General features: G+C 70.6%; 80 protein-coding genes, 2 tRNA genes and 2 pseudogenes. 40 read left to right on the top strand and 44 right to left on the bottom strand.

Annotated features, from left to right (window positions below; all coding sequences use genetic code 11):
- The first annotated feature begins 238 nt into the window (after positions 1-238).
- The 3 genes from ACZ45Z_RS05115 (at position 239) to ACZ45Z_RS05125 (ending at position 4,599) form a co-directional block, all read left to right on the top strand.
- On the top strand, positions 239-2,968 hold the full coding sequence (locus ACZ45Z_RS05115) for an alpha/beta fold hydrolase (protein ID WP_468356288.1): 2,730 nt from the start codon (positions 239-241) through the stop codon (positions 2,966-2,968).
- On the top strand, positions 2,965-3,849 hold the full coding sequence (locus ACZ45Z_RS05120) for an ABC transporter permease (RefSeq protein WP_468356291.1): 885 nt from the start codon (positions 2,965-2,967) through the stop codon (positions 3,847-3,849). Before ACZ45Z_RS05115 ends, ACZ45Z_RS05120 begins: the two co-directional genes overlap by 4 nt.
- Before the next feature lie 270 nt (positions 3,850-4,119).
- Positions 4,120-4,599, top strand: a complete 480-nt coding sequence (locus ACZ45Z_RS05125) for a hypothetical protein (protein ID WP_468356294.1) — start codon at positions 4,120-4,122, stop codon at positions 4,597-4,599.
- A gap of 35 nt (positions 4,600-4,634) precedes the next feature.
- Here the strand turns inward: ACZ45Z_RS05125 and ACZ45Z_RS05130 are convergent, their stop codons facing one another.
- Positions 4,635-5,654 (bottom strand): alpha/beta hydrolase, encoded by a 1,020-nt coding sequence (locus tag ACZ45Z_RS05130; RefSeq protein ID WP_468356297.1) that lies wholly within the window; start codon positions 5,652-5,654, stop codon positions 4,635-4,637.
- A 156-nt stretch (positions 5,655-5,810) separates the two neighbouring features.
- Here ACZ45Z_RS05130 and ACZ45Z_RS05135 point away from each other — a divergent pair, with 156 nt between their 5' ends.
- A complete protein-coding gene (locus tag ACZ45Z_RS05135; protein ID WP_468356300.1) occupies positions 5,811-7,907 on the top strand; it encodes an FUSC family protein in 2,097 nt (698 codons plus the stop codon).
- Positions 7,908-8,167: 260 nt separating this feature from the next.
- Entirely contained in the window at positions 8,168-9,247 is a 1,080-nt protein-coding gene (gene mreB / locus ACZ45Z_RS05140) for a rod shape-determining protein MreB (protein ID WP_468356303.1), read from the top strand.
- Positions 9,248-9,593: 346 nt separating this feature from the next.
- Here the strand turns inward: mreB and ACZ45Z_RS05145 are convergent, their stop codons facing one another.
- The 4 genes from ACZ45Z_RS05145 to ACZ45Z_RS05160 form a co-directional block, all read right to left on the bottom strand.
- Positions 9,594-10,967: an acyltransferase family protein gene (locus tag ACZ45Z_RS05145; RefSeq protein WP_468356306.1), complete on the bottom strand. Its 1,374-nt coding sequence runs from the start codon at positions 10,965-10,967 to the stop codon at positions 9,594-9,596.
- Between the two features lie 831 nt (positions 10,968-11,798).
- Positions 11,799-12,641 (bottom strand): hypothetical protein, encoded by an 843-nt coding sequence (locus ACZ45Z_RS05150; protein ID WP_468356309.1) that lies wholly within the window; start codon positions 12,639-12,641, stop codon positions 11,799-11,801.
- Positions 12,642-13,185: 544 nt separating this feature from the next.
- Positions 13,186-13,281: transfer RNA gene (locus ACZ45Z_RS05155), tRNA-Arg, on the bottom strand.
- Between the two features lie 68 nt (positions 13,282-13,349).
- Positions 13,350-14,432 (bottom strand): hypothetical protein, encoded by a 1,083-nt coding sequence (locus ACZ45Z_RS05160; protein ID WP_468356312.1) that lies wholly within the window; start codon positions 14,430-14,432, stop codon positions 13,350-13,352.
- A gap of 735 nt (positions 14,433-15,167) precedes the next feature.
- Here ACZ45Z_RS05160 and ACZ45Z_RS05165 point away from each other — a divergent pair.
- Positions 15,168-16,592 carry a hypothetical protein gene (locus ACZ45Z_RS05165; protein WP_468356315.1) on the top strand — a complete coding sequence of 475 codons (1,425 nt, stop codon included), beginning with the start codon at positions 15,168-15,170 and terminating at the stop codon, positions 16,590-16,592.
- A 108-nt stretch (positions 16,593-16,700) separates the two neighbouring features.
- On the opposite strand, the gene ACZ45Z_RS05170 is transcribed toward ACZ45Z_RS05165, so the two are convergent.
- The gene (locus ACZ45Z_RS05170; RefSeq protein WP_468356318.1) at positions 16,701-16,979 is read right to left on the bottom strand and encodes a hypothetical protein; all 279 of its coding nucleotides are present in this window, start codon (positions 16,977-16,979) and stop codon (positions 16,701-16,703) included.
- Between the two features lie 946 nt (positions 16,980-17,925).
- Here ACZ45Z_RS05170 and ACZ45Z_RS05175 point away from each other — a divergent pair.
- Positions 17,926-19,114 (top strand): annotated as a pseudogene (locus ACZ45Z_RS05175) (IS110 family RNA-guided transposase).
- A gap of 8 nt (positions 19,115-19,122) precedes the next feature.
- On the opposite strand, the gene ACZ45Z_RS05180 reads toward ACZ45Z_RS05175, so the two are convergent.
- Positions 19,123-19,656, bottom strand: a complete 534-nt coding sequence (locus ACZ45Z_RS05180) for a hypothetical protein (RefSeq protein ID WP_468356320.1) — start codon at positions 19,654-19,656, stop codon at positions 19,123-19,125.
- A gap of 273 nt (positions 19,657-19,929) precedes the next feature.
- Here ACZ45Z_RS05180 and ACZ45Z_RS05185 point away from each other — a divergent pair, with 273 nt between their 5' ends.
- The 4 genes from ACZ45Z_RS05185 to ACZ45Z_RS05200 all read left to right on the top strand — a co-directional run bounded on the left by ACZ45Z_RS05185 (position 19,930) and on the right by ACZ45Z_RS05200 (position 26,068).
- Positions 19,930-22,296, top strand: coding sequence for an LPXTG cell wall anchor domain-containing protein (locus ACZ45Z_RS05185; RefSeq protein WP_468356323.1), 2,367 nt, complete (start codon positions 19,930-19,932; stop codon positions 22,294-22,296).
- 2,000 nt (positions 22,297-24,296) lie between these two features.
- The gene (locus tag ACZ45Z_RS05190) at positions 24,297-25,115 is read left to right on the top strand and encodes a S1 family peptidase (RefSeq protein ID WP_468356326.1); all 819 of its coding nucleotides are present in this window, start codon (positions 24,297-24,299) and stop codon (positions 25,113-25,115) included.
- A gap of 69 nt (positions 25,116-25,184) precedes the next feature.
- Positions 25,185-25,391, top strand: coding sequence for a hypothetical protein (locus ACZ45Z_RS05195; protein WP_468356329.1), 207 nt, complete (start codon positions 25,185-25,187; stop codon positions 25,389-25,391).
- 512 nt (positions 25,392-25,903) lie between these two features.
- Positions 25,904-26,068 (top strand): hypothetical protein, encoded by a 165-nt coding sequence (locus ACZ45Z_RS05200; RefSeq protein WP_468356332.1) that lies wholly within the window; start codon positions 25,904-25,906, stop codon positions 26,066-26,068.
- Between the two features lie 756 nt (positions 26,069-26,824).
- Here the strand turns inward: ACZ45Z_RS05200 and ACZ45Z_RS05205 are convergent.
- The gene (locus ACZ45Z_RS05205; RefSeq protein ID WP_468356335.1) at positions 26,825-28,168 is read right to left on the bottom strand and encodes a transcriptional regulator; all 1,344 of its coding nucleotides are present in this window, start codon (positions 28,166-28,168) and stop codon (positions 26,825-26,827) included.
- 239 nt (positions 28,169-28,407) lie between these two features.
- On the opposite strand from ACZ45Z_RS05205, the gene ACZ45Z_RS05210 reads away from it, so the two are divergent.
- The 3 genes from ACZ45Z_RS05210 (at position 28,408) to ACZ45Z_RS05220 (ending at position 31,612) form a co-directional block, all read left to right on the top strand.
- Positions 28,408-28,899: an ATP-binding protein gene (locus ACZ45Z_RS05210; RefSeq protein ID WP_468356338.1), complete on the top strand. Its 492-nt coding sequence runs from the start codon at positions 28,408-28,410 to the stop codon at positions 28,897-28,899.
- A 716-nt stretch (positions 28,900-29,615) separates the two neighbouring features.
- Positions 29,616-30,827: a JmjC domain-containing protein gene (locus ACZ45Z_RS05215; RefSeq protein WP_468356341.1), complete on the top strand. Its 1,212-nt coding sequence runs from the start codon at positions 29,616-29,618 to the stop codon at positions 30,825-30,827.
- On the top strand, positions 30,761-31,612 hold the full coding sequence (locus ACZ45Z_RS05220; RefSeq protein ID WP_468356344.1) for an aldo/keto reductase: 852 nt from the start codon (positions 30,761-30,763) through the stop codon (positions 31,610-31,612). The genes ACZ45Z_RS05215 and ACZ45Z_RS05220 overlap by 67 nt, the downstream gene beginning before the upstream one ends.
- Positions 31,613-31,648: 36 nt before the next feature.
- On the opposite strand, the gene ACZ45Z_RS05225 is transcribed toward ACZ45Z_RS05220, so the two are convergent.
- The 8 genes from ACZ45Z_RS05225 to ACZ45Z_RS05260 all read right to left on the bottom strand — a co-directional run bounded on the left by ACZ45Z_RS05225 (position 31,649) and on the right by ACZ45Z_RS05260 (position 38,824).
- Complete coding sequence (locus ACZ45Z_RS05225; RefSeq protein ID WP_468356347.1) at positions 31,649-32,506, bottom strand: hypothetical protein; 858 nt, start codon at positions 32,504-32,506, stop codon at positions 31,649-31,651.
- 372 nt (positions 32,507-32,878) lie between these two features.
- On the bottom strand, positions 32,879-33,244 hold the full coding sequence (locus tag ACZ45Z_RS05230) for a hypothetical protein (protein WP_468356350.1): 366 nt from the start codon (positions 33,242-33,244) through the stop codon (positions 32,879-32,881).
- A 202-nt stretch (positions 33,245-33,446) separates the two neighbouring features.
- Positions 33,447-33,722 carry a hypothetical protein gene (locus tag ACZ45Z_RS05235; RefSeq protein ID WP_468356352.1) on the bottom strand — a complete coding sequence of 92 codons (276 nt, stop codon included), beginning with the start codon at positions 33,720-33,722 and terminating at the stop codon, positions 33,447-33,449.
- Between the two features lie 1,522 nt (positions 33,723-35,244).
- Positions 35,245-35,835 (bottom strand): IS630 family transposase, encoded by a 591-nt coding sequence (locus ACZ45Z_RS05240; RefSeq protein ID WP_468356355.1) that lies wholly within the window; start codon positions 35,833-35,835, stop codon positions 35,245-35,247.
- A complete protein-coding gene (locus ACZ45Z_RS05245) occupies positions 35,832-36,380 on the bottom strand; it encodes a winged helix-turn-helix domain-containing protein (protein ID WP_468356358.1) in 549 nt (182 codons plus the stop codon). The genes ACZ45Z_RS05240 and ACZ45Z_RS05245 overlap by 4 nt, the downstream gene beginning before the upstream one ends.
- A gap of 84 nt (positions 36,381-36,464) precedes the next feature.
- The gene (locus ACZ45Z_RS05250) at positions 36,465-37,640 is read right to left on the bottom strand and encodes a winged helix DNA-binding domain-containing protein (RefSeq protein ID WP_468356361.1); all 1,176 of its coding nucleotides are present in this window, start codon (positions 37,638-37,640) and stop codon (positions 36,465-36,467) included.
- A complete protein-coding gene (locus tag ACZ45Z_RS05255; protein WP_468356364.1) occupies positions 37,637-38,350 on the bottom strand; it encodes an NADPH-dependent F420 reductase in 714 nt (237 codons plus the stop codon). Before ACZ45Z_RS05255 ends, ACZ45Z_RS05250 begins: the two co-directional genes overlap by 4 nt.
- A gap of 84 nt (positions 38,351-38,434) precedes the next feature.
- Positions 38,435-38,824 (bottom strand): VOC family protein, encoded by a 390-nt coding sequence (locus ACZ45Z_RS05260; RefSeq protein WP_468356367.1) that lies wholly within the window; start codon positions 38,822-38,824, stop codon positions 38,435-38,437.
- A gap of 366 nt (positions 38,825-39,190) precedes the next feature.
- Here ACZ45Z_RS05260 and ACZ45Z_RS05265 point away from each other — a divergent pair, with 366 nt between their 5' ends.
- On the top strand, positions 39,191-39,784 hold the full coding sequence (locus tag ACZ45Z_RS05265) for a TetR/AcrR family transcriptional regulator (RefSeq protein WP_468356370.1): 594 nt from the start codon (positions 39,191-39,193) through the stop codon (positions 39,782-39,784).
- A gap of 668 nt (positions 39,785-40,452) precedes the next feature.
- Here ACZ45Z_RS05265 and ACZ45Z_RS05270 read toward each other — a convergent pair.
- From ACZ45Z_RS05270 to ACZ45Z_RS05285, 4 genes are all read right to left on the bottom strand, one after another.
- Positions 40,453-40,905, bottom strand: coding sequence for a hypothetical protein (locus ACZ45Z_RS05270; RefSeq protein WP_468356373.1), 453 nt, complete (start codon positions 40,903-40,905; stop codon positions 40,453-40,455).
- 16 nt (positions 40,906-40,921) lie between these two features.
- Positions 40,922-42,505, bottom strand: coding sequence for a restriction endonuclease fold toxin-2 domain-containing protein (locus ACZ45Z_RS05275; protein ID WP_468356376.1), 1,584 nt, complete (start codon positions 42,503-42,505; stop codon positions 40,922-40,924).
- 193 nt (positions 42,506-42,698) lie between these two features.
- On the bottom strand, positions 42,699-44,408 hold the full coding sequence (locus tag ACZ45Z_RS05280) for a relaxase/mobilization nuclease domain-containing protein (RefSeq protein ID WP_468356379.1): 1,710 nt from the start codon (positions 44,406-44,408) through the stop codon (positions 42,699-42,701).
- Between the two features lie 6 nt (positions 44,409-44,414).
- Positions 44,415-44,852: a plasmid mobilization protein gene (locus ACZ45Z_RS05285; RefSeq protein ID WP_468356382.1), complete on the bottom strand. Its 438-nt coding sequence runs from the start codon at positions 44,850-44,852 to the stop codon at positions 44,415-44,417.
- Positions 44,853-46,768: 1,916 nt separating this feature from the next.
- On the opposite strand from ACZ45Z_RS05285, the gene ACZ45Z_RS05290 reads away from it, so the two are divergent.
- From ACZ45Z_RS05290 to ACZ45Z_RS05300, 3 genes are read left to right on the top strand one after another with little or no spacing between them, the layout of a single operon-like run.
- Positions 46,769-46,969 carry a helix-turn-helix transcriptional regulator gene (locus ACZ45Z_RS05290; RefSeq protein WP_468356385.1) on the top strand — a complete coding sequence of 67 codons (201 nt, stop codon included), beginning with the start codon at positions 46,769-46,771 and terminating at the stop codon, positions 46,967-46,969.
- Positions 46,966-47,928, top strand: coding sequence for a hypothetical protein (locus tag ACZ45Z_RS05295; protein WP_468356388.1), 963 nt, complete (start codon positions 46,966-46,968; stop codon positions 47,926-47,928). The genes ACZ45Z_RS05290 and ACZ45Z_RS05295 overlap by 4 nt, the downstream gene beginning before the upstream one ends.
- Entirely contained in the window at positions 47,886-48,413 is a 528-nt protein-coding gene (locus tag ACZ45Z_RS05300; RefSeq protein WP_468356390.1) for a hypothetical protein, read from the top strand. Before ACZ45Z_RS05295 ends, ACZ45Z_RS05300 begins: the two co-directional genes overlap by 43 nt.
- 62 nt (positions 48,414-48,475) lie before the next feature.
- Here the strand turns inward: ACZ45Z_RS05300 and ACZ45Z_RS05305 are convergent.
- Positions 48,476-48,548 (bottom strand) — tRNA-Arg (locus tag ACZ45Z_RS05305).
- Between the two features lie 312 nt (positions 48,549-48,860).
- Between ACZ45Z_RS05305 and ACZ45Z_RS05310 the strand changes: the two genes are divergently transcribed.
- Positions 48,861-50,930: an ATP-binding protein gene (locus tag ACZ45Z_RS05310; protein WP_468357350.1), complete on the top strand. Its 2,070-nt coding sequence runs from the start codon at positions 48,861-48,863 to the stop codon at positions 50,928-50,930.
- Positions 50,931-51,088: 158 nt separating this feature from the next.
- On the opposite strand, the gene ACZ45Z_RS05315 is transcribed toward ACZ45Z_RS05310, so the two are convergent.
- Positions 51,089-51,424 (bottom strand): hypothetical protein, encoded by a 336-nt coding sequence (locus ACZ45Z_RS05315; protein ID WP_468356392.1) that lies wholly within the window; start codon positions 51,422-51,424, stop codon positions 51,089-51,091.
- A 375-nt stretch (positions 51,425-51,799) separates the two neighbouring features.
- Between ACZ45Z_RS05315 and ACZ45Z_RS05320 the strand changes: the two genes are divergently transcribed.
- From ACZ45Z_RS05320 to ACZ45Z_RS05345, 6 genes are all read left to right on the top strand, one after another.
- Positions 51,800-53,773: a YfjP family GTPase gene (locus tag ACZ45Z_RS05320; RefSeq protein WP_468356394.1), complete on the top strand. Its 1,974-nt coding sequence runs from the start codon at positions 51,800-51,802 to the stop codon at positions 53,771-53,773.
- Between the two features lie 578 nt (positions 53,774-54,351).
- A complete protein-coding gene (locus ACZ45Z_RS05325) occupies positions 54,352-54,981 on the top strand; it encodes a single-stranded DNA-binding protein (RefSeq protein ID WP_468357353.1) in 630 nt (209 codons plus the stop codon).
- Between the two features lie 225 nt (positions 54,982-55,206).
- Positions 55,207-56,604, top strand: coding sequence for an LAETG motif-containing sortase-dependent surface protein (locus ACZ45Z_RS05330; RefSeq protein WP_468356396.1), 1,398 nt, complete (start codon positions 55,207-55,209; stop codon positions 56,602-56,604).
- A gap of 323 nt (positions 56,605-56,927) precedes the next feature.
- Positions 56,928-58,592, top strand: coding sequence for an energy-dependent translational throttle protein EttA (ettA, locus tag ACZ45Z_RS05335; RefSeq protein WP_468356399.1), 1,665 nt, complete (start codon positions 56,928-56,930; stop codon positions 58,590-58,592).
- A gap of 5 nt (positions 58,593-58,597) precedes the next feature.
- The gene (locus ACZ45Z_RS05340; RefSeq protein ID WP_468356402.1) at positions 58,598-59,032 is read left to right on the top strand and encodes an acyl-CoA thioesterase; all 435 of its coding nucleotides are present in this window, start codon (positions 58,598-58,600) and stop codon (positions 59,030-59,032) included.
- Positions 59,029-59,748, top strand: coding sequence for a DUF8010 domain-containing protein (locus ACZ45Z_RS05345; RefSeq protein ID WP_468356405.1), 720 nt, complete (start codon positions 59,029-59,031; stop codon positions 59,746-59,748). The genes ACZ45Z_RS05340 and ACZ45Z_RS05345 overlap by 4 nt, the downstream gene beginning before the upstream one ends.
- A 97-nt stretch (positions 59,749-59,845) precedes the next feature.
- On the opposite strand, the gene ACZ45Z_RS05350 is transcribed toward ACZ45Z_RS05345, so the two are convergent.
- Entirely contained in the window at positions 59,846-60,253 is a 408-nt protein-coding gene (locus ACZ45Z_RS05350; RefSeq protein ID WP_468356408.1) for a globin, read from the bottom strand.
- A gap of 152 nt (positions 60,254-60,405) precedes the next feature.
- Between ACZ45Z_RS05350 and ACZ45Z_RS05355 the strand changes: the two genes are divergently transcribed.
- Positions 60,406-61,437 carry a methyltransferase domain-containing protein gene (locus ACZ45Z_RS05355; RefSeq protein ID WP_468356411.1) on the top strand — a complete coding sequence of 344 codons (1,032 nt, stop codon included), beginning with the start codon at positions 60,406-60,408 and terminating at the stop codon, positions 61,435-61,437.
- Positions 61,438-61,569: 132 nt separating this feature from the next.
- Here the strand turns inward: ACZ45Z_RS05355 and ACZ45Z_RS05360 are convergent, their stop codons facing one another.
- From ACZ45Z_RS05360 to ACZ45Z_RS05390, 7 genes and pseudogenes are all read right to left on the bottom strand, one after another.
- Positions 61,570-63,135, bottom strand: coding sequence for an FHA domain-containing protein (locus ACZ45Z_RS05360; RefSeq protein WP_468356414.1), 1,566 nt, complete (start codon positions 63,133-63,135; stop codon positions 61,570-61,572).
- Positions 63,136-63,198: 63 nt separating this feature from the next.
- A pseudogene (locus ACZ45Z_RS05365) lies at positions 63,199-63,345 on the bottom strand (hypothetical protein); the annotation flags it as partial.
- A 139-nt stretch (positions 63,346-63,484) separates the two neighbouring features.
- Positions 63,485-64,567: a PP2C family protein-serine/threonine phosphatase gene (locus ACZ45Z_RS05370; protein WP_468356417.1), complete on the bottom strand. Its 1,083-nt coding sequence runs from the start codon at positions 64,565-64,567 to the stop codon at positions 63,485-63,487.
- A gap of 568 nt (positions 64,568-65,135) precedes the next feature.
- Complete coding sequence (locus ACZ45Z_RS05375) at positions 65,136-67,892, bottom strand: serine/threonine-protein kinase (RefSeq protein WP_468356420.1); 2,757 nt, start codon at positions 67,890-67,892, stop codon at positions 65,136-65,138.
- A gap of 58 nt (positions 67,893-67,950) precedes the next feature.
- Positions 67,951-69,423, bottom strand: a complete 1,473-nt coding sequence (locus ACZ45Z_RS05380; protein WP_468356423.1) for a hypothetical protein — start codon at positions 69,421-69,423, stop codon at positions 67,951-67,953.
- Between the two features lie 124 nt (positions 69,424-69,547).
- Positions 69,548-70,507, bottom strand: coding sequence for a glutamate ABC transporter substrate-binding protein (locus tag ACZ45Z_RS05385; protein WP_468357356.1), 960 nt, complete (start codon positions 70,505-70,507; stop codon positions 69,548-69,550).
- A gap of 117 nt (positions 70,508-70,624) precedes the next feature.
- Positions 70,625-72,007, bottom strand: coding sequence for a hypothetical protein (locus ACZ45Z_RS05390; RefSeq protein ID WP_468356426.1), 1,383 nt, complete (start codon positions 72,005-72,007; stop codon positions 70,625-70,627).
- A 333-nt stretch (positions 72,008-72,340) separates the two neighbouring features.
- On the opposite strand from ACZ45Z_RS05390, the gene ACZ45Z_RS05395 reads away from it, so the two are divergent.
- Entirely contained in the window at positions 72,341-72,814 is a 474-nt protein-coding gene (locus ACZ45Z_RS05395; protein ID WP_468356429.1) for a hypothetical protein, read from the top strand.
- A gap of 165 nt (positions 72,815-72,979) precedes the next feature.
- On the opposite strand, the gene ACZ45Z_RS05400 is transcribed toward ACZ45Z_RS05395, so the two are convergent.
- The 8 genes from ACZ45Z_RS05400 to ACZ45Z_RS05435 form a co-directional block, all read right to left on the bottom strand.
- Positions 72,980-73,960, bottom strand: a complete 981-nt coding sequence (locus tag ACZ45Z_RS05400; RefSeq protein WP_468356432.1) for an N-acetylglucosamine kinase — start codon at positions 73,958-73,960, stop codon at positions 72,980-72,982.
- The gene (locus tag ACZ45Z_RS05405) at positions 73,951-75,204 is read right to left on the bottom strand and encodes a 6-phospho-beta-glucosidase (RefSeq protein WP_468356435.1); all 1,254 of its coding nucleotides are present in this window, start codon (positions 75,202-75,204) and stop codon (positions 73,951-73,953) included. Before ACZ45Z_RS05405 ends, ACZ45Z_RS05400 begins: the two co-directional genes overlap by 10 nt.
- 9 nt (positions 75,205-75,213) lie before the next feature.
- The gene (locus ACZ45Z_RS05410) at positions 75,214-76,122 is read right to left on the bottom strand and encodes a carbohydrate ABC transporter permease (RefSeq protein ID WP_468356438.1); all 909 of its coding nucleotides are present in this window, start codon (positions 76,120-76,122) and stop codon (positions 75,214-75,216) included.
- A gap of 6 nt (positions 76,123-76,128) precedes the next feature.
- Complete coding sequence (locus ACZ45Z_RS05415) at positions 76,129-77,082, bottom strand: carbohydrate ABC transporter permease (protein ID WP_468356441.1); 954 nt, start codon at positions 77,080-77,082, stop codon at positions 76,129-76,131.
- Positions 77,083-77,095: 13 nt separating this feature from the next.
- Positions 77,096-78,421, bottom strand: coding sequence for an extracellular solute-binding protein (locus ACZ45Z_RS05420; protein WP_468357359.1), 1,326 nt, complete (start codon positions 78,419-78,421; stop codon positions 77,096-77,098).
- 80 nt (positions 78,422-78,501) lie between these two features.
- Positions 78,502-79,638, bottom strand: a complete 1,137-nt coding sequence (locus ACZ45Z_RS05425; RefSeq protein WP_468356444.1) for an ROK family transcriptional regulator — start codon at positions 79,636-79,638, stop codon at positions 78,502-78,504.
- Between the two features lie 350 nt (positions 79,639-79,988).
- Positions 79,989-80,354: a hypothetical protein gene (locus ACZ45Z_RS05430; RefSeq protein ID WP_468356447.1), complete on the bottom strand. Its 366-nt coding sequence runs from the start codon at positions 80,352-80,354 to the stop codon at positions 79,989-79,991.
- 213 nt (positions 80,355-80,567) lie between these two features.
- Entirely contained in the window at positions 80,568-81,653 is a 1,086-nt protein-coding gene (locus ACZ45Z_RS05435; protein ID WP_468357362.1) for a mechanosensitive ion channel family protein, read from the bottom strand.
- A gap of 290 nt (positions 81,654-81,943) precedes the next feature.
- Between ACZ45Z_RS05435 and ACZ45Z_RS05440 the strand changes: the two genes are divergently transcribed.
- Entirely contained in the window at positions 81,944-82,480 is a 537-nt protein-coding gene (locus ACZ45Z_RS05440) for an HNH endonuclease (protein WP_468356450.1), read from the top strand.
- Positions 82,481-82,545: 65 nt separating this feature from the next.
- Here the strand turns inward: ACZ45Z_RS05440 and ACZ45Z_RS05445 are convergent, their stop codons facing one another.
- Positions 82,546-85,689 (bottom strand): beta-N-acetylglucosaminidase domain-containing protein, encoded by a 3,144-nt coding sequence (locus ACZ45Z_RS05445; RefSeq protein WP_468356453.1) that lies wholly within the window; start codon positions 85,687-85,689, stop codon positions 82,546-82,548.
- Between the two features lie 578 nt (positions 85,690-86,267).
- Here ACZ45Z_RS05445 and ACZ45Z_RS05450 point away from each other — a divergent pair.
- The 7 genes from ACZ45Z_RS05450 (at position 86,268) to alc (ending at position 93,541) form a co-directional block, all read left to right on the top strand.
- Positions 86,268-86,537 (top strand): hypothetical protein, encoded by a 270-nt coding sequence (locus tag ACZ45Z_RS05450; RefSeq protein ID WP_468356456.1) that lies wholly within the window; start codon positions 86,268-86,270, stop codon positions 86,535-86,537.
- A gap of 6 nt (positions 86,538-86,543) precedes the next feature.
- On the top strand, positions 86,544-88,793 hold the full coding sequence (gene malQ, locus ACZ45Z_RS05455) for a 4-alpha-glucanotransferase (RefSeq protein ID WP_468356459.1): 2,250 nt from the start codon (positions 86,544-86,546) through the stop codon (positions 88,791-88,793).
- Positions 88,790-89,038, top strand: coding sequence for a hypothetical protein (locus ACZ45Z_RS05460; RefSeq protein WP_468356462.1), 249 nt, complete (start codon positions 88,790-88,792; stop codon positions 89,036-89,038). Before malQ ends, ACZ45Z_RS05460 begins: the two co-directional genes overlap by 4 nt.
- A 243-nt stretch (positions 89,039-89,281) precedes the next feature.
- A complete protein-coding gene (locus ACZ45Z_RS05465) occupies positions 89,282-90,259 on the top strand; it encodes an acyl-ACP desaturase (protein WP_468356465.1) in 978 nt (325 codons plus the stop codon).
- A 106-nt stretch (positions 90,260-90,365) separates the two neighbouring features.
- A complete protein-coding gene (locus ACZ45Z_RS05470) occupies positions 90,366-91,283 on the top strand; it encodes a DMT family transporter (protein ID WP_468356468.1) in 918 nt (305 codons plus the stop codon).
- A 17-nt stretch (positions 91,284-91,300) separates the two neighbouring features.
- On the top strand, positions 91,301-92,296 hold the full coding sequence (locus ACZ45Z_RS05475) for a LysR family transcriptional regulator (RefSeq protein WP_468356471.1): 996 nt from the start codon (positions 91,301-91,303) through the stop codon (positions 92,294-92,296).
- A gap of 90 nt (positions 92,297-92,386) precedes the next feature.
- Positions 92,387-93,541: an allantoicase gene (alc, locus tag ACZ45Z_RS05480; RefSeq protein WP_468356474.1), complete on the top strand. Its 1,155-nt coding sequence runs from the start codon at positions 92,387-92,389 to the stop codon at positions 93,539-93,541.
- Positions 93,542-93,715: 174 nt separating this feature from the next.
- Here alc and pepN (ACZ45Z_RS05485) read toward each other — a convergent pair whose 3' ends face one another.
- Positions 93,716-96,286, bottom strand: a complete 2,571-nt coding sequence (gene pepN / locus ACZ45Z_RS05485) for an aminopeptidase N (protein ID WP_468356477.1) — start codon at positions 96,284-96,286, stop codon at positions 93,716-93,718.
- Between the two features lie 132 nt (positions 96,287-96,418).
- Here pepN (ACZ45Z_RS05485) and ACZ45Z_RS05490 point away from each other — a divergent pair, with 132 nt between their 5' ends.
- The 3 genes from ACZ45Z_RS05490 to ACZ45Z_RS05500 all read left to right on the top strand — a co-directional run bounded on the left by ACZ45Z_RS05490 (position 96,419) and on the right by ACZ45Z_RS05500 (position 97,607).
- Positions 96,419-96,649, top strand: coding sequence for a ribbon-helix-helix domain-containing protein (locus ACZ45Z_RS05490; RefSeq protein ID WP_468356480.1), 231 nt, complete (start codon positions 96,419-96,421; stop codon positions 96,647-96,649).
- Positions 96,636-96,983 carry a type II toxin-antitoxin system PemK/MazF family toxin gene (locus ACZ45Z_RS05495; RefSeq protein ID WP_468356483.1) on the top strand — a complete coding sequence of 116 codons (348 nt, stop codon included), beginning with the start codon at positions 96,636-96,638 and terminating at the stop codon, positions 96,981-96,983. The genes ACZ45Z_RS05490 and ACZ45Z_RS05495 overlap by 14 nt, the downstream gene beginning before the upstream one ends.
- A gap of 102 nt (positions 96,984-97,085) precedes the next feature.
- Entirely contained in the window at positions 97,086-97,607 is a 522-nt protein-coding gene (locus tag ACZ45Z_RS05500; protein ID WP_468356486.1) for a DUF1203 domain-containing protein, read from the top strand.
- A gap of 125 nt (positions 97,608-97,732) precedes the next feature.
- On the opposite strand, the gene ACZ45Z_RS05505 is transcribed toward ACZ45Z_RS05500, so the two are convergent.
- Positions 97,733-98,764, bottom strand: a complete 1,032-nt coding sequence (locus tag ACZ45Z_RS05505) for an aspartate-semialdehyde dehydrogenase (RefSeq protein ID WP_468356489.1) — start codon at positions 98,762-98,764, stop codon at positions 97,733-97,735.
- A 360-nt stretch (positions 98,765-99,124) separates the two neighbouring features.
- Here ACZ45Z_RS05505 and ACZ45Z_RS05510 point away from each other — a divergent pair, with 360 nt between their 5' ends.
- Positions 99,125-100,873: a TIGR03767 family metallophosphoesterase gene (locus ACZ45Z_RS05510; RefSeq protein WP_468356492.1), complete on the top strand. Its 1,749-nt coding sequence runs from the start codon at positions 99,125-99,127 to the stop codon at positions 100,871-100,873.
- Between the two features lie 12 nt (positions 100,874-100,885).
- On the opposite strand, the gene ACZ45Z_RS05515 is transcribed toward ACZ45Z_RS05510, so the two are convergent.
- Positions 100,886-101,905 carry a hypothetical protein gene (locus ACZ45Z_RS05515; protein WP_468356495.1) on the bottom strand — a complete coding sequence of 340 codons (1,020 nt, stop codon included), beginning with the start codon at positions 101,903-101,905 and terminating at the stop codon, positions 100,886-100,888.
- 124 nt (positions 101,906-102,029) lie between these two features.
- Positions 102,030-104,618 carry an aminopeptidase N gene (gene pepN, locus ACZ45Z_RS05520; RefSeq protein WP_468356498.1) on the bottom strand — a complete coding sequence of 863 codons (2,589 nt, stop codon included), beginning with the start codon at positions 104,616-104,618 and terminating at the stop codon, positions 102,030-102,032.
- A gap of 102 nt (positions 104,619-104,720) precedes the next feature.
- On the opposite strand from pepN (ACZ45Z_RS05520), the gene ACZ45Z_RS05525 reads away from it, so the two are divergent.
- Positions 104,721-105,356, top strand: coding sequence for a mycothiol-dependent nitroreductase Rv2466c family protein (locus ACZ45Z_RS05525; RefSeq protein ID WP_468356501.1), 636 nt, complete (start codon positions 104,721-104,723; stop codon positions 105,354-105,356).
- A 138-nt stretch (positions 105,357-105,494) separates the two neighbouring features.
- Here ACZ45Z_RS05525 and ACZ45Z_RS05530 read toward each other — a convergent pair whose 3' ends face one another.
- A complete protein-coding gene (locus tag ACZ45Z_RS05530; protein ID WP_468356504.1) occupies positions 105,495-106,136 on the bottom strand; it encodes a superoxide dismutase in 642 nt (213 codons plus the stop codon).
- Positions 106,137-106,358 lie beyond the last annotated feature (222 nt).

The raw sequence follows: 106,358 nt of genomic DNA on the forward strand, positions 1-106,358 counted from the left end.
TGGAGAGGCCGGGAGTGGGGAATCAGGGCGGCGAGGTCTTGCTGCTCCCTTCCCACACCACGGTGACGGACCCCCGCGGCGGCCGCCGGGGGGGGCGGGCCCCCCCCCCCCCCCCCCCCCCACGCGGGCCCGTACCACGGACGCGGTACGGGCCCGCCCGCACTACTCCCCTGGGAGGCCGCGAGGTTCAGCCCCCGGGGCCGGGCGCGGCGCGGTGCCCGTACCTAGGATTCACGGTATGGATCTCCGACCGCGCGGACCGCTGCACTCCCTCCGACGGGGGCCGGCCAGGCTGTTCGCGGCCGTGGGGGCCCTGGCCGTCCTCCTCGGCGGCGGCACCTGGGTCGCCGTTTCCTCGGACGCCGCGCCCGCCGTACACCGCGAGGACCGGGCCCTGGCCATGCCCGAGAAGCCCGGCGGCGAGAAGGAGGTGCGGATCGACACCTCCTTCTTCACCGCGCGCGGACCCTCCGGTGGGCGACGGCCCGCGGTCCTCCTCGGCCACGGCTTCGGCGGCAGCAAGAACGACCTCCGCGCGCAGGCCGAGCAACTGGCCCGGGACGGCTACGCCGTACTGACCTGGTCGGCGCGCGGCTTCGGCAAGTCGACCGGCAGAATCGGGCTGAACGACACCGACGGCGAGGTCGCCGACGTCCGCCGGCTCATCGACTGGCTGGCGAAGCGGCCCGAGGTCCGCCTCGACAAGGCCGGCGACCCGCGCGTGGGCGTCGCCGGCGCCTCCTACGGCGGCGCCATCTCCCTGCTGGCGGCCGGCCACGACCCGCGCGTCGACGCCATCGCCCCGCAGATCACCTACTGGAACCTCGCCGACGCCCTGTTCCCGCACGGCGTGTTCAAGAAGCTGTGGACCGGGATCTTCTTCACCACCGGCTCGGCCGGCGCGCCCACCGGCGCCCCGGGGACCGCTCCCAAGACCGCCGGCGGCTGCGGGAGGTTCGAGGCGGACCTGTGCGCGATGTACGAGCGGGTCGCGGTCAGCGGCACGCCCGACGCCGCGGCCAGGAAGCTCCTGGAGGAGCGCAGCCCGTCCGCCGTCGGCGACCGCATCAAGGTGCCGACGCTGATCATGCAGGGCCGCACCGACTCGCTGTTCCCCCTCGACCACGCCGACGCGATGCGCAGGGCGATCCGTAAGAACGGCGCCCCCGTCGACGTCGACTGGATCGCCGGCGGCCACGACGGCGGCGACCGCGAAACCGCCCGCCTGGCCGCCCGCACGAAAGCCTGGTTCGACCGCTACCTCAAGGACGACGAGAGCGCCGCCACCGGGCCCGCGTTCCGGGTCAGCCGCAGCGGGGGAGCGGACTCCACCGACGGCACCGTACGGCTGCGCGGCGCGAGCGCCGACCGCTATCCGGGCCTGGGCAACGACCCGCGGCGGGTCCGGCTCGCCGGCCGCGAGCAGCACTTCGCCAACCCGGCCGGCGCCGGACCGCCCGCCCTCTCCGCCGTTCCCGGCGTCGGCGCGCTCGGCAACCTCTCCTCCCTCGGCGCCGGCGGCCTCTCCCTCGACTTCCCCGGCCAGTACGCCCGCTTCGAATCGGCGCCGCTGCCCGCCCCCGTCCACCTCACCGGCAGCCCCACCGCCACCGTCCGCGTCCGCTCGACCTCCCCCGACGCGGTGCTCTTCGCCAAGGTCTACGACGTCGGCCCCGACGGCCGCCAACAGGTGCTGCCCGCCCAGCTCGTCAGCCCCTACCGCGTCCGGGGCGCCGAGCACGGCGCCACCGTCCGCCTCCGGCTGCCCGCCGTCGACCACGACTTCGCGGCCGGCCACCGGATGCGGCTGGTGCTCTCCGCCACCGACCTCGGCTACGCCTCCCCGGCCGAACCCGCCACCTACACCGCCGCCCTGACCGACGGCACGCTCAGCGTGCCCACCGCCCCGCGGGTGCGCGGCGCGGCCGCCCCGCTGCCCGCCTGGACCTGGGCCCTGCCCGCCGCGGCCGCGGCCCTCGCCGCCCTCCTGCTGCTCACCACCCGCCGCCGCACCGCCGCCCCCGCCCCCGACCCGGCGCTCGCGGACGTACCGCTGCGGATCACCGGCCTGAGCAAGCGGTACGCCGGGTCCGCCGACGCCTACGCCGTACGCGAGGTGTCCTTCCAGGTGGAGAAGGGGCAGGTGCTGGGCCTGCTGGGGCCCAACGGCGCCGGCAAGACCACCACCCTGCGGATGCTGATGGGCCTGATCCGGCCCGACGAGGGCGAGATCCAGGTCTTCGGGCACAGCATCCGGCCCGGCGCGCCGGTGCTCTCCCGCGTCGGCGCGTTCGTCGAGGGCGCCGGCTTCCTGCCGCACCTGTCCGGCCGCGCCAACCTCGACCTGTACTGGCGGGCCACCGGCCGGCCCGCCGAGGACGCGCACCTGGACCAGGCGCTGGAGATCGCCGGCCTGGGCGACGCGCTGGACCGCGCCGTGCGCACCTACTCCCAGGGCATGCGCCAGCGCCTCGCCCTGGCCCAGGCCATGCTCGGCCTGCCGGACCTGCTGATCCTCGACGAGCCGACCAACGGACTCGACCCGCCGCAGATCCGCGAGATGCGCGACGTGATGATCCGCTACGCCGCCGCCGGACGCACCGTCATCGTCTCCAGCCACCTGCTGTCCGAGGTCGAACAGAGCTGCACGCACCTGGTCGTCATGGACCGCGGCCGGCTCGTCCAGGCGGGCCCGGTCGCCGAGATCACCGGCTCCGGAGACACCCTGCTGGTCACGGTCGCCGACGCGGACGCGCTGTCCGACGTGCTGGTGGAGAAGGCCGGCGCGCTGCCCGGCGTCCGCTCCGCCGTCCGCGCCGAGGCGGGTCTGCTGATCCGTCTCGCCGACCCGGCCGACACCCCGCGGCTGCTCGCCGACCTCCTGCGGCTGGAGATCCCCGTACGCGGCGTCGGGCCGCACCGCCGCCTCGAAGACGCCTTCCTCACTCTGATCGGAGGTGACCGATGACCGCCACCGCGGCACCGGCGCCCGACCGTCCGGCGGAGCCCGGCGCGCCCGGCTACCGCGCGCGCCGCACCCTTCCGCTGCGCGTCGAGGCGCTGCGCCAGCTCCGGCGGCGCCGCACCCTGGTCATCGCCGCCATCCTGACGCTCCTGCCGTTCGTGCTGGTGGCGGCGTTCGCGATCGGCGGCGAACCGGGCGGCCGCGGCAACGGCCGGCTCAACCTGATGGCCACCGCCACCGCCTCCGGCGGCAACTTCACCGCGACCGTGCTGTTCGTCTCGGCGGGCTTCCTGCTCGTGGTGCCGGTGGCGCTGTTCTGCGGCGACACGGTCGCCTCGGAGGCGAGCTGGGCCTCGCTGCGCTATCTGCTCGCCGCGCCCGTCCCCCGGGCCCGGCTGCTGCTGAGCAAGCTGACCGTCGGGCTGCTGTTCAGCGCCGGCGCGATGGTGCTGCTGCCGCTGGTCGCGCTCGGCGTGGGCACCGCCGCGTACGGCTGGGGCCCGCTCCAACTGCCCGCCGGCGGCGCGCTGTCGGCGGGGGAGGCGATGCCGCGGCTGGCGGTCGTGGTCGGTTACCTCTTCGTCAGCCAACTGGTCACCGCGGCCCTGGCGTTCTGGCTGTCGACGGTGACCGACGCGCCGCTGGGCGCGGTCGGCGGCGCCGTCGGGCTGACCATCGTCGGCAACGTCCTCGACCAGGTCACCGCCCTGGGCGGCTGGCGTGACGGGCTGCCGGCGCACTGGCAGTTCTCCTGGGCGGACGCGCTCCAGCCGCAGATGGAGTGGGCCGGGATGATCCAGGGGGCGTCGGTGTCGGTGGCGTACGCGCTGGTGCTGGGCGCGCTGGCGTTCCGGGGCTTCGCGCGCAAGGACGTCGTGTCGTAGGAAGAACGTCGTGTCGTCGGGGCGCCGCGGTGCGGCCCGGCCCGGTGCGGAACCGGCCGGGCCGCTTCCTTTTGTGGGGAAGGGGCGAACATGCCTCTGCGCCGCCCGTTCTTGCAACCATTCGGGGGGAGCAGGTGTCTTTGTGAGTGAAGACCGGTTCCGACGCAGGCGCGCGCTTGGCGGTGAAAAGCCCGCTTGGCGCGGAAAGTCCGCTCGCCCGCCGCGCGGCACGCCACGACGCGCTCACCCACCCGAAGTCGAGGACATCCCATGCTCCGTACCGCTTCACGCCACGCCACCGCCGCCGCCTGCGCCGCGGCCCTCGGCCTGTCCCTGACCGCCGCGGCCGCCTCGCCCGCGGCCGCCGCACCGGCCCCCGCCCGGCACACCGCGGCGGCCGCGCACCCCGTCCACTCCGACCCCAACGGCCGCCACACCGCCACCGAGATCCGCCGCTTCCTCACCGCGTTCTACGGTCACCACGGCCCCAGCGCCTGGTCCCGCGAGCACCAGGTCTCGGACTACCTCAAGGACCGCGCCGCCCACACCGAGGGCTACGACCTGCTGCTGTGCGCCCAGAACACCCCGCGCGACATCTCCATCGGCAAGGTCACCACCGCGCAGTCCGCCGGAGTCGGCTGGGCGACGGTCACCACCCTCTGGGACGGCGGGGCCCGCCAGTCCTTCACCGCGTACGTGGGCCTGGACTCCAAGCCCATCGAGCTCCAGGACGTCGACTGCTCCCTGTGAGCGGCCCGGCCGCGCGCCCGAGTGGCCGGCCGCAGTCAGGCGGTCGGCCCCCGCATGTGCGAACTGACCCACCGCATCGTGCCCTCGCCCAGGCCCCGTACGTACGTCGCGCCGCTGTGCGTGCCGCCCGGCACGATCTGGAGCCGGGTCCGCAGCGGCCCGTGGCCGTAGCGCGCGATGAACCGGCGCACCTTCGGCAGCACCGTCGCCTCCCGGGAGCCGTCCTGGAAGGCCACATACACCGGCGGTCCGCCGCGCGCGATCAGCCGGCGGGCCAGCACCTCGGGGTTGTTGGCCGCCTCGGCCCGGGCATGGCCGCGCCACAGCGGTGAATCGGGCACGATGTCCGGCCCGTTGGCGATCGCCGTGCCGAACGTCTCCGGATGCTGCAACACGTTCTTCAGCGCCGCGAAACCACCCGACGAAGAGCCCATGATCGCCCAGGCGTCGCGGGTGTCGAGCGTGCGGAAGTTCTGCCGCACGAGATCGGGGACGTCCTGGCTGAGCCAGGTGCCGATCTTCGGCTGCCCCGGTATGTCGCTGCCGTCGTAATACTGCTTGTCATTGGGATTGAGCACCGGCATGACCAGGATGAACGGCAGACTCGTGCCCTCCTTCGACCACCGCGCGACAGACTCCTCCAGCTTCAGGTCGGCGCCCTTCCAGTAGTTGGCGGGATAGCCGTAGGAGCCGGGCAGCGCCTCCATCACCGGAAAGCCCTTGTTCGCGTTCCGCTTCTCGTAGTACTCCGGCGGCGCCCACACCCACACCTTCCCCGTGAACCCCGACTTCGGGCCGTGCAGCGTCGTCACACCGATCGGGGTGTCCTGCCCCGCCCCGCCCACCCGGCGCTCCTCCTCGAAGGTGATCGGACGCGTCGGCATCCGCACCAGCGACCGCTTCCCCGGGGTCGAGGCGTGCGAGGAGAGGGCCGCTCCCGAGCCGCCGAACCGGAGGGGGGCGGCCCGGGACGCGCTCGTGCCGCAGCCGGCCGTGCAGGCGGCGACGGTCAGGGTGATCAGCGCGACCACCGACGGGAACAGGGCTTTGCGCACGGGGGCTTCTCCTTGCCGAACGGGCCGGGAGCGCTCCCGGCTGCCCAACAAGAGGGGACTGCCGCGCCCCCGGGTTTCCCCGCCGCGGTGTCAGGTACGTCGCACCGGCCCGCGCGGACACCCTGCACTCCCACCCGGCGCCCGTATTCTCCCGATATGACCTGGTCGCGCGCGCTGAAGGAGACCGCCCTCTCCGGGCTGCGTATCGAGCGGGCCAAGCTCACCCCGCTCATCGCCCTGCGCGGTGCGATCGGCGTCGCCGTCGTCCTCGGCCTGTGCCTGTGGCGCGGCGACCCCGCCCTCGCGGTCTCCTCCGCCTTCGGCGCGTTCGCCTCCGGCATCGTCACCTTCCAGCGCAGCATGCGGCCCCGCCCCGTCCTGGCACTCGCCGTCGCCGCCGCCCTGGCCGTCTCCACCTTCCTCGGCTACCTCGCCGCCACCCACCCCGCCGCCTTCCTCGTCCTCCTCGCCGGCTGGACGTTCCTGGCGGGCCTGGCCTGGGCGGTCGGCCCGGTCTCCGGACTCGCCGGCACCCAGACCGTGGCGATCATGCTCGTCACCGTCACCCTGCCCACCTCCGTCCTCGGCGCCCTGGAACACGCCGCCCTCATCGCCTTCGGCGGACTCGTCCAGGCCGCCCTCATCGTCGTCTTCCCCGTCCGCCCCTGGGGCGTCCAACGCGACGCGCTCGCCGACGCCCTGGCCGCCGAGGCCGACTACGCCCGCCGGCTGCGCCACGATCCCGTCGCCCCCTTCGACCCCGCGCCCCTCATGGACGCCCGCCTCGCCTCCGCCGTCACCCCCCGGCAGGCCAGACGCCGTCCCGTCCAACTCCACGGCCCCCGCGGCCTGGCCGAACAGGTCCGCCCCGTCCTCGCCTCGCTCGCCGACCCCGTCGTCGGCGTGCCCCTGGAAGGCCCCGAACGCGACCGCGCCCGCGACCTGCTCTGCGCCGCCGCCACCGTCCTCGACGCCGTCGCCCACGCCGTCCGCCACGCCCGTCCCGTACGCCTGCCGCCCGAGGCGATGGCCACCCTCGAAGTCCCCGCCGACGGCCCCATGCTCCAGGGCGCCGCCCGCCGCTCCGCCTACCGCCTGATCTCCCTCCTCGCCGACGCAGTCGAACTCACCGACGAACCCGTCCAGGCCACCCGCCCCACCACCGAAGCCGAACGCGGCCACCTGCTGCGGCCCAGCGTCCCCCGACTCGTCCCCGTCGCCCTGCGGGCCCTGCGCCGCGAGACGCGCTGGAACTCCCGCGTCTTCCGGCACGCCCTCCGCGTCTGCGCGGTCGCCGCCGCCGGCTACCTCATGGGCACCGCCCTGCCCTTCGGCCACGGCTACTGGGCGCCGCTCACCTCCGTCATGGTGATGCGCCCCGACTTCGGCCAGACCTACTCCCGCGGCGTCGCCCGCTTCAGCGGCACCCTCGTCGGCGTCGCGGTCGCCGGCGCCCTGATGGCCCTGGCCCACCCCGGCCGCTACCTCAGCGCCGCACTCGCCGTCGTCTGCGTGCTGCTGATGTACCTGCTGATGCGCACCGGCGTGTCGGTGGCCTCCGCCTGCGTGGCCGCCTACGTCGTCTTCCTGCTCGGCATCGCCGGCGAGGGCTGGGAACAGACCGTCGAGGAACGCATCGTCCTCACCCTCCTCGGCGGCGTCCTCGCGATGCTCTCCTACGCCCTCTTCCCGGCCTGGGAAACCCCCAGGCTCCGCGACCGCCTCGCCGAGTGGCTGGAAGCCAACGGGTGCTACGCCCTGGCGGTGTTCGACGGCTACGCCCGCCCCGGCACCCGCCACCCGCGCCAGGTCCGCGAGGCCCTGCTCGACGCGCGCGCCGCCCGCGCCGCCTGGGAGGAGACCGAGGCCCGCGCCGGCAAGGAACCCGTACGCCACCGCGGCCTCTCCCGCACCGAGGCGACGGCCGCCGGCGCCGCGCTCGCCACGATGGGCCGCGTCACGATGATCCTGGAGGCCCACCTGCCCGGCGAGGACGCCGAACCCTCTCCCGGCGCCGCCGCGTTCGCCGCCGCACTGCGCCCCTCCCTGGAACGGGCCGCCGACGCCGTACGCGCACAAGAAGCCCTCGACTGGAGCGCCCCGCGCGCCGTTTGGCGGTGGTGGGACGCCGAGAGCGACCACCAGGGCGTCGCCCCGCGCGCCGCCGGCCTGCTCCTCGACGCCCTCGACGACCTCGCCGTCTCTTTACCCACCCGTGCCCGCCCCGCAGGAACCTTTCGGCGTCCCCAGTAGTCTAGTTAATTGCCCGCAATTGACGCCTTTGGTGAACCAACGGTGCTGTCCGGCAACCGAAACCGATCGAGCCGGGAGCGAGCCCTCGTCGAGCCGTCATGATCGAGGCACCGGCCGGCCCGACCACCGGCCGCTCACCGATCCGTCACCGATCGATCCCGTCATGGATCGATCCCGTCCCGATCCCGTCACCGATTCCGCCACCGATCCCGTCACCCATCCAGTCATCAAGCAGTCGAAAGGGAGCAAGCGAACCCCCCATGGCGTCCAGCACCTCGTCCGGAACGTACGACATAGGCATCGACCTCGGCACGGCCAACACCCTGGTGTACGCCCGCGGCAAGGGCGTGGTGCTGAACGAGCCGTCCGTCGTCGCCGTCAACGCCTCGGGCGACGTCATCGCCGTCGGCGCGGAAGCCAAACGCACCATCGGCCGCACCCCCTCCGGCATCACCGCCATGCGCCCCCTACGGGACGGCGTCATCGCCGACTTCGACGCCGCCGAACGGATGCTGCGCGCCCTGATGAAGAAGGCCCTGCCCAGCCGCCGCTTCTCCCGGCCACGCGTCATCATCTGCGTCCCCTCCGGCATCACCGGCGTCGAACGCCGCGCGGTCGTCGAGTCCGCCCGGGGCGCCGGCGCCCGCGAAGTGCACCTCATCGAGGAGCCGATGGCCGCCGCGATCGGCGCCGGCCTGCCGGTGGACGAACCGGTCGGCTGCATGGTGGTCGACATCGGCGGCGGCACCACCGAGGTGGCCGTGGTCTCCCTGGGCGGCATCGTGACCGCCCAGTCCCTGCGGGTCGCCGGCGACGCCCTGGACGCCGCCATCACCACCTACATCAAGAAGAAGCACTCCCTGGCCATCGGGGAGCGCACCGCCGAAGAAATCAAGATCGCCATCGGCTCGGCGGCCTGGACCCCGGTCGACGTGGACGAGGACGGCGCCCCGCAACGCCGCACCACCTTCACCGTCCGAGGCCGCGACCACGTCAGCGGCCTCCCCCGGATCCAGGAAATCACCGAGGAGGAAATCCGCGACGCCCTGGCCGAACCGGTCGACGCCATCGTCCGCGCCGTCCACCGCACCCTCGACGAATGCCCCCCGGAACTCTCCGGCGACATCATTGAACACGGCATCGCCCTCACCGGCGGCGGCGCCCTGCTACGCGGCCTGGACCAGCGCCTGCGCCAGGAAACGGGCGTCCCCGTCGTCGTCGCCGACAACCCCCTCGACTGCGTCGTCAACGGCACCGCCAAATGCGTCGACGAATTCGCCTCCCTGGCCGGCCTCCTGACAAGCGCCAAGGAACAGCCCCGCAAGGTGGTGCGGCTGTAGTCGCGGGGGAGGGGGCGTGTCGTGTCCGGTACGCGTGGGACACGGTTGAACGGCTCCGGGCGGACGGGGCCGGGTCCGTGACGGGTTCCGGTCCGTGACGGGTTCCGGTCCGTCACGGATTCGTGCCTGCTCACGGCACCGGCGCCGGCACCGGCGCCGGCACCGGCGCCGGGGGCTGGGCGGGGGTGTCGGCTCCCCGTCTACCCGGCCTGGCCGGTGGGCACGCAGCCCGCCCGCCCCCCCGTACCCCGCGGGGCCCACTTTCTGAGGCCGGCGCCTCAAGACCAGCGCCTCAAGCCACTACCGCGGGCCACCACCTCCAGCCGGCGCGCCTCGAACCGGCGCCTCAAGCCACCACCCCCAACGCGAACGCCGAGAAGCTCACAGCCAGCGCGCCCGCCACAACCCGCCTGCCCCGCGTCACACCCGCCCACGGCGCCTCGAATCTCCTCGTAAGCCGCGCGATGAGAACCAGAAGCCCGGCGAAGACCGGCAGCCACGGCAGCCGGGTCAGCATCCACCCGGCGAAGTCGGGCGTGGTGGTCAGCCCGGGCACCGAGCGGAGGAAGGACGCCGGGACGGCGGCCGCCATCATCGCGGTCTGATGCCAGCACAGAATCGTCATCGCGGACAGATTGACGACCGTCACCGCCGCCCACAGGGCGGGCCGTCGCAGCAGTGCGGCGATACGGTCCCGCAGAAGGATCGCGGCTCCGGACTGTGTCGCGGCCAGGGCTATGACCAACAGCGACGGCGGATGCGAATTCCTCCGGTCCTGCCCGGGGACGCCGACCATGCTCGCCGGATAGTGGAAGACGAGCAGCAACACCGCGAACAGCGCCGCACCACCCACCAACAGCACCCAGGCCCCGCGCCGCCCGATCCGCTTCCGACCCCAGGAAACGCCGAGCTGATAGGCGAACATCCAGCCCGGCACAAGGCTGACCAGCCCCACCGCATACGGCATCGAGTCGGCGAACGGACCGTAGCGCAGGAAGTCGACCACGGCGACGGTGAGAGCCAGCGGCGCCGCCGCCCACCCCCCGAGCCGTCGATCGGCGGCAACGCAGTACGGCGTCAGAGCCGTCACCACCGCGTACACGCACACGAACCACAACGGCTGCACGACCAACGCCGCCGCCGTACGCACCGTCGACTCCGGCACTCCGGCCACATACAACAACGGGGCCAGCAACGCCCATACGGCCGTCACACCAACAGCGGGCCGCAACAACCGCGCGAGCCGTCCCCACAGCCAGACACCGGCCGACTCACCGCGCTCGGCCGCCCGCCGGTACGACGACACGGAGGCGTAGCCACCGACCAGGAAGAAGATCCCGAGCATCTGAAGCACCCAGGTCATGGGCGCCAGGGCTCCGAAGCCGGATAACGCGCTGGCGTTGTGCAGCGAGGCATCGGCGTCCCGCACGAACCCCCCGATGAGCCAGTGCCCGACCGGCACGGCCACCAGCGCCAACGCCCGCAACCCATCAATCGCCCGATCCCGCTCCTGCTTCCCGTCCCGCTCCTGCTTCCCGTCCCGCTCCTGCTTCCCGTCCCGCTCCTGCTTCCCGTCCCGCTCCCGCTCCCGCTCTCCCTCCCCGTCTCCCTTCCCGCCGGCCCGACCCCGCTCCCCGAGCCCCCCACTCCCTTCCCCTGATCCTCCGCCTCCGGCCCCTCTCCACCCCAGACCCCCGAATTCCCCCACGAGACGCCCCATGCCGGCACTCCCTCCCCACCCGCAACCACTCAACAACCGGCCAACAAACCGCCTCCATGCTCGTCCGCCCCCCACCAGAAATCCCTGGAGCCACCCACCCAACCCCCCTACGGAAAACCCCCCTCACCCCCTACGGCCCTCACCCCACTCCACCCCGAACTCACGCCAACGTGCCCCGCAAAGCCGCACTCCGAATGGGACCTGCCAACGTGCCCGCAAACGTGCCTCCGAGGCCCAAGGCTTCAGCGGGCGCCTGGAATAGACCCCCTCAAGGAGCACGGCGGGCTCGGTGGACTCGGTGGTCGCGACATCAAGGACGGCCCGGGCGAGAGACAACGCCGGGACGTCGATGGTGGGGGAGCGTGTTCGGTTGGCCCGTTGGCCCGTGGCTCGTTGGCCCGTGGACTCGTTGGCCCGTGGGCCAGGAGCCAACCTGTCGTCCCGCTTTCTGGGGCGCCACGACCGTACGAGCGCGCCCGGCCACGCCGGGTCACTGGCCACCCGACCACCCGACCACCAGCCATCCGTCCAGCCGGGCCACTGGCTGACAACCCGTCCACCCCACCACCACACGCGTGGCGGGCACGATCGCGGAGCACCAAGCCAGTCGGCCTCACGGGGGGCCGGGGGGAGAACCGAACTGCGCATCGCACGCGCCCACCACGTCCGCCGTCCGCCGACAACTGGGTGACGCCGTCGAGCCGCCCCGACCCGCGAGAAAGCCCTCCGCGAGAAAGCCATCCGAGAGAAAACCCTCCGCGAGAGGGCCACCGCTGCCGGCGGAGACTACGCCCTACACCGAGGACGATGCCCTACACCGACTGCGCTGCCCTACACCGGCGACGATGCCCTACGCGCCGGCGACGCTGCCAGCGAGGCCGTCACCACAACCGGCGCCGACCGCCCCGCCCCACGCAACCCCTCGGCCACCATCTCCACCAGCCACACCGCGATATCCGGCGACCACTCCCGCGTACGGCAGCCGAACCGCAGCACCTCACGCATTCCCTCGGCATGCACCACGCGGTCGAGATCGAGGTCCACCCCCGGCAGACCGCTGCCCGCCACAGGCACAGGCACAGGCACAGGCACAGGCACAGAGACATCCACCGCCCCCTGAGCCATCACCCGCACCGCCTCACACACAGTCGGCGCATCGTCCTCGCCCGGCCCACCCCGCCCAGGGCGGCAGGAAACAGTCACCACCACCTCGTGCCGGGCATCCGGATTCGCCAGGCCGAACCAGGGCGCCAATTCGGTCTGGTGAAACGCCGTATTACGTTCGGCCGCCTGCAACGGCAGCAGCGCATGCAGGCCGGTGAACGTCACCGCGCCCACCCGAGCCAACGTCTCGGACAACACCAGAACCATCGGCCGGACGGGAAGACCGGGACGCGGAGGGTCGGTCAGAACCCCGGCCTGCAGCCAAGCCAGTTGGTGAACTCTTCCGTCCTGCGTCCAGTCCCCACCGACCTCCTCATGAGCCCACGCATTGGGCTCATGGTGCGCCGTGACCTTTCCATCCTCGGTCAGACAGCCGCTCAGGGTCTGCCAGCCGTAGGAACCGGCCCGGTCGATCGCAAAACCGAGAACGTCTTCCTCGACGGTGCCCTCGTCATCATCCTGCTCTACAACCCGGTCGAACCACGGAGACCGTTCGAGGATTCCGTGCAAGCCAATGATCACAGTGGGGGGAAACACAGGCACTCCCGGAAAACGGGCGGCGCGGAAGAGTTCCTCCCAGCGCCGCTATCAGCCTTTGATCACGTACCGCAGCACAGCATCTGCGTCGAGGTGATCTTCGCCTTGGTCGCCGGCCCGCACACACGCTTCCACCACCCCTGCGCGTTGATGGAGCCCCGCACCGTGTCCGAAAAGTGCACCAGGCCGCCCTTGGTTTCGAAAGCGCCGCCCCCGGAGCCGGAGCGGGCATGGCTCTTGCCGTATGCGCTGCCGCCACGCACTGTGCCGTGATCGTCAGCCTGCGCAGCCTCATTACCCGCCCCACGCAATAGCCACCACGCCCCCCCCGATACGGCACAGCCGAATTCACTAGTGAGGCGTGGCCGCCCCCGCGAGGCCCCCTCCCCAGATGGCGGACCACCCGGGCCGCCGGGGACCCTCCCCCCACGGCCGGGAACGGCCGCCGCTTCCGGCACGCGCTCGCGACATCCCCAGACCAGCAAAAAGACCCTCCCGAAGGGAGGGTCATGGGGAGCGCCCCCGGCAGGACTCGAACCTGCGGCCAAGTGCTTAGAAGGCACTTGGTGGGTGGGGGAGCGGGGTGGCTCTGACCTGCCCGAACGCGCCCGGCCACTGGCTCGTCCCGAAAACTTCGGGCGTTTTCGGGACGGCGAGGGCCTTCTACATGGAACGCCGGGATTATTTGCCCGGCACCAACTCCAAGAGCCGACCCACGCGGTGCCAGCCGCCGACCAGGATGGCTGCCAGTACGGAGCATCCGACGATGAGCCAGGGACGTAGGTCGTTGTTCACTCCCAGTGCGGGGAGTACCGAGGAAGATCCGACTGCGCCCGTCATGGCAGCGATGATGACCACAACCACGTGGGCGGATTCTCGCAGCGCGGTCCGGGTAGCGGACACGGGGGTGGCCTCCGTCAGGGCCGCTTCAGGCAGCAGGGCTCCGATGCGGCCCTCTGCAGAGCGTTCCGCGATCGTGACCAGCATGGTGCCGAGTCGTGGCAGTGCGACATCCGGCTCTGCGTCGATCTTCAGAACCTCGGCTCGCAGGGCGCCGGCAACCAGTGCCGCGTGCGAGCGCGTAGCCGCACGCCTGACGGATCTGCGAGGGATTGTCCCGGCATAGCGATGGGAACGAAGAATGGCATCCTCGACATCCCGAAGGCCCCGATCGAGATTCCGAAGTTGCGAGGCCCGGTGTCCTGATGGCTGTCCGTACGCTGCCGCGCAAAGGCTTATGGCGTCCAAGGACCGTATTGTCGCTCGATAGCGGAAAACGGTGCCTCGCGCCATCCTGCATTCCATCAGCCACCACATCGGTACTAGCAGCGGGATGGACACGACGATCACGTAGACGAGGCTGTCCCATCCGCGGGCGGGCTGGTTCGCGACCTCAGGGCGGAGCAGCCACAGAAGGTGCTTCGCCGCCCGTGCTGCGGAGTCGGCTCCAGCGGCTCGTGCCAGGTCGTGAAGGAGGACCACCGTACGCTTGATCATCTTCAAGCTGATCAACGCGGCGAACAGAGCCACGGCCATCGATCTGTATGGCGCTGTCTCAAGAGTGGTCCGTGTGTCCCGTAATGCCCTGCGGGTATGGGTGAGGGGCCTTTCAGTCACGCGAAGCGTTTGCAGCGAGGCGTTGAACTCGCGCACCCGAGTGCGGACCACGCGCTGGTTGACGTGTAGACGCCAGGACTTGATCTTCGACTGTGCTCGCCAGACGTACGGAGATATCTGTTCTGTGCTCGTGCGCAGCAGGCTCAAAGCACCCCTCCCTCGGTATCGATGGACTGATGGTGCCGGGAACGCACGCCTGTTACGTCTCCTCTCGCAAAAATCTTCGGCTGGTATGGGGCTGGAACTTGGCGGCCGCAACCGTGGCGGAGTGTGAGACGCCGAGGCCGCACGAAGGTCCGGCCATGCCGCACGAAGGTCCGGCCATGGTGTGTCGGGATCCTCGCCGCGTCTCCTGTAGCCGAGCAGAGCGACAGCGATCCACCCTGGGCTGCTCAGGACGATCCGCCAGAAGCAGGCGCGGCTGCGAATATCACCTTGAGCTTCCGAACCAGTTTCAGGAGTTGCACGTGAGTCGTTCTCCGCAGGTGTGCCCTTTGATGCAACTACCGCGCAGGGGAGTCGGACGACGACGGAAGTTCGGAGAAGACCTCTTCTCCGCGGATCCCGCCCAGCCCCCCTGAACCAGATGGCCACCCTCCAACTCTCGTTCCGACCTGGCGATCTGAGTCTCGCTGAGCCGAGACCACCGCGGAGAACCCTTCGGCCGAACCCTGGTCTCGGGATCAGTCCCTTCCATCGCTCTCGGCCGCCTTGTGTGAGTAAGCTGTGGAAGGCAGGTCCGGACTCCCGGTAGCACCGGGGGAACCAACCGAGCGCACTAAGTCTTCGCCGTCCGGAGGCGCGTCAGCAGCGTGCCCACCAGCGGAACTCCACTCGCTTCCACGCACGGCCCCTGTGTGCCCATCATTCGGAGTCCTCCGCATGTCTGCTCAGCCGACCCTGGCCGCACTTTGCGGCTTCCACTGTGAGCACACGCCCAGCAAGAGCCGCATCCTCGCTCTCGTCCACCACCGAGAGGGACCTGCCTCACTGCAAGCCGTTCTCACCTGCCGGCAACCCGAGCTCGCGCAGCAGGCAGTGGCCGTCCTCCAGCAGGCCATCGGTTCTTCCGCCGACGCTTGGAAGTCCGAGCCGCTGGAGAAGCTGTGTGCCCAGATGCCTGATGCTCCGGCTTCCTCCCTCCGCAATGCCGCACGGCACGCGCTCGCGGGCGTCTGGCCCATGCCTCCAGGCAGCTTCCTGAAGTGGGAGCAGATCGCCGATGGCCTTGACGACGACCCGGACGAGGACGACGCCGACGCGGTTAGGCGCGCCGTGCGTACCCCGGACGACGCGCGACTCGCTGACCTGGCTGGTCCCGTCATTCGGGTGGAGGTACTCCGAGAGTTCCACGTACATGACCAGCAGGCCGTGTTGAAGGCAGCCAGGAGCGCGGGCTGGGAGCCCCTGCCGAACGAGGACCTCGAGGGCGACGACCCTCAGGACGTCGTCGGGGCCGTCATGTGGCTTGGGGAGTCCGACAGCGAGATCGAGGGCGCGGACACGGTCACGGACACCTCCCAGGGCCTGAGGCTGCGCACCGAGAAGGGGCATGAAGTCGCCGACTGGAGCGAGGAAGCGGTGGTCGCCGACTTCGGTGCAGGCTGGCGATACTCGGCGGCTGTCCGCCGGAGTGAGCCGGCGAAGCCGTGTACCAAGGGGAAGACCCTGGACTTCGCGGTGCTGTTCCCGATGGAGGCACCGCACTGCGACGACACGGAGTGCGAAGACGAGCAGTGCGAGTGGCAACTCACACCTCGAACCGCCGACGTCCTCTACACGGAGCTGTGCGTGCTCGCCGACCAGGCGTACGACGACAGCGAGGAACTCGGTGACAGGCCCGTGGTGCCCGGCGAGCACAACGGCCACTGGGGAGTGTTCGCCTATCTCCCGAAGTTGACCTTCGCGGCCGACCTCCAGTGGCGCCGCCGGTTCGCTCGGGCCGCCGACGACCTCGCCGGTGACCTCGAACGCGGGCAGTGGCCGGAGCCCACCTGCACGGCCGAGGAACTTGCCCTGCATCTCGCCATCCGTGACGCGGGAGACCGCAGCAGTGAAGGCGATGCCGCTGGTGACCACGGTAGGCTGCCCACCCACCGTGACGACTACGACTTCGACATGTGCTCCGAAGTGTTCTTCCAGGACACCGACGTGCTGATGCTCTACAACGCTAGCCTCGACGGGATCGAGGACCCGGACGGCGAGACGAACCAGCACATGGGCATCGGCGATCTTCGTGCCGCAGCCTGGTTCGAACCGTTCCTGAACGTCCACGCGCGAGATCCTCACCGCGGATTCCGCCGCTGATCGTCAGGCAGCGTCCTGGAGGATCGTGACCGGGATAGTTCAGGAAGTCAGGCTCTTGCGGCGGACCCTGAGGGAGTACGTGGTGCCCTCGGGTCCGCTGCAGCGGCTTCACCCGACCGAGGTGGCCACGGCCCAGTCCTTCTGCTCTCGCATCTGCGCGGCGAACACGCCGAGACTCTCGATCTTGCACCCGCAGTCCAGCACGACCTCGATGCCGATGTACGGACTGCGGGAATTCTGCTCGCCGCCCGACTTGGTCCACCGGACCTGGTGCACATGCTCGGCCAGCCCGGTTCGCTGTACGTCGTGTTTGATGCCATGGGCTTTGGCGTACTCGTCCAGATCGTCGATCACGAACAGATGGCTGGACCACTCCCTGGGCCACACCGCGTACAGCCTCGACTCGCCGGCCACTGCCCTCTCGTACGTCGCCCGGTCTGTCCCGTGGATGACGCTGCACTTCTCGGTTCCATCGTGTGCCTCCCGATACGCCGGACCCCAGCCCCTGGGCCCTCACAAAGATCTTCTCCCAGATTTCTCCCAGAGCTCGGGCCTCGTGGTGAGCCGCGCGAGGTGAGAAGGGGCGCTTGCCGCGTTGCAGTGGCACGTTTGCTCGGGGCCCTACCTCGACTGGAGCGGGTGATGGGAATCGAACCCGCGCCCTGAGTTTCGGAATCAATGGCGCCGCCCCTCGTCAATGGGGCTCTGACCTGCGTAAGCATTGTCCCTGCGGTGGTGTGGGGAGCGTCAGTAGGCACCGTATCGACCGTGACGTACCAACGGTTGGGGCACAGGTAGGGCAGGCCCGGTTACGAGTCGGCTGATCCGCCGACAAGCCTCCCCTCGCGATGGCTAGAGAGGCGCGAGCGCGTGGGATCAAACGCGAAGTTGCTGCCCAAGTGCTCAGTGCCAGCGCGCTCATCAACCTGCTTTCCAAGTCTGTTGGTGGGGTGCTGAGGCTTGTGCAGGGGCGTTCCCCCTCCCGGCATTCACGCCGGGCTATCCCCCGATACGGGGCTGCTTTCCGATCTCCTCTGCACGACCGTGAACGCCGCTGACAGCCTCATGTTGCCTCCGGTCACACTCGCCTAGCTCAGTCGTCCCTACGTTTTTGTTCATTGGGATGAGCGAGCCATTCGTAGGGTTGGCTCACCCAGGGGCGCTGGGTGTGGCTTTCAGTCGTGTGCCGTTCGTGTGGCTTCGGACGATTCGCCGCCCGGCGTCCCACGACGACTCGGCTGCTCATTAGGAATTGCGGCACTGATCGCTCAGCAGCGACTCGACAGCGAGGTCGTCTGCGGTACCCGTGTTGGAGCGATCTGCGGAGAAGTACATGACAGCGATCTGGGCCGGTATCGACGCCGGGAAGACCCATCACCACTGTGTGGTGATCGACGGTGCTGGCAAGCGGCTGTTGTCGCGGCGGGTGGCGAACGACGAGCCCGAGCTGCTGACGCTCCTGGCCGACGTCCTGGACCTCGGTGACGAAGCCACCTGGGGCATCGACCTGGCAGACGGCGGGGCCGCTCTGGCGATCGCTGTCTGCTCAACCACGGCCAGCCGCTGCTCTACATACCCGGCCGGACCGTCAACCGTGCCTCGGAGGGTTACCGGGGCGACGGCAAGACCGACGCCAAAGACGCGGCGGTCATCGCCGACCAGGCACGCATCCGCCACGATCTGGCACTGCTTCGGCCCACCGACGAGCTGGTAGCCGAGCTGAAGGTCCTCACGCGCCGCCGTCGCGACCTCAGCGACGACCGCATCCGGACCATCAACCGGCTCCGCGGCCACCTCACCGAGATCTTCCCCGGCCTGGAACGCGAACTCGACCTGACCAACGTCGGCCCACTGGTGCTGTTGAGCGGCTACCAGACCCCGGCCGCCATCCGGCGCACCGGCACCCGGCGGCTGACCACCTGGCTCCGCAACCGCAAGGTCGTCCGCCCCGACCAGCTCGCCGCCAAGGCCGTCCAGGCTGCCGAGAACCAGCACACCGCCCTGCCCGGTGAACAGATGACCGCTCAGGTCGTCCACTCCATCGCGAGGGAGGTGATGGCCCTCAACGACAAGATCGCCGAGACGGACAAGCTCATCGAGGGGCGGTTTCGCCAGCACCGCCATGCCGAAGTGGTCGCCAGCATGCCCGGCATCGGACCACTGCTGGGAGCCGAGTTCCTCGCCGCCACCGGCGGTGACCTGAACGCCTTCGACAGCGCCGACCGGCTCGCCGGATTCGCCGGCGTGCCCCCGTCGCACGCGATTCCGGAAAGTTCAGCGGCAACCTTCACCGACCCACCCGCTACAACCGCCGACTTCAACGCGTCTTCTACACCTCCGCGTTGATCAGCATCCGCTGCTGCGACGAATCCCGCCGCTTCTACGACCGCAAGCGAGCCGAAGGCAAACGACACAGCCAGGCCGTCATGGCCCTCGCACGCCGACGCGTCAACGTCCTGTGGGCCCTCCTGCGTGACGAACGGTGCTACCAGCCCACACCGCCCGCCACCCTCGCGGCTTGACAACCTCATTAGGAATCGTCTTCGTCGTCAATCTCGTCTTCGATAGTGCCGATCATGTCCAGCAGGTGTTCTTCCACCGGGTAACCGTCGTCGTCCTCTTCCACGTACAGGGAGAGCAGCGAACCCATCGGGTACCACGCCTCACCGTCGTGGTCGGCAAGCTTCTCGGGGGCGACCACGAACGGGGTCTCTGTCACCCACCCGCCCGGCTCGGTGAACAGTGCGGGCGAGTTGCTTTCGTCGGGGCGGTGGGGCTCGTAGCCCCACACCATGCCGAAACGCTGACGCAGAAGCTCACCGATGTACCACACAGCGCCCTGAATGAACTCGCCGGTCCTGGCCGCCGATACCTGCTCGTGCGTCTCGTACCGGGACCGGACGAGGTCTTCCAGCTTCTCTAGTGATGCATCGCTGAAGTCCAGTTCTCCGGCGATGCCGGAGCTGTGGGACCAGCGCTCGAACGTGGATGCTCGCTCGTTTAGCCACGCCAGCAGCTCTGGGTGCTGCCGTGGGGTGCTGCCGTGGTCTATGCGGTCGCTCATGGGTGTCACTGTAGGCAACAACTGGGCGGCCAGCGGTGGAAGTGCCCTCGACAGATGGCGAGTTCTGACCTGCCACAGCCGATACCCGTTGTGCGATCCGACAGTTGCGCCCCTAACCTGGGGCTTGGCGGAGGCATGACACGGGGGTCGCACCGCCCAACCACCTGTTCCCGAGAGCCCCCGCAACCAGGGACGTTCGTGATCACTGACATACGCGCACGTGCACAATCCCGCCTATCCAAGGCCGTAGCGGTTCTGGCTGGTGCGGGCATCATGGTGACCGTCCTTCCCGGCCTGACCGGAGCCAGCTTCGCCGCACCGGGGAACACCGCCCACTTCACTACCGGCAAGCGTTGCGACGAGATGCATCTGGGCAAGAAGCTCCCGCGCACCCCGGCGAACTCCGGAGCGCCCGGCAGCGGCCAGTACGACGTTCACCAGGGCCTGCCCGAGGAGTACTTTTTCGGTCACGATGCCAGGGGATTCGACGCGCTTCCGGCTCCTACGCCGCAGCAGAAGGCTCAGATCAAGGGCACCGACAAGAAGTCCCTCGACAAGGAAATCGACGACTGGGACGCCAAGTACGCCAAGTCCGGCGACCCGGACGACAAGGCGATGGCGATCTACGCTCGCCACAAGCGGAACCAGGTGACCGCCAATCGCCCCACGCAGGACTTCAAGAAATGGCTGAAAAACAAGTACATCACCGCCCAGCAGAACAACCACAAGGGCTCGGCGTTCGAACGCAAGACCGTCAAGGACTTCAACATGGTCGGTCCGGACTGGAAGTGCGAAGTCACCGTCGAGATCCGCGACAAGAGCGGCCATGTCCTCGCCCGCCGCAAGTACGACGCCTACAACGAGAAGAAGGGCGAGTTCGCCGAGTTCAAGTCCGACGGGAAGTACCGGCGCCACCAGTTCAAGGCCGACGAAATCATCCTGCGGCACAAGGAGCCGGTGGATCCGGCGGATCCGGCGGGCTCGAAGGAAAAGGATTTCACGAAGAAGAAGCTCGTCATGTACGCCGGCGAGAAGACCAACAACGCCACGCGTACCAACTACCGTGATCTGAACAAAACCCTCCAGGCTGAGCGCGGACGGCCGGACAACCAGGTCCGTATCTACCAGCGCCAGGCCACCGGCAAGGGCGTTTTCAAGCAGACCAAGTACACCCGTTCTTACCCGGTGATGAACCCCAACCCGAAAAAGGGGTCCATGGGGCCGATCAACAACGCGGCGTTCGACTCCGGCAAGACCTTCAAGGAAGCCAAGCAGTATCAGCGCGAGTACATCCGTGCCAACACCCGCAGCGCTCTTGGACGCGGCCCAGGTGGCGTGGATTTCTCCACCCTGGAACTCCAGTACGTCGGCGACCCAGTCAAGGGCAAGGGCCTGGACTACTCCTTCAAGGCCAACTACATGCCCGACGAGGACAACAAGCCTGGCTACGGCGGACAAGCCAAGCTCCAGCTCGCCTCCGACGCCATGTTCACGTGGCTCGCGCTCACGCCGGAGAAGTTCTGGGTCAACCTCAATCCGGATCAGCCTGACAAGGTCATGGACGCTACGTTCGGGAAGACCGATGCCGGCCGTGTCCTGCTCCAGGCCGACCTGGAGATGAAGCACGACTACGCCCGCGACATGGACCCGCGCTCCGAGCCTGGCAAGACCTACTGGGACGCGATGAAGGCGGCGGGCCTGCCGTGCAGCCACAGCCTCCGCAACTGGATCGTGCCAAAGCCAGCCAAGGTCCGCGTCGATGAGAACGGCATGTACATCCTGGACGCGCCGCTCAAGGTCAAGTCCGCGCCGATCGACTTCACCACACCCAGCCCCAACGGCTCCTGCGACCTGACCAAAGCCCAGGTCAGGACCTCTCAGCGGCTGGTCGACCAGTACATCATCCCGGATGTCGAGAAGAAGGTGAACACGTCCCCGAAGTACGCGGACCTTCGCCGCGTCTACAAGTCCCGCGTCGCGGCCGAGTACATCCGCCAGCAGGACCAGGACCACCCCACCGACTTCCACGCCATCATCAACAGCAACAACGTCAGCCGGTGGCCGCTTCGCGACCCGAACAAGACGTGGACGCCGAAGAAGACGTACGACGACTACGTCATCTCGTTCACCAAGGGTGACTACAGCTACCCGTGTGAGTACAACGGGCAGCAGAAGACCTGTGTGATGGGCGGTGTCGACTTCTCCAAGCAGCCCCAACACAAGATCACTAAGGCCCAGTTCCAGATCGAACACCCGCGCCTGGACACCACCACCAAGGACTCTGTGCGCGCGGAGACCTCCTACCGCGACACCGAATCCGCCTACATGGGCGGCAACGGCGCCGGCCGGATCGACCACGGCGGCACCCCCGACCCGGACCCGACGCCGAAGCCCACAGACCCGGGGAAGCCCACAGGCAAGCCGACCACCCCGCCGGCGGACCCGACACACACTCCCACCTCCCCGGCCCCGACCGGGGGCGGCCACGGTGAGCCGTCCACCCCGCCCAACGAAAACGATGGTGGCGGCCTCGCTAACACCGGCGCCCAGGTCGGCCTAATCGGGGCCATCGCCGCGGTTCTCCTCGCCGGAGGCAGCGCACTGATCTGGTGGCGACGCCGCCAGGACACCGGAAGCTGACCGGGTAGCCCCACCGACCCGCTGACGGGAAGCGGCCCCGCACACCAACAGGTGTGCGGGGCCGCAGCGGCCTCTACGTCATGCCGCTGTGCATCGGTGAACTTGGTGCCGCAGTCGATGCAGATGGGACGCTGCGCTTTGCGTGTTAGCCCTCTCGGTCAACCTCTGTCTTGTGAAAGCGAATTCACGCGATCGGCTCGCCGGAAGCGGCAGCCGCACCCGCTGAGACCACAGTCCGCGAACTTCTCCGTCAACCGTGCCGACGACCCCGAGAGATCGAGAAACGAATAAGCCACTGACCTGGGGCTTCACTCTGGAGCGGGTGACGGGAATCGAACCCGCGCTCTGAGCTTGGGAATCAGGGGGCTTTCGGGTGCCTGGTGTCGTCCTGAACTGCCAAGATGCCGCAACTGGCGTGGGGGTGCCCACTCGAATCTCTGCCCCTCGGTGGCCGTTGTTTACCGGTCTACCTGGCACGACACTGGCACGGCGGGCGATGCGGCCCTGGACCGGAGCATTTCCGCAGGCGCCGGATCTCTGCCTGCTGCGGGCAGAGCTGCCGACGGGGGAGGATTGCTTGCGCGAAGGAACGCCCGGGCTGCGGCCTGGCATGTGTGGCCGCAGCCTCCGCTTTAAGAGTGGGATCGAATCCCTGATGGGCGGTGCTCGTTCATGACGGGTGCTGCTGTCCGTGCAGGTCAGGAGCATCCACCATGGCGGTTAATCCCGCTCGTGATGGCTGGTGCTTGTCGATCTGCTCACGCATCGCTCATGCGCGACGGGCCTCTGACCGGCTGTATCGCAGCAGTCAGGGACTTCTCCGGCTATGCGAGCGGGGAGCTCCGAGCGGTCACTGGGTGCGAGACACGTTCAGGTAGGACTCCAGCTTGTCTCGCGACTGCCCGTGGTAGCGGTAGCTCGTACACCTGAATATGCCCTTTCCACACCCGCTCGACGCGGATGCGGGCTTCCGGGTTCGGGCCGGGGCTTGCGAAGCAGGAGCCGCAAGAGGAAGTCTCTGGCGCGGCCAGCCGGTCTTCGCGCGCGTCGAAGCCGCGCCGGCATGCGGTGCAGCGCATCGGTAAGAAGTACCGGTTGCGGGTTCGCGCGGAGCCGCTTCGACCAGCAGTCTGCCGGCGTTCGGACGCCCCAGTGACCTCGTGAATCCCGATTCGCGTGCCGATGGGCAGGTCCTGCCGGTTCCGTGCAGGCACAGCATCTCCCTTAGCGTCCGCGCCTCTCAATGGCTGTCCGCAGTGTTGCGCACGGCACTGACAATCCGATCTCAGATGCGCGCTTTCGCCATCGGCTCGCTCGGGCCCATCGACACGGGTGAGGGATAGGGCAACAGCGGCGTTGTGGCGCTTCTGATGCCGCGACCTGATGCACAGGTGGCGGTCGTGGACGGGCAGGGAAGCTGATCAGGTGTCCTGCCCGGCCCAGGCGGCTAAGACCGTGTCCTACGTGGTGAGGCATTGTTCTGTAGCAGCATCCCGGTAGAGGCAGGACCTCCACCTGCGCCCGCGGCGCGCCGCACGTCTGCGCAGAAGCGGCGGCAGAGTGTCACCATGCCTAAGGGCTGTCCCGTAACTGACCGCGTGAGTCGACAGTGCTCGTTCCGGCGGCGAGGATGCGTGCGTTGTTGATTCGTTCGGAACCGGTCTGGGGGTACCTCGTTGCAACTGCCCGTTTGAGCAGTGGCGGGCGTCCCGGCCCTCCTCAAGGGGTGGATCGACGTTGAGAGACTCCAGCTACGGGATCTTGGGGAACCTTGCGGTCGACGCTGTTGTCTCTCGCAGGGGTTGCGCCCGGCCTGGCAGGATCCACACACGGCTGCTCCATGGCGGACGCGCGACCCGCGCCTGGCCGAAACGGGGCGCGGTCGGCTCGTCGAATGCTTCCGTCCGCATCGCGCGCCGTGGTCCGCGCCGTGGGCAACTCCCAAGCTCGCCCGTACGCTGCCCCGCAGGGGTGTCCGAAAACCGCAGGAGGTGCGGGCCATGACCCGATTCATCCGACGCATGAAAGCCCTGGCCGTCTCCCTGGCGTGCATCGCAGCATCACTGCTCGGATTTGGCAGCCAACCAGCCAACGCCGTTGTCAACGGACGTGATGCCCATGAAGGTGAGTATCCGTGGCAAGCAATGCTCGTCATCCACCGAGGTGGCAACAAATACCTGTGCGGGGCCGAAATCATTCACCACGACTGGGTTATGACCGCAGCTCACTGTGTAACCGACCAAACCAGCGGCCAGCCCCCCGTCGATCAGGTGACAATCTATGGGGGCATCGTCCGTCGAAACTCCACCGAAGACGCCGAGAGACGACTGGCTACCGAAATTCGCGAGCATCCTGACTACTCGCCAGGCAACCGGCACGGCGACCTGGCGTTGCTGAAACTCAACCAGCCGATGCCCGGATGGCTCACGCCTATCCCGGTGGCTGATCACGACCTCAGCGGGAGCTTGCTCAATCCGCCACCGGCCACCGTCCTCGGATGGGGCCAAACCTGCACAGGCGGGCTCGGTTGCCCTCCGCTGTCGGACATCCTGCAGGTTGGCGAGAGCCATGTGCATTCGGGGATCCAGTGCCTGACCGAGGATCCCACGTTCGATTCTTCGATCGAAAGCTGCATCGGAGACATCGCTGGAGTCCAGGAATGCGCCGGCGATGATGGTGGCCCGGCCGTCCAGTGGATCGACGGGCAACAGCAGCTGGTGGGGATCAACAGCAACGACCCCGCGCTGTGCGGCACCGGCGCCTCGGTGTACACCCGGGTCGCCCACTACGCCGACTGGATCAAGGACCAGACCAACTGAGCCTGACCGCGCTCTCGCAACAGGGAGTGAACAGAAGACGGCCCGACTCTGAGGCTCCCTGTAGCCCAGTTGCCGATCCCGCGACCCTGCCCGGGCGCCCAGGCCGAGAGCGGGAGCGACAGCAGCATCGTCATGGCGCTGACCGCCGAGGTCGCTCGGCTGAAGAAGCGGCACCACCAGAAGGTCACGGAGCTGCGGAAGACCCTGGAGGAAGCCCATAGAGAGAACCTGGTTCTCCGCCGCGAACTTGAGCGCCGAGGGTGGTCGCCACGCTAGCCGCTTAGACTCTAGTGACGCGGCTTCATACTCCCCGGGACAGTCCAAACACCGTTGCGCACGGCGTCGAATCGGCCCAGGGTAACGCCGCTGGAGAAGGGCACCGATGACTGCACCCACATCACATGGCCCGCGTGACCACGACGTTCAGCCGGGAGCAGCCTTCGGGCGCGACGCCGGTGCGGAGGACATCGTCGATGACCACGTCCGCAGGTCCCGATACCTTCAGCATCTGACGCGCACGCTTTCGAATACCTCCGAATCGGTTCCGACCGCTCCCGTCCCCCGAGTGATTGTCCAGTTCTGGGACGACCCTGCAAGGGTCCCCGCCGACGTGCTGGAGTGCATGGCGAGCTGGACGGCGCCGGAAGGGCAGGGCTTTCGCCGGGATGTGTATGGCAACGAGTCGGCGCGCTCGTTCATCGAGGCTACGTACGACGACGCGCACGTGGCAGCCTTCGACGCCTGCCCGCACCCGGCTAGAGGCCGAACCGCGCGACATAGAGCGAGCCGTGCTGGGCGCACAGCGTATAGTCCTCGTCACCGATCCCGGGCCGCACCACCCCGACTCGGCACGCGACCGCGCCAAGCAGCGCACCCTCGACGAGCACTTCGTGCGCCGCTCGGACAGCATCGAGCGGGGCCGCCGAGTGAGCGTCTACGAACGAACGGAGTGAACGGGTCGCCCACCGGGCAGACCCGAAAACACCCGCGTACGGAACGATCGCGGTCTAACGCCCGGAGCCAGCCGTCATGGCGATGTCTGGGTCCGGGGTGGGCGCCCGATACGTCCTGTTCCTCATGCGCATGTGTTTTGGCTGGCCGCTCAGCGGTATGTAGCTGGATCAGCACAGGCTGCGGCCGTAGTTCAACACCTCAGTGATGTCGACCTTCAAGCCGTGTCCGAGCTCGGGATCGTCGGCCCAAATGGGCTCCATGGACGGGTAGCCCGAATCGTGCGCCGTGCCGTTGACTCCGTACTCAGTACCGTCGGCCTCGAAGGTGACGGACGTGCCGTCTCGGCACCGCAGGTGCCGGAGTCGACCGTGAACGGCCACTCGTCGAACCGGGCACCGGCCACCATGACGCTGTGCGTGTCGGCAGTCGACGAGTCTTGGTCGTCGCTACTCACGTTGCTTGCAGTCGGATCTGCGGACGGGGTGGTGTCTGGGGTGTCGCAGCTCTGCACGAAAGCCAGGATGAGCATCAACACGAGGAAGCTGCCCGCGATGGCCGTTCCGAACTTGCTCGCTTGTCTCGTCTCGTCAGGCAATTTGGCCCCTATGCCAGCGGATGGCGAATGTAGCCCTATGCAGCATGGCCGGTCGGGCGTGTTACCGGACCGTGACATCGGGTTTGAGTGGGGTTGGCGAGTGCCGGGCTTTTACGGTTGTCCTGCGCCTGCTCGGCTCGCGGCCTAGCTAGGGCGGGGTTTACGCAGCAACTGGTAGAGCCTGGATGCGCTCACGGAACTCCCGGACCGCCGGAACCGACCCGTGCGGGCCGAGCTGGTCGGCGAACTCTTTCAGCCGGTTGAGGGCTCGCATGGAGCTGACTTGGTCTTCGAGGAGCTCGGCCCCGTAGTTGGCGGCGTCCAGCGCACCATCGAGGTCGCTGCCTGCGAGGCGTGCCTCAGCGAGTCGGCTGGAGCGTACGGCCTTGTCCTGGGGTGCGGCCTTGCTGACCGAGGTCTCCAGGGAGCTAGTGGCGCGTTCCACTTGGCCGGAGCGCAGCATGACCTTGCCTTCTGTCGACTTCATCTGCGCCTCGCCGTACCAGTCGAGCCAGTCGGGGACTTCGTCATCTGTGCGACGGTCCCATAGCGCGAGTGCGCGGTTCAGCGCGGTGCCGGCCTGCTGGTGGTCGCCGTCACGAGACAGTGCTTCGGCCTGGTGCACGTAGAGGAACGACTGGGTGTAAGGCGGCAGGGCGCGGGGGGCGTTCTCGATGGCGGTCGTGATGAGTTCAACGCGTTCTGCGGTCCGCCCGGCTTCGGAGACGTGGACGCCCATCTCAGCGAGGACGAAGGCGCCGAAGGCGTCGTCCCCGGCTGTGCGCGCGCTGCGCAGGGCTCCTACGTAGTATTGCTGCCCTGCGGAGCGCAGGCCGGCGTCGTACGCCATCCAGCCGGTCAGGTGGGATACCCGTGCGGCCAGGCCGTACAGGCGGCTGCCGATGTCTTCTGTGTAGCGGCCCTCGCTGAGGAGGCCGGAGATAAGGGCCAAGTCGCCTCGCGCCTGTTCCAGGAGCCTGGCGCCGCCGAGCTGGTCGTCGAGGGCGCGCAGCGTGCCGATGCGCTGCTCGATGGTGGCGACCATCGTGTCGGTGACGCGGTCTCCGTTAAGTGCCGAGGCGAATGCTGATGGCGCCTCGGACCAGCTTGCTGCCAGGCCCGCGAGGGCGGTGCCTGTAATGGTGAGAAATCCTCGACGGTCCATGCGTCCACTCCCGACCAGATCAGCCAACGCTTCCACGGTACCGGCCTCGGTCCAGGGAGCAGTGAGGCCGGTCACTTCCCAGACGGGCAGCCAGTTGGGCCACGGAGAAGCTTGCGCCTGAGCGGCGGGGACGCGCAGCAGGTCAGCGAGGACGCGCTGCGCGTCGGTGTCTGGCTCCTGCCCCTGCTCCCACTTCCAGACGGTGGTGCGGTTTGTCGCCAATGAGATACCCAGCGACTTGCCGTGGGCTTGCATGAGTCGAGCGAATTCGGCCTTCCCCCATTCACGCAACTGGCGGATGTAGGTCAGCGGATGGACTGCTAACGCCTCGTCCAGCACGTCATCGCTCCGTCCCCTCGCGGTGTAACTCGGAGACTACTCGGCGTGCCCACCATTGTTCACGGTCTCATCGAGAGAAACCCCCTGGAAACGTTCCGTCGGCGCCGCCATTGGCCGTTGACTAGCTGCACGCTGTTCGGGCCGCGAAGTCGCCACGCAGCCCCAGCAGTTGATCAGATCCGCAGTGCCGTCCCCGGCCCGGACGGCACCGCTCTCGATCGGCCTCGGAGGCGCTTGCCATGTCTACGCACGTTGCTCGCATCGCCCTCACGGGCGCGGAAGGTGAGGTTTCGCCCGCGCGGCGCGCGATCGTTGAGAACGTGCGGTTGTGGGGTGTGCCCCTGGACGACGAGACAGCCGATGTGATCCGCCTCGTCGCATCGGAGCTCATCACCAACGCCGTAATTCACGCAGGAGGCCCTGTCACTGTGGGCATGCACCATCAGCCGGGCCGGCTGATGATCGAGGTCCTCGACGGCAACTCTGCGGTGCCTCTGATGATCAAGGCCGGCCACGAGGAGGAGAGCGGACGGGGCCTGGCTCTGGTCGAGTCCCTCGCTGTTCGGCTGGGTTGGGAGCCCACTGCTGGCGGTAAGCGCGTATGGGCTGAGATCGCAGTAGCGGAGCCGCCGCCAGCTGACCGCGCTGCCGTCCTGCGCCGGTTCTTCACGGCTGCGCCGAGCCCTCATGCCAATTCGGCGACACGCTCGCTCGTCCTGGCGGTTGCCTGATGGCGGCGCAAACACAACGCCCGTCGGCGCCCCCGGATCCCGATGTGGTGTTCCGGCCGACCCGCCGGGACATCGATCCCGTATCGGGTCAGGCGACGGCGTACGCCCTGTGGGACCGACACGAGTGGCAGCCAGAGGGGGAGTGCTGGCTGTGGTGCGGACGGCGAGGCGTCGAAGTGACCTGGATTGGTCCCGTGCAGTCCAGTGGCATGCACGCTGCTTTCTACGCATGCAGGGCATGTCTGTACGAGTTGGATCAGCGAGTCCTACAAGCCAACATGCGGTCCGATGCCCGGTGCCTGCCCGACACAGGGCATCACCGACGGACCGACGCCCATCGCGCGGGTTACTGAACCCGCTCCAGTGCTGTCGAACGGTGTGACCCGCGGGTGTCTGTTAAGCCGCACCGCCAACGCCTCCGTACGCCAACAAGCTGCCCGCCGGACCCGGTGGGAGAACGGTAGAGGAAGGAGCACGCAGTGGGAGACACAACACCTCCGACCCAGGAGGGCCTCTTGGTCGCCGTGGAAGTCCTCGCGAGCGTCCACGACCGGCACGACAGCAGCGCATCCGATCCGGGGCAAGGCAGTTCCGGTGACGGCCCCTGGCCCGGCGGCGACGGCTTGAACCACGCGGCATAGCCGCTAGTTCTCCGGCGGAGGGGGCGCGCCAGCGTCCCCTCCGCCTCCCATCTGGCTCAAGGAAGGGAACAGCCCGTGAAGCACGCTTTGGTTCACGCCGTCGAGGAAGCGCTGGGATGGGATGGTCCCGCGCCTCTCGGCAAAGAGTTCGCCCGAGGAAGTATCAGTGACACCGAGCTGGTGCGGCGGTTGCTGACGCCTCCCCGCTTGCTCGACATGGTCATGCGCCGCAGCCTCGCCAACCCGCAGTTCCGTTTCTTCAAGGGCGGAGAAGAGCTGCACCCTGACGCCTACCTCAACCGGCAGGTCTCACCCCGCGGGCAGGCAATCCCTATGACGGATATGCGCCGAGTAGGAATCCTCCTTCGAGAGGGCGCGACGCTGGTCCTGGATCAGTCCAACGTCTTCGATCCCACGATGGAAGTGGCATGCCGAGCGCTTCAGTGGTGGTCCCGGGAGCACGTCCAGGCGAACGTATACCTCACCACCAACGACGCCGCCGGCTTCGATCTGCACTGGGACGATCACGACGTCCTCATCCTCCAACTGGACGGCGAGAAGCAGTGGGAGGTGCGTGGGACGTCGCGGCCCGTGCCCATGTTCCGTGACGCGGAGCGCAACAACACCCCCAGCGAAGAGATCGTCTGGACCGGCACGATGAAGGCCGGCGACGTCATGCACATCCCGCGCGGCTACTGGCACGCGGCCACCCGCGTGGGACGAGGCGACGGCCACAGCACCCACGTGACCTTCGGCTTCGCCAAGCGCACCGCTGTGAGTTGGTTGTCTTGGATAGCCGACTGGTCGCGCCAGGAAGAGGTATTCCGCCACGACCTCGATCGCTGGGGAGACCCCGAAGAGCAAGTTGCTCAGCAACTGCGGCTCTCTGCTGCCGCCTCCTCGTTGATCGACTCCCGTGGCCCGGCGGACTTCCTCAGGCTTCGCGAAGAGCAAGCCCCTGCAACCCGCCACGTCCCCTTCTTGGAAATCTTCGGTCCGCTTGAGGCTGTGGCGTGCGTTACGGAGTTCCCTCCCAGCATCCAGGTGGAGGGAGAGACGGTCATCGTGGTGGCCGCGGGCAAGAGACTGACCTTCGCGGCTAAAGCCCTACTGGCACTCCGCGTGCTCCTGAGCGGTCACCCCGTGCAGATGGACGTCGTCGCGCGCGTAGTAGGTAGCGAGGTGGAGGCAGTGGCGAAGATCCTGGTGGAGGAGGAGCTGTGCGCAAGCCTGACCCCCGAGTTGTCCTCGGGCTACACCGGTCTCGTTACGAACGCCGGATCCTGACCAGCGCGCTAGACCTCGGGATCGACGCGATCGACACCAGCTTTAACTATCACGCGTTCTCGGCCCACGCTGCCTTGGCGGAGGTCGGGGTCGAACTTCTCTCCCGCTTCACGGTGTCCACCAAGGTCGGATTCTTTCCAGGGGCCGGCCGAGCGGAGCACTCCCTCGATCCCCTGCGGCTCAGGGAAGCTGTTGAGCGGACCAACCGGGACCTCGGCCGTGCCCCGGATCTGGTGTTCCTTCACAACCCCGAACGATCCCTGCCCGACTCCTCGACCGCCAGCCGGGACGCCCTGAGTGCGGCCTGCGCAGCTTTGGAGAGAGCCGCGGGGGAAGGGCTGTGCGGGGCGTGGGGCATCGCCTCGTGGGATCCGCGCCCGCTGCCCGGCCTCATAGACGGTATGACGCCCAGGCCCTCCGTGGTCATGATTCGTGCCGGTCTCCTGGTCGGGATCGATGTCCTGCAAGCCTCGGAGAACCTCGCAGCCCGGTGGCACCTCAGCACGAACCAGCTCTGGGGAATGAGCCCCTTCGGCGGCAGTACCAAGGATCCGGTGTGGGCCAAGCTCGACCCGCGAGTGTTCGTTGAAGGCCCTGACACGCTCTCGGGCGTGCAGGCAGCCTTCCGGACCGCATACTCGCTGCCGCAAGTGAGCACTGTCGCTGTCGGCTCAGATGATCCCGTGCACCTTGCGGAGCTGCTCGATGCGCTGCGGTACGAGGTCAACGGCGCGAGAGTCCGCGCGTATCGGAGCCTCCTCCGCGAGAGGGCTCACCTTCAATAGGTCTCCGACGTATCGCTGCTGACTTCGATGACTTCCTCAGCCCCGCTGAAGTTCATCCACGATCCGAGCCGCCATCTGGCGTGCCGGTTCAAGTCGGGGGTCCTCAGGGTGTGCGTCGGGCGCCAGGATCTTCGCGCAGACGAACAAGGTCATCAGCTTGCCGTCCCGGCTCTGCAGGTCGCGCTGCCGTTCAAGGCGGACACGGTCGGCCAGGGCCGGAACGGCAAGGGAATTTCCCCACAGGGATGCGGCATCGAGCCCTTGAGGGGCCACGCCCCAGTCCTCCCAGTCGAACAGGCAGAACTGCGGTGCCGTCATGTTCGCCCAGTTGAGGTCGGCATGCGCCGGCTTCCACTGGCCCACCGCCGTGTCGAAGCCGCTGGGAAGGAACCGGCGGACCGCGTCGGTCACACCGCGCTGGGTGATCACCACAGTGTCCGGAGTGGCAACACGACGCGTGTGCTGGGCAGCGAGCGCGTCCAGAGATGCATTCAGCCCCTGCCACCATTCATCCGGCAGGCCGGGGTCGGCAGGTAGCACGCTGCTGCCGATCGGTTCTCCAGGCAGGAGAGCCGTCTCGTCGGCGCGCCACATCACGGCATCATCGGGCTGACGCCAAGCTGTGGCCCGATACCACTCGGGCTTGGCAATCCCTTCCAGCAGGGCTGCGCACTCGGTTCCGTTCCAGCCCTGGCCTCCGATTTTGGCCAGCGGACGTCGCTCGATGCGCACCCAGGTGTCACGGTCCGTCCGCGCCCCCAAGGAACGGCGCTTTCGCACCAGCGAGCTCCGGTCCAAGTGCGTTTGGAGGGCAAGCTCAACGTCTTGGAGCACGGCTTCGACCGGTTCGACGCGGAGATCAGCAGCGGCCGTAGTGGACAGGGAAGACGACACAGGGCCTCCTTGGCGACTGACCGACGCTACCGCCACTGGAGGGCGAAGAGCGAATCTGTGGCTTGGGTGCACTCCGCCCCGCTGGATGAGCTCCAGCGGGGCGGAATTGACCAACAGCGTCGGCGCGTCGGGGGCCCTTCACAGGCTGGTGACCGCGGCGCCGCGAGGGGGCTGATGTGGTGCGGCTGGGCCGGCCATGGACTCTCCCTCATGCGATGCGCGAGATGGGCGTCCTGATCACCGCCTGCGACCCTCACCTGCCCAAGGCCGAAGGTGGTGCGGAGCGCTTCCGATGGGGAGGCGTTGGAGCTGCTGTCGCCGTAGTGTGCCGTACACCGTGATCTGAGTTGGCGGGTCATAGCGGTGCTGAAGTCACCGGGGAATCTTCGTGTCCAGGTCTTTCACGGTGACTTCGGGGATTGACCTGCCGCCCTTTTTCTCTGGCCTGGTGGCATTCACGACGGGCGTGATGGCTTCGTACAACCTCGCGAACGCGGCATCGGGATCGACGCGATCGTGTCCACGCTGGTCCAGATAGTCGAGGTATTCGACCAGATTGCGTCCGCTCATTTCGACCGTCACCATCCCTTTTTTGGGCCGGGTGGTCTTGGTGTTGATCCAGGTTCCCTTGGTATACGCCCAAAGATCTTTGTGGCAGTGAAGTCTGAATTTCGGAATTCCGGCCGCTTTCCTAAGAGTCGCCTGATGGCCTTGCGGCGTCTCTGCGCAGGCGGACACGCTGAGAAACGCTCCGGATGCGATGGCGGAGCAAACCGCTCTCCGCATAAGAAAACGTTTCCTACGGCGGAAGATGCGACCAGCGCGCTTGGTCACAGGCTGGCGTGCTCGATGGCTCGATGCTGAGCCATGTAGTACTCAAGCGTCACCTGCATGCCGAGGATGGTCTTTTCGTTAGCCTCCAGCTGGGCCTTGGCTTTGTTCAATTGCTGCAAATACGATTCGGCTTTGTCTGTTCCGCTGCGACCCTCCCTTCCTTCTCCCTTTCGTACTTCTTCAAGGTGCCGGTCAGGGTCCGATCTCCTCCCTTGGGGGCCGGGATGCCCAATTCGCGCTTCCGCTTGAGCACCCAACTTTCGACGGTCTTACGTGGAACTTCATGCTGCTGGCTGATTTCCGGAATGGTCCTGGCCCCGCCGATGACTTGATCAGCCAGCTCGATGCGCTGTTCGGCGGTGACCTTCGACGCGAAAGGCATGATGTGGTTTTCTTCTTTCTACTCGATTGCCCGTAACAACTCGCTCACGTCCGCTGCGGTAACTGCTGCGCAACCCATCTCATCCGACAGTGTGAAAACCGTCTGTTGGCTGACGCCTGGTGAGGCACACGGGCAGTGACGGCACTGCCGACGCCGCACAGCACGATTGTGGGCGGCGACTGTTGGCTTTGTTTCTCCTCGGGAACTGCGGGCCTGGGACGTTGCCGCAGACGGCGTTGCTGGCAGGACCGCACATCGCCCCGCCATCGGGAGTCCCTCATCCGCCCGCATGGCGGTCATCTACGGCGGCCCGCACGGAACGCTTGGGCCTGGCGGCAAGATGCCGGTGGGCGAGCTCGGCCAGGCGTGCCTGCTCCGCCTCCTTGCGTTCGGCTGCCCAGCCTTCATCCGTGTAGGCCGGCCCCATAACTTCACTATGTATGACTCCGCGACTGCCCTGTACTCACCGCAGTCGAAGAATCTGCTGACGTAGCTGTTAATCACGGTGCTGGATGTAGGTGCTCAGGTGATCTCAGGTGAGTGTTAGCTCCCAGGCATCTAGGTCCCTCTTGAGCGCCTCCAGTGAGGGGAAGGGTTTCATGAGCTGCGCGAGCTTCTTGATTTGTGGGGCCCCAGAGGCGGTGGCGGACAGGCACAGGGAGGAGTGAGCGACGTGTGACCCTTCGATTTTTCACGCCCGTTCTTGCATTCCGGATGCCGGGGCTTGAAGCTATCCTCCACGGCTCGCGCTTATAACCCCTCTGGTGCTAGTCAGACCCGTAGTCGCGCGCTTTTCACCCGAACGTGGGGTTGATCAAGCCCGCACGGGGTGCATGGTGCTCGGATGGTGGCATTGACTTTCACGAGAGGAGGATGACCTGCGATGAGTGGGCGGTTGCGGAGTCGCCAAGCGGCGCACGGGAGCTGGGCGAATACTGCCGATCGGTCTGCTCGTGCAGAGGCCGCTCGGAGGGCCAGCGAGTCACGCTTTGTCGTTGAGCCCGCGAGCTCCACCGGGACGGGGCAGCGCAGCAGGTCGACGGTGCCGCCCAGTCTCTGCGAAAGGCGCACTTCGCGAATCTAGCGCTCCTGCCTGCACAGGCGCGTCGTATCAGGAAGGAGTCCAGTGGAGCTAGAAGACGCAGGGGGCTCGTCGGTTAGTAGACCAGCCCGGAGATACACGTATCCGGAGGCGGCGGAGATCCTTCGAGTTCAGCCTCGGTGGCTGGCAGAGAACATCAAGCGGTTGCCGCACTCAAGGAAAGGCCGAACCGTCACGTTTTCCGAAGCTGATCTGGACGCCGTCGATGTCATGTTTCATCACCAACCACCGATGCCGGCACCGGTGGCCAGTTCTCCGACCGTCCCAGCAGGTACGCACCCCCTTGCCTCACTGAAGCCGATGCCTTCTCGCCGAGCACGTCGGTGACCGAGGCGCCCCGCCCTCCTGTCACCGGGGTGCCGATTGCCGATCGTTAGGGTGCCAAGCCCGCTATTGCCCAGTGTGAAGGCAAGACGCCGACTACTGATCTTTTCGTAAGTTCGGTGGGTGTGGTGGGTGGATGGTCAGTCCGGTATGGGCGAGGAATGACCACGGCAGTTGGGGGTTGGTGTTGATGCGGTGGATGCCTTGCTCGGTGGCGTCGGCGACATCGGCGAGGTGGTCGCCGGTGAGGTTGGCGAGTTCACGCTTCTTGAGCGAGGACCACAGCAGTTCCACCGGGTTCAGCTCGGGAGCGTAGGCGGGTAATCGTTCCAGGGTGAGCCGTGCCTGTTCGGCGACCCATGCCTGCATCGCCCGGTTCCAGTGGGCGGACAGGCCGTCCCAGACCAGGACCACTCGCTCGCCGCGGTAGAACACCTTCATCTGCTCCAGGACCTCGATGAGTCCGGCGGTGTGGTAGCTGCCGGGTTTGAGGTGGAAGCACAGGCGGGCCCCGCGATCGGGCTCGGTGGAGTGGTAACCCAAGGCCCCGGCCATTGACGCGCGCTTGCAGTTCTGGCGGTGCCGCAGGAGCGGAGTCTGCCCTCGGGGCGAGTAGGTGCGGCGGACCTGGGGGAGCAGGGAGACGCCTGATTCGTCGAGGAAGACGATCCAGGCGCGTGTGTTCACGGCCCCTTTTTGATGCGCGGCCACTTGTGCGCGATCCATCGGGCGATCTCCGACTCGTCCCGCTCGACCGCCCGCCGCTCGGGACGTTGCAGGCTCCATCCGAGCCGGCCGGTCAGCAGCCGCCACACCGACGCCCTCGACAACACCACCCCCGTGGCCCGGGTGACGACCGCGCCGACTCGTTCCAGGGTCCACAGGTCAGCCTCGAAACCATGAGCCTGGGCACCTTGCTCCAACGCGGCCCGGACCGTCTCGACCTGGGTGTCGTCCAGCTTGGGTGGGCGCCCGGTGGCTGCCCGTCGCCGCAAGGCCGAAGAACCGCCTTGCTCCCACACCCGCCGCCAACGCCGCACACTCTCGGCACACTCCCCCACCGCCCTCGCGATCTCCGCATTCGAGACGCCGTCCTCAAACAATTCGACTGCCCGAACACGATGCGCCTCCGCCAACTGAGGCCGCGACAAAGGAGGGAGGGAGGAGCCGGCAACCGAAGGGGAAGGTTGATAAGCCACCCCGACAGCCTCCCACTCACACGGCCACCACACCCACCGAACTTACGGAAAGTTCAGTAAGACGGTGGGCGAAAACGGCGTGGGGCGCTGTCTACCTGAGCGCCGTGGCTGTGGTTGTTATGTGGCGAGTTGGCGTTCTAGGGGTGTGCGGTAGCAGGGGGTGATGCGGGTGTCGGCGAGGAAGGCCGTCAGCCGGTTGATCTCCTGCTCGACGGCTTTGCGTGCTTGCTTGCCGGGGTCGATCAGGAAGTGGTGGGTGATGCGGCGGTCGGGGCGTTGGGCCCAGACGCCGATGATGCGGCCGTTCCACCACAGGGTGGGGCCGATGTTGCCGTTGCGGTCGAACAGGGCCCCGGTGTGGTCCGCGTGGAGGTAGAACGCTCGGTGGCGCCAGCCCATGGCCGTGGGGTCCAGGCTCGGCAGGAGTGCCACTGCAGGCTCGGGAGTGGGCGGGGGTTCGGTGTCGTCGGGCAGGAGATAGCCGGTGCCTTCGTCGAGTTCGACGGCTTCGGCGCCGACGCCGGCCAGGGCTTTGCGGGTGTCGGTGAGACTCCATCCGGTCCACCACTTGAGGTCGTCGGCCGTGGCGGGTCCGAAGGCTGCGAGGTAGTGCCGGGCGAGGGTAGTCTTCGCCTCTGCCGGAGGGACCTGCGGGAGGGGTTCAGCGGGCGCCCAGCGGAACTGGGCGGAGGTCCAGGAGCCGGCGGGGCGGGCACGGCGGATGTGACCGTCGGCGGCCAGGGCGCCGAGGATCGGTGAGCTCACGCGTTGGCGGGACTCGTAAGACTTGCCGGGGAAGGTGACGATCTGCTCGCGCAGGGCGGGGATGTCAGCGGCGAGTTCGGCAGCCGAGGCTGCACCTCGCGCCCCGAGAGCGTCGCGGAGGTCGCGTTCGACGACGGTGTAGCGCGCCTCGTCCCAACCGGCGGCCTCACGCAGAAGTTTTACCGCGTCCGCGCGGTGGTTGACGGAGAGTTTGGCCGTCGCTGCTTGGGCGGTGGGCGCAAGCGCGGCAGGGACGACGAACATGGTGCGGCGCATGCAGCGCAGGCGCGCCAGGGTGACGTCCTCGTAGAGAGCCTGCTCGATGGTGGTGACGTTCGGGGTGGTCATGCGGGCGGCCGCCGACAGGAAGACGGTGGCGGGATCGGTGGCGTGCAGGGCGACCAGGGCGTCGGTGACCTCCTCGGGGCTGTCGACGCGCGCCGAAGGGGCGAGCAGGTGGCGGCGGACTAGACGGGCGCGGCGCTCACCGGGGCTGATGCGGCGCAGCGTGGTGGGCGTGGGGCTCACCGGACGACCTTGAGGTTGAAGTGCTCGTGTCCGAAGGTGCGGGCCAGGGAGAGGTAGAGGGGTTGGAGCATTTCAGTGGCGCGGGCGGCGGGTAGGTCGCCGAGGTCGATGATGTCGCGCCATCCGTAGGCGGTCAGCAGGTCGGTGACCTGGCGCTTGGCGTCTTGGTCGTTGCCGGCGAGGAAGAGGGTGTGGTCTGCGGCGGCCAGGGCGGCGGGGTCGGTCATCAGGTGGGCGGCGACGGTGTTGACGGCCTTGACCACCTTCGTCAGGGGGAAGGCGCGCTGGATCTGTTCGGCGAGGCTGTCGTTGCCCACCGGGTCCAACAGCGGCGCGGACCCGCCCCACGGGGCCGCCAGCGGGGCAGCGACCGGGGTGGTGAAGTCGTTGGGTGTGGCGGTGTCGATGAGTACTTTTCCGGCCAGGCTGTCGGCCCCGGCGGCAGTCAGGGCGCTCAGCGAGGTGGCGCCGGCGGTGGCGTTGACCAGCAATTCGGCGTCGGCCGCGGCCTGGGCGTAGTTAGCCAGGGATATGTCCGGGTGCTGCTCAGCCCAGGCGGAGAAGGGCTCGGTGCCCATGCTGTCCGGGGCGGTGCGCGAGCGTGTGGCCTGGGGGCTGCGGGTGCCGACGGTCACTTGGTGGCCGAGGGCGGTCAGGGCGGCGGCATGGGCGCGGCCCACCGCGCCGGTGCCCAGCACTGCGATCTTCATCGTGGTTCCTCTGGTCGCTGCCCCGCCACCGGCGTGACGGGGCGTGGGCGGGGCGGCCCTGGTAGGCCGCCCACGGCGGGTGGGTTACCAGGTCTGCTTCTGGTTGACGCCGATGATGTAGCCGTCGGGGTCGGTGAAGTAGATGACCGTCCGGCCCTGCACCTCGGTCTCCTTGACCACGTCCACCAGGGGCCGGATCCGCTCGACGAAGCTGTCGACGTCGTCGACGGCGAGGTAGAACATGCCGAAGGCGCCGACGGGGGTGTCCTGCAGCGGCGGGAGCCACTTCCGCAGCTGGTCATGGCGCTGGATCATGAGCGCGAACTCGCCCCCGAAGAGCAGGATGCGCAGATCATCGTCGTTGTCGGTGTTCGCGCCCGTGGGCAGGGCGGTGAAGCCGAGCTTCTCGTAGAAGTCGACGGTCACCTGGGTGTCCTTCACGCCCAGGCACGCGGAGATGGCGGGAGCCTGCATCTCAATCACTCCTTGAACAGAGGGCACGGCGCCCGCGGACCGCGGCTGCGCCGCTTCGGGAGCCTCAGCAGTCGCTCGCTGGGCGGCTCACCGAAATGAACAGTACATCTGTACTGTAAGCCAACCCAGGCATGCTCGCAACTCGGGCATAAGGGTGTTCGGGGTCGTGGCATGAGTGGTCCGGATCGTCGCAGATGAGGGGCAGTAGAGGTGGTGTGCAATCTGCGTGGCAGAACTCGCGGACGAGTGAACTCGGCGACGGGTAGGCGTCACCCCAGACGGGAGGTGCACCTCATTCTGGAGGTCGTATAGTACGTACGTACATCAGGAAGGGCCTGGATGCCTGCGAAAGGTGGGAGAGACCGGATGGCCGACGAGAAGCCCCCGTCGCCGGCGCGGCGGCGACGTGACCCACAGCGGCGCATAGAGGAGATCGCCGCCGCCACGGAAAAGGTCATCGCCGAGCGTGGCATCGAGGGGGTGACCCACCGCGCAGTCGCCGAGGAGGCCGGCGTCCCTCTGGGGGCGACCACCTACCACTTCGCCACCAAGGACGACCTGATCACCGCCGCCCTCACCCGGGCCACCGACCGCTACGCCGCCTACCTCGACAACTGGGTCGCTGAGCGCCCCGACCTGAGCACCGACACCCTCGCCGTCCTGCTCACCGACGTCCTCCTGCGCTGCTTCGGCCCCGACCGCGATCAGCAGGTCACCGAATTCGAGCTCTACCTCGCAGCGCTGCGACGCCCCGCCCTGCGTCCGCTGGCCGACCGCTACACCGACGCAACCGTCCACGCCCTCGCCCACTACACCGACACCCTCACCGCCACCGCCACCGCCGCCGCCCTCAACGGCCTTACCCTCCGCGGCCTCGCCGGCACCCACACCCTCACCCGCACCGACCTCGAAACGGTCCTGCGACACATCCTCCGCCCCCATCCCGCAGTCGACCACTGACCCGGAGGTGCCGTGTCATCGCCTGGGAGGCGCCCGACGTCGGCCACGCCCTCCACGTGCTCTTTCGCGGCGGGAGCCGGGCGCGCGGTCAGGGCGCCTTCCTGCCGCAGCCGCTTCTTCAGCCGGTATCGGCCATGCCTGTCCGTGAGCGGGCACTGTCGGCTAGCCGCGTTGCGTGCGGGATGCCGATTGCCCACATGGGTGGTGCTTCGTAACCGCAAGGATTCGCATGGAGTTCGTCAGCCATGGACGCTCGCAGAACCTTCGCAACCCTTGCAGTCACCGTTACTACCGCGGGTATTGGACTTGCGGCAGCGGCCCCCGCCTCAGACTGGCGGCATCGGAGGCTTCCTGTCGCCAGTGCGGCGGTGCCGACCTACCTGTAGACACCTCCTATGACCGCTACATCACCGCCAAGGCTCTCCAATTCCTGGGGGCTGGGGCTCTCTAAGCGATCGACTGCCTCCAGCCGACCCGCTCCCTCGCAATCCTCTTGGCATCGGTCAAACCGCTGCCCTGCGCGTATCTCACATCCCACAGCTACCGACCCGACTCAGACGCTGTCAGGCGACGGCCCGACATCCAATCAAGTTCAGTACCTTGGCGCCGGCTAGGCAGCGGACTGGTCGCTTTTCAGCCCAAGCGACGCATGTCTTGTCTCCGCCGATTCAGACGCTCTCGATGTAGGCGATGTGCGCCCGGAGGTCCTCCTCAATCTCTTCCTCATTTCCAGAGGCCGGCAGCTCCCAGTGGGTTTCGTCACCGATTTCCATCGCCCCCTCGCTGCTGAACCGGATGAGTTCGGGAGAGGGGCTGAACTCGTCGCGCAGCCATTTCGCGATAGGAGCGGCTTCCCCTGGGGAGATCCCGATAAGCGTGATGCAGCCGCACTCCTCCACGGGAATGGTCGCCATGCCCTGGACGTCGGCTCCCTGCCCCACCGTCACCTCGAAGTCCAGGTAGCTCCCGCCCCGGAACCTAGTGGGCATCAACTGTGTGACGGCATCAGGAAACTGGCGCTTGAGGGCTGCTTCGAAGCCTTCGAAGGTCATGTGCCATGAGTTCGCGTTGTCGACCGGAGGGTAGAAGAGGAGGGTTGCGCGGTTTTCGTTGTCAGTCATGGGGGAGTCCGTAGTCTCAGGGTTCGTAGCGTGTGGTGCCCTGCACGCCGGTCATGGCTATCATGCTCTGCCAGTAGGCGGAGCCTTCCTTGTCATTGGTGATGATCTCGAACCCCTTGATCTTGGAGTTGCGCGGGTCCGACATGGCCGCGTGGTAGCGCAAGAGTTCCCGTTCGTCTGCCGGGAACATGCCGTCCCGGCGCGGGTCGAATTTGACCGTCGCCCCGTCCTGCTTGAGCTGGACCGGCGTGCCCAGTGTCTTGTCCACTTCGCTCAGACGCCGGAAGGTATTCCGGCATCCGGGCTCCCGGACGTACTTGGCCTCCACGGCGTAGCCGTCCGCAGGTCGCAGCCCGTCGACGCTCAGCCCTCGTTTGGACGATCCAGGTGCTCCGGCGGGGAGCGGTACTTCGCGTTCGGGGTAGCCGGCCACCCTCCTCTGATACGCGTTCTCTGGCTTGCTGGCGTCACCGCCACCGGCAAAGCCGTGAGCGGGCAGCGAGTTCCGCCAGGTCCGAAACGCGGCCTGCCCCGCAGGGGAGAGCAGGTTGGGGTGGTTGGGCGGCAGCGGGTCGCTGTGCGAGAGGCTCGGGTCCACCGCTTGCCCCATGGGCAGCAGGGCTGGTGCTGCCGTGGAGGCAAGCATGATCGGGACGGGCACCCTGATGCCGCCGCCCGGCAGCAGCGGTGGCCGGGGCGCGGTGTCCCCGCCGGGCAGCCTGATCCGTGCCTGCGAGGAGTCCAGGTTGTGCGCGATGTCGCCGAGCTGACGGATGCGGGGATCGCCGAGCACCGCGTCGTAAAGGCCGCCGTCGAAGCCGTTCCCGCCCAGCATCGGCTGCTCCCACGGCAGGTCGAGCCGGAAGAAGTCAGCCTTGTGGACATCGATGGCGGCCAGTGCGGTTTCGATGTGGTCCGCGTAGTTGTCGCAGGCGTTCGCCAACTGGGTACACGCGCCGACAAGGTTGGCCATCAGAGGCTCGTCACCGTGGGCCTGTGAGGGAGGACTGCCGGTGCCGATGCACCGCTTGAAGTAGTCCTGGAACGCGTCGGCTGCGGGCCCGGTGTGATGGCGTCGAGCCGTCGAAGCGCATATCTGGGCTTCCCCGTAGAACCGCTCCATGAGTTTTCCGGCGTGTCGCCACGACCCGGCGACATCCCGCGCCTTCTGGGCTGATCCGCGGTAGAGATCGCCGCCGCCCGGTGCGTACTGGTCGTACCAGGCGGTGTCGCCGACGGCTTCGGGCAACTCCTTGCCCAGTCCGATGAAACGGGACGAACAGTCCGCTCCCGGATCTCCCATATTGGCCGAGAGATCTTCCTGCTTGCCGAGCAGCTCGGCACTCACCTGGCTCTCGGTCGCCATGTACTCCCGGGCGGACTGCATGATGCCCGCACCTGTCGCCCCCATGATGTACGAGCCGAAGCCGATCTGGTCGAGCGTGGCCTCAGCAGCCGCTTTATACACAGAGGCGAACGCTCTGCCGGCATCATCGTCCCCGGCCATCCCGCGCTGGTCCTGCAGCTCACTCGCGAGACCGATCGCAGTGTCCCGGACGCCCCGCATGACGTCCATCATCGCCATCGATGCCCGGATCATCTGGCCAGCGTCAATTTCGAAACCGCTCAATGTCGTCCCCCGGTCGGCAGCATGGCAAATGGCCCCTGTTCTACCGCACAGCGATCACTGGCTGATGAACAGGGGCCGGAACCAGACAAGAATCCGCCCTGCAGCCCGCCACAGCGCCACGCTGCTGCAAGGTCCCTGCCCGCTTCCCTTGCCTAGCCCGTGATCACCGCCGCCGGGGACGGTTCTCCGCCTGGTGGGCGACGGCGGCTGCGGCAGAGACCGGAGTGGGCGCGGTCCGAGGACGCTGCGGCCGGGGAACGGACGCAGGCGGGGTGACGTAGCCGAGGTGGTGCAGTCGCCAGATGAGGACGTCGCTGATCGAGTCCGCGCTGTCCAGTTCGCGTTGCGTGGCGGCCTTGGTCAGCAGGGCGGCGGTGTCATGACCGGCACGGTCGGCCTGGTCGAGCACCGCGGCCAGTGCGTCCCAGCCCGGTTCAGCCTGGAGACGCTCGGCAAGGTGGGGGACAGCGGCGCGGACCGTGTCGGCGTACCGCTGCTGAGCCTGGGCGGGAAGGCGCTGGCCGTAAGCGCGCATGGCGGCCAGTGGTGCTGTGGCGGTGGCCTGGTAGGCGGCACGCAGATGGTTAGCGGCACGCTCAGCGGCCTCGGCCTGCTGGGCGTGGCCGCGGGCAGCATGCCATCGTGCGGCGGCGATGACGGCCAGGACCAGGACATCGAGCACCAGAGCGGTGGCGGCACCGTCCTGTCCGCGTCCGAAAGCGGGGCCGGAGTGGACGATCTGGTGGGCCGCGCGGCGTAGCGCGTACATCTGCTCCTTCTCCGCTCGGATGTGGGAGCGAGTGGCACGCTCGAAGTGCTGTGCTGGTTCCCGCAGTTCGGCTCGCATGGGTCCGGAGGAGGTCTGAGCCAGGGCGTCGAGAACCTCGCCGACCCCGATCATCTGGGCCGCCGCGGTGCCGTCGTCGCGGGATGCCATCGAGTCCAGGGCCGTGTTGGTGGCTTCGGTGGCGAAGTGGCGGGCACGCGCCGGAGCCGAGGCGCCGCCGCGTTCCAGGGCTGCGGGCAGCTCGGGCATGTCTGCGGTGGCGGCGAACCGTTTGCGGATCCGGGGCAGGGACAGGTCCGGTGCGAGCTCGGATCCGGAGTACCAGACCGGCTCGCCAGTTCCGTTGCGGTCAGCGACGATGGCGACTTTGTAGCCAAGGGCGTCGCCGGAGGGCGCGAGGCGCTTGTTGATGCGGACGCCTTCGGCGGCGAGCCGGTCGAAGAACTCGGCTTCATTCACAGCGCCGGCCAGAGCCCGGTGGACGTGCTCGCGTAGCAGCTGCCGCGAGGCGGCTTCCTGGCCGAGGCGTTCGGCCTTGCGGCGTTCGGCGCTGGTCGGGCGTTTAGCGGCGGTGCCGTCGCCTTCCTTGAGGCGGCGAAGTCCGAACTCTTTCTCGATCTTTCGGCATTCGGCCTGGGCGCGGGTGCCGTCCTTGTGGTGGCGGGGGCGGGTGCGGTCGGCGCGGACGAGGGTGGCGACGATGTGGATGTGGTCGGGGGCATGGCGGACTGCGATCCAGCGGCAGGCTTGGTCGTCGCCGTCGGGGGCGATGCCGGTGGCGTTCAGGACGCGGCGGGCGACGGTGGCCCATTCCTCGTCGGACAGGATCCGGTCGCCGGGGGCGGTGCGGACGGGGCAGTGCCACACGTGCTTCTTGGGGGCTTTGCCGCCGAGGGCGTTGACCCACAGGTCGAGGTCGGCTGCCAGTTCGCTGAAGGTGGCGTTCGGGTCGCGGCCGGGGTCGGGCAGGTGGGGGTCGTAGGCGTCGACGAGGTGGGGGTCGACGTGGGCTTCGATGTCGCTGGTTCGGTAGAGGTAGTGGAGCAGGCCGATGGTGCGGTTGCCGCGGGAGACGTCGGGGATCAAGGTGGTTCAGTTCACCAGCTTCCGTGCGGCGGTCCGGATCTGGGTGGCGGCGTCGGCTACGGCGTCGGTGGCGCGGGCGAGGTGGATGGCGTCGCCCCCGGAGTTGAGGACCTTGGCGATCTGGTTCAGGTTGGTGCCGGCGCGGACGAGCTGGATGCGGGCGGCTTCCAGGCGGTCGAGGGTCTCGTCCTGGTCTAGGCGGGGGCGACCGTGGAGTTCGGCGTGGACGGCCTGGGCGATGAAGCGGGCCTTGGAGACCCCCTTGGCGTCGGCGGCTTTCTGGATCTCTGCGGCTTCGGCGGTGCTGGCGCGGAAGGTCTGGCGTTCGGAGCGCTGCTTGGGCTGGCGGGATCGGCGCCTGCCCTGCTTGGCCCTCTGCTCATGGCCGCCCTCGGCCATGAGCTGCTGGTCCTGCGCCCCCTGGCGCGGGGCCTCCTCCGCCACCCCTGGGGCGGAGGCAAGCGCGCTGGACCGGCCCTTGGACGGTCCAGTGCTACAGCTTGCTCCGCCTGCGGCTGAAGTGGCCCCGTCTGCCTCGTGGTGGGGGATGGCCGCGTGGAAGTGGTCACGCATGAGCGTTCTTTCTGTGGTGTGCGGGTGTGACAGGATTCGGTGTCCTTGGGGTGGTGTGGGCTACTGACGCCAGTGGCGGGATGACGCTGCGATAGCCCGATGTCTGCAAGCCCGGACCTCGGCGTCCGGTCCGCAGACCGGCAGATCGACTGCCTGGTCCGCGGCAGGAATGTCGGCGCATCGCGGACGGTCCACCGATCGCTGCAGCGGAGCGAGCCTTCGGTCCGTACCGCCGTCCGCAGAGGTCGGTCCGCGGTCCGGAGGAGAACCGGTCCGCTGTCGGCGGACCAGTGGGCTGACCTGTCTCTTTGTCGGTCCGCAGACCGGACTGGTCTGCGGACCGGGCTGACTTGCGGACCGGGCTGGGCTGCGTGGTGGTCCGCGGAGTTGGTCCGCTGGGCCGCGGACCGGTGCCGGGCAGTCCGGGGGACCGGTCCGCAGATGCCTCGGTTCGATTCGGTCCGCGACGCTGGTCCGCAGTCCGCAGTCCGCAGTCCGCAGTCCGCAGTCCGCAGTCCGCAGGGGAGCTGGTCCGCGGCCCGCGGCCCGCGGCCCGGGGTGTCGGGGTGCGTCGTCTGGTCCGCGTTCCGGGTCAGACGGCTGGAGGGTGATGGTCCGCTGCGGCGGCGGACGGTCCGCTAAATGCTCGCTGCTCTGGTTCCCCGCTGAGCGCTACACCCAGCTCCTGGCGGCCTGGAGCAGACCGCCGGGTGCGTGCTCAAGTGGTGACTGACGAGGCCAGAGGCGCTCAGTGGCGATCTGGGGGCCGTTGGCGAGCCTGCTGGGCTCGGTGTCGACCGTGCGCGGAAACGCGCTGACGAGCTGACATGGAGGCGACAGGCGCGGTGTTCGAGTTGTGGACGGAATCGGCATCCCACGAAGCAGGCGGCGTAGCGGCGAGGGCGTGGTGGCCGGTCGGCGGGGCTCGCGGCCAACACCGTAACCCACGATTCCGGATTGGCCATGGCCACGGCCAGAGCGATCGGTCCGAGACCGGTAGGGGCGAGTTCGTCGGTGAAGCGACTATCCCCGGCGCGCGACCTCGATCGGCCTCCAGTCGGGGTCGCGGAGGCGTTGGCGCACCGCGCCCCGAAAGGAAAGATCCAGGATCCAAGATCCTAGATCCAGACGACGAGCCCTCGACGAGCCCTCGACGAGCCCTCGACGAGCCCTCGTCAAAAATGCACGAGGGCTCGTCGAATGTCGCCTGACCTGCAGTTTTCCGTTGAGGGGCGGTGAGGTCCGCAAACCTCGGCGGACAGTGACGGGTCCAAGGGGCGCGTTGATGGCGCGCCACCCCTTCAAACCATCGAACTACCACAAAGCGGATTGCATGCGGACTCGTCGAGCCCTCGTCGAATACTCGCGAGGGCTCGACGAGCCTTCAGCGAGTATTCGCCGACTGCACGGCATCAACGTCGACGGTCGGTGCCAGGAGTCGCGTATAGCAGTGGATCCCGGAATTCCGTAATCCGGGTTTCTCCTGACGATTGAACAGGTCCGCACCCCGCTGCACGTGGTGGCGCAGCCCGTGCGGAGGTGGAGGACCAGTGCCGCGCGCTCACGCGGAAGGGAGTTGAGACGAGCGCGCGTGCTGAGTCCCCCTGCGCCGGGGTGAAGCACCCACCCGGGCGAATCGTCTCCCCCCTGCAACGGCGTGCCGTGGCGCTTTCCTTGCGCCCGACGCCGAGTGAGGAACCCATGTACCGATCCGCGATACCCCCTGCCCTCGTCACGCCTGTCGGCCCCGGCCTCTCCGCCGGCCGTGTCGCGATGGAGGCATCGGCTTGACCCACACCTCCCGCCGGCCGAGCGACAAGCTGACCGTCGACGAGTTCTGCAGCGAACTGCGTATCTCGCGCTCGACCTTCTACGAGTGGCGGCAGAAGGGCCGGGCTCCGCACTGCATACGGATCCCGAACGGTGCCCTGCGTATCCGGCGCAGCGACATCGAGAATTGGCTGACGGACTGTGAGGGCCGCGCGTGACAGACCGGTCCTTCAAGGTCCGCTTCTACGACACGGAGGTCTACAAGGGAAAGCGCGGCACTACCCACACCGTCCGCTGGTCCGTGAACGGCAAGCGCCGCGGCGAGACCTTCAAGACCAGCGCCCTCGCGGAGTCTTTCCGCGCGACGCTGCTCGTCGCGGCGAACAACGGCGAACCCTTCGACCTGGAGACCGGACGCCCGGTCTCCCATGCCTCGCCCGCGGCCGAGGTCACCTGGTACGAATTCGCCCTCCAGTACGTCGACATGAAGTGGCCCCGAATCTCGGCGAACAACCGCAAGAGCACAGCCAAGGCCCTGACGAAGATCACCCTCGCCCTGCTGCATGCCCAACCGACGCACTTCGACCCCGTCGAGGTCCGCAAGGCCCTGCGGGAGTACGCGTTCAACAAGAACCGACGCGACGAGGCCCCTCCCGAGACGCGCACGCTCCTGTCCTGGATACGGCGCAACTCCCTGCCCATGCGCGCCTGGGAGGACTCCAAGCACGTCGATAACGTGATGCTCGCGCTCGGCACCCGGTTGGACGGGTCGCGGACTGCGGCCAGCTCCGTAAACCGCGACCGGCGCATCACGAACGTGGTCCTGAAGCACGCCATCCGGCAGAAGATCCTCAGGACCAACCCGCTACCCAGGGGAAAGGGCGAGAACGTCGCGCCCAAGGCAGCCGGGGCTGTGGACAAGCGGTCTCTGCTCCATCCCGGCCAAGTCGCCGGTCTCTGCGTCCGGAGGAAGCCGTCGCCCTGCGGGTCGATGCCGCGACGCTGCCGGCTTCCGGCTGGGGAGAGTTCCTGGTCCACGCCGCCGAGCCCGAGGTCGGCCGCAACTGGACCGATAACCGAGAAGTCCATGAGACCCGTGAGCTCAAAGGGCGAGCCGTTGTTGACACCCGGCCCGTGCCCGTACATCCCGCCCTCGTCGCGATCCTGCGCGATCTGACCGAGGAGGACGGCCTCAAGCCCGGCGATCTGCTCTTCCCCGGGGAGAAGGGCGGGCTGCTCGCCGGATCGGTGTTCCGGCGGGTCTGGCGCAAGGCCCGAAAGGCAGTGCTCGACGAGCACGAGTACAGCTCGCCCGTCGGCAAGCGTGTGTACGACCTGCGCCACACCTGCCTGACGACCTGGCTCAACAACGGCATCCCGCCGGCCCAGGTCGCCGCCTGGGCGGGCAACAGTGTCCCCGTCCTCCTGGCCACCTACACACGCTGCATCACCGGACAGCTGACCGAACTCCAGGGGCGGATCGAAGGGCCCCAGCGGCTGCCTGCCGTGCCCGCAGCCGTGAAGGGTCCGTCGGAAAACTTCGGGAAGTTTTCGGGAAAACCAGCCGCCGAGAGCCCTTCAAAACCGGCGGCAGCCGGACTGGCGCCCTCGCCGCCGGGAGTCGTTCCGGCTCTGCCGAAGCCGTCACGCCGCGTCCGTTAAACTGCCCCTGACCTGCAAAAAAGCCCTCCACGAGGGAGGGCTGCAGAACGCGGGAAGAAGAGCGCCCCCGGCAGGACTCGAACCTGCGGCCAAGTGCTTAGAAGGCACCTGCTCTATCCACTGAGCTACGGGGGCCGGGCGGTGGACGTGGATCACGGACCGCGGACAAGGATAGAGGTCCGGGTGCCTCGTCCCGGTTGCTTCACCTCCGTGGCACGTTGTGGAGGTTCGGTGAAGCGGTCCCGATAATCGCAGGCAGGTACGAATTCTGCACCGATTTTGGCGTCGCGTGCACCGGGTGTTGTGCACTCGTTATGCCTGCGCCCCACTTGTCGCGTCCGTCTCATGGGTCACTCATCCCGTTCTGTGGGGGTTCTTGCGGGGCACACGAGGGGTTATACGCTTCAAAAACCCAACGAAATTGGGCATTCTGCACATGTGGCGACCTTGGACGTACGACCCCGGCTCATCGACGCGCTGTCCGTACTGCGCGACCGTGTCGACGCCGCACGCTTTCCTCTGCCACTCCAGGGTGCCGCGCGCGCACGTCGGAACAGAGCTGAGCTGCTCGCGCAACTGGATGACTATGTGATGCCCCGGCTGCGCTCGCCCCAGGCACCGCTGCTCGCCGTCATCGGCGGATCGACCGGTGCGGGCAAGTCCACGCTGGTCAATTCGCTGGTGGGGCGGCGCGTCTCGGAAGCGGGTGTGCTGCGCCCGACGACGCGTACGCCGGTGCTCGTCTGCCACCCGGACGACCGTCACTGGTTCGCGGGACAGCGGATCCTGCCGCAGTTCACCCGGGTGTGGGTGCCCGAACAGGACGGGGGCGACGGATCGGATGACGCGTATCGGGACGCCGTTTATCGGGATCCCACGCAACGGGAGCCCGCCTATCGGGACCCCACTTATACCGATACGGGTTCTGCCTATCGGGGCCCGACCCACCAGGACTCGACCTCTCGGGACCCTGCCTGTCGGGAGGCCGCCTTTCGGGGTCGGGCCTATGGGGAGGGCGCGGCGTATGGCGGGGGGGCGTATGAGGGAGGGGCGTATGAGGGAGGGGCGTACTCCGGCGGGGGTGGGTTCGGGCCGGGGCAGGGCCGCGGGCAGGAGCGGGCGGCCGGGGACGGGCCGGGGACGCGGCAGGGGCAGGCACACAGCCAGGGGCGGGGTGGTGACGGGGCCGGGTACGGCGCTGGAGGAGTGGCGCGGGAGGAACGGGACGAGCGAGGGGAAGGGGAGGGGCGTCCGGAAAGGGGCGGGCGCGCGGCGAGTGGGGGGCTCGGCATTGTGGGGGAGGGGCTGCCCACGGTGCGGATCGAGACGGATCCGGCGCTCCCCAGTGGTCTGGCGCTGCTCGACGCGCCCGACATCGACTCGCTGGTCGCCCGAAACCGTGAGCTGGCCGCCGAGCTGATCTGCGCGGCGGATGTGTGGGTGCTGGTCACCACGGCCGCCCGGTATGCCGACGCCGTGCCCTGGCATCTGCTGCGCACGGCCAAGGAGTACGACGTCACGCTGGTGACCGTGCTCGACCGGGTGCCGCACCAGATCGCCCCCGACATCTCCGGGCGGTACGCCGAACTCCTCCAGCGCGCCGGCCTCGGCCACGTACCGCGCTTCACCATTCCCGAACTTCCCGAGTCGGCCGGCGGCGGCACCGGCCTGCTGCCCGCCACCGCGGTCGCCGCGCTCCGCGACTGGCTGGAGCGGCACGCCCGCGACCCCCTCGCCCGTACGGCTGCCGCGGAGCGTACCGCCGCCGGAGTCATCGCCTCACTGCGCAGCAGGGTGCCCGCGCTGGCCGGGGCGGCCGCCGCCCAGTACGCCGCGGCACTCCGGCTGGCCGGGCGGGTCGAGGAGGCGTACGAGGACGCGTCCGACCGGGTACGGCGGGAGGTCGCGGCCGGCGAGGTGCTGGCCGGAGACGCGCGGGCCCACTGGCGCGACCACGAGCTCGGCGGCCGTTCGGACGAGTTGCTGGACGCGCTGACCGACGGGCTCACGTCCCTGCTCGCCTGCGCCGTGGAGGAGGCCGACGAGCGCGCCGCCGACGCCTGGCGGCGCGATCCGGCGGCGGCGGAGCTGTCACTGACGTTGCAGGCGGGTGCCAAGGGGGCGGATGGGCGGTTGGGAGTCATCGTCCGGCGCTGGCGGCGTTGCCTGGAGGAGTTGGCGGAGGAGGAGACCCGCGAGGCGCGTGGCGGGCAGGCGGGCGAGCGGGCGGGCTCCGTGGAGCCGGAGGAGTCGGCGGCGCTGCTGGCCACGGCGTTGCTCGGCGGCCGGCGGGCGCGTACGGCGGGCGAGCATCTGGCGGAGCTGTTGGGCGCCCAGAGCGCGCTGCGGCTGTGCGAACGGGGCGGCCGGCTGCTGGCGACCTACCTGGAGCACGCGCTGGAGACCGAACGCGAACGCCGGTTGGCCCCTCTTGACCGACTCGCCGTGCCACCGGATCAACAGGCCGATTTGATCGCCGCGCTGTCCGTACTGCAGAAGGAGAAGGTGTCGGGGTGACCGCTTCCACGGAGCACATGGGGCAGACCGCCGAGCACCTCGGGGAGACCGCCGAGCACCTCGGGGAGACCGCCGAGCACCTCGGGGGCACCGGGCCGGTGGGTGGCCAGTCGGACGGGGGGCGCTTGGGGCAGCGGGAAGGGGGAGGCGGAAGGGACCTAGGGGGAGGGGACCGAGGAGGAGGAGAACGGGGCGGTGGTGGGCGGGGGGTGCTGGAGGGGGAGGCGGGAGCTGGCCACCTGGCTGATGCTCCGGAGGGCCCGCCAGGTGCCGGGGCGCAGGAGGTCCAGGAGGCCCACGAGGGTGCCGGGCCGGGAGTAATTGCCGTTGACGGGGAACCGGTGGCAGCAGCCGTGGCGGGGGCGCCGGAGGGGACGGTGGGCGCCGCTGAGGTTGAGGTGGATGTCGTCCGTGATGCGGAGGGTGCTGCCGAGGCGGAGGCGGACGCGGATGCAGCGGCCGAGGGGGAGCTGGTCGAACCCGTGGTGGGGCACGACCGGGCCTGGGATGACGGGCTGATCGCCCGGCGGTCTCGGCGCGGAGCCATCCCGGGGCCCGGGGCGAGGCGGCGGGAGGCTGAGTCCCACGACGAGCTGCACGGTGAGCCGCAGGGTGACCGACAGGGCGAGCCGCACGTCGTCACCCAGGGCGGCGAGCCACCTGCGGGGCCACGCCCGGATGGCCTCCAGCGCGGTGTGAGCGTGGGCGTAGGCGCGGGTGCGGGCGGCGACGTGGCCACGGCCCGGGGCAGGGATACGAAACGGGGCGCGAACAGGGACAGGGACAGGGACAGGGACAGGGACAGGGACAGGGACAGGGACAGGGACAGGGACAGGGACAGGGACAGGGACAGGGACAGGGGTGGGGATATGGCCGGAGCCGTCACCAGGAGCGCGTACGCGACGACACCCCGCCGAGCTTGGGCCGGAGCCGGAGCCGGAGCCGGAGCCGGATTCGGCCACGGGGCCGGTCTCAGCGGCGCCCACGACACCCGTCCATACGGGCTGGACGGCGAGCGGCGCCCGGTCGGTGAGGAGTTGCGGCCGCGACTGGAGGCGTTGCGGGAATTGCTCGCGCTGTCCCGTAGCCGGCTGGACGCCGACACCCTGAGAGAGGCGGGCCGGGTGCTGGAGGCCGCCGACGAGCGGTACCGGCTCTCGGGCGAGCACACCGTCGTCGCCATCGCGGGCGCGACCGGCAGCGGTAAGTCGTCGCTGTTCAACGCGCTGGCCGGGGCGAATCGTTCGCATGTCGGGGCGCGTCGGCCGACGACCTGCGAGCCGGTGGCCTGTGTCTGGTCCGGCGGCCGGCCGGGCGCGGACGGGCTGCTGCACCGGTTGGGAGTGCCGGCCCGGCGCCGCCACACCCCGGCGGACGCGACCCCGGAGCTGAGCGGTCTGATCCTGCTCGACCTGCCCGACCACGATTCGGCGGCGACCGAAAACCGTGCCCAGGTCGACCGCATGCTGGAGCTGGTGGATGCCGTGATCTGGGTGGTCGACCCGGAGAAGTACGCGGACGCGGTCCTGCACGAGCGGTACCTGCGCCCGTTGGCGGGCTACGCCGAGGTCACGTTCGTCGTGCTCAACCAGGTGGACCGGTTGCCGGGCGACGCCGCCGACCAGGTCGTCGACGATCTGCGCAGGCTGCTGGACGAGGACGGGCTGGCCCTGGGCGAGCACGGCGAACCGGGAGCCGCGGTCCTCGCGCTGTCCGCCGCGACCGGCGAGGGCGTCGCGGAACTGCGCGAGACGCTCGGCCAGTTCGTCGCGGAACGGGGTGCCGCCGATCGCCGCCTGGTCGCCGATGTGGATGCTGTGGCCGAGCGCCTGCGCGCGGTGTACGTGGCGGAGCGCCCCGTCGGGCTGACGGAACGCGCTCGGGGGGAGTTCGACGACCGGCTCGCCGAGGCCGTGGGCGCGGTCGCCACCGGGCGCGCCGCGGAACGTGACTGGCTGCGACACGCCGCACGGGCCTGCGGTTCACCGTGGGCGCGGCTGTACGGGTGGCGGAGCGCGCGGCGTGCGGAGGACGGGCCCGAGGGGGGCCGACGGGCAGGGGTGGTCGCCGGGGCCGGTGGGGCCAGCCGTGGACGAGCGGCCTGTGGGGGGTGGCCCACGGGCGCGGCGGGTGCGACCGGAGGAGGCCGTGGGCGGGGCGCCGAGACCGGAGCGGCCCGTACGGGGCGGCTTGCGGGGCAGGGCGGGAGCCGACGGCACGGCGTCGGGCGGCAGGGGCGGGCCGAGCAGTTGAGGGCGGTGGCCGGCGTGCCGGGTGCCGGCTGGGGCGATGCGTCGGCGGACGGTCGGGCGGCGGCGCGGCCGGTGGTGGAGCAGGCCGTACGCGCCGTCGCCGCCGAGGCGTCGCACGGGCTGCCCGCACCGTGGGCCCAGGCGGTGCGCGAGGCGGCGGGACGCGGCGCGGTGGGGCTGCCGCAGGCGCTGGACAAGGTGGCGGCCGAGGCGGAGGAGGCGCTGCGCGGCGGGCCGGCCGTGAAGCCGCGGTGGTGGACGGTGGCCGCCGCGCTCCAGGGACTGCTGTTCGTCCTACAGGTCGTGGGCGTGCTGTGGATGCTCGGTGTGGTCGCGGGCGTGGTCGACGCGGCGGCGTGGCTTTCCGCGCTGCTGCCGGCGGTCATCGGTTCGGTGGGCGGGCCGGTGCTCGGCTGGATGTGCGCGGTGGCGGCACGCGGCCCGGCCCGGCGGTACGGGCAGGAGGCGGAGCGGCGGCTGCGCGGCGCGGCGGCGCGGTGCGGACGGGCCAGGGTGCTGGAGCCGGTCGCCGCCGAGTTGTTGCGCTACCGGGAGGTGCGCGAGCGGTACGCGGTGGCGTCGGGAGCGTGAGGGGCGGGACCGCGTTCATTTCGCCCTGACCGGTGGGAGATTGGGGCCGCGTCGCCAGCACGGGCACGACCACGACCACGAGCACCACCAGGAGCAGCACAGGAACGCCCACAGGCACGACCACGGGCACGCGACGAGCACGACCACGGGCACGGCCACGAGCACGCGATGCGCACGAGCACGAGCACGCGACGCGCACCAGCAGGACGAAGGCGGTGAGCCGCTGACGGCCCGGGCCAGGACCGCCGAGCCCGCCGAGCCCGCCGAGCCCGCCGAGCCCGCCGAACTCCCCGACCCGCCGAAGCCGGCGAAGTCACCGAACCACCCGACCCCCCCCGGACCCCGGCGACCCCGCCGAATTGGCCGCGCCGCCCGGCGTATTGGGAGCCGGCCACGAGGCCCAGGCCCCTCCATCCCCCCTCCCAGGTGGCCGAGTTATCCACAGTCGGGCCGTCGCCCACAGCCCGCAGCGGCCGTCGCGGATTCCCTGCACCATCAAAGCGCGGGCGGATCGCCGCGGCACAGCCGGCGGGGCTCGGTGAGAAGCGGACGGGGGGAGTGGGCAGATGAACGACACGATGGTGACGCTGGTGGGGAATGCCGCGACGGCGGTGGAGCATCGGCAGACGACGGCGGGGGTGGCGGTCGCGAGGTTCCGGCTGGCGGTGACGTCCAGGCGCTGGGACAAGACGCGGGAGTGCTGGTCCGACGGGGAGACGAGCTTCTACACGGTCCGGGCATGGCGCGCACTCGCGGACAACGCCGCGGCGTCGGTGGCGGTGGGCGAACCGCTCCTGGTGCACGGCCGCTTGAGGGTCAGGGAAGGGGAGAAGCCTCCCGAGCAGGGTGGGCAACGCTGGTTCGCGGCGGAGGTCGACGCGGTCGCGATCGGGCACGATCTCGCGCGCGGCACCGCCGCGTTCCGCAGAGTGGTACGGGCCCGTACGGACCTCGTCCCGCCGTCACCGCAGGGCGTGCGGCCCGCAACCCCCGCACCACCCACGACGGTTACGCCCCTCCCACCCGCAACCCCGCCAACCAACCCATCAGCCACCCCGCCAACCGACCCACCAACGATCCGAACCACCCCAACCGGTCCACCAACCACCCCGCCATCTCCCAACTCCCTCCCCCTTACCTCCCCCAGGCATTCGAAGGGAGCCACTCTGTGCGGGAGCGAAACGCCCGAAAAGGCGGCAGTACCCTGAAAGATCCCGGTGATTTGTCGATAATCCCAGGTCGGGATGCCTGTTGCCGGTAACGATTGTGATTCGGATCGCTTATGGGATGCCATTGGTGGGGACCCTGATGCGCCTGCTCCATAAGATCCGACGAGTACTCACGGGGGCTGAGTTATTCGGCTGTTGAGTTCTTTGGGATCTTTCCGGCGAGGCATCCTCTCCCACTCGACCGCCTCGCCCAGAGGGGAAATCATGCTTTCGATGAAGAGGCGGGGCGCAGCCCGCCTTGCTGCCGCGATCGTGGCCTCCGGCCTGGTCGCGGCGGGTGCGATAGCCACCGCGGGGACCGCCGCGGCGGACGACACCACCCCCGCGCACGGGGGCGCCACCGCCACGTTGGGCGGGCTGAAGACCTTCGATCAGGCGATCGTGCACACCGGCGGACAGGACCAGCGCGTAGGCGCGGGACTGTTCGAGATGTCGGTCGACAACGGCGGCACGCTCCAGACGTACTGCATCGACATCCACAACCCGACGCAGCAGCAGGCGAAGTACCAGGAAGTGCCGTGGAGCGCCTCGTCGCTGCACAACAACGCGGACGCGGGCAAGATCCGTTGGATCCTCCAGAACTCCTACCCGCAGGTGAACGACCTGGCGGCGCTGGCGTCCAAGGCCGGTGCCGGGAACCTCACCGAGAAGACCGCCGCGGCCGGCACGCAGGTCGCGATCTGGCGCTTCTCCGACCACGCCAAGGTCGACGCGATGGACCCGGCGGCCGAGAAGCTCGCCGACTTCCTGGAGAAGAGCGCGCAGAACCTCTCCGAGCCCAAGGCCTCCCTGACCCTGGACCCGCCGGCCGTGTCCGGTAAGTCCGGCAGCCGCCTCGGCCCGGTCACCGTCCACACCAACGCCGACAGCGTCACGATCTCCCCGGCCGCCGGTGCGCCGGCCGCTGTCAAGGTCGTCGGCAAGGACGGCAAGCCCGTCACCAGCGCCGCCGACGGCACGCAGCTCTTCTTCGACGTCCCCGCGGGCGCCGCCGACGGCAGCACCTCGCTGACCGCCCAGGCCGCCACAAAGGTCCCGGTCGGCCGCGCCTTCACCGGCATCGGCGAGCACGCCAAGAGCCAGACCCAGATCCTGGCCGGCTCCAGCGAGTCCACGGTCTCCGCGGCCGCCACGGCGTCCTGGAAGAAGCAGGGCGCCATCCCGGCGATCACCGCCGAGAAGAACTGCGCCAAGGGCGGCGTGGACGTCACGGCCAGCAACAAGGGCGATGAGGCGTTCCGCTTCCAGCTCTCCGGCAAGGACTACGAAATCGCGCCCGGCAAGTCGCAGACCGTGACCGTGCCGGTGGCCGAGGACCAGCCCTACCAGATCACGATCAAGGGTGAGGGCGGCTTCAAGAAGTCCTTCTCCGGGGTCCTGGACTGCAAGACCGCCGGCACCGGCGACAGCACCCCGTCCCCGAAGCCCACTCCGGCCACCGCCGGCGGCACCGCGGGCGGCGACACCGGTGGCGACCTGGCCGAGACCGGTTCCAGCAACGCCACCCCGATGATCGCGGGCATCGCGGTCGTCCTCGTCCTGGTCGGCGGCGGCGCGGTGTTCTTCCTCCGCAAGAAGAAGGCCGGCACCCCCGCTCAGTGACGCGCTGAGCAGCCGGTCGATACGGCGATGACCGGCAACTGTTCGTAGACCTCGTGGCCCCGGAGCGCCCTTCCCGCTCCGGGGCCACGGGCGTTCGACGTGCGGCACAAGGTGCGCCAACGCTGACACAGAGCGACGAAGTGGACACCGATCCGGGCCCGCGTCAGTGCTGAGCAGGGGCGCTCTGACCTACTCGTTTCCGCCAGAGCGCGGCCGTACGGCAAGATGGGGTGTATCTGCCCTCGCGCGGCCACGCCGCACCATGGCCCAGGCGGCGGAGCTCACACAGACCTGATAGATCCAAAACTGCCGGACGGTTTCTCTTGGCTGAGTACATCTACACGATGCGCAAGACGCGCAAGGCGCACGGCGACAAGGTCATCCTCGATGACGTGACGCTGAGCTTCCTGCCGGGCGCGAAGATCGGTGTCGTGGGTCCCAACGGCGCCGGTAAGTCCACGGTGCTGAAGATCATGGCCGGTCTTGAGCAGCCGTCCAACGGTGACGCGTTCCTCTCCCCGGGCTACACCGTCGGCATGCTCCTCCAGGAGCCGCCGCTGGACGAGTCCAAGACCGTCCTGCAGAACGTGCAGGACGGCGCTTCCGAGATCATGGGCAAGCTCCACCGCTTCAACGAGGTCGCCGAGCTGATGGCGACCGACTACTCCGACGCGCTGATGGAGGAGATGGGCAAGCTCCAGGAGGACCTCGACCACGCCAACGCGTGGGACCTGGACACCCAGCTCGAGCAGGCCATGGACGCGCTGGGCTGCCCGCCCGGCGACTGGCCGGTCACCAACCTCTCCGGTGGTGAGCGCCGCCGCGTCGCCCTGTGCAAGCTGCTGCTGGAGGCCCCCGACCTGCTGCTGCTGGACGAGCCCACCAACCACCTGGACGCCGAGTCCGTGCAGTGGCTGGAGCAGCACCTCGCGAAGTACCCCGGCACCGTCGTCGCCGTCACCCACGACCGGTACTTCCTCGACAACGTCGCCGGCTGGATCCTGGAGCTCGACCGCGGCCGCGCCATCGGCTACGAGGGCAACTACTCCACGTACCTGGAGACCAAGCAGACCCGCCTGAAGGTCGAGGGCCAGAAGGACGCCAAGCGCGCGAAGCGTCTGAAGGAAGAGCTGGAGTGGGTCCGCTCCAACGCCAAGGGGCGGCAGGCCAAGTCCAAGTCGCGACTGGCGCGTTACGAGGAAATGGCCGCCGAGGCCGACAAGATGCGGAAGCTGGACTTCGAGGAGATCCAGATTCCGCCGGGCCCGCGCCTGGGCAGCATCGTCGTGGAGGTCGAGAACCTCTCGAAGGCCTTCGGCGAGAAGGTCCTGATCGACGACCTGAGCTTCACGCTGCCGCGTAACGGCATCGTCGGCGTCATCGGCCCGAACGGCGCCGGCAAGACGACGCTGTTCAAGATGATCCAGGGCCTTGAGACCCCCGACTCCGGTCAGATCAAGGTCGGCGAGACCGTCAAGATCTCCTACGTCGACCAGAGCCGCGAGAACATCGACCCCAAGAAGACGCTGTGGGCCGTCGTCTCCGACGAGCTGGACTACATCAACGTCGGCCAGGTCGAGATGCCCTCGCGCGCCTACGTCTCGGCGTTCGGCTTCAAGGGCCCGGACCAGCAGAAGCCGGCCGGCGTGCTCTCCGGTGGTGAGCGCAACCGCCTCAACCTCGCGCTGACCCTCAAGCAGGGCGGCAACCTGCTCCTCCTCGACGAGCCGACCAACGACCTCGACGTCGAGACCCTCTCCTCGCTGGAGAACGCCCTGCTGGAGTTCCCGGGCGCCGCGGTGGTCGTCTCCCACGACCGCTGGTTCCTGGACCGCGTCGCCACCCACATCCTGGCGTACGAGGGCAACTCCAAGTGGTTCTGGTTCGAGGGCAACTTCGAGTCGTACGAGAAGAACAAGATCGAGCGCCTCGGTGCGGACGCGGCCCGCCCGCACCGCGCCACGTACAAGAAGCTGACCCGGGGCTGAGGGTCGTGCGACACCTGTACTCCTGCCCCCTGCGCTGGTCGGACATGGACGCGTTCGGCCATGTCAACAACGCGGTGTTCGTCCGCTACCTCGAAGAGGCGCGGATCGACTTCATGCGGCGGCTGGCGCCGGGGGGCGGCAGCCCCTCGTTCACGGGCGGCTCGGTCGTCGCGCGGCACGAGATCGACTACGTGCGGCCGCTGGTGCACCGGCACTCCCCGGTGACCATCGAGCTGTGGGTGACGAAGATCAGCGCCGCGTCGATGACCATCGCGTACGAGGTCAAGGACGAGGACACGCTGTACCTGCGGGCCTCGACCGTCGTCGTGCCGTACAACTTCGCCGAGGAGCGTCCCCGCCGCATCACCGCGGAGGAGAAGGCCGTTCTGAAGGAGTTCATGGCGGACGCCTCGCACCAGGAGGGGGCCGTCGCCGTATGACGGCGCTGCGCCTCGCCGATGCCGGGGAGGCGGCGGACCTCGCCGCCTTCCTGGCCCGGCTGATCCACTACGACCGCGCCGCGGCGGTACGGCTCCAGGCCGGCGGCGGCGTCCTCGCCGTCTTCGGCCGCCCGCCGTCCTTCGAGGTGCTCGCCATCCGCACCGCCCGGCTCGCCGACGACCGCACCCTGGACGTCACCGTCTCGGCGGGTGAACTCCTTGAGGGGATAGAGGAGTCGGCGGACACCGTGACCGTGCCGGCCGCCGTCACCGGGCCTCCGTGGGCCGGGCTGCTGCCGCCGCGCGGCGGCTGGCGGCGCGTGCCCGGCCTGCCCGCGCCCGACGCGCTGGCCCGCGCGGTGGCCGCGGCGGTCGCCGAGTTCCGCGCCCGCGACGAGGCGCTGCCGCCGCAACACCGCACCCGCGGTGAACGCGATCGCATCGGCCGGGAGATATGGTCGCGCACCCTCGGCGACACCCACCTTCCGCTGCGCGCCGCGCACGCCGCCCAGGCACTGGGCTTCCTGCGCCCCGCCCACGCGGGCGCTCACGCGGGCGCCGGGACGCCACCCGCGCCCCCCGGCCCCCAGGACCCCACCCTGCTCGCCGCGGGCGGCTGGCTGCGTCTGAGCACCGCCTACGGCTCGATCGCCGTCCGCACGGGTGGTCCGGCCGGCCTGACGAGCCTGTCCGGGCTCACGGTGACGCCCACCTGACGCGCTTGCCCGCTACGCGGCCGCCGGTCTTCCGACCGACCCGTTCACGGGCGGTGTGACGCTTCAAGGACGGTGCGGCGCGGGTCCACCCGGCCGGTCACTCATCCGCGGTGTTGATCATCGAGGCGGCCGCGTACGTGAGGTAGTCCCACAACTGCGTCTCGTGTGCCTCGGACAGGCCGAGGGAGTCGACGGCGTCGCGCATGTGCCGCAGCCACGCGTCGTGCGCGGCCCGGTCGACGGTGAACGGGGCGTGCCGCATCCGCAGCCGGGGGTGGCCGCGCCCGTCGCTGTAGGTGCGGGGGCCGCCCCAGTACTGCATGAGGAAGAGCGCGAGCCGCTCCTCGGCCGGACCCAGGTCTTCTTCCGGGTACATCGGGCGCAGCAGCGGGTCCTCGGCGACTCCCTGGTAGAAGCGGTGCACCAGGCGACGGAAGGTCTCCTCGCCACCGACCTGTTCGTAGAAGGTCTGTTCCTGAAGCGTGCCGCGTGGAATCTTGTTCACCCGTCCATGGTGTCAGACGCGCCGACCGAGGACTTCGGATGTAGGTCGCCGGACGGCAGGGCGGGGACTGCGACGCCCGCGGACCGGGAGCGTGGGGCGCGGGAATCGCCGATGGCAGGACGGGGGCGGGCGGGGCGCGGGACAGTGGGAGGGTGAGCGGTACGGAATCCGGGCGTGCGCCGGGCGGTCGGCGCGGTGGTGCGCCGGCGGGTCCGCGCGCGGAGACGGAACGCGCCCGGCTCGTCCGGTTGATCACCAGGATCGGCGGGCTGGCCGATCCGCGGTGGCGGGCGGCCTTCGCGCAGGTGCCACGCCACGTTTTCGTGCCGTACTACTACGAGAGCGTGGCCAACGGCTCCGAGCGGCTGTCCGCCGACGACCCCGACCCCCTGCGGCACGCCCGCTGGCTGCGCGGCGCCTACCGGGACGCTCCCCTCGCGATCCGAATACGCGACCGGACCCTGCTCTCCTCCAGCAGCCAGCCCTCCCTGATGGCCCTGATGCTCGACGCGCTCCGCGTCGAGGACGGCTGCCGGGTGCTGGAGATCGGCACCGGCAGCGGCTACAACGCGGCGCTCTTGTGCCACCGGCTCGGCGACCGGGCGGTCACCACCGTCGATGTCGACGAGGAGATCACCGCTACCGCGCGGGCCCGGCTGGCCGAGGCCGGCTACCGGCCCGAGGTGGTGACCGGCGACGGCGCGCGGGGGTGCCCGTCACGCGCGCCGTTCGACCGGATCATCGCGACCTGTGCCCTGTCCCGTGTCCCCGTGGCCTGGCCCGGTCAGTGCACGGCGGGGGCGCGGATCCTGGCGCCGCTGGCCACCGGCCTGATCGCGCTGACCGTGGAGCCTGGTGGCGGGCGGACGGAGGGGCGGTTCCTGACCACCCCGGCGTACTTCGTCCCGCTGCGCGGCGAGGACCCGGCGGCGGGCCGCGGCATACCGTCGGCCGACACCGCGGGCTACGGCCTGCCGCCCGAGGCGCTCTACGACGACCGGTTCGAGTTCCTGCTGGCACTCGGCGCGGGCAGCCTGCTGCCCCACGAGGCGTACGAACTGTGGCGACGCGAGGGGCGCCCGGGGCGCGAGCGCTACGGCGTGACGATGGAGGGCGGCCGGCAGTGGGCGTGGCTGGACGAGCCCGGGGGGACGTATGCCTGGGAGTTGACGACCGGGAGTTGAGCGGCCGGCTCCGCGCGGGCGGGACCGTCGCCCAACGGGCTTGCTGTCAGGCGCGGGTGGGCGGGACGCCGCGGCCGGGACGCGAGCGGTCGATCGCGTCCCGGCCCGGTGTCTTCCGTGCTGTGTTCCGTGTCAGCCGCGGCGGACGGTGAGCGTCGTCCAGGCGCCGACGTGCACCCGGTCGCCCTCATGGAGCGGCACCGGCACGTAGGGCTGGATCGGGTCCTCGGCGAGGTTGATCGTCGTGCCGTTGGTCGAGTTCTGGTCGACCACGGCCCAACTCCCGTCCTGCTGCTGCACCAGCAGGGCGTGCTGGTGCGAGACGCCCGGGTCCTCCGGCGAGCGGCCCAGGTCGACGTCCGGGGCCTCGCCGGTGCTGTTGCGGCGACGGCCGACGGCGATCTGGCCGTTGGCGAGGGGGAGCACCTGCTCGGAGGAGTACGCGGGCAGGTTGAGGCCCGCTGCCTCCGGGCCGCTGCGGCCCATCATCGCCATGAAGTACTCGCGGTCCGGCGCGATGGCGACGACCCAGCCGGCGCCGACGACCGGCGGCGGGCCCTGGGGCGGCGCCGCGGGGCCCTGACCGGGGCCGGGACCGCCGTTCCACTGCTGATCGGGCTGCTGCTGCGGAGGCGCCTGCTGTTGCTGCTGGTACGCCTGGGGCGGCTGCTGCGGGTCGTAGTGCCCGGGCTGCTGCTGTTCGTACGGTGCCTGCGGGTGTTGTTGGGGCTGCTGCTCGTACGGCGGCTGCTGGGGCTGCTGTTCGTACGGGCCCGGCTGCTGCGGGGGGAACGGCGCCGGCTGCTGCTGGTCGTACGGGGCCTGCGGGCCCGGCTGCGGGGGCGCCATGGGCGGGGCGGCGGACTGCGCGCCCGGCGGGTTCAGCGTCCAGTCGTCGCCGCCCTGCTGCGGCTGCTGCGGCGGGCCGGGCATGCCGGGCTGACCGGGGCCGGGCATGCCGGGCGGCGGGCCGGGCTGGCCCGGATAGCCGCCGGGGCCGGGCATTCCGGGCGGGGGACCCTGCTGTGGCTGCTGCTGCGGGGGCGGGAAGCCGTAACCGTCCGAACCGCCCTGCGGGCCGGGGCCCGGGGCGGGCGGCGGGAAGCCGTAGCCGCCTTGGCCGCCCTGGGGGCCGGGGCCACCGGGGGGCGGACCCTGCTGCTGGCCGGGCGGCGGGCCTTGTTGCTGAACGGGCGGCGGGCCGGGCTGTGCGGGCGGCGGCGGGGCGTAGGAGGTCGCGGAGTGCGTCAGGAAGTTGTACCGGCAGTTCTCGCAGAACGGCGCCATCGCCTCGCGCGGCGTCCGGCACTGGGGGCACAGCTCCAACTGCCCGGACGGGTCGGGGCCGGGGGCGGGCGGCGGGAAGCCGTAGCCTCCCTGGTCACCCTGGGGGCCGGGCGCGGGGGCGGGCGGCGGGAAGCCGTATCCACCCTGGTCACCTTGAGGGCCGGGACCGGGCGCGGGCGGCGGAAAGCCGTAGCCGCCTTGGCCGCCCTGGGGGCCGGGGCCACCGGGGGGTGGGCCCTGCTGCTGGCCGGGCGGCGGGCCGGGCTGGCCGGTCGGCTGGGCGGGCGGCGGCGTGTTCAAGAACCCCGCGGGCAGGGAGGGCGGCGGCGGGACAGCACCCGCCATCCGGTGGCCGCACACCTCGCACCATTCTTCGGCCACCGACTGGTGGCCGTTCGGGCAGGTCGGCATGTCGGTTCTTCCCCCTCCGTACCGTTTCTTCCGGTGGTACTTCTTGTGGTGATTTCTGCTCGGTCATCTCTTCACGCGAACGGTTTTCGTCGAGCGCGCCACGAGGGTCATCTCGTCCGCCTCGGCGACCTTCGCCTTCTGTCGCACAGTACCGGTCGCGGCCTCGGCCACGTCGGCCACCTTCGCAAGCAGTTTCGCAGCCCGCGTGTTCGGCTTGCGTCCATCCGGCCACCCCTGGCCGAATGGCGCCGGTCGCCCCCGGGCCCTGAGTGACGCGCCCCCCGCGGAATGATCGTTTCTGCGTTCGTGACGGCTACCGCGTCGAGCGCCGCTCCCTCCCGCGGGCCGCTCAGGCGGACTCCGACGGCGCGGGGAACCGCACCAGTGCCACCGTAATGTTGTCATGTCCGCCGCCCTCCAGGGCATGCCGCACCAGCGCCCGGGCCGCGTCCAACGGCCGGGCCGGCGCGTCGACCGGCAGCACCGCGGCCATGCGGTCCGCGGACTCGGCGTAGTTCCACAGACCGTCCGTGCACACCACCGCCACCCCCGGGCCGTCCGGCTTGAACGTCGCGGTGTGCGGCTCGACCTCGTACGCGTCCGCGCCGAGCCAGCCGGTGATGGCGTGCGCCCGCTCGTCGGCGTTCGCCTCGGCCTCCGTCATGAGGTTGTTGGCGACCATCTGGGCCGCCCACGAGTCGTCCTCGGTGAGCCGGGCGGGCGGCGCCGTCCGGTCGTCGGGGACCCAGTAGGCACGGCTGTCACCGACCCAGCCGACGGTCAGCAGCCCGCCGCCGACCACCGCGCCGACGAACGTGCAGGCCGGGGCGTTCTGCTGGCGGTGTTCGTCATGCGCGGCGGCGGGGTCGTCGGCCAGGGCGTCGACGGCGGCGGAAGCCGCCGTGATCGCTTCGTGCATCGCCTGCTGGGGGTGCGTACCGCGCGGCAGCGACGCCCGGAGCGCCTCGCCGGCGGCCTCGGACGCGGCCCGGGACGCCTCGTCGGGCCGGGTCGCGGACGAAACGCCGTCGCAGACCACCGCGACGACCGCGGGTGTGCCGTCCGGCAGCGCGGTCGAGGTGAGGGCGAAGAAGTCCTCGTTGCGATGGTGGCGGTGGCCGCGGTCGCTGACCGCCGTGACGCCCGCCAGTTCCTGTTCCATGTGGTCGCGCTCGGGAGGCCGGGCGTGACCGGGGTGCGGGTCGGGGGCTCCGGGGGCTCGTGGGGCTCCGGAAGCTCCGGCCGTCCCGGCGACGGCCTCGTAGCCGGCGACGCGGGGGTCGGCGGCGGCAGGGTCTGCGGACGGGTCGGCGGACGGGGGTCTGCGCTCTGCGGCGGCTTGGAGGGTTGCCGGGTCCGTGGCGTGGCCGGTCGGTTGTGCCGTGCCCGGGGCCCAGCCGGCCGTCGGGGCGTGCGTGGGGACCGGCGGCATTCCGGTGTCCTCGTACGGGAGGCGGGTCTGCGGGGCGGGGGGCGGCGGACCGGCGGGACCTTGCGAATGCCCGGGACCTTGCGAATGCCCAGGGCCTTGCGGCTGCCCCGCACCGGGCGGTGCGGAAGGGAGGGGCGGTGCGGCGGGTGCAGGTGGGGACGACGGTGCCGCCGGGGCGGGCGTGCCGCCATGCCCGGGTCCGGCGTTCGACGCAGAGGCACCAGAGGCACCAGAGGCACCAGAGGCACCAGAGGCACCAGACGCACCAGACGCACCCGGGCCCGGGCCCGGCGCAGACGCCCCCGAGACCGGCGCGGGCATCGGCGGACGCACCGGCGGCGCCGACTGCCGCGGCACGGCGGCCCCGGGCGCCGGCGCGTACGCGGGCGGAGGCGGAGGCGGCGGCCCGTACGCGGGGGCCTGCGCGGCACCGTCCCGTGCGGTCGCCGACCGCCCGTCCGGCGGGGTGGACGTCATCGGTCCGGCCCCGCACCGCCCGCAGAAATTGTCTCCCGCGTCGAGCGGCTCCTCGCAGCTCGGACACCGGGACGGCCCAGTCACACCCATGTCACACCCACGTCCTGGGGCGGAAACGGTTGGCCCGCTCCACCAGCTCGATCCTTTCCTCGCCACGCCGCGCCAGCCGCGCGAGCAGGCGGTACGACCGCTCCAGGCCGAACCGCAGGCCGCGCTCGTCGAGCGCGCTGCCGAGCAGCGTCGGCCCCTCGTGCGAGGGCTGTCCGCCGTCCGGCCCGGCACCGTGGCTACCGGAGAGTACCCAGTCCAGGGCGGTGCCCAGTACCTCGGTGGCGAGTTGTTCGCGGCGCCCGGCGTCCAGGCCGAAGTCCGCCAGCGCTTCGACCTGTTCGGCGGCGGTGCGCAGATCCGCCAGCAGGGCATCGTGGGGGGAGCGCTGCCGCAGCCGGGCGCGGACCGCCGCGATCCGTGCCGCCGTGTAGTGGATGGACGACTCCGGTACGGACTCCAGCGCCCAGGCCGCGCCCGTCCGGTCGCCCACCGCCAGCCGCGTCCGGGCCAGGCCGAACGCGGCGCTGACGAAGCTGTGGTCGGCCGTCCACACCAGGCGGTAGTACTCGGCGGCGTTGTCCGTCTGCCCCAGCAGCTCGGCGCAGATGCCCAGCGCCAGCTTCGGCGCCGGCTCGCCGGGGAAGGCGTCGTACACCGCGTCGAAGGACAGTGCGGCGGTCTCGCGGTCGCCGGTCGCCAGCGCCACCAGGCCGCGGTGCCACACCACGCGCCAGTCGGCGCCCCACTCCTCGGGGTGCTCCGCGCCGAGCCCGGCCCCGTGCTCCGCCTCGATCGACGCCAGCGCCGCGCGGGCCGCCGGGCCGTCCCCCGTCTCCAACAGCGCGCGCAGCTCGCGCAGCCGGGTCTCCAGGGAGTCGGCGGGGGCGGAGCGCAGGGCGAGGAGGAGTTCCTCCGGCGGGGCCGCCACCAGCCCGGCCAGGAAACCGGCATCGGGGTCGGCGGGATCGACGCGCGGTAGCGGCAGCGCGAGGGCGGCGGCGCCGGCGTCCAGGGGGCGGAGGTCGGGACCGCCGTCCGGCAGGCTCGTGGACCCGCGCGCCGGCGCACTCGCCACCCCGCACACCGCCCCAGCCGCGGCCCCGCCCGTCGGCTCGCTCGCGTATGCGGCCCGCGCCGGGACATCGGCCGGGCTGCCCGCAGGGCCGGTTCCGTCACCCGCCGGGCCGCCCCGCGCCGCGCCGCGGCCACCGAACAGGGAACGACCACCTGGCGGCACCCGGCGGCCACCGAGCAGGGAAGAGCCACCTCGCGCCCCCCTGCGGCCACCGCGCGGCGACCCGCCGCCCCGCGTCACCCGACGGTCACCGAGCAGGGAGCTGTCGCCCCGGACCGCCGCCATCAACTCGGTGTCCACCACCCGCATTTCCGGCCCGAACAGCGTGGAGAGCGACGGGCGCTGCTCGCCCGTCCGGAGCGCCACGACCTCCCGCAGCACCCCCGTCAACTGCTCGGCCATCTCCTCGGCGGAGGCGAATCTACGGGCCGGATCGGGGTCGGTGGCGCGGACCAGCAGCCGGTAGAACGACTCGTAGTCGCGGAAGACCTCGATGTTGTCCGGGTCCGGCAGGGAGTCCGCGAAGACGTTCGTATAGCCCTGGAAGTCGAAGGTGAGCACGGCGAGCGTGCGGGCCACGGTGTAGAGGTCGGAGGCGACCGACGGGCCCAGCTCGGCGACTTCGGGCGCCTGATAGCCGATCGTTCCGTAGATCGCGCTCTCGTCGTCGTCCATCCTGCGCACGGCACCCATGTCGATCAGCTTGAGCTGGTCGTTCTGCTGGATGGCGTTGTCGACCTTGAAGTCGCAGTACAGCAGGTTGCGGCTGTGCAGATGGCCGAGCGCCTCCAGCGCCTCGATGCCGTACGCGCAGGCCTGATCGACCGGCAGGGGATCGCGCCGCCCCTGGGGCGTGCGGCGGTCGTTGGCGATCTCCTTGAGGGACTTGCCGCCGACGTACTCCATGACGATGTAGCCGTCCAGGCTGCTCGTCGACGGGTCGAGATGCTCCACGAAGTTGTAGATCCGCACGATGTTGGAGTGCTCGATCTCGGCGAGGAACCGCCGCTCCGACATGGCGACCGCCAGCGCCTCCTCGTCACCGGTGTCCAGCAGGCCCTTGAGCACCACCCAACGGTCGGAGACCGCGTGGTCGACCGCGAGATAGATCCACCCGAGGCCGCCGTGCGCCAGGCAGCCCACGACCTCGTACTGGTCGTGCACGAGATCGCCCGCCCGCAGCTTGGGCACGAAGCTGTACGGGTGGCCGCACTTGGTGCAGAAACCTTCCGTACTGCCGGGGACCGCGCCGCGGGGTCGGCCGACCGGTGCGCCGCAGTCACCGCGGCTGCAGAACCGCTTGCGTTCGGGGACCTCCGGATTCTCCAGGACCGCCGTGCGCGGATCGGGCCGTGGCACAGGTGGTACGGCCACCAGGCCCGCGCCCAGCCGGCCCCGCGCCGGCCCCGACCCGGAGCCCGAGGCCCGTGCGCCCCCCGAACGGCGCCCCGACACCGCCGACACGGCCCGCGTCGGCACGCCCCCGGACAGCGCCCGCGACAGCCGGCCGGACACCGAACGGCGGGAGGGCGCCGAATGGCCGGCCCGGGCGCCCGGGAGTACCCGGCCCGTCAGTCCCGTGGGCGGCGAGGACAGCAGGCCGCCGGGCGAGACGACCGGCGCGAGTCCGCAGGTGTCGCAGTAGCGCTCGCCGCCGCCCGCGTCCTCGTAACTCCCCGCGCACTCCCGGCGCTGACACCCCGCGTCGGCCTCCTCTCTCACGCTTCCCCCTCGGCTCCACGCGGTGCGCTTCCCACCCACCGCGGATCCCACGTCTTCGTCACGCTTCCTCCCGTGGCTCCGCCCGCGGCGGTTCCCACGCCTCCGCGGCCGCCCGCTGATAGCGCCACACCGCCTGCTCGGCCGCCCTCAGGTCGCACGGGGCGCTCCACAGCATCCGGCGGGCCGCGTCATACCGCTCCATCAGCAGCGGATCGTCCGCCAGGCCGTGCCGCGCGACCTTCGCCCGGTAGGCGTCCAGCCGCCCGCGCAGCTCGGCCCGTATCGCCAGGGGGGCGGTCACGGCCGTCAGCGACTCCCGGGCGCGGTGGAGTTCGTCCTCCGCCCGCTCCTCCAGGCTGTCCAGGAGAGGCGAGAGACGGTGCCACTGCGACCGTCTGCGGTATTCCGCGGCGGTCGCCAACTGCTCGTGCAGTGTGGTCGAGGGGCCGCTGACCGCCGGCACCTCGGATGCCGCGATCTTCGCGAGGACCTCGCCGCGGGCCTGCCGCGCCTCCGTCAGCGTCCGGTCCGCCCGGGACAGGACGTCCCGCAGCCGCATCAACCGCCGCTCCGCGTCCTGCCGGACGTCCAGCACCGCCTCGACCTCCCGCCGGATGCCCTCCAGCGCGCGGGCCGCCCGGTCGTACCGTTCGGTGTCCGGACGGCCGCCGCCCGGGGCGGAACTCCCCGTGGACGACGACACCCAGAACGCCAGCGGATCCGAGATCACCCGGGCCCGCAACCGCGACAGCTCGTCCGTGATCCGCTCCAGGTCGTCGCCCGCGGGATGCTCACCGGGGCGCACCCCCACCGAGTGCGCCAGCGAACGGGTCCGCCGCAACTCGGTGGAAAGCAGGTCGATACGGGCGGGAAGCGCGGTCCACACGGCGTCGGCGGCGACGATGACGTCGAGCGAGCGCGCGTACTCCACGTTCATCCGCTCGACGAGCTCCCGCAGGCTGATCCGCTCGCCGGCCCGAGCCGGATCGTTTTCCGAGCGGGGAGGATCGTTTTCCGGCCGAGCCGGGTTGTTGTCCGACCGAGGAGGATCGGTCTCCGGCTGGGTGGGACCGCCCTCCGACCGGATGGGGCCGCCGCTCTCCGGACCGCCCTCCGACCGGGTGGGGCCGCTCTCCGGACCGCTCTCCAGCCCGCCGTCCGCCGTGCCCGCGACCGTCACCCCGCGGCCCTGGAGCAGTTCCGTCAGCTCCGCGAGATCCTCCGAGGACGGCAGGCGCCGTCGCTCGCGCACCTTCCGTGCCGCCGCCAACGCCTCCGTATACGTGTCGAACAACGACCACAGGAGCGTGATGGCCCGCTCCGTGGCGGCCCAGTGCTCTTTGGTGACACCCGACAGATCGGCGCCCTCCAGAAGCCGGCGGCCCGCGTGATCCTGCAACGCCAGCAGCGACGTCTCGATCGCCTCGTACTCCGCGTCGAGCCACGCCAGAGCGCGGTCCACCTCGTCCTGGCCCATCACCTGGGCAGGGGGCTGCCCCGCGAAGCCGGGGAAGGATCCCGGGACCCCCATCGATCACCTCTCCAATACACCTGCGCCGCACGGCGGTTGACGTGCTCTGCTCGCTGCTCGCGTTACCTGTTTCTCTCCGGCTTCTCCCCGTCCATAGTGACGGCATCGGGCCGCTCCTGGGCGGTCAGTCGCTGTACTCAGGTGCCGGCGGTCCCGCTATCCCCGGCAGATCGGCCCGCAACCAGGTGCGGTACGCCCGCATCCAGGGACTGTCCGCGCCCCCGTCGCCCCGGTAGTCCTCCAGCACCTTGTTGACGCGCCGGACCAGATCCGTGTCGTCCTTGTTCATCGCCACGCCGTACGGCTCGTCCGTGAACGGCTCGCCCTTGAGCTCGACGGTGGGGTCTTGGGCGGCCTGCGCGGCGGCCAGCGCGTTGTCCGTCACGACCGCGTCCGCCTCGCCGAGCTGCAGCCGGACCAGACAGTCGAGCTGACTGGGCACCGTCAGCACCCGCGCACCGTGCCGCTGAGCCGTCAGCTCGCTCTCGCCCGTCGAACCGGCGGCCGTGCACACCCGCTTGCCGCGCAGCGAGTGGTCGAACGCCGTGATCTTCGACGCCTTCGGAGCCAGCACCTGCTGCCCCGCCTGGAAGTACGCCGTCGAGAACGCCACCTGCTCCTTGCGCGCACAGTTGACCGTCATCGTCCGCACCACCATGTCGACGGTGCGTTCGCGCAGCGCCGGCATGCGCTGGTTGGTCGGCACCGCATGGAAGACGACCTTCGCGTCCGGCCCCAGAATGTCCTCGGCGATGGCCCGCGCCAGATCGATGTCGAAGCCCTCCAGCTCGCCGGTCCCGGGGTTGCGATAGCCCCACCGGTAGGTGTTCTGGTCGACGCCGACGACCAGTTGGCCCTTCTCCTTGATCCGCTCCACCGCCGTGCCGTCGGCTGAGGACGGACGCAGGCTCTCCGCCGCGTTGCGCGCCGTGCAGCGCGCGGCGGCGGGCGCGGCGTGCCCCGCGCCGGGCTCGTACGCCCGGTGCGCCGCCGGTCGCGACGCACCCGCGGACCCGTCGGCCGGCCCGCCACCGGCCCGGGCGGGCACCAGCAGCGGCACCACCACGACCGCCGCGGCCGCCATCACGCCGACCCCGGCCGCGACCGGCGCCAGAACGGCCCGCAGATTTCCCAGCGTGGCCTTGCCCACCGGGCGTTCGCCCACTCTCACCAGCCCGTCCCCTCCCTCACCAGGCGCCCCTCACCGGTACTCCGACAGTCTGCGCCCGATCCCGAGCACCGTGCCGGTCGCCGCCAGCACCGCGAGCACCGCGGCGCCCACCGCCAGCCCACCGAACGCCCGGCGCCCACCGTCCGCCGCCGAGCGGAACTCGGCCTGTTCGTGCGCCAGCGCCTTCCGGAGCGCGGCATCCACCCGGTCGAAGGACTCCCGGGTGGGCCGGTCGGTGCCGATCACCTTGGCCAGCGCCCGGTCGTAGTCCCCCTTGTCATCCGCCGCCCGCGCCTCGGCGTGCCGCAGCCGCCACTGCCGTACGTGGGCCACGGCATCGCGCACCGGGCGCCGCCCCGCCTCGTCGTCCGCCAGCGCCAGCGCCGCCCCCAGCCTGCTGCCCGGCGCCGCGTCCCCCCTCTTCTCCGCGTCCGCCAGATTCTCCATGCCCGCCAGGCGCTCCATGCCCGAACGGAAGCCGGCCTCGTAGAAGTCCTTCTGGTCCCCGGTGAGCACCGCCCCGCGCGCCACCAGCGTCAAGTTCTCGTCCCCGCGCGCCTGGAGTGCCTCGATCCGCGCCTCGGTCAGCACCCGCAGCGAGCGGGCCCCGTGATCGGCGGAAGCGGTCAGCCCCGAACACGCCACCGCATGGCCCGCCACCAGCCACAGCAGCACGGCGACCGACGCGGCCGTCGCGGCGAGCAGCCCGCGGTTGAACACCCGGTTCGTACGCCGGTAGTGCCTGCGCTGCGCCCAGACCAGCGCCGCGACGGCGGCCACCCCGGAAGCCAGCGCCCATCCGGGCCACGCCTTCGCCGCGTCGTAGTCCGCCGCCAGCCGGCCGGTCTCCGCCTCGTACAACGCCCGGGCCGCCGGCAGAAGTTCCGTACGCATCCGCTCATTCGCGTACCTCAGATACGCGCCGCCCAGCGGCAGGCCCTGCCGGTTGTTGGTCCGGGCCGTCTCCACCAGGCCCGCGTAGCGCGGCAGTTGCCTGTTGAGCTGGGCGATCCGCCGGTCGGCGCCCCGGGTGCTCGCAGCCGCCTTGACCAGCAGCTCCGACGCCGTCGCGATGTCGGCGGCATAGCGCTCGCGCGTCGCCGGACTCTCCTCGGCGCCGGCCAGGAACCCGCCGGCCGCGGTGGTGTCGGCGTCCGCCAGCGAACGGTAGATGCTGGCCGCGTCGGCGCTCAGCGGTTGGCTGCGCTCCACCACGTCGTCCGCGGCCGCCGCGCGGTCGGACACCTGCCAGGCCGTGACGCCGCCGAAGACCACCAGCAGCAGGGCGAGGAACGCGCCGATCACCCGCAGCCTTCCGGGCTCGGTCGTCGCGGCGGCGCGCAGCTCGTCCAGGCCGTCGGCCCACGCCGTACGGCGACCCGGCACGGGCGGTGACACGCTGCTGGTCGACACGGACGGCACCCAACCTCCCCCTAGGCCGCTGACTCGATCCGGCCCCGGTGCGGCGCGCTGTCCCGCGCGAGTGCGCGAGAACTGGGGCACGGGCAGCAGTATGTCCGCCGCTGACGGCCGGCACACCGGTATTGGCCCGATCTTGTTCGTATCCGGTTGGGTTGGGGTCGGCGAGGGACGGGGCGTGCGGGGCGGGCTGCGCGCCCGTCGATTCACTCCCATGCGCTGGTGACCAACGCCCGCCGAGACGACTACTCTCTGTCACGAAAGGTGGTTGTCCGCCACTGCCCGGCACAGGTTCGCACCGCGTGCCCCGCGTATCGGAGGTCCCTCATGCGACGCCTCACCAAAGTCCTCGGCCCGCTCGCCGCCGCCACGACGAAAGCCGCCGCCGTGCCGGGCTACGCCCGCCCGGCCAGGGGTTTCCTGACCATCGGGGGCACGACGTATGTCGACCCGGGCGGCAGCTACCCCATCGATCACCCGGCGGACGGCCGCGCCATCCTCATCATCAATGACACCGACCGGCACGTCACCATCGTCACGGAACGCGACGATGGGGCGGGGGCGAGAGCGGAGGCCGGGGTGGGAGGTGGGGGAGGAGAGGTGGAGGCGGCGGCGGTCGGGGGTGCGACGGGCGGGTGTGAGGCGATCGGCCGTGAGGTGGCCGGGCGTGAGGAGGTCAGCCGTGAGGCGGTCGGCGGGCCCGCGGACATAACGGCTCGTGCAGCCGGCGGGACCGACATCGTGCTCGCACCAGGGGAGCGCGTCGAGACCTGGCGCGGCTGGAGCGTGGAGATCGGATGACGCCCACCAAAGCGGCCGGCGGACGCCCGGCTCACGTGCTCGGCCTCCTCCACAAGCTCCGCAAAGCCCACAAGCTCCGCAAGGCCAGCAAGCTCCGGACCCTCGCGCGGTGGACGCCACGGCGGTGGCGCCGCCCGCCAGTCCCTGCCACCCACAGGTTCCCCGCTACTCCCAGGTCCTCCGCAACCTCCGATACGCCCCCTCGTCCGCGCCCGCCCGGTCCAGGGCGTGGAGAGCCGCGCCCAGCACCGGCGGCGCCGTCATCACGCGCGGTACGGCCTTCGGTGCGCGCTCGGCCAGCAGGTGCACCACCCGGTCGTGCAGCAGCGGATGCCGGGCGGCCAGGACGCCACCGCCGAGGACAACCGGCGTCCGCTCGCCGAGGAGATCGAGCCGCTCCAGCGCGACCGAAGCCAGCAGCACGACCTCCTCCGCCTGGCGGGCCACGATCGCGCGGGCGACCGGATCACCGTCCGCCGCGACGTCGAACAACACCGGGGTCAGTTCGTGCCGCCGCCGGTCGGGAATGGCTCCCAGATGCAATGCCTCGATCAGCGCCGGCATGGTCGCGAGGCCGAAATGCGCCGGCAGGGCGCGAGCCAGCTCGCTCCGCTCACCCCGGCCGTCCTCGGCGCGCGCTGCCCACCACAGCGCCTCCTCGGCGAGAAAGGCGCCGCCGCCCCAGTCACCGGAGAGCCGGCCCACGGCCGGGAACCGCGCCGTGGCCCCGCCGTGCCCGATGCCCGCTCCGTTGATGCCCGCCCCGCACACCACCGCCACCCCCACCGGTTCCCCGGTGTCCGGCAGCCCGGCCCGCAGCAGGGCCAGGGTGTCGTTGCCGACGGTCACCTCCCGCGCCCAGCCCCGGTCCGTGATCTCCGCCGTCAACGCGTCCTCCTCGGCGGGCAGATCTGCATTGGCCAGATACGCCGAGACCTGCTCGACAGGTCCCTCGTGCCCGACCTGCGCCAGCGCCGACGCGACCAGCGGCGCCAGCACGTCCACCGCCCGCCCCACACCCACCACATGAGGTTGGAACCCGCCACCCCGGGCGGTCCCGAGCACCGCTCCGTCCGGGCCCACCAGAGCCACGTCGGTCTTGCTGTTGCCCGCGTCGATGGCGAGGGCGGCGTTCGTCAGGCCCACGTGAGGTGCTCCCGGTTGTGCGCGATCAGCTCGTCCGCGAGCCGGTCCGCGTAGTCGATCTGACCGATCAGCGGATGGGAGAGCAGTGCCTCGAAGACCCTTTCCCTCCCACCGCGCAACGCCGCCTCCAGCGCCAGGTGTTCATACGCCGTGACGTTGGCGACCAGCCCGGCGAACAGCGGCTCCAACGGCCGCACGGGCAGCGGCGCGGCTCCCGACGCACCCACCCTCGCCGGCACCTCGATCACCGCGTCGTCCGGCAGGAGGGGCAGCGTGCCGTTGTTGAGGGCGTTGACCACCTGGACATCGCCGGTATCCCGCAGCAGAGAGGACGTCAATGCCACCGCCGCCTCCGAATAGAACGCACCACCCCGCTCGCCCAGCAAAGCCGGTTTCTCCTCCAGCGCCGGATCGCCGTACATATCGAGCAGCCGCTTCTCGATCGCGGCGACCTCCGCCGCCCGGGACGGCTTGCCGCGCAGTTCCCGTACGACCTCGTCGTGTTGGTAGTAGTAGCGCAGGTAATAGGAAGGGACGACGCCGAGCCGGTCCAGGAGCGAGCGGGGCATGCGCAGATCGCCGGCGACCGCGTCGCCGTGGCGGCTGAGCAGCTCGGGCAGCACGTCCTCGCCGCCGACGCGGACGGCCCGCTCCCAGGTCAGGTGGTTGAGGCCGACGTGCTCCAGCTCGACCTGATCGGGGCTGACGCCCAGCAGCCCGGCGAATTTCCGTTGGAAGCCGATCGCGACATTGCACAGCCCCACGGCCTTGTGGCCGTGGGTGAGGAGGGCACGGGTGACGATGCCGACGGGGTTGGTGAAGTCGACGATCCAGGCGCCGGGGTTGCGGCGGCGGACCCGCTCGGCGATGTCCAGGACGACGGGGACGGTCCGCAGCGCCTTGGCGAGTCCGCCGGCACCGGTGGTCTCCTGGCCGACGCACCCGCACTCCAGCGGCCAGGTCTCGTCCTGGTCGCGGGTGGCCTGGCCGCCGACGCGCAGTTGCAGCAGTACGGCGTCGGCGCCGTCGACGCCGGCGTCCAGATCACCGGTCCAGGTGATCAGGCCTGGGTGGCCCTGCTTGTCGAAGATGCGCCGGGCGAGCCCGCCGATCAGTTCGAGCCGGTCGGCGGCCGGGTCGATGAGGACGAGTTCCTCCAGCGGCAGGGTGTCCCGCAACCGCGCGAAGCCGTCGATGAGTTCGGGGGTGTAGGTCGAGCCTCCGCCGACCACTGCGAGCTTCATTGTTCCGGTTCAGCCCTTCACTCCGGTGAGCGTGACGCCTTCGACGAAGGCCTTCTGCGCGAAGAAGAAAACGATGAGGACGGGGGCCATGACCAGCAGCGTCGCGGCCATGGTCAGGTTCCAGTTGACGCCGCCGTGGGCGCTCTTGAACGACTCCAGGCCGTAGGAGAGCGTCCAGGAGGCGGGGTTCTGCGCGGCGTAGATCTGCGGGCCGAAGTAGTCGTTCCAGCAGTAGAAGAACTGGAAGAGGGCGACGGCGGCGATGCCCGGCTTGGCCATCGGCACAATGATCTTCAGCAGGGTGCGCAGTTCGCCGCAGCCGTCCACCTTGGCCGACTCGATGTACTCCTGCGGGATCGTCAGCAGGAACTGCCGAAGCAGGAAGATCGAATATGCGTCGCCGAACGCCATCGGAATGATCAGCGGCCACAGTGAACCGGACAGGTGCAGTTGCTGGGCCCAGACCAGATACATCGGGATCACGATGACCTGCGGCGGCAGCATCATCGTGGAGATCACCAGGACCATCGCCGTGCGGCGCCCACGGAAGCGGAAGCGGGCGAGCGCGTAGGCGACCGGTACCGCCGAACAGACGGTGAACAGCGTGCCCAGGCCCGCGTACATCAGCGAGTTCTTCCACCAGTCCAGAAACCCGGGGGTGTTGAAGACAGTGAGGTAGTTCGACCAGTGCCACTCGTGCGGCCACAGTTCGCCGCTCATCGCCTGGTTGTCGCTCATCACGGAGGTGAGGAAGACGAAGACGAACGGCAGGACGAAGAAGAGGCCGGCGGCGACGGCGAGGGAGTGCACGGCGATCCAGTGCAGCAGCCGCCTGCGCCGGCCGCGCGCCGCCGGGCCGCGGTCGGTGGCCCCCGTACGGGCCGGTGTGCTGGGCGCTCGCAGCGTCGTGGTGGTCATATCGGATCAGCCCTCCGCCGGAAGCAGGCCGGCGCGCTTGCGCATCAGCAGGGTGGTGACGGCCATGGCGATGGCGAACAGCACGAGGGAGAGCACGCACGCCGCGCCGGTGTTGAAGTTCTGGAACCCGAGGGAGTAGACGAGTTGCGGAACGGTGAGGGTGGAATGGTCGGGGTAGCCGGGCTGGATCACCGAGCCGGGGCCGATGGAGACGCCGGAGGCGAGTTTTCCGGCGACCAGGGCCTGGGTGTAGTACTGCATGGTCTGCACGACACCGGTGACCACGGCGAACAGCACGATCGGGATGATCGCGGGCCAGGTGACATAGCGGAACTTCCCCCAGGCGCCCGCCCCGTCCAGTTCGGCGGCCTCGTACTGCTCCCGGGGGACGTCCAGCAACGCCGCCATGAAGATCACCATCAGGTCGCCGATGCCCCACAGGGACAGGATGACCAGCGACGGCTTGGCCCAGGCCGGGTCGTTGAACCACGAGGGCGCCTCGATGCCGACCGCCCCGAGGATCTCGTTGACGGGCCCGGTGCCGGGGTTGAGCAGGAAGACGAAGGCCACGGTCGCGGCCACCGGAGGGGCCAGGTACGGCAGGTAGAACGCCGTGCGGAAGAACCCGGCCCCCGATTTGATCTTCGTGACGAGGACGCCGATGCCCAGTCCGAACACGACGCGCAGCGCGACCATCACCACCACCAGCCACAGGGTGTTCCACAGCGCCGGACCGAACAGCGGCATCTGGGTCAGCACGTATTTCCAGTTCCGCAGCCCCACGAACTCGGGCTCCTGGATCTGGTTGTAGTGCATGAAGGAGAAATGGACGGTGGCGATCAGCGGATAGCCGAAGAAGACGGAGAAACCGACCAGCCAGGGGGAGAGGAAGCCCAGGGTGCGCAGGCGCCGGCGGGTGCGTTTACGGCGCAGTTCGGGCGCGGGAAGGGTGGATGACATGGCGGGATCTCCGTCAGTTCTCGGACTGGAGGTTGTCGGCGTCGATCTGGGCGTCGAGCCCGCGCAGGCCCTTGCCGAGATCCTGGACCTTTCCGGCCTCGACGTCGTAGGAGAAGTCCTGGAGCGCGGTGATGTACTGACCGCCGTTGACGGACGGCGGCAGAGCGGTGCTGTGCCGGTTCCGGGCGATAGCGACGAAGGTGCGGAAGGCCGGGTCGGCGTCCAGCCGGGGGGATTTCAGGGCCGCGAACGTCGACGGCACGTTATGGATGGCGTTGGCGAACCGCACCACCTGATCGGTGTCCACCGTCAGGAACCTCACCAGCTCCCAGGCCGCGTTCTGGTGCTGACTGCTGTGCGCGATACCGGCGACCGTGCCCGTCAGATAACCCCTGCCGTACGTCTCCTCCTGGTCGTCCGGCACGGGCATCGGCGCGGTGTCCCAACGGAACGTCGTTTTCGCGTCCTTGAGCATCAGCCCGCGCCACTCGCCGTCCATGTGCATGGCGACCTTCTGCGTCAGGAAGGCGTTCTGCGAGGACATCTCGGCACCGAAGGTGGTGCGGAACTTCTCCAGCGCGCTGTAGCCGCCCTGCGCGTCGAGCAGCGCGCGCTGGGTGGTGAAGAAGTCCTCGGTGTGTGGGTCCTCGGCCAGCCGGGCCTTGCCGCGCTTGTCGAAGTACGTCGGTCCCCACTGCGCGAACAGCCGGTCCGGGCTGTTCTGGTAGAGCCGGAAGTCGGGCATGAAACCCACCTGTTCGTACGAGCCGTCCTCGGCACGCCGGGTGAGTTTCGCCGCGTCCCGCCTCAGTTCGGACATCGTGTGCGGCGGCCGTTCGATGCCGGCCTTTTTGAAGGCGTCCTTGTTGTAATAGAGCCCGTAGGAATCGGCGAGCAGCGGCAGCGCGCACTGCGTGCCCCGGTAACTGGTGTACTCCAGAAAGGTCTTCGGGAAGACCTTCTCCTTCTTCACCCCGGTCTTCTTCATGAAGGGGTCGAGATCGGCCCACATCCCCGACGAGCAGTACTGCCCCACGTTGTTGGTGGTGAACGACGACACCACATCCGGCGCGTCGTCCCCGCCGGCCCGCAGTGCCTGATTCACCGTCTCGTCGGTGACGTTTCCGATGGCCTCGACCTTGATGTTGCGGTGAAGCCTCTCGAACCGGGCGATGCTGTCGTTGATGGCCCGCACCTCGCCCGGGGTGGACCAGCCGTGCCAGAACTTCAGCGTGACCGGCTTCGTCGGATCGTCGCGGTCGTTTCCGACGGCGGGATTGGCGCAGCCCGAAACGAACAATCCGGCGCCGGCCAGCGCCGCGGACAGGCAGATGCGCATGCGCGAGAACGGCACGGCGACTTCCTTTACGAAGGAGGATGGAAAAGCGGCAAGGTGCGAAAAACGACGTGCGTTCGGCCTCACGCCGTGTCGAAGACGGCGTCACGGGCCTCGGCGAGCGCCGTCCGCAGTGCGCCGATGAGGATCGGATTTCCCTCGATACGGCTGAGCCGCAGCTCGGGACGCGGCAGCGCCAGCCCGGTGAACTCCTCCTCCACCAGCTCCCGCAGCGGCTCCCCGCCGGCCTGCGCCACCTCGCCGGACAGCACCACCAGCCGGGGGTCGACCACCGCGACCACCGCCGCCAGCCCGGTCGCCAGCCGGCGCGCCACCTCGGCCCGCACCTCATCGTGGGCCAGGGCCTCGGCGACCGTATGGACCCGGGAATTCCCGTACTCCCGGGCCAGTGCCACCACGCTCGGCGACCCGACGAGCCGCTGGAAACCGCCCCCGCCGTCCGGCCGGGCGGCGCTGCGGTCACCGCCCCGGGCGAGCGGCGCGCCCGGCAGCGGCATGTACCCGATCTCGCCCGCACCGCCGGTCGCCCCGCGCAGCAACTGCCCGCCCAGCACGATCGCGGCCCCGACGCCCTCGTCGGCCCACACCAGCACGAAGTCGTCGAAATCCTGTGCCGCGCCGCCGTATTGCTCCGCCACGGCCGCCAGGTTCACATCGTTCTCGATGACGATCGGCGTGCCCAGCACCTCGCCCAGCTCTTCCTTCAGCGCCCGCGAATGCCAGCCCGGCAGATGCGGGGCGTACCGCAGCCGCCCGGTCCGCGGGTCCAGCGCGCCGGGCGTCCCGATCACCGCCCCGTGCAGCCGCTCGCGCGCCAGCCCCGCCTCGGCGAGCGCACCGTCCACGGCCGCCGCCACCAACTGGGCGGTCCGGTGCGGCGCTTCCTCCTCCACCGCGTCCGTCCCGACCCGTTCCTGGCCGAGCACCCGCCCGGTGATGTCGGCGACCGCCGCGGTGATTCCCATCTGGTCCACGGCCAGCGCCGCGACATGCGCGGCCACCGGATTGACCTCGTACAACTGCGCGCTCGGCCCCGGCCGCCCGGTCACGTTCCCCGTCGTCCGCACCAGCCCAGCGGCCTCCAGCCGCCCCAGCAACTGCGAGGCGGTCGGCTTCGACAGCCCGGTCATCTCCCCGATCTGCGTCCGTGTCAACGGCCCCTGCGACACCAGCAGATCGAGCGCGGCCCGGTCATTCATGGCCCGCAGAACCCGCGGCGTCCCGGGAACCCCCAGCCCACCGGCCACGACGCCTCACCCCGTCTCTCGGCCGCCACACCCGCCGACCATCTGTTAAGAAACTTTCCAATCGATGAACAGGAAGGTAGGCCGCCCACCGAACCCCGTCAATGCCCCCGACGGGCCGACTTACCGCGACCCCGTGCGGGGCAGCGCGGACAGCCGCCGCCGGCACGCGATAGGGGCGCACCGTCGTGGTGCGCCCCTATCCCCCCGTATGTGCGCCTCAGGTCAACCGGGCCTCAAGGGGTCCCGCGCGGGGGCGGGGAATCCTTGGGGTGGCTGGGTGTGAGGCGGGTTTTCGGCCTGGTTCAGCCCTCTTGCCAGCCGACGCTGCCGACGCCGGTGCCGCCGCTGCAGGTGGCGGCGGAGGTGTCGCGGGCGCCGGGGTTGAGGGTCTTCCAGGGGCCGGTCTGGTCGGGCCACCAGCCGCAGACGACGGTGGCGCGGAAGGCGATGGTGCGGTTGGTGCGGTTGGTGCAGTCCGCGGTGCCCGTGCGACCGTCCGTCGTGGTGGTGCAGCTCAGGTCGTTGGTGATGCGGGCGGCGGTGCGGGCCTCCGCCGCGGGTGCGGCCGGGGCGGCGGCAGCGGGGGCGGCGGCGGTCAGGGCCGCCGCGCTGCCGAGCATCAGAACCGAAGCGACGGCCCCCGTGGCCACGCGATTGCGGATCTTCATGGTGAAGTCTCCTTCTCCGTCGAACGTGTCGTTGGTGCTGACACTCCGCACACGTTTCACGGGGGAGGCGTGTATGACAGCAGCGGATGTGATCTACGTCACATCCGCTGCTGTCATGCGGCGGGCGGTCATCGCCCGCGCGGCCGTCGTCCGGTCGTCGTCCAGCCGTGGTCCGGCCCTCGCCCAGCCGTCGACCGGCCCTCGCCGCGCCTCCTACTTCGTCAGGTGCGGTGGCGGGATCGGGCTGGTCGCCACGGACTGCGGGGAGAGCGGGTTGTTCAGGGCGGAGGGGGCGGCCACGGCGGCGGTGGGGTCCGCGGCCTCCTCTTCCTCTTCCTGGGGGGCCGGGCGCGCGGCCAGGTGGATACCGGCGGCGTCCAGGGCGCGCTTGATGCGCCAGCGCAGCTCCCGCTCCACGCCCGCCGCCTTGCCGGGCATCGTCTTGGCCGAGACGCTGAGCGTCACCGTGTCGAGATGCACCTCGCTCAGGCCCAGCACCTCCACCGGCTCCCACAACTGCTCGTTCCACGGCTCGGCCTTCGACATCTCCTCGCCCACGCCGGTGATCGTCTCGCGGGCCCGGCCCAGGTCCTGGTCGGCGGCGATCAGGACGTCGACGCTCGCCGTCGACCAGCCCTGGCTGAGGTTGCCGATCCGCTTGACCTCGCCGTTGCGGATGTACCAGATGGCGCCGTTGGGGCCGCGCAGCTTCGTCACGCGCAGCCCGACCTCGATGACCGTGCCGGTGGCCACACCCGCGTCGATCTCGTCGCCGACGCCGTACTGGTCCTCAAGGATCATGAAGACGCCGGAGAGGAAGTCGGTGACGAGGTTGCGGGCGCCGAAGCCGATGGCGACACCGGCCACTCCGGCGCTGGCCAGCAGCGGGGCCAGATTGATCTTCAGCACGGAGAGGACCGTCAGGGCGGCCGTGCCCATGATCACGAAGGACGCGACGCTGCGCAGCACCGAACCGATGGCCTCCGAGCGCTGCCGGCGCCGCTCGGCGTTGACCAGGAGGCCGCCCAGCGCGGTGCCCTGCGCGGCCGCCGCGGTGCGGTTCATCCGCTCGATGAGCTTGGTTATCGTGCGGCGTATCACATGGCGCAAAACCACCGCGATCACGAGGATCAGCACGATCTGCAGGCCGGACGTGAGCCACGTCCCCCAGTTCTCCTCCACCCAGCCGGCGGCGTTGGTGGCCCTCTGAGTGGCCTCGTCGAGCGAGGTCGGGCCGGTTGAGCCGGACGACGCGGAGCCCAGGGGCGCGGCGGCGGCCGGCGAAGCGGACCAGTACACAGCAGAACCTTCCATGTGGGACAGCGGACCCGGACACCGATGGGACCTCTGAAGCCGGGGCAGATCAACCACACTAACGGGGCAACGGGGGCGGTCCTCGCCCGTGTTCGCGCCGAGAGGTCACGCCGTGGCCGGAAAGACCCCGGTGTGCGGGGGTGTGATGCGGTGTGGTGGAAAACACCTCCGGCCCGTTACCCGGTGATGGTGGCGCTCCGACCAGGCACCGGGGGACACTGTGGGGAGATCGTCCCGGCGCGAGCCACGCGCCGCCGGCGTACAAGGAGGCACCCGTGCCGCATGTCCTGGTCCTCAACGCGTCGTACGAGCCGCTCGGCGTCGTACCGCTCCGCCGCGCGCTCATCCTCGTCCTCAATGAGAAGGCCGTAAGCCTTGAGGAGTCCGGCGCCCTGATGCACAGTGCGACCCGCGTGATACCGGCCCCGAGCGTGGTCCGCCTGAAACGCTTTGTGCGGGTGCCCTTTCGCGGCCCCGTCCCCCTGACCCGCCGGGCGTTGTTCGCGCGTGACGGCGGGCGCTGTATGTACTGCGGTGGCGTGGCAACCAGCGTCGACCACGTCGTCCCCCGCAGCCGCGGCGGACAGCACACGTGGGAGAACGTCGTCGCCGCCTGCCGGCGCTGCAACCACGTCAAGGCCGACCGCCATGTCGCCGAGATCGGCTGGCGGCTGCGCCATCCACCCGCCCCGCCGTCCGGGCTGGCGTGGCGGATCATCGGTACGGGACATCGCGACCCGCGCTGGCTGCCCTATTTGCAGCCGTACGGCGCGGATGACGCCCTGGCCCGGATCGACGCCGTATCGGCGTAGGTCCGGGATTTCGCGTCCGGGGGCCGGTACCGCGCAGCCGACGCGGTACCGGCCCCCGCCGGTCCTCACTCCCCGGCCGCCCCCTGCCCCGGCGGCGCCGGCTGCTTCTCCGGCCCGGCGCCCTGCTCCGCGCCCTGTTTCCCGCCCCGCTCCCCGTTCCGCGTCCGCGCCTCCCCGGCCCGCTGCCCGGGCGCCTGGTCCGCCTTCTTCCCGCCCTCGCCGGCTCCCCGCTCACCCGCCGGCGTCACGGCGTACGCCTCCACCGACCACAGCGAGTACCCGAAACGGGTGGCGCGCTTGTCGCCCTGGACGCGCACGAACCGCACGTCCTTGGCGTCCATCCGGACCGACTCGCGACCGCCCTTGCTGTCACGGACCGTGGCCGCCGTCCGCCAGTTGCGGCCGTCCGCCGAGACCTGGACGCGATAGCGCGCGGCGTGCGCGTCCTGCCAGTGCAGGACGACCTGGCCGAGGCGGGTCGGACGGGGCAGGGCGAACTGCAGCCAGGCGCCGTCCTCGGCGGGTGAGGACCAGCGCGTCGCGGGGTCGCCGTCGGTGGCCGCGGACGCGGGGAAGTCCCGGGTCTCGTCACCGGAGGAGGTGACCGCCGCGCCGCGCGCCAGATCCTCGCCGCCGGTGCGCGGATAGGCCCGCACGGTCAGCGTCCGCTGCTGCCCGGCGAAGCCGACGGGGATCTCGTACGTCCCCGACGGGGCGGACTCGGGGACGTCCACGGTGATGCGGACCGTGGCGGTGCCCCCGCGCGGGGCGGTGAGCCGCTCCGGCGCGTGCACCGCGAAGCCCTTGGGCGCCTTGACCGACAGTTTCTCGCGGACGTCGCCCGGCCGCCGGGAGAAGACCCGGGCGTCGACGCTCGCCCGGCCGCCGGTCTCGGCGTCGATCTCCGCGCGGGACAGCTCCAGACCGGCCGGCGGCGTGTCGCCGAACCAGGGGTTGAGCGCGTGGACGGAAGGCGCCTGGGCGCCCTCGGGCCAGGTCAGCCGCACCGCGTCGGCCCGCAGGCCGCGCGCCGGCGACTCCGTCCAGCCGGTCGGGGAGAGACGGCCCAGCCGCCGCCAGCCCTCGCCGGGGACGTGCGCCTCCAGGGAGACCGCGTCGGCCGAGCGGCCCGGCTCGGTCAGCGCGGTGACCGCGTCGAGCGGCCTGACCCGGTGGAAGGGGACGGTGAGCGCGGTGGAGCCGGGGCCCTTGCCGGGCGGCGCGGTGGCCCCGCGCGCACCCGTCCAGGCGTCGGCCTCGATCATCGTCCGCTCCAGGAACGGCGCCAGCACCCCCTTGCCGACCGTGGCCGTGCTGAGCCCGATCTCGTGGCGCAGCTCGCGCACGGCCCGTTGCGCGGACCAGGCGGCCGCGCCGTCGCCGTGCGCCTGCGCCGTCAGGGTGTCCACGGCCCGTTCGCCGGCCTTGCCGTAGCGGGCCAACTGCTCGGCCCACGGCCGCACTTCGTCGGCCAGGTCGGAGTGCAGGTCGCGGGGCACGGCGGCCATGGTGTGGAACGCGGCCCGCAGCGCCTTCGCCGCCTTGGCGAAATCCGGGTCGTCGCCGGGCGCGCCCCGGTTGGTCGCCACCTCCCGCGTCTTCCAGAAGCGGTCGATCAGCGGCCGCAGATACGCCGACTCGCCGCCCGCGTCCGGCCCCCGGCCGCTCAGGTGGGAGGAGGCGTCGTTGCCGGCGAGCGCCCGCAGCGCGGTACGGGCGCGCGGATCGCCGCCCGCAAGGTCGTCGATGGCCGCCTCCCACGACTCGGCGGGGCGGTAGTCGCGCGGGTTCCAGGCGTAGTCGGCGGCGGTGAACAGCGGGATACGGGAGGCGACGGGCTGCTGCATGGCGTTGGCGAGGAGCGCTGAGGAACCGGTCGCGACGGCCGGCTCCCGGCCGCTGTAGGGGCCGAGGAAGAGCCGGTCCTGCGCGTAGTCGTTGACCGGGTAGTTGTCCATGGTGACCAGCGGGTGCCCGAACGCCTGGCGGGCGGTGGACAGCTCCCCGCCGGTGATCGTCCGCGGGATGACCCCGACGCCGGTCCACGCCACCTCGACCCGGTCGTCCAGCGCGTCGGCGAGCGCCTCGCGGTACGCCGTCGAGCCGTTTTGGTAGTACTCCGTCGGCATCAGCGACAGCGGCAGCGCGCCGGGATGCCGCTCCGCGAGATGCGTCGCGAGCGCGCCCGCGACCTTCGCCTGGGCCCTGGCCGCAGCGCGCGGGCCCGAGCCGAAGACCTCCTCGTCGGCGCCGCAGTGCCACTCGCTGTAGCTGACGTCCTGGAACTGGAGCTGGAAGGAGCGCACGCCCAACGCCCACATCGCGTCGATCTTGCGCCGCAGCGCCCGCAGGTCCTCCTCGGACGACAGGCACAGCGACTGGCCGGGCGCGAGCGCCCAGCCGAGCGTGACGTGGTTGGCGCGGGCCCGCTCGGCCAGTGCCCGGAAGCCGGCGCGCTGCGCGGCCGGGTAGGGCTCGCGCCACTGAGCCTGCCGGTAGGGGTCGTCGCCCGGCGCGTAGAGATAGCGGTTCTGCTTCGTACGGCCCATGAAGTCCAGTTGCGCGAGCCGCTGCGGCCCGCTCCACGGCTGGCCGTAGAAACCCTCCGTGACGCCGCGCACCGCCGTGCCCGGCCAGTCCCGCACGAGCACCGAGGCCAGTTGCCGGCCGCCGCCCTCGCGGTCGGTGACGAGCTGGCGCAGGGTCTGCGCGGCGTGGAAGAGGCCGTCGGAGCCGACGCCGTCCATGGCGACGGTGTCGCGGCCCGCGACCTGGCCGACGGCGAGGCGGTAACCGCCGGCCGGCAGGTCACCGCGGGCGGGCGCGCGCAGCGCCCGCAGGGCGTCGTCGGCCGGCCGCCCGCCGACGTAGAACACCGGGCCGGCCGCGGGCACCGGCTCCCCGGCCGCCACCTCGCGGATCCGGCGCACCCCGGCGTCGCGCAGCAGGCCGCGCAGCACGTCCAGGGCGTACGGGTCGGTGTCCCGCCCGGTCACCAGGGTGGCGGCCGCGTCCAGCGGCACCGCGGCGCCCGTCTCCCGCAACGACTGGGGACGCGGCCAGACGGCGGGCGAGCGTCCCGCGCCGGCCGGCCGGTCGGGCCGGTCGGGTGCGCCGACGGCCGGGTCGGCGGGCGCGGCCTGCGCGCTCGGGGCCCCGCCCAGCAGACCTCCGATGACCGCGGCGGCCAGTGCGGTGGTCCCCGCCACCCGCGCACGGGCGCCCGCGCCCCTGCCTCCCCTGTCGCCCCTACCGATTCTTCCGACGCTCCATACGCCCCGGACTCGCACGGCCGCTCCTCGTCCCCGTCACTGTGCATGCCGACCCGCGCCGGCGCCCCGTTTCCCCGTCGCCCGGCCGCCTCACGCCCGCGCGCCCGAAGGCCCGCCCCGGACGTGCGCCGCGGTGAAGACCCCGGATCGTGGGTACGCGCGGCGGGGACCGGTGGGATTCCTGCCCGCCGGCGCCCGTTCGGACAGACCTTCGGCTGTGAGCCCACCATTGTGGCGGTGAGGTGTCAACCGTGCGATACGGGGTGTCCCGGGCGGCTGCCGACCCGCTGCTCCGGTGCCGGACCCGGCCGGTCCGGTGCGGTGGGCGGCCCGCAGAACTTCCGCCCCGATGCCCGTTTCGCCCGTGCTCTGTGTGCTCCCCGGCGGGCCAGGCAACGAAATCGCCTGCGGACGGTAATCTGTGACGTGGGACACGTTTAGTGCTCGGATGCGTCTGCGATCGTGTCCAGTGGGTAGGGCAGACGTGTCCCACTACCGATGAACGGGAGGCCCTCGTGGCCGCATCCGCTCAGTTGCTCCTCGACGCGCTGTCTTTCAAACCGGGAGGTGCCTCGATGGAGCCCGACCTCTTCGACGGCGTCTCCTACCCCGACTCCGGGCCGGCCGGCTCCGGGTCGTTCAGCTTCGCCGAGCCGCCCCTGACCAGCGAGCCGCCGCTCGCCGACGCCGCGCCGCTGACCAGCGAGGTCCCGATCGCCGGCGAACTGCCGCTGACCAGCGAGCCGACAGCCGCCGGCCTGGGTACGGAGTCCATGGAGGTCTGAGGACCCATGGGCCGCACGCGGCTCGCCCGGCTGCACGGCATCGCCACGTCGTACGAACCCTCGCCGGGCAGAAGCGTCCACATCGGTGACGACACCGTCGTCGCCGTCCTCGCCGCGCTGGGAGTCGACGCCTCGACCCCGCAGGCGGTACGCGCCGCCCTCGACGCCTACGAAGCCGGACCCGGCCGCGCCCTGCTGCCCCGCACCGTCGTCGCCCGTTCCGACCGCCCACCGGACCTCAGCGGACTCCCCGCAGGCACCGCCCTGCGGGTGGAGACCGAGGACGGGCGGACGCTGGAAGCCGAAGCCGGCGGGCCGGGCGGGCGGACTCCCCAAGACGACAGCCGCCCCCCTGCCCGGCCCCGCCCCCTTGCCGGGCTGCCCCTGGGCGTCCACACCCTGCATGCCCAGGCCCCCGACGGGCGTACCGCCGGCGCCCGGCTGATCGTCGCGCCCGACCGGGTGCCCGCCCCGCCCGGCCGCACCCACGGCTTCATGGTGCAGCTCTACTCCCTCCTGTCGCGCCAGTCCTGGGGCATGGGCGATCTGGGCGACCTCGCGGACTTCGCCGCCTGGTCCGCGCGCTCGCTGGGCACCGGCTTCGTCCAGCTCAACCCGCTGCACGCGGCCGTCCCCGGCCCGCCCACCGACCCCTCGCCCTACCGCCCCTCCTCCCGCCGCTTCCCCGACCCCGTCCACCTGCGCATCGAACACATCCCTGAGTACGCCCACCTGACGGGCGCCGCCCGGGCGCGGGCCGACGAACTGGCCGGCCGGGCCGCGGCACTGCGCGCGGACGTCCTCGAACGCGGCGCGCTGATCGACCGGGACGCGGTGTGGGCGCTGAAGAAGGAAGCGCTGGAGCTGCTGCGGACCGTGCCGCTGCCCCCCGGCCGCCGGGCCGCGTACTGCGACTTCCTCGCCGAACAGGGCCAGGCCCTGGACGACCACGCGACCTGGTGCGCCTTCGCCGAACGGCACGGCCCCGACTGGCGCGCCTGGCCCGCCGAGCTGCGCGACCCGCGCTCGCCGGGCACCGCCCGGCTGCGCACCGAGCTGCTGGAGCGGATCGACTTCCACTGCCGGCTGGCCTGGCTCACCGACCAGCAGCTTTCCGCCGCGCAGCGGGCGGCGCGGGACGGTGGGATGGGCGTCGGGCTGGTGCACGACCTCGCCGTCGGTGTCCATCCCTCCGGCGCCGACACCTGGGCCCAGGCCGACGCCTTCGCCGCCGGCATGTCCATCGGCGCGCCGCCCGACGCCTTCAACGCGCGCGGCCAGGACTGGGGGCTGCCGCCGTGGCGCCCCGACGCGCTGGCGGCGACCGGCTACGCCCCGTACCGCGAGCTGCTGCGCGGCCTGCTGCGGCACGCCGGCGCGCTGCGCATCGACCACGTCATGGGGCTGTTCCGGCTGTGGTGGGTGCCCGAGGGGCGGCCGCCGACGGAGGGCGCGTACGTCCGCTACGACGGCGAGGCGATGCTGTCGGTGCTGGCCCTGGAGGCGCACCGGGCGGGTGCGGCGGTGATCGGCGAGGACCTGGGGACCGTGGAGCCGGGCGTGCGCGACGCCCTCGCGGAGCGGGGCGTGCTGGGCACGTCCGTGCTGTGGTTCGAGCGGGACTACGACGGCGGGTGCGCGGCCGGTGCGGCGGACGGCGCGGAGGCCGGGCCGCCGCCGGACGGCGAGGCGCGGATCCTCGCCCCCGAGGAGTGGCGTGCCGACTGCCTGGCCACCGTCACCACGCACGATCTGCCGACCACCGCCGCCCGCCTGACCGGCGAGGACATCGCGCTGCGCGAACGGCTCGGGCTGCTCGCCGGGCCCGCCGAGCGGGAGCGGGCGCGGGCGAAGTACGAACTCGCCCAGTGGCTGGGCGAGCTGGCGCGGCGCGGGCTGCTGCCCGAGGGCGCCGGCGACGAGGAGGCGGCGGTCAAGGCGGTGCACCGCTTCCTGCTGCGGACTCCGGCCCGGATGGTCGGGGTGTGGCTGCCGGACGCGGTGGGCGACCGCCGGCCGCAGAACCTCCCGGGCACCTGGCAGGAGTACCCGAACTGGCGGCTGCCGATCGCCGGTCCGGACGGCCGCCCGACGTGCCTCGAAGAACTCGTCGCCTCCCCCCGGCTGCACGCGCTCCTGCGTGAACTGACCGACCCCGCCGCCTCCCGGGGGCCCGGGTCGGCGCGGCCGGGGAAGGGTGCTGACGCGACCCCGGGCGCGCGCGCCCGCGAGGCGTCCGCTACGTTGGCTCCGTGAGCTACAAGGTCAAGAAGAATGCCCTGCGCGCCGGGACCATCACGGCCGGTACCGCGCTGATGCTGCTGGTGTCGTCCCCCGCGTTCGCGCTCATCCCCGACGACGGTGACGACCCGGGTCCGGGTCTGAGCGTGCTGGAGACGCTCGGCCTCTATGTCGCCGCACCCGTCGTTCTCTTCCTGGTCATCGCCGGGCTGGTCATGGCGGGCGACAAGTCCCGCAAGCAGACCGCGTCCAAGAGCTGATCAGCACACCACAAAACCCTTCGAGGGCGCCCGCCGGTTCGATCGAACCGGCGGGCGCCCTTTGTCGTATCTGGGGTATTTCCGCAGGTGAAAAAGGGGTTGCGGAGAGGCTATCGAGCGCTTTTGGGCGGGTTTACGAGGGCCGATATGTTTAACCGAACCAAACCTACGATGACGTAACCTACGGAGCCGTAGGTCAACCTGCGGCCCCCGTAGGTCATCGTCGTCCCCAGGAGTTCCCGTATGACCATCGCCCCCGCCCGCCATAACGGAGAGCGCGGCCAGACCGCCTGGAGCGACGCCAAGCTGCTCTACGCACTCGAAGAGGTCGTCGAGAAGGAGCTCAACCGGCACCTGAAGGTCGCCAAGGAATGGATGCCTCACGAGTACGTGCCGTGGAGCGACGGGCGGAACTTCGACGGAGTGATGGGCGGCGAAGCCTGGTCGCCCGAGCAGTCCAAGGTCACCGACATCGGCCGGATCGCGCTCGTGGTCAACCTCCTCACCGAGGACAACCTCCCCAGCTACCACCACGAGATCGCCAGCCTCTTCGGGCGCGACGGCGCCTGGGGCACCTGGGTGCACCGCTGGACCGCCGAGGAGGGCCGCCACGGCATCGTGATGCGCGACTACCTCCTCACCAGCCGCGCCGTGGACCCCGTGGAGCTGGAACGGTTCCGCATGGCCCACATGTCGGAGGGCTTCGAGTCCGACAACGCGCACAGCATGCTGCACTCGGTGGCGTACGTCGCGTTCCAGGAGCTCGCCACCCGCATCTCGCACCGCAACACCGGCCACCACTCCGGTGACCCGGTCTGCGACCGGATGCTGACGCGGATCGCCACCGACGAGAACCTCCACATGGTCTTCTACCGCAACCTCCTCGGTGCGGCCTTCGAGCTGGCGCCCGACCAGACCATGTGCGCCGTACGCGACGTCGTCACCGGCTTCCGGATGCCCGGCCACGGCATGCCCGGCTTCGAGCGGGCCGCCGCCCGGATGGCCATCGGCGGCATCTACAACCTGCGCATCCACCACGACGACGTGCTCCAGCCCGTGCTGCGCTACCTGAAGGTCCTGGAGATCGGCGGACTCGGCCCGGCCGGCCTCGCCGCGCAGGAGGAGCTGGGACTGTTCATGGGCGGCCTGGACGGCCAGGCGCGCAAGTTCGACGAGCGGCGGGCCGCCCTCCTGGCCCGCCGCGAGGCTCGCAGCGCTTAGAGGTTCCTTTCAGATTCACTGAAAGGTATTGGCAAAACTATTCGATGGACCTGATCAGTGGCGGGCTGCCACGGTGGACTCATCCACCACCGAGGGAGAGGAAACCGTGGCAGTCCTGGAGAGGGTCCGCGCACACCGCACATCCACCGCACAGGGGGCGGGCCTCGCGCTCGCCCTCGCGGCGACCGTCGTCTGGTCCGGCAACTTCGTCATCGCCCGCGCCCTGCACGACACCGTCCCGCCCGTCCAGACCGCCTTCTGGCGCTGGATCATCGCGCTGCTCGCGGTCGCGCCGTTCACCCTCCCGCAGGTCCGCCGCCAGTGGCCGGCCATCCGCCGGCACCTGGGCTTCCTCGCCCTGGCGGCCCTGCTGGGCGTCGCCCTCTTCAACACCCTGATCTACCAGGCCGGGCGGAGCACCTCCGCCACCAACATGGCCATGATCGCGGCCGCGGCGCCGGCGATGATCGCCCTGTTCGCCCGCGGTGGGGAGAGGCTCGGCCGGCGGCGGGCGGCCGGCATGGCGATCGCGCTGGTGGGAGTGGTGGCGCTGGTCGGCAAGGGCTCGCCCGCCGCCCTCGCCGCCCTCGATTTCGCCGGCGGCGACCTGGTGATGCTGGCGGCCACCGCCACCTTCGCCGGATACAGCGCGCTGCTGCGGCGCAGGCCCCGGGAGATCGGCGGCCAGGCGTTCCTGTTCATGACCTTCGCGCTGGGCGCGGCGATGCTGGCGCCCGCGTACGGCGTCAGCCTGGCCCTCCAGGGCGGCTTCGAGCCGACCGGCGGCACGCTCGGACCGCTCCTCTATATCGGCGTGTTCTCCTCCGCCGTCGCCTACTACACCTGGAACAAGGCCATCGCCCTCGTGGGCGCCGCCCGGGCCGGGGTCCTCTACTACCTCCAGCCGGTCTGCGTCGCGCTGCTGTCCCACACCGTCCTCGGCGAGGCCGTGGGAGGCACCCAGATCGTCTGCATGGCCGCGATCACCGCGGGCGTCGCGCTCGGCGCCGGGGGCCGGCGCTGACTGCGTACGCTGCCCGCATGGCCGACTGGGACATCAAGAAGCTGCGCATCCTGCGCACCCTCCACGAGCTGGGCACGGTCACCGCGACCGCCGAGGCGCTGCACATGACGCCCTCGGCGGTCTCGCAGCAGTTGACGGGTCTGGCCAAGCAGCTCTCCGTCACGCTCCTGGAGGCCCACGGACGGCGGGTCCGGCTCACCGACGCCGCGCATCTGGTGCTGCGGCACGCCGAGGCGGTCTTCGCCCAGTTGGAGCGCGCGGACGCCGAACTCCTCGGCTACCTCCAGGGCGAGGCGGGCGAGGTGCGCGTCGGCGCCTTCTCCACGGCCATCCCCGCCCTGGTCGTCCCGGCCGTGCAGCGGCTGCGCCACACGCACCCGGGCCTGGCCGTGGCCGTACGGGAGGCGGAGGCGGAGGCGGCGTACGAGCTGCTGGCCCAGGGCAGCGTCGACCTCGCGCTGTCCCTCGCCGCGCACGCCCCGACCCCGCGCGACCCCAAATTCACCCGGGTCACGCTGCTCGCCGACCCGCTCGACGTGGCACTGCCGGCCACCCATCCGCTGGCCGCCGAACCGGGCCTGCGGCTGGCCGACCTGGCGGGCGAGCCGTGGATCTTCGGCAGCAGCGGGCCCTGGTCCCAGATCACCACCACCGCCTGCGAGAGCGCCGGGTTCGTGCCCGAGCAGGCGCACGCCGCCGCCGACTGGAGCGCGATCTGGGCGATGGTCGCGGCCGGGATGGGGGTCGCGCTGGTGCCGCGCATGGCGATGGCGGGCGGTATCGGGGCCGTCGGCCGAGGCGGCCGGGGCGAGCGGGGCGGCGAGGTGGCGCTGCGGGTGCTGCACGCCGACCAGCCGCGCCGCCACGTGGTCGCGGCCGTGCGGCGCGGCTCCGAGGGGGCGCCGGGCCTGGCCCGGGTGCTCGCGGCGCTCCAGGGCGTGGCGGACGCGCAGACGGCGGCCGGCCGGTCGCTGCCCCACGACGGCCCGGAGGCGAACGTTCAGTCCACCTGAACGTATTCGTCAAAAACTTTCGATGGACCTGCGGGGTGGGGTCCTGCGACCGTGGAACGGTCCGCAGCACCCGGCACACGAAGGGCAGAGATGACCACCACCCCGGCCGCCGACTCCACCGATCCGCACGCCAACGACGCCAACCCGTACGGTGGCGGAGACCCCTACGCCGACTACCGCGGCGGGGACTTCCCCTTCACCTCGCTCGTCGATCTCGCCGACCGCCGCTTCGGCGCCGGTGTGATCGCCGCGAACGACGAGTTCTTCGCCGAGCGCGAGAACCTGCTGAAGCCCACGCCCGCGGTCTTCGACCCGGAGCACTTCGGCCACAAGGGCAAGATCATGGACGGCTGGGAGACCCGGCGCCGGCGCGGCGCTGACGGCGACCATCCCTTCCCGACCGACGACGAGCACGACTGGGCGCTCATACGCCTCGCCGCCCCCGGCGTGATCCGCGGCGTCATCGTCGACACCGCGCACTTCCGCGGCAACTACCCGCAGCAGGTCACCGTCGAAGCGACCGCGCTGCCCGGCAGCCCGGGCCCCGACGCGCTGCTGGTCGACGACGTGAAGTGGGAGGAGATCGTCCCGCGCACGCCCGTCCGCGGCCACGCCGCCAACGGCTTCGAGGTCACCGCCGAGCGCCGCTTCACCCACCTGCGGCTCAAGCAGCACCCCGACGGCGGCATCGCCCGCCTCCGCGTCCACGGCGAGGTCGTCCCCGACCCCGAGTGGCTGGACGTGCTCGGCACCCTCGACCTCGCCTCCGTCATGCACGGCGGCAGCGTCGAGGACGCCTCCGACCGCTTCTACTCCTCGCCCACCCAGATCATCCAGCCCGACCTGTCCCGCAAGATGGACGACGGCTGGGAGAACCGCCGCCGCCGGGTCAAGGGCACCAACGACTGGGTGCGCTTCCGCCTCGCCGCCCAGGGTGAGATCCGCGCCGTCGAGATCGACACCGCCTACCTCAAGGGCAACTCCGCGGGCTGGGCGGCTCTCTACGGCTGCGACGCCGAGACCGCGGACCCGGCGGACCCGTCGGCGTGGTTCGAGATCCTGCCCAAGACGAAGCTGCAGCCGGACACCCCGCACCGCTTCAAGCTGCCCGCCACCGTCACCGCCACCCACGTACGCCTCGACGTCTTCCCCGACGGCGGGCTCGCCCGGATGCGCGTGCACGGCGGCCTGACCGACGCGGGCCGCGCCGCGCTCGGCCGCCGCTTCGAGGAACTGGGCGGCTGACCTCAGGTCTTCGCCCGCCGGACTCCGTGGGAGGGGAACGGGGCCCGGCGGGGACCGACTCGCCCGGCGGGCGGCCGCGCATGGACGCCCGTCCGCCGGGCGGTTTCACCGGACAGGCCAAGGGGCGCCCGGGACCACACAGGTCCCGGGCGCCCCTCGCGTTACGGGGAACGGTCAGCCGGCCGCGGCGTCCGCCGCCTGAGCCTTCAGCGCCCGCTCGACGCCCGCCCGCGACTCGGTGACCAGCCGGCGCAGCGCCGCACTGGGCTCGGCCGAGGCCAGCCAGGCGTCCGTCGCCTCCAGCGTCTCCCGCGAGACCTGGAGCGACGGGTAGAGGCCCACCGCGATCTGCTGCGCCATCTCATGGCTGCGCGAGTCCCACACGCCCTTGACCGCGTCGAAGTACTTCGCGGTGTACGGCGCCAGCAGCTCCCGCTGGTCGGTCTGCACGAAGCCGCCGATGACGGCCTCCTGCACGGCGTTGGGGAGCTTGTCGCTCTCCACGACCGAGGCCCAGGCCGCGGCCTTCGCCTCCGCGGTCGGCCGCGCCGCGCGCGCCGTCGCCGCGTGCCGCTCGCCCGCCGAGGTCTTGTCCCGCTCCAGCTCCGCCGCGATGGCCTTCTCGTCGGCCCGCCCGGTGGCGGCCAGCCGCTGGAGCAGCGACCAGCGCAGCTCGGTGTCGACGGCCAGCCCCTCGATCGTCTGCGTACCGTCCAACAGTCCCTGGAGCAGGTCCAGTTGCTCGTCGGTACGGGCCGTGGCGGCGAACGCGCGGGCCCACGCGAGCTGGTGGTCGCTGCCCGGCGCCGCGGCCCGCAGGTGCTCCAGCGCCGCCCGCGTCCACCGCGCCAGGCCGCTCTCGCGCCATTCGGGGGCCGCGTACAGGTCCAGCGCCAGCTTCACCTGGCGGTGCAGCGACTGGACGACGCCGATGTCGGACTCCTTGCCGATGCCGGACAGCACCAGCGACAGGTAGTCCCGGGTGGGCAGTTCGCCGTCCCGCGTCATGTCCCACGCCGAGGCCCAGGACAGGGCGCGCGGCAGCGACTCGGTGAAGTCGCCCAGGTGCGCGGTGACGACCTTCAGCGACTCCTCGTCGAGCCGGACCTTGGCGTAGGACAGGTCGTCGTCGTTGAGCAGGATCACCGCCGGGCGCGGGGTGTTCTTCGGGAACGGCACCTCGGTCAGCTCGCCGTCCACGTCCAGCTCGATGCGGTTGGTGCGCACGAGCTTGCCGTCCTGGAGGTCGTAGCAGCCGATCGCGATGCGGTGCGGGCGCAGCACCGGCTCGCCCTGCGCGCCGGCCGGCAGCGCGGGCGCCTCCTGCTGCACCGCGAACGCGGTGACGTGACCGGCCGCGTCCACCTCGACGCGCGGCCGCAGGATGTTGATGCCCGCGGTCTCCAGCCACTTCTTCGACCAGGTCTTCAGGTCGCGGCCGCTGGTCTCCTCCAGCGCGCCCAGCAGATCGCTCAGCCGGGTGTTCTTGAACGCGTGCGCCTTGAAGTACGCCTGCACGCCCTTGAAGAACTCCTCCATGCCGACATACGCCACGAGCTGCTTGAGCACCGAGGCGCCCTTGGCGTAGGTGATGCCGTCGAAGTTGACCAGCACATCGTCCAGGTCGCGGATCTCGGCCATGATCGGGTGCGTGGACGGCAACTGGTCCTGGCGGTAGGCCCAGGTCTTCATCGAGTTGGCGAACGTCGTCCACGAGTGCGGCCACTTCGAGCCCGGCGCGTACGCCTGGCAGGCGATCGAGGTGTAGGTGGCGAACGACTCGTTCAGCCACAGGTCGTTCCACCACTCCATGGTGACCAGGTCGCCGAACCACATGTGCGCCAGCTCGTGCAGGATCGTCTCGGCCCGCACCTCGTAGGCGGCGTCGGTGACCTTCGAGCGGAAGACGTACTGGTCGCGGATGGTGACCGCGCCGGCGTTCTCCATCGCGCCCGCGTTGAACTCCGGCACGAAGAGCTGGTCGTACTTCGCGAACGGGTAGGCGTAGTCGAACTTCTCCTGGAACCAGTCGAAGCCCTGCCGGGTCACCGCGAAGATCTCGTCCGCGTCGAGGTGCTCGGCGAGCGAGGGCCGGCAGTAGATGCCCAGCGGGACGCTGCGCCCGTCCGTGCCCTCCCAACTGCTGTGCACGCTGTGGTACGGGCCGGCGATGAGCGCGGTGATGTACGTCGAGATGCGCGGTGTCGGCTCGAAGCGCCAGACGTTGCCGGACGGTTCGGGCGTGGGGGAGTTGGAGATCACCGTCCAGCCCTCGGGCGCCTTGACGGTGAACCGGAACGTGGCCTTCAGGTCCGGCTGCTCGAAGCTCGCGAAGACCCGGCGGGCATCCGGCACCTCGAACTGCGTGTAGAGATACGCCTGCTCGTCCACCGGGTCGACGAAGCGGTGCAGGCCCTCACCGGTGTTGGTGTACGCGCAGTCCGCGACCACCCGCAGCTCGTTGTGCCCGGCCCGCAGCCCCGCCAGCGCGATCCGCGAGTCCTGGAAGACCTCCGCCGGGTCCAGCGCCCGGCCGTTGAGCACCACCTCGTGGACGGTCGGCGCGACCAGGTCGATGAACGAGTCCGCACCCGCCTCCGCGGCGTCGAACCACACCGTCGTCTCCGACCGGTACGTGCCTCCCTCCTGCGCGCCGGAGAGGTCGAGATCGATCTCGTACGCGTCCACGGTCAGCAGTCGCGCCCGCTGCTGCGCCTCGTCGCGGGTCAGATTCGTGCCAGGCACCCGTTGGTCTCCTTCTTCGCATCATTCGCATCGTTCACATCGGTCTCTTCGGTCATCCTTCCACGCGGGACCGGGCGGGAGAGGTGGCATTTGAGGTAGCTAAATGGTAGCCATCCGGGTAGCATCGATCGTATGAAGATCAGCGTGAGCCTGCCTCAGGAGGATGTCTCCTTCCTCGACGAATACGCCGCCGAGGTGGCGGCGGAATCCCGGTCCGCGGTGATACACGCCGCCATCGAACTGCTTCGCGCCTCGCGCTTGGAGGCTGATTACGAGTCGGCCTTCGCCGAATGGGACGCGAGCGAAGACGCCGCGTTCTGGGACAAGTTCTCGGCGGACGGGCTGACCGATGAGGCGCGGTGACATCTACCTGGTCGACTACGAGCCGGCACGGGGCAATGCAGTCAACAAGGCGCGCCCTGCGGTAATCATCTCGAACGACGGTGCCAACGCCGTGGTGGGTCGGACCGGGCGAGGCGTGGTCACCTTGGTGCCGCTGACGACGAACACCTCTCGCGTCTACCCCTTCCAGGTGCTGCTCCCCGCCGCCGAGTGCCGTCTGCCGAAGGACTCCAAGGTCCAGTGCGAGCAGGTGCGCGCCCTTGCCTTCGAACGGCTTCTCCGGCAGATCGGCTCAGTGCCGCGGCGGTACATGGCGGAGATCGACATCGCGCTGCGCCGGCACCTGGCGCTCTGAGCGGGGGCGGGTCGACGCCGCGGCGGGGGAGCGCGTCGCATCCGGAAGCACGAAGTCCGTTTTCCGCCAGCGGACGGGCGGCCCGGACGGGACGCTGGAGGCATGATCAAGTACCTCCCCCGGCCCATTCCCCCCACCGCGCTCAAGGAACTCCGCGACACCGACGACGCCGGCCGCCCGGTCGTGCCGTTCCAGGCCCGCGAGGACGGCCTGCCGGTCGCCTGTGTCGGCAGCCCGCTGCGCTGCTGCCTGCGGACGATCCGGCCCGGTGAGCGCATCGCGCTCGTCTCCTACGCACCGCTGCGCCGGTGGGCCGCCGCCACGGGGGTCGACCCCGGTGCCTACGACGAGCAGGGGCCGGTGTTCCTCCACGCCGACCCGTGCGAGGCGCCGGACCCCGACGCCACCGCGTACCCCTTCGCGCAGCCGGGCGCGCTGCGCACCCTGCGCCGCTACAACGCCGCCGGGCAGATCACCGGCGGCCGGGCCTTCGAGATCCCCCAGGACGCCGCCGCCGGTTTCGACCGGGCCTTCGACGAGGCGTTCGCCGACCCCGAGGTGGCCCTGGTCCACGTACGGGCCCTGGAGTACGGCTGCTTCCAGTTCGAGGTGCGCCGGGACTGAGAGGCCAGAACTGAGAGGTGCGCCAGGACTGAGAGGGGTGCGCCGGGAGCGGAACGGGCCCCGGCATGCCGAAGGGCGGGGGTCCGTACGCACCGTACGGACCCCCGCCCCTCATCCGGCGTGGGTCAGCCGCGCAGCTCCGCCGCGACCAGCTCCGCGATCTGCACGGCGTTCAGCGCCGCGCCCTTGCGGAGGTTGTCGTTGGAGACGAACAGCGCCAGGCCGTTCTCGACCGTCTCGTCCTCGCGGATCCGGCCCACGAAGGACGCGTCCTGGCCCGCCGCCTGGAGGGGGGTCGGGATGTCGGAGAGGCTGACGCCGGGGGCGCCGGCCAGCAGCTCCTGGGCGCGGGCGGCGCTGACCGGGCGCGCGAAGCGGGCGTTGATCTGGAGCGAGTGACCGGAGAAGACCGGCACGCGCACGCAGGTGCCGGACACCTTCAGACCCGGGATCTCCAGGATCTTGCGGCTCTCGTTGCGGAGCTTCTGCTCCTCGTCGGTCTCGTTCAGACCGTCGTCGACGATCGAGCCCGCCATCGGCAGCACATTGAAGGCGATGGGGCGCACGTAGGTGTCCGGCTCCGGGAACTCCACCGCCGAGCCGTCGTGCGTCAGCTTGGTGGCGTCCTGCTCGATGACCTTGCGGGCCTGCCCGTCCAGCTCCGCCACACCGGCGAGCCCGCTGCCGGACACCGCCTGGTAGGTCGAGACGACCATCGAGACCAGCTCGGCCTCGTCGTGCAGCGGCCGCAGCACCGGCATCGCGGCCATGGTCGTGCAGTTCGGGTTGGCGATGATGCCCTTGGGTCGGTCGGTGATCGCCTGCGGGTTGACCTCGGAGACGACCAGCGGGACCTGGGGGTCACGACGCCAGGCCGAGGAGTTGTCGATCACGACGGGGCCGGCGTCAGCGACCTTCTCCGCCAGCGCCTTCGAGGTCGCACCGCCGGCCGAGAAGAGCACGATGTCCAGTCCGGAGTAGTCGGCGGTGGCCGCGTCCTCGACGGTGATCTCGGTGTCCTGCCAGGGCAGCGTCCGTCCGGCGGACCGGGCCGAAGCGAACAGGCGCAACTGCTCGACCGGGAAGTTCCGCTCGGCGAGAATGCCCCGCATCACGCCGCCGACCTGTCCGGTGGCTCCGACGATTCCGATCCTCATGGGACTCCTTCTTCCTAACCTGACATCGGTGTCTGCTGGGAACACCTGCTCAGTAGCGCTCCCATCATGTGTGTGACACCCGTCGCCTTGTCCAATCCATTCCATACCGTGGAGTGCGCTTTCCGCCCCCGGTCCCAGGATACGGGCCAAAGGGGACGCGGCTAGACGGTCGTATGCTTTCCGTCCCATACGGCCCTCAGGGCGAACCACGGGTGCCCGGTCCTACCCCCCTGTGCGCAGATGGGCCATCCGCGTTGCGGTGCCGTTCACGCGCGCGTCACTCCCGGTGCCAACCATCCCAGGTGAGGGGGCAGTTGAGCTGCCCGGCCGCCGCCCGCGCTCGCATCGGGGAGTCCGCGCATGTCCCGTACACGGTCCACCGCCGCCGCTCTCGACCGCCGTACCTTCCTGGCCGCCACCACGGCCGCCGGTGCCGCCGCCGGACTCGGCCTCGCCTTCGGCGTCGGCCCCGACCGGCCCGCCGCGGCCGCCACCGTCTCCCCGGGCCCGGCCCCCGCCGCCCCGCCGCCCGTCGACGCCCCCGCCGTACCCCGCGTGCCGTACACCAAGGGCACCACCCTCGCCGGCGTCGCCACCCCCCGCGGCACCACCGGCTACCGCCGCCTGGCCGACGGCCCCGCCTGGCCGCGCGTCGTCCGCGCCGACCTCGCCGCCGCCCACCCCGGCCGCGACCGGCGGCGCACCGCGCTGGCCTCCTTCGTGCAGTTCACCGACCTGCACCTGGTCGACGTGCAGAGCCCGCTGCGCTACGAATACCTGCGCGCGCAGACCGCCAGCGCCTGGCGGCCGCAGGAAGCCCTCTCCGTCGCCGGCGTGATCTCCCTGATCGAACGCGTCAACGCCCTGCCCGGCGGACCCGCCACCGGCGCACCGCTGTCCTTCGTCATGACCACCGGCGACAACACCGACAACAACTCCCGGCTCGAACTCGACTGGTTCCTGACCGCGATGAGCGGCGGCCGGATCACCCCCAACTCCGGCGACCCCCGCCGCTACGAAGGCGTCCAGGACAGCGGCCTGACCCTCTACTGGCAGCCCGACAGCGCCCTGCGCGACGCCGACAAACGCCTCGGCTTCCCGCACCTCGACGGCTTCCTCGACGCCGCGATCCGTACCCTGCACAGCCCCGGCCTCCGGCTGCCCTGGTACTCCACCGTCGGCAACCACGACTCCCTGCCCGGCGGCTGCTACGCACCCGGCGACCCCTTCTTCACCGACCTCGCCACCGGCGGCCGCAAACTCCAGACGCTGCCCGCCGCCGAAGCCGCGCGGGTGTGGAAAGCGGTCGAGGACGGCCTCGACCCCAAGGGGGAGGACTTCAAGCGCCTGCTGAAGACGCACGCCAAGCAGGCCCGGCCGGTCACCCCCGACGAGCGGCGCGCACCGTTCACCCGCGCCGACTACCTGCGCGCCCACCTCGACCCGGCCCGCACCGGCCCCGGTCCGCACGGCCACGGCTACACCGCCGCCCACCTCGCCGAGGACCGGCTCTACTACACCTTCCCCGTCTCCGACGACGTCCTCGGCATCAGCCTGGACACCACCGACCCCGGCGGCCACTACACCGGCTCCCTCGGCGACGGCCAACTGCGCTGGCTGAAGAAGATCCTGGCGGACAACGAACGCCACGGCCGCCGCCACGTCCTGGTCTTCAGCCACCACACCAGCAAGACCATGAACAACACCCGCCCCGACCCGGCCCGCCCGCACGAACGGCGCCACGGCGGCGACGAACTCGTCGCGCTGCTGGCCGCCCACCCGGGCGTCGTCGGCTGGATCAACGGCCACAGCCACAAGAACACCATCACCGCCCACGACGGCTTCTGGGAGGTCTCCACCGCCTCGCACATCGACTTCCCGCAGCTCGCCCGGGTCATCGAGCTGGTGGACAACCACGACGGCACCCTGTCGCTGTTCACCACCCTCGTGGAGTCGGCCGCACCGCACCGCACCGACTTCGCCGACCTGTCCCAGACCGGCCTGGCCGCCCTCTACCGCGAACTGTCCTGCAACGCCCCCGAGGCCCGCACCGACCTGGCGGGCACCGCGGCGGACCGCAACGCCGAACTCCTGCTGCGGCGCGGCTGACCCGCCCCGCCGCTACCGCGGCAACACCACCACATACGCGCACGGCTCCCGGTCGGTCGCCGCCATCAGCGCCGTACGGACCACCGCCGCCTGCTCCTCCGGCGCCTCGCGCAGCGTGCGCGGCGCACAGCGCACCACCGTGATGCCCAGCCGCTCCAGATACTCCCGCTTACGGTCCTGCGGCGCGCCCGGCGGGTCCTGCGGGCGCGCGGCCCGGATGTCGATCTCCAGCGCCACCGCGTGCTCGGGCCAGAACGCGTCCACGCCCCCCAGGTGCGGCCCGCCCGGCAGCCGGAGGTCCACGTTCCACAGAGGATCGGGCAGGCCGTGCGTGTGCACCATCGCGTACAGCCGCTGCTCGGCCAGCGCCCGGCCCTCGGCCAGCAGGGTGTCCACCGCGTCCACCACATGCGGACGGCCCAGCAGCCGCGCCCGGCTCAGCTCGGCCACCACCGCGGCCGCCTCGCAGTGCCCGCCGCGCACCGCCTCGGTCAGCAGCCGGCGCACCGAAGCGCCGTCGGTGAGCCGGCCGACCGCGTCCGCCAGGGCCCGCGGGACCGGGGCGGTGGGCACCCCCGTCACCGACACGGGCACCGGCAGCTCCGGCGTCCGCACGATCTGCGCGAAGCCCGTCGAGCGCAACCGCCGGGTCCGGGCCACCAGCACGTCGATCCGGTCCAGGGCCGGCAGCGGGGGAGCGGCGGCGAAACCGTGGAGCGCAAGCGCCGCCAGGCCGGTGATCAACGCCTCCGGCGTCTCGCGCCCCGGACCGCTCTGGCTGGGCACCGCCGAGGCGCGCTGCGTCGCGTACAGCAGGACGGCGTGCAGCCGCTCCTCACTGGTCGGCGGGCCCGGATGCAGCAGGTAGACGCCCGGCAGCAGTTGCCGCCAGGAGCCACCGGGCCGGCACCGTTCGGTGGTCTCCGCCGCCCCGACGCCGTGCTCGCGCAACTGACGCGTGGTCAGCACCCGGCACTGGGCGTCGGAGAGGTGGCGGAGGGGGAGCGGGGAGAGCGGGGTGTCGTGGTTCATGACCCGGCCATTCCCGCCGCCGCTCCGCCTCCTAACCGCTGTTACACGCCCGTGGCACAACCCGGACATCCCTGTCCTCAAGTACGGGCGTTCGACTGCCGAAAGAGGCTGGTCACCCCGCGGGTTACGGCTTCGCGGCGGCCGCCTCGTCACAAGCCTGTGCGCGCAGCGCCCGGGCCAGATCGTCCCGCTCCTCCGACACCAGCCGGCGCAGCGCGGGCGCCGCCCCGGCATGCCCGGCCAGCCACGCGTCCGCGGCGTCCAGCGTGGCGCGGTCCACCTGCCAGGACGGGAACAGCCCGCGCACCACGTCCATGCCGATCTCGATGGACCGCTCCCGCCACACCCGCTCGATCACCTCGAAGTAGCGCGGCGCGTACGGCGCCAGCAGCTCGCGCTGCCCCAGTTGCGCGAACCCGCTGATCGTCGCCTCCACCAGCGCGTTCGACAGCCGGTCGGAATCGACCACGTCCGTCCACGCCCGCGCCTTGACCTCGGCGGAGGGGCGGGCGGCCAGGCAGCGGACGTGGTGCCGCTTGCCGGACGCGGTGTCGTCACGGGCCAGCTCGGCGTCGACGGCCGCCGCGTCCGCAGCGCCGTGCGAGGCCAGCGGCTCCAGGAACGCCCAGCGCAGTTCCTGGTCCACCTCCAGCCCCTCGATCTCCGTCGTGCCGTCCAGCAGCTCGCGCAGCAGCCGCAGGTCCTCGGGGGCCGAGGCCACCGCCGCGAAGTGCCGCGCCCAGGCCAACTGGTGGCCGCTGCCCGGCTCGGCCCGCCGCAGCTCGCGCAGCGCGCCCTCCGACAGTCGGCGCCCGGCGCTCTCGCGGCCGCCGGGCGCGGTGTAGTGCTCCAGCGCCGTACGGGCCTGGCCGTGCAACGACTGGAGCACGCCGATGTCGGTCTCCCGGCCCGCGAAGCGCAGCACCAGGTCCAGGTAGTCGCGGGCCGGCAGCAGCCCGTCCCGGGTCAGACCCCACAGCGCCGCCCAGCACAGCGCGCGCGCCAGCGGGTCGGTGAGGTCGCCGAGCCCGGCCCGCAGCGTCTCCAGCGACGCCTGGTCGAAGCGGATCTTGCAGTACGTCAGGTCGTCGTCGTTGACCAGCACCAGCTCGGGCCGCAGCGCACCGACCAGCTCCGGCACGACCGTGCGCGGCCCCGAGACGTCCACCTCCGCGCGCGCGAAACGCGTCAGCGCGCCGCCCTCCTCGGCCCGCCCGTACAGGCCCACCGCGACGCGGTGCGGGCGCAACTGCGGATGCGACGGCGCGGCGTCCTGGACGATGCCCAGCTCCGCGATCCGGCCGTGCGCGTCATAAGTGACCTCGGGCGTCAGGGTGTTGACACCCGCCGTCTCCAGCCAGGCGCGCGACCAGGCCGCCATGTCCCGCCCGGACGTCTCCTCCAGCACCGCCAGCAGATCCGCGAGCCGGGTGTTGCCGTAGGCGTGCCGCTTGAAATACCGCCGCGCGCCCTCCAGGAACTCCTCCCGGCCCGCGTACGCCACCAACTGCTTGAGGACCGCGGCCCCCTTGGCGTAGGTGATGCCGTCGAAGTTGAGCTTGGCGTCCTCCAGGTCACGGATGTCCGCGGTGACCGGATGGGTCGAGGGGAGCTGATCGGCGCGGTACGCCCAGGACTTGCGGCGGTTGGCGAAGGTGATCCACCCGTTGCGGAAGCGGGTCGCCTCCACCAGCGAGAACGCGCCCATGAAGTCGGCGAACGACTCCTTCAGCCACAGGTCGTCCCACCACCGCATGGTGACCAGGTCGCCGAACCACATGTGCGCCATCTCGTGCAGGATGACGTTGGCCCGGCCCTCGTACGAGGCGGTGGTCACCTTGCCGCGGAAGATGAACTCCTCGCGGAAGGTGACACAGCCCGGGTTCTCCATCGCGCCGAGGTTGTACTCCGGCACGAACGCCTGGTCGTACTTCCCGAACGGATACGGGTAGTCGAAATGGTCGTGGAAGAAGTCCAGGCCCTGCTTGGTGATCGTGAAGATGTCGTCGGCGTCGAAATGCTTCGCCAGGCCCTTGCGGCACAGCGCGCCCAGCGGGATCTCCAGCTCGGTGCCGTCCTCGAAGACGCGGCGGTAGCTGTCGGAGACGTAGTGGTACGGGCCGGCCACGACCGCCGTGATGTACGTCGAGATCGGCCGCGTCGTCGCGAAACGGTACCGGCCGTCCTGAGCCGGGCCGTCCTGCGCGCCGTTGCTGAGGACCGTCCAGCCCTCCGGGGCGGTCACCTCGAACGTGAACGGGGCCTTCAGGTCCGGCTGCTCGAAGTTGGCGAAGACCCGCCGTGCGTCGGCCGGTTCGTACTGGGTGTAGAGGTAGACCTCGCCGTCCTCCGGGTCGACGAAGCGGTGCAGGCCCTCGCCGGTGCGGCTGTAGGCGCACCGCGCCTCCACGACGAGGGTGTTCTCCGCGGCGAGCCCCTCCAGCGCGATCCTGGTGCCGTCGAAGACGGCCGCCGGGTCGAGCTCGCGGCCGTTGAGGGTGACGGAGGTGACCTCCGGCGCCAGCAGGTCCGCGAAGGTGGCCGCGCCCGGCTCGGCGCAGCGGAAACGGATCGTCGTGCGGGACCCGAAGGTGGTGGCGTCGTCGCCGCGTCCGACCGCTGAGCGGACATCCAGCGCCACGTCGTAGCTGTCGACGCTCAGCAGTCGGCCCCGCTCATGGGCCTCATCCCGGGACAGATTCTCACCTGGCACGACGTGACTCCCTCGTCCTCGTCTCGAATATCGAACACGGGAATCATGGCATGGCGACCGGCTGTTGAAGGGTTTACCGATCAGCTCTCATGAGGAGACGACGTGCCCGAGACCGCCAAGACCCCAGCAGACTTCTGGTTCGACCCGCTGTGCCCGTGGGCCTGGATGACCTCCCGCTGGATGCTGGAGGTGGAAAAGGTCCGTCCGGTCCGGGTGCGCTGGCACGTCATGAGCCTGTCGGTCCTCAACGAGGACCGGCACGACGAGCTGCCCACCGAGTACACCGACTTCCTGCGGACGGCGTGGGGGCCGGTGCGGGTGTGTGCCGCCGCCGAGCAGGAGCACGGCGCCGACGTGCTCGGGCCGCTGTACACCGCGCTGGGCACGCGCTTCCACAACCGGGGCCTCGCCCGCAGCCGCGAGACGTTGGTCGACGCGCTGGCCGAGGCGGGCCTGCCCGCCTCACTCGCCGACGCGGCGGACTCCGACGTCTACGACAAGCAGTTGCGCGCCTCCCACAAGGCGGGCATCGACCTCGTCGGCCAGGAGGTCGGCACACCGGTCATCGCCGTCCCCGGCTCCGACGGCGAGCAGATCGCCTTCTTCGGCCCGGTCGTCACCCCCGCGCCGAAGGGCGAGGAGGCCGCCAAGCTGTGGGACGGCACGCTGATGGTCGCGTCCATCCCCGGCTTCTACGAGATCAAGCGCACGCGTACGCGGGGGCCGGTCTTCGACTGATCGTTTCACCGGGCCGGCCCGGGCCGAGGAGAGGGCCCGGCCCCGCGAGTCACGTCCTCGTGGGGCCGGGCCCTTGTGCCGCCTGCCACGGTGAAGGTTGAGAAGACGATCACGAGGCAGGACGCAGGGGGCGCGCCGTTACGGCGCGAGCAGGAGGTTGTTGGCGCGCTGCTTCGCGGACGCGTACCGCTTCGCGACGTCCTGCCAGTTGACGACCTGCCACATCGCTTCGATGAAGTCGACCTTCTGGTTCTTGTACTGGAGGTAGAAGGCGTGCTCCCAGGCGTCGAAGACCAGGATCGGCACGGAGCCCTGCCCGACGTTGCCCTGGTGGTCGTAGACCTGCTCGACGATCAGCCGCCCGCTGACCGGCTCGTAGGCCAGTACGCCCCAGCCGGAGCCCTGCGTGGTCGCCGCGGCCTTCGTGAGCTGCGTCTTGAACGCGGCGTACGAGCCGAAGCTCTCCGCGAGGGCGTCGGCCAGCTCGCCCACGCCGTCCTTCTCCAGCGGCTCGCCGCCACCGTCGCCGCTCATGTTGTGCCAGTAAATGCTGTGCAGGATGTGGCCGGAGAGGTGGAACGCGAGGTTTTTCTCCAGGCCGTTGATGCTGCCCCACTGGTCCTTGTCGCGCGCCTCGGCCAGTTGCTCAAGGGTGTCGTTCGCGCCCTTCACGTACGCCGCGTGGTGCTTGTCGTGGTGCAGCTCGATGATCTCGGGGCTGATGACCGGGGCCAGCGCCGCGTAGTCGTAGGGAAGTTCAGGAAGTGTGTAGGTGGCCATGCCGAGCCTCTCCAACTGCGTACAACTTCTTATTGCAATTGATGTGCAAGAGCATGCTACCAGCAGTAGTGATCCTCGGTGCAGGACGGGGCGGGACCCGGTACGAAAGACGGAGGCGGGGGGGGGGGGGGGGGGGGGGGGGGGGGGGGGGGGGGGGGGGGGGGGGGGGGGGGGGGGGGGGGGGGGGGGGGGGGGGGAGGTGGAGGGATAGGGGGAGAGGTA

The sequence above is a fragment of the Streptomyces sp. NPDC031210 genome (assembly GCF_055570395.1).

Coding starts and splice junctions, on each gene's coding strand:
- ACZ45Z_RS05115 (WP_468356288.1), top strand. CDS start 239: ATGGATCTCCGACCGCGCGGACCGCTGCACTCCCTCCGACGGGGGCCG.
- ACZ45Z_RS05120 (WP_468356291.1), top strand. CDS start 2,965: ATGACCGCCACCGCGGCACCGGCGCCCGACCGTCCGGCGGAGCCCGGC.
- ACZ45Z_RS05125 (WP_468356294.1), top strand. CDS start 4,120: ATGCTCCGTACCGCTTCACGCCACGCCACCGCCGCCGCCTGCGCCGCG.
- ACZ45Z_RS05135 (WP_468356300.1), top strand. CDS start 5,811: ATGACCTGGTCGCGCGCGCTGAAGGAGACCGCCCTCTCCGGGCTGCGT.
- mreB (WP_468356303.1), top strand. CDS start 8,168: ATGGCGTCCAGCACCTCGTCCGGAACGTACGACATAGGCATCGACCTC.
- ACZ45Z_RS05145 (WP_468356306.1), bottom strand. CDS start 10,967: ATGGGGCGTCTCGTGGGGGAATTCGGGGGTCTGGGGTGGAGAGGGGCC.
- ACZ45Z_RS05165 (WP_468356315.1), top strand. CDS start 15,168: ATGTCTGCTCAGCCGACCCTGGCCGCACTTTGCGGCTTCCACTGTGAG.
- ACZ45Z_RS05180 (WP_468356320.1), bottom strand. CDS start 19,656: ATGAGCGACCGCATAGACCACGGCAGCACCCCACGGCAGCACCCAGAG.
- ACZ45Z_RS05185 (WP_468356323.1), top strand. CDS start 19,930: ATGGTGACCGTCCTTCCCGGCCTGACCGGAGCCAGCTTCGCCGCACCG.
- ACZ45Z_RS05190 (WP_468356326.1), top strand. CDS start 24,297: ATGACCCGATTCATCCGACGCATGAAAGCCCTGGCCGTCTCCCTGGCG.
- ACZ45Z_RS05210 (WP_468356338.1), top strand. CDS start 28,408: ATGTCTACGCACGTTGCTCGCATCGCCCTCACGGGCGCGGAAGGTGAG.
- ACZ45Z_RS05235 (WP_468356352.1), bottom strand. CDS start 33,722: ATGCCTTTCGCGTCGAAGGTCACCGCCGAACAGCGCATCGAGCTGGCT.
- ACZ45Z_RS05255 (WP_468356364.1), bottom strand. CDS start 38,350: ATGAAGATCGCAGTGCTGGGCACCGGCGCGGTGGGCCGCGCCCATGCC.
- ACZ45Z_RS05260 (WP_468356367.1), bottom strand. CDS start 38,824: ATGCAGGCTCCCGCCATCTCCGCGTGCCTGGGCGTGAAGGACACCCAG.
- ACZ45Z_RS05265 (WP_468356370.1), top strand. CDS start 39,191: ATGGCCGACGAGAAGCCCCCGTCGCCGGCGCGGCGGCGACGTGACCCA.
- ACZ45Z_RS05270 (WP_468356373.1), bottom strand. CDS start 40,905: ATGACTGACAACGAAAACCGCGCAACCCTCCTCTTCTACCCTCCGGTC.
- ACZ45Z_RS05275 (WP_468356376.1), bottom strand. CDS start 42,505: ATGATCCGGGCATCGATGGCGATGATGGACGTCATGCGGGGCGTCCGG.
- ACZ45Z_RS05320 (WP_468356394.1), top strand. CDS start 51,800: ATGGCCGGAGCCGTCACCAGGAGCGCGTACGCGACGACACCCCGCCGA.
- ACZ45Z_RS05325 (WP_468357353.1), top strand. CDS start 54,352: ATGGTGACGCTGGTGGGGAATGCCGCGACGGCGGTGGAGCATCGGCAG.
- ACZ45Z_RS05330 (WP_468356396.1), top strand. CDS start 55,207: ATGCTTTCGATGAAGAGGCGGGGCGCAGCCCGCCTTGCTGCCGCGATC.
- ACZ45Z_RS05345 (WP_468356405.1), top strand. CDS start 59,029: ATGACGGCGCTGCGCCTCGCCGATGCCGGGGAGGCGGCGGACCTCGCC.
- ACZ45Z_RS05360 (WP_468356414.1), bottom strand. CDS start 63,135: ATGCCGACCTGCCCGAACGGCCACCAGTCGGTGGCCGAAGAATGGTGC.
- ACZ45Z_RS05370 (WP_468356417.1), bottom strand. CDS start 64,567: ATGCCGCCGGTCCCCACGCACGCCCCGACGGCCGGCTGGGCCCCGGGC.
- ACZ45Z_RS05380 (WP_468356423.1), bottom strand. CDS start 69,423: ATGGGGGTCCCGGGATCCTTCCCCGGCTTCGCGGGGCAGCCCCCTGCC.
- ACZ45Z_RS05385 (WP_468357356.1), bottom strand. CDS start 70,507: ATGGCGGCCGCGGCGGTCGTGGTGGTGCCGCTGCTGGTGCCCGCCCGG.
- ACZ45Z_RS05395 (WP_468356429.1), top strand. CDS start 72,341: ATGCGACGCCTCACCAAAGTCCTCGGCCCGCTCGCCGCCGCCACGACG.
- ACZ45Z_RS05405 (WP_468356435.1), bottom strand. CDS start 75,204: ATGAAGCTCGCAGTGGTCGGCGGAGGCTCGACCTACACCCCCGAACTC.
- ACZ45Z_RS05410 (WP_468356438.1), bottom strand. CDS start 76,122: ATGACCACCACGACGCTGCGAGCGCCCAGCACACCGGCCCGTACGGGG.
- ACZ45Z_RS05415 (WP_468356441.1), bottom strand. CDS start 77,082: ATGTCATCCACCCTTCCCGCGCCCGAACTGCGCCGTAAACGCACCCGC.
- ACZ45Z_RS05420 (WP_468357359.1), bottom strand. CDS start 78,421: ATGCGCATCTGCCTGTCCGCGGCGCTGGCCGGCGCCGGATTGTTCGTT.
- ACZ45Z_RS05425 (WP_468356444.1), bottom strand. CDS start 79,638: ATGAATGACCGGGCCGCGCTCGATCTGCTGGTGTCGCAGGGGCCGTTG.
- ACZ45Z_RS05430 (WP_468356447.1), bottom strand. CDS start 80,354: ATGAAGATCCGCAATCGCGTGGCCACGGGGGCCGTCGCTTCGGTTCTG.
- malQ (WP_468356459.1), top strand. CDS start 86,544: ATGGGCCGCACGCGGCTCGCCCGGCTGCACGGCATCGCCACGTCGTAC.
- ACZ45Z_RS05465 (WP_468356465.1), top strand. CDS start 89,282: ATGACCATCGCCCCCGCCCGCCATAACGGAGAGCGCGGCCAGACCGCC.
- ACZ45Z_RS05475 (WP_468356471.1), top strand. CDS start 91,301: ATGGCCGACTGGGACATCAAGAAGCTGCGCATCCTGCGCACCCTCCAC.
- alc (WP_468356474.1), top strand. CDS start 92,387: ATGACCACCACCCCGGCCGCCGACTCCACCGATCCGCACGCCAACGAC.
- ACZ45Z_RS05490 (WP_468356480.1), top strand. CDS start 96,419: ATGAAGATCAGCGTGAGCCTGCCTCAGGAGGATGTCTCCTTCCTCGAC.
- ACZ45Z_RS05495 (WP_468356483.1), top strand. CDS start 96,636: ATGAGGCGCGGTGACATCTACCTGGTCGACTACGAGCCGGCACGGGGC.
- ACZ45Z_RS05500 (WP_468356486.1), top strand. CDS start 97,086: ATGATCAAGTACCTCCCCCGGCCCATTCCCCCCACCGCGCTCAAGGAA.
- ACZ45Z_RS05505 (WP_468356489.1), bottom strand. CDS start 98,764: ATGAGGATCGGAATCGTCGGAGCCACCGGACAGGTCGGCGGCGTGATG.
- ACZ45Z_RS05510 (WP_468356492.1), top strand. CDS start 99,125: ATGTCCCGTACACGGTCCACCGCCGCCGCTCTCGACCGCCGTACCTTC.
- ACZ45Z_RS05515 (WP_468356495.1), bottom strand. CDS start 101,905: ATGAACCACGACACCCCGCTCTCCCCGCTCCCCCTCCGCCACCTCTCC.
- ACZ45Z_RS05530 (WP_468356504.1), bottom strand. CDS start 106,136: ATGGCCACCTACACACTTCCTGAACTTCCCTACGACTACGCGGCGCTG.